The sequence below is a fragment of the Paenibacillus solanacearum genome, assembly GCF_910593845.1.
GTDB lineage: Bacteria > Bacillota > Bacilli > Paenibacillales > NBRC-103111 > Paenibacillus_G > Paenibacillus_G solanacearum.
On the sequence record NZ_CAJVAS010000014.1, the window covers coordinates 1 to 115,343 of the forward strand.

Below are 115,343 nucleotides of genomic sequence, written 5' to 3' on the forward strand. Positions count from 1 at the left end.
TCGCACTTTCACTTTACCAAACGAAGCGGTGTTTTTCTATTTTTCAAGTCAACTACCTAATTGCTTGGAAAACCTCTCTGTACAAGGATTCATGCCGATTTTGGCTCTGCGAAAGTTGAGTAATTATAACATATTTTTGAAGGCAGAAAAGTTACCCGGGATCCCATCTTCTTACCATTAACAATTTATGAGTTGGAACTCATAACAATGACGTTCAGCTACATATCTCATAACTTCCGGGGAAGACACGATAATTATGTCATCGTAACGATGACTTGCAAAGTCCCGACGGATCCATTTTCTTAAAATTTTGGATATTGACCAATTCAAATCAGTTAATGATTCTTCCGGCCCTCAATTGGGGAAGAAGCAGATGAAGCATTTATATCACTCCAAAAGATCGAGAAGAAATAAAGTGAGTAAGGACCAGCTAGCAAGATTTTTACACTATATAAAAAAGAAGGGCATCTACTTGATAGCCCTTTACAGAAATTCTTAGATTAATTTCCAGAATTTTGCAAAGCGTGTTCCCAGGTTGGAAAGTAAAACAAAGCGTTCTGCACTAACTCGGGGTGGGATTGCTTTAGTTTCTTTTTATTTAGCGGGTTATCGCTTTGTTTCAGTTGCCTAATTTGTTCAACTACTTCCAGTACCCCCATACTTGTCTCCATAGGTATCTTCACCCCCTTAACGTATGATAGTAAATACCATAAATTACTATTCTCCATGAATAATATTCCTAATCTGTAATTTTGAAATAATTAGTTTCCTCATGTGCTCGGTTTTAATGGCTGATGTGTGACGTTACTCTAAAAATGTAGATAACGAGATATGGGACACCGTCAGAAGCGATGTGTGATAAATCATAAATAAGGTCACTATTTGGGGTAAAAAAAACGCGGCTACTCCGCCGCGTATTCTTTTAATCCTATAGCCTTCTCATTTTCAATTAATTACCTCTCTATCATGGTTGTGTCTGACTTGATCAGAGGGCGAAATTCAAGCTCATGATCAGCACTTTACGATTGCTTTAGTGTCCCCTTATTAAAATCCATCAACCATGTTTTTTCTTGGTTACCTGCATTATCTACACTCCGCCATTCCAGATACTGTGTAGTTGCCGCTTGGATTGTAAACGGTATGGTGTAAGAAACCCAAGGCCCGCTCTTATTGACTCGATATTCAGTTTTAAGCACTCCGGAGCCGGCATCTGTGGCAATGAGCGTGGTAGATAGCCCCATGATGTACTTTTCATTTGCAGACCTTACGGGAGTAAACTTATACTTCGTTTCCGGCGGTGTTGTATCAGGCAACTGCGTTGTAATCGTTATTGAAGGACCATTACACTTCCACGCTTTCCACCTTAACAAAATCCTGAACCTTCTCTTCAACTTCAGGCTTGACCTTATCCATTCCGGCCCGTTATTTCAGCAAAATAGGGATCGTCCGACTGCTTAGCAGCTGGCGATCCCTATTTACGTATCGTTCTCCGTTAACTGAACGAAAGTTTGAAAAGATTGGGGCTGACTATTTCTTCATACTTACTCAACACTTCCGAAATTAGTTGTCAGGATCATGTGTTGAGCTGACCCATCCGTGTTTTCAATGGAGTTCTAAAACTTTCTTTTATGATACGGAAGACCCTCGCCTTCTTCGCAATACAGTTTAAGACTGTACAAAAAAATAGCCCAGTTATAATTGCATGAACGAAAAAATGGGGTCACTTCCTCCCAATTCATCTGACGAAAAATGATTGAAGTTCTCCCGTTTTTTTCCTCAATATCAAAAGAAATAGTCGTACCTATCCATTCTGGATCGGAATCTACACACTTCCACAAAATCTTTTTATTGGGAACAAGCTCATCAACTCGCATCTTTGTTAAGCCTTTGCCGCCGAATTGGAACTCATTGATACAACCGATCTGATCATTAACTATTAGTTCATTTGTCCATATTTCTGAAAGTCCTTTTGCAGTGGTTAAAGCCTCATATACCGTTGAAGCTGGAACATTCACAGTCTGCAAGTGCTCGATATTTGCCATAGTGCTCACTCCCCTATGAATCATCATTTTCAAATCTTCTTTTGACTATACCATGGCTTAGTTGATGTGATTTCTTCTCGATTGCTATGTAGTTATTGAGAAATCGGATGCCTTCCTAAAATATCCTGCCATTTTACTTAATCAATATACCGCTTCTTGCCACTCCGGCTTTTGGTCCGACTATCGTATTTAACAACTCTGGTTTACCTATTAATTTGCCAAAGACGGAAATATTTGATTTTAAAAAAGCCAATGGAACAAAGAAAACGGCTTGATCACCTGGACCCTCTCCTTTTCAAAAGGTGAGACGGGCTATCAACCCGGTGAAATCAAGCCATTTTTTAGTTGGACAAACTTATGATTCCGATTGTGGGATACATATGAGTAAAGTCAAATCCACTCGTGTGATACCTTACCGTCAGTCGATGCATGCAGCGTGTTTAGCTTGCTTGTGATCCAGCCGCCAGAGTATATGCATAATTCGGCTATCCCTGTTATTTCTTGCCTAAACTTAACTATTTTAGCGTGAATAATGAGAAAATCTCCGTATAATTGCGAATGCCCATTATTCAGAGGCCTAGCCCTCTGAACAGTTCGATTTTGGCAACTATTGGCCATGTTTCGCTTAAAATCGTATATGTTTATTCGATTTTCCCAACGATTTATTCAGTTTTCCGGACTATTGCTCGTTTGTCTCATCGTCCGCTGCTTATTTAACTGGCCATCCGCTTGCTCAGTTGTCTCACCATACTCTGCCGATTTGTCTGAACGCGCGCTTGCTCGGTTGTCTCATCGTACACTATTTATTTGTCTGACTGTACACTCGCTCGTTTGTCTCAACGTGCTCTGCTCATTTGTCTGGTCCTACGCTCGCTCAGTTGTCTCATCATACTCTGTTCATTTGTTAATTATTGCAACTTCTCCCCATATGGTTCCCTTACGATTGCTTGAACCAACGTTCAAGAGCAGGCCGCCGTGGGGCACCTGCTCTTGTTACTACTTCGTATTTTACGCAGCAACCCGGCTCGCGTTCGAGAGTCGCTCGCTCATGTCCCACTCCACCATCTGCCGCCGCTCCCCTTCGCGTGTCCGAGACTCGTGCCCGTTTCAGGCGCTGCGCTGGCGCAGTAAACGCTATTCGCTTACCACTCACCAGACTCGCCTTCGGTCGCCGTAAACGCTATTCGCCTACCGTCACCAGATCCACCTCACCCTGGAAGCCGTCCGGAATGCGGATCTCCGCCTTGACGCCGGAAGGTACCCAGGCCTGGATGTGGATGGTGCCGTCTTCGCGAACGCGCCACGACACGTCGATGCGCCCTTCCGCCGGCAGCGGCACGCTGCCGCGCGCCCATGCGAGACCGCACGGCTGCGGGGCGATCACAACTTCGCTCCAGCCCGGCGCAGCCGGATTGACACCGAGGACGCTCGTGCCGAGGAAGTAGCCCGGTGCGGCCGACCATGCATGGCAATGGCTGCGCGTCAAATGGCCGGGATGCGGGCGGACAGGGTCGGCCTGCGGCTTCGGATACATCTCCCAGCACGTCGTCGCGCCGTAACGGAGCATCTCTCCATACTGCTTGCGGATGTCTTCGATCAGCCGCTGCGTGTGGCCCATCTTCACCAGCGCTTCGTAGTAGAAGAACGACATGAACGGGCTGCCGATTTGCACGAACGCCTTCGGCGGCTCGTCCAAATACTGCTCCAGCTTCACCTTGCGCTCGCCCTCGGCGATATCGCATAAGTAAGCTACGACCTGCGTTTGCATACTGAAAATCGTCGACTTGCGTCCGCCTGTATGAATGCAATCGAGGTAGGCTTCACGCTCCTCCGACCATAAATGCGTTTCAATCGCGCGCTTGAGCGCATCGGCTCGCTCCGCGAATACCCGGCCTTCTTCGGCGATGCCCGCTGCGGCCGAAAGCTCCGCGGCGTGGCGCAGCGCCTTCACCAGGAACATGTTCTGGTGCGTGACGACGCCGTGCCGCGGCTGGTCGATCGGCGCCCAGTCGAGGAAGTTCCACGCATCCATTTCAAGCAGTCCGTCTTGGTTGACCAGCTGCAGGTAATGCTCCAGCGTAAATTGAACGTGCGGCCACATCGATCTGGCATACTCGCGATCGCCCATACGCTGGACGTATTCGTTGCAGGCGATGGCCCAGAAGAACGTCCAGTTCGGAATGACGCTGTTCCAGCCGCTCGGCACCTGATCGACGTACAGCGGCGTTTGATGCGCGGAGCCCGGCACCAGATCGAGACAACGCTTGACCAGCGGTTCCGCGCCGTAGACGTAATAGCTGATGAGCGCTTCGTTGCGGCTGTCGCCGACCCAGAACGTCTGCTCATACGACGGGCAATCGACATACGTATCCTCCATACACAGCTTCGTCGTATGCCGGCTCATCTCCCAAATATCGTTCAGCAGCGCATCCGACGAATGGAAGCGGCCGACTTCGGCTACCGGATAGTTGCTTTGCAGGACGGATACGCCGTATAGCTTGACCGGGCGCTGCGCCTTGCGGACCGTCAAGATCGCATAACGGAACCCGCGCCGCACGTTCGACGTATAGCTTTGACGGCCTTCGCGGCAAACGTAACGCAGCGAATTGTCCAAATAATGCGTGTAATGGATTTTGCCGTCCAGCATGTATTCGACGCCGAAGAAGTCGAGCTGCGTCCCTTCCGCCGCATCGACCTCGAAGGACAGGAAGCCCGACCATTCGTTGCCGAAATCGATGACAAGCTCCGTATCCCCTTCTTCGTACAGCGGAATGATCCCCGGCAAGGCATGCGGGATGATCGCCTTGTGCAGGTCGGCTGGCACGGGCCTAGCCGAAGCGCTTTTCTTCCAGAGCGTCTGCACGTAGACCGACTCGGGGCATACGAGCCGCGGATCAGCCTCTCGCACCGATACTTCAAGCGCGGCAAGCTGCCCGATTGTGGCCGCTTCCCGCACGCGGCAGTACGCTTCGTACACCTGCAGCCCTTCCGGCGTCAAGCGCTCGATCGCCTCCGGCTTGCCGGTAGCGCAGGCGGCAATGATCCGGTCATTGGCTCGCTGCTCTTCCGTAACCTGGTGATCGATGTACTCGTGATGAATAAACGGCCCGATCACGATGAAAGGGCTGCGCTCCGTATCGGACGAACCGGAAGCAGCGAAAGCGCCGACGCCGTCTGTCGCGGTCGAACTGAGCCGCAACGCCGCTCGCTCTTCCGAGGCAGCAATCGTACCGCCCTCCGCAGCCGAAACGGAAGCGACTGCCGAGGCGGCCGCCGTTTCCGCCCTCGCCGCGCCCTTGTAGCCAGCCGTATCGATAGGGGATACGACCTTGAACGGCGTCTCGCAATCGATCCCGATAAACAACCCTCGGCCGTGATCATTCCCGGCCAGCTCGAACAGCAGCACATTGTCCCCCGCATTCAGCTCGATGTCCAGATAACGGTCTTGCTCGACGCCTCGCCATGCCGACTTCGGATAACGGACGCCGTTCAGAATGACGGCCTGCCAATACGCGGAAGCGTAAGCGATCCCCAGCACGGCAGACGCAGCGGCTTCCGTGCGAATCACGGTCCCGATATAACCGGCATACACGTCGGCATTACCGTGGTTCGAGCTGGCCGGCACCATCATCGTCTTGGCGTCGAGATGGGCGGTCCAGGCGATCGGCTTCACGCGGGACAGCGATTCGATCCGGGACGGATATGCCCGCTCTTCCGTAAGCAAGGGGATGTCACGCGGCTTCAACCGGACCCACGGCTCCATGCCGACGCTGCCGATAACAGCCGCCGTTTCCCATCCCTTCGCATCGTATTCCGGCAGCGTCCAGCGCTCGTCCCACTTCCGGGCGTCGACCCATTCCGAGAACGTTTGCTGAAACGTCATCCGCGGAGAAAGCGAGTTATACCCGAGATGAGGCGACGTCAGCCAGGTCGAATCGGTCGCAATGCGCCCGGCCGTCCGGTCTGCTCCGCTGCCGCTCGACCAGTCGAGCTGGGCCAGCAGTCCGCCTCTTCCGCGAATATAATAGAAATTGTTGACGCCGAAATGCATGACGAGCACGGCGATCGCATTCCGTCTGCCCGGCCGCAACAGGTGGCGTACGTCGTACGTGTCGAAGGCCTGCTCGTGCGGCCAGCAGCGTACCGGCCCCCGCCCGACCCGCTCGCCATTGACATACAACACGTAGCGCGAGTCCGCGGTAATCGATAGATTCGCTTCCTCCCATCCTTCCTCCGGCACATCAAACGTTTGGCGGAAGCAGCGCCACGCGTTGCGCGGGCTCGGTTCTCCTTCCGCCCAAATCCAGTATGCTGTCCAATCGATCTCTATCGCTGCGTTCATTTCAACATGTACTCCTATCCGTTATATATTTATTTAGTTAGTTATCCGAAACACGAAACGAATGCCCTGCCACCCGCTGCTACGCTTCGTTCCGCAGCAGCTTCGTTATTCTCCCGACGGCGATCCATTCGCCGACATAGATGCTGCCCTTCGAGTCGACGCAAACGCCGTGGGGTGAGCTGAAACGTCCCGTACGGAAATAAGTTTGCGGCAAATTCGGCCACCCTTTTTGCTTGTAAGCCTGCTGATCTTCGCCGAGGTGAGCGATCAGCCGATCGCTGCCGTCGAAAATCGTGACGCGGCTGTGCAGATCGGGGAACACCATCTCGTCGCCGGCAAAATAAAAGCTGCATGGCCTATCCATGTCATGGTCGATGAACCGCTTGTGCTGTCCGTCCATCGTAAACACCTGGATGCGGAAGTTTCCGCGGTCCGCCACATACAGCTCCGGCTCCCCGCTTCGAAAATTCACGGAAATGCCGTGAGGGCAGTTCAATTGACCGGGCTCGCTCCCGCGGCCTCCCCAGGAACGAATGTACTTGCCAGCTTGGTCGTATTGATGAATCCACGACTGTCCGTAGCCGTCGGCTACATAAATATCACCGTTCGGGGCGACAGCGACATCGGTCGGACTGAACTTTTGATCCGAACCGTAAATTTGCGGCAAATCGGGGACGCCAATCGTCAGCAGCACCTCCCCCTGCAAATCGGTCTTCACGGTAATGCCTCGCTTCGTATCGGTCAAATACAAATACTCCTGGTCGCCTTCGCGATGCAAATAACAGCCATGCGCGCCTCCCTGAAACATCTCTCCCCATGAACGCAAAAACTGCCCGTTTTCATCAAAGACGAGCATGGATGGCGTTCCCGTATGGAACACATACACCTGGTCCTGCCGATCCACGACAACGCCGTGCGTATGGCCGAGCGTAACGTCGGAGGGGATTTGTCCCCACCCTTCAGCTACCGTATACGAGCGAGTGCTGGAGCCTGTAACCGTCATTTTCGCTTCCTCCTTCTGATCATTCAATCCCGAATTAAGAACGGAAAGGACGCGGTTGGCATGCCGGGTTCATCCGGTACCAACCGCATCCCTGTGCCGCTTACTGCTTCTTCTCGTCGACTTGCTTCTGAAGCTGCTCTTTAAAATCCCTCAGCGAAGTATTGATATCCGCGTTGTTCTTGTTCATGGCCCGAACGATGTTGTTGAATACCGCGTTGCCTGTGGCGTCGAATTCACCCGGTACGTAAAGCGATTGCTTCGGCAGTTTGACCCCGTTCACGTTCTTTTTGGCGAACTCCGGATTGATGTATTGCGCTTCCTGCTTTTTGGAGTTTTCCGGGCTTAGCAGCGCGTCGATCAACGCGAGCGCTTCCGCCTTATGTTCGCTTGTCGAGGCGAGCATATACACGCCGTTAACCGGAGGCACTTTCACAGGCTTGTCGCTAAAGCGCGGGAATGTAACGATGTCCCAGTTCGGCAGCGTATCCTTTTGCCGCTCCGCTTCGGTAATCAGCTTGTCGACGTTGCCGGCGAACATCGCGATATTCTTGTCCTTCATAAACGGATCGACGTTGCCGAGCTCCTTGCCGGAAATTTTAAACGACTCCTGATAAACGCGCAATATTTTTTCAAAGAGCGGGTTGGACAAATCGACGGTGCCCTTCGCATCCGTGTAGGCTAGTTCATTGGCTTCGTACAAGTACTGCGTCGTGCCCAGATTCAACCCATAGTACTGCGTTCCGTTGTCCGAGCGGTTTACCCGCTTGGCCAGCTCCAGTACCTCATCCCAAGTCATGTTGTCTTTTGGATACGGCACGGCGAGCCGGTCGAATATATCTTTGTTGTACACAAGCGCGTGCAAAGCATACGGGAAGTTGGCTTTATCTGGAACCGCATACATTTTGCCGTCTTTGCTCAGCTTCTTGATCGCTTCCACATGCTCCGGAACGAAACGCGACATGTCGAACTTTTGTCTGGCCAATAGCTCGGTCATATCGTAGTTCAGGTTCAGCCTGAGCGCATCATAATACACTTTCGTCGTAATATTCAGGACATCGAGCTTAATGCCGGAGACGATCAGCTTCTCCATATTCTCGCTGAGACTGTGGAATTCAAAGTTTACGTTAGGCAGCTTTTGGCGGACGACTTCGTTGTTAACCCGGTCGTTGAATTCGTCTTGCCGGCCGGACCAAAGCACCCTCAGCGTAATCGGCTCGGTCGTCAGCGGAATCGGCGCCAGCGCTTCTCCTGCAGGGGCAGCGCCTCCCTCCTTCGTAGCAGCTTTTTGGCTGCATCCGGCAATAAAAGAACCAAGAAGCACAGTCGCCAGGATCGATATCGAAATTCTTTTCATTTGTATTCCTCCCTGATCGTTTCGATTCCTTCCAAAAAAAACAGTCCGTTCCCCTTCATTCAGACGGCATGAATACCGAAATATCGTTTAATTCTCTTTATACCGATTCATTAAAAGAAAGCACGGCCCCCTTCGAGATCTTTCACACAGATGCGAACCAAGGTGTAAGCGTTTGCTACAATAATGTAATCGTTTTCCAAGAATCGGTTTCCGGACCCCTGGAAAGAACCAATCCCCCTTGCCATAAAATTTGCATTTGCAAAAACATTGCACTTTAACTTACATTTTAAATATAGTATAAGTCGCTTAGACAAGAGTTGTCGTTACATGGATCTCACTGGAATTTGTACTTTTCTCATATATTCTTCATATTCCCTTAACATCAAAACGAGGTGTTTCCTTATGAACGGCAGGCACTTGGATCTTGGAGAATTGTCTTTGCTTCAGCCCACGGTTCATTACATCTGTCTAACCCGCGGCCGGCCGAACCGGGTATGGGGTCCGCGCGCCATTCCGGACTGCCATCTCGTCTATGTCGTCTCCGGGCTCGCCAAGCTGAGCATCGGCGAAGAGGAACGGATTGTGCCGCCGGGGCACTGCGCTTTTTACGGCGTCGACAGCGTCACGCAAATCTTGTCTACGGAGGAAGAGCCGGTTACTTACTACAGTCTTCATTTCGAATGGAATACGCCGTCACCGACGCCGATGTCGCTTCCTCAGCTGCTGTCGGGTATCCGCTATACTTCAGCGAGCCAACTGTACGGTCCTGCGACGAGCTACAGCGTCCGCGTTCCCGGCTACGGCTCGGTGAACATCCCCCACTTCTTCCCCTTCCCCGGGGCCGAACCGCTGCTGCTGCAGCTGCTACGGGAATACGATGCGAAGGAGCCCGGCTACGATTTCGTGCTGCGCGGATTGCTCGGCCGGCTGCTCGCCGCCCTGGTCCGGCTGCAGCTCGGCAACACGTCGCACGGCGAACTGGCCAAAAAAATCGCTCCGGCGCTCAAAGCGATCGAGAAGCATCCCGAAACGGACTGGTCGACGGCGGCGCTGGCCGAGATGTGCGGCTATAACGCAAACTATTTTACAGGTGTATTCAAGGCGGCGACGGGCACCTCGCCCAAATCGTACATTATCGCCAACCGGATGCGGCGGGCCAAAAAGCTGCTGCTCGAGGAGGATACCATCGAGAAGGCGGCGCGCAAAGCCGGATATTCGAGCCTGCATTATTTTTGCCGCCATTTCAAGGCGGAAACCGGTCAAACGCCGACCCAGTTCAAAAAGCAGCTGTTCGATCTGTAGCCGGCCGGCAGCCTGAGCAACCGATTTGCATTTTTTTCGGAAAATCCGGAGCAGCGGGTTCTCTCGAATCTTAATATAGTTATATCGCGCCGAAAATGGTTTGATTGATTTGACTTGCACCCGCCTATATACTTTTAGGATGACTGCATTTCCAAGCCATGCGAAAATATGCGCAAAGGAGAAGGCTATGCGAATCGATTACCATACGCATCACAACCGGTGCGGGCATGCGCAAGGCACGCTGAGAGACATGATCGAAGCCGCTATCGCAGCGGGCATGAGTCAGATCGGCTTATCGGACCATAGTCCGCTCTTCTTCAAGGAAGAGGATCATCCGACGCCCGGCATGACGATGGCGAAGTCGGAATTTCCGAATTATGTCGCCGAGATGATCGCGCTGCGCGAGGAATACAAAGGAAGAATCGACGTAAGGCTCGGCGTGGAATCCGATTATATCCGCGGCTGGCCGGATGCCTATAAGGAGATTTATGCGGCGTATCCGTTCGATTACGTTATCGGTTCGGTTCACTATACGGACGGCTTCCATGTTTACAGCCGCAACCGCTGGAAGCAAGAGAATATTGATGTCGACGAAACGTACGTCCAGTATATTCGCCATGTTCAGGAAGCGGCGGTATGCGGCGTCTTCGATATTTTGGGTCATATCGACGCCATGAAGGGACTGGACGTGCCGCCGACCGTCTCACTCACAGACTTGTGGGATGAGACGGCCGATCGGATCGCCGGGGCGGACGTCACCGTCGAAATCAACACCTCCGGCCTGTTCAAGCCGTGCAAGGCGTGGTTTCCCTCGATCGATCTGATCGAACGGCTGGCCGGTCGCGGCGTAACGTTCACGTTCGGGTCGGATGCCCACTCCCCCGGACAGCTGCTTCACGATTGGGATGCCGTCGTCGAGACGCTGCGCAGCGTCGGCGTTCGCGAGCTGGCCACTTTCCGAGAGCGGCGCCGCATAATGATCCCGCTTCCCGGCAAAATGATATAATCGCGCAAAAAAAAGAGACCTATGCGAATTGGAGGACACCATGACCACGATCCAGAACGACTGGGAACAGCCTGAGCTGCTGCACCGCAACCGGCTGCCGTCCCGCGCTTATTCGATCCCGCACCACACCGAAGCATCCGCTTTGACATACGAGAGGGGAACCTCCCCTGCCTTCCGGCTGTTGAACGGCCAGTGGCAGTTTCATTACGCCGCCTCGCCTCTGCATGCGCCGGAGCGCTTCTACGCGCCGGATTACGACGCGAGCGGCTGGGACGAGCTTGCCGTGCCGTCGCATTGGCAGCTGAACGGCTACGGGAAGCCGCACTATGCCAACGTGGTCTATCCGTTTCCGATCGACCCGCCGCTTGTGCCGACGGAAAATCCGACCGGCTGCTACCGGCGGACGTTTCAAGTGCCCGAAGCATGGAGCGGCACGCGGATCATCCTGCATTTTGAAGGCGTCGACAGCGCGTTTCACGTCTGGGTCAACGGTAAGGAGCTCGGCTACAGCAAGGGAAGCCGCAATCCTTCCCAATTCGATGTAACCGATTTCGTACAGCCGGGCGACAATGTGCTGGCAGTGCGCGTATACCAGTGGTCCGACGGCTCCTACATGGAAGATCAGGACATGTGGTATTTGAGCGGCATATTCCGGGACGTGTACCTCACCTCGATGCCTGAGCTGAGCGTATACGACTACTTCGTACGGACCGAGCTCGACGCGCAGTACCGCGATGCGGTGCTGAAAGTGCGCACCGTGCTCTGGAACGCGCGCCCGGAAGCGGCAAAAGGCCGGATCGAGCTGGAGCTGACGGACTGCTTCGGACGCAAGGCCGGTCATGCGGAATTATCCGGCGCCATCGCCGTTACGGCGGGAAGCAGAGAGCCGTTCGAATGGGAGCTTCCGGTGTCGAGCCCCGACAAATGGACGGCGGAAAGCCCGAACTTGTATCATCTGGTCATTCGCCTGTATGACGAGCAAGGCAGCCTGCTGCAAGTGCAGGCGCAGCGCGTCGGATTTCGCCAGGTCGAGCTGGCTGGCGGCAACCTGCTTGTGAACGGCGTCCCTATCATGTTCAAGGGGGTCAACCGTCACGATCACCACCCCGATTTCGGACGGGCCGTCCCGCTGTCGACGATGGTGGAAGACATTATTCTGATGAAGCGGCACAATATTAATGCCGTCCGGACCTCGCACTATCCGAACGATCCGCGATTTTACGATCTGTGCGACCAGTACGGACTGTACGTGATCGACGAAGCCGACCTCGAGTGCCACGGCTTCAAGCATACGGACAATGTCAACTGGATCAGCGACCATCCGCAGTGGCGCAGCGCGTACCTCGACCGGATGGAACGGATGGTGCAGCGGGATAAGAACCATCCTTCGGTCATTCTGTGGTCGCTCGGCAATGAATCGTTCTACGGTTCCAGTCATGCGGCGATGTACGAATGGACCAAAGCGTTCGATCCGACGCGGCTTGTGCATTATGAGAGCGACCGAGAAGCCGCTTCGGCTGACGTCTTCAGCACGATGTATTCTTCCGTGCAAAAAATGGAGGAGCTCGGCCAGCGGGACGACCTCGGCAAGCCGCATATTTTATGCGAATACGCCCATGCGATGGGCAACGGTCCCGGCGGGCTGAAAGAATATTGGGATACGTTCTACCGCTACAAGCGGCTGCAGGGCGGCTTCGTCTGGGAGTGGATCGACCACGGACTGCGGACGCAAACGGAAGACGGACGGGAATATTTCGCCTACGGCGGCGATTTCGGCGACCATCCGAACGACAGCAACTTCGTCATCGACGGGCTCATCTTCCCCGATCGTACGCCAAGCCCGGGCCTCATCGAATTGAAGAAAGTTATCGAGCCGGTCATTGCCGAGGCGGACGATCTTGCAGCAGGAACGCTGCGGGTCACGAACCGGTACGACTTCTCCGGCCTGTCGCATCTCCGGTTCGTATGGAGCGTCACGGCCGACGGACGCGTGGTCCAATCCGGAACCGTGCCGGCACCGGCCATTGCCGCAGGAGACAGCGGCACGCTGCAGATTCCACTGGAGCAGCCCGTGAAGCTGCTGCCGAATACGGACTACTGGCTGAACGTCGGCTGCCTGCTGGCCGAAGATACGGATTGGGCCACCGCCGGGCATGAGATCGCCTGGTCACAGTTCCTGCTTCCGTGGAAGATCGCCGTCGCCGCTTCGTCCGGCGATCGGTCCGGTACGCCGCTTGCGATCACGGAAAACGCATTGACGCTGCAGATCGCCGGTGCGAACTTCGAAGTCGTCTTCGATCGTGCTTACGGCCGCATTGCGTCATGGACATTCGGCGGGCAGTCGCTGATCGAGGAAGGCCGGGGACCAAGGCTTGATTTGTGGCGCGCGCCTACCGACAATGACAATCGCGCGCTCGGAGACTGGCGTCATTCCATTCATCCGGAGAATCGCGCAACCGTCCTATGGAAGCAATCCGGCCTGCACTGGATGCAGCACCGGCTGAAGCGGCTGTCCTGGGAAGCGGCGGCAGACGGCCTGAGCGCGACGGTCGTATGCGAAGTTCGCCTGGCGCCTCCGCTGTTAAGCTGGGGACTGGACGCAACGTATACGTACACAGTTCACGCGAGCGGGGATGTGGTCGTCGACATCGAAGGCATTCCGCAAGGAAAGTATCCCGTCACGCTGCCTCGCATCGGACTGCAGTTCGACATGCCGGACCGTTACGAACGGGTACAGTGGTACGGGCGCGGTCCTGGAGAGTCGTACCCGGATACGAAGCTGGCCGGGCGTTACGGCGTTTATCGCGCAGCGGTGCGTGAGCTGTTCACGAACTACGTGTTCCCGCAGGAAAACGGCAGCCGTTCCGACATCCGGTGGGTCGCATTTACCGATGCGCGTGGAACGGGACTGCTCGCCGCAAGCGAGACGGAGATCCATTTCAAGGCGCTACGTTTTCTTCCCGAAGACCTGGAACAGGCGAAGCATACGTGCGACCTGCAGGAACGTGACAGCGTCACTGTTCATCTCGATTTCGCGATGAACGGCATCGGCAGCGCCAGCTGCGGACCGGGTGTGCTCCCGCACTACCTGCTCAAGACGGAGCCGTTCCGTTACGGCATCCGGCTCCGTCCGTTCAGCGCGGAGGAGCTGTCGCCGGCGGAGCTGGCGAAGCGAAGCCCGCAGTAGCGACCGCGCGTTAGCGGACAATATAAAACCCGGAGGCTCTCATGATCGCGAGAGCCTCCGGGTATTTTTTTTCAGACAAGGCGTTGAGCGTTAAGGTTTTTCGCTCTTGATATACTTGTTGATCTCTTCCTCTGCTTCCCGAAGAGCCGTATTGACGTCTTTCTTGCCTTGCGCGTACTCCTTGAACTTGGCTACGAGCGTTCCCCTCGATTTGGCGTAGTAAGCCGAATAAGGAGGAGCCGCCGGCGCCGGCTTGCTCTTGAAGATGCTCGCAATCTTTTTGTCCTTGAACGCGTCGTTGCCTTTCAGGAACTCGTTCTGGAACTTCTGGTCCTTCAAGAGCGACATCTTGCCGGCCCGCGCCGCGTTCAGCTGCACTTCATCGGAGAACATGACTTCCAGCACCCGTGCGGCGTCTTCTTTGTGCTTGCTCGTTTTGGCAATGTTCGTAATGACGATATCATAAGCGCCGTACAAGTTCTTCTTGCTCGGATAGCTTGGGAACTGGACAACGTCCCAGTTCAGATTCGGGTCGACGATCAGCTTGTCGAACAGGTTGATCGTCGCCAGCATAGCGACGTTCTTGTTCTTGACGAACCGGTCCGTCACGCTCCCGGACATGATGCCTTCCTTCGGCGTATTGCCCGGAATATCGTAAATCTTTTTGGCCGTCTCGAACACCATTTTGTAGGGCTCGCTGTTGACGTCCGTTTTATCGTTGCGCCCGTCGACGATACCGAGTGAAAGCGGTGTCAACATTCGGGTCAAATAATCGGGGTCCAATCCGATGTACTGCGTGCCGCTGTCCAGTCGTGTAACTTTCTTCGCCAATTCAATCGTTTCGTCCCATGTCATGCCGTCCTTCGGATAGGGAACCCCGAATCGGTCGAAAATGTCTTTGTTGTAGTACATCGCGTACAGCTGAATCCAGTTGGGCAAACCGTACAAAAGACCGGTCTTCGTCGATTGCTTGACACTGTCGATCGCGCCCGGGTCGAACCGCGACAGGTCGATTTTCTGCTTCTGCAGCAAGGGGGTGATGTCCTCGAACAGATCAAGGTCCGCCGTCTCCGGCATAAGGCCGTTCCACACCGAGACGAGGTCGATCTGTTCGCCTGCGGCAATCGCTTGACCTAGCGATACTTTCGGTAAAAACTCGAGCGTGATGTGCGGGTATTTGGCTTGCACCGGTTCCTGCACCAGCTTCTTGAAATCCTCTTCGGTCCAATAGCCTTGCGTCTGGTACATCTTGAGCGTAACGGGTTCGAACTTCTCTTGCGGTTTCGCCTCGGGCGTACCGGCGGCAGGGCCATTCTGCCCGCAGCCTGCCACAAGCGAACCTAACAAGACGACGGCAATACCTGTCTTCAGTTTTCTCATAGGACAACCCCTTACTTTTTTTAATAATGTGACAAATAACGCTCTGTTACATCTAAAGTATAAGGTACTTTTTTTCGGGGTTTCAATCATAACATATTCGTTAAATATAACTATATTAAGTTTGCTTTGTCTTTGTACGAGTCTCGAATCGCTGATATCGTTATCATATGCGATATTTTCGTAACAAAAATTTCCGGTGCACCGTATTTATTTTTTTTGTAAAGTATCATTCCCGAAGTGGCACTTCGCCTAAATCGTCATATATTGCAAAATATAACAAAAGCTTCTGACCGAAGCCATTCGATGAAAATACATTCGTGACTTATTATGAAGCTTTTCTTGATTTAGAATGTCGCAGTTCGCTTTATGCGTTAGCGAACTTAACCATTCTGAATCGCAAACAAATTTATGTTAAACCACAGATGGAAGTGGGTGTAACTATGCCGGAAAATCAAAAGAGCAGCCGGTTTTTTAGCATCGGGAGCGTATCCAAGCAGTTGGAAGTTCCGACCGGTACGCTAAGACAATGGGAACAGGATTTTGAGCTTAACATTCCAAGAACCTCGAACAATGTCCGTTTCTATACTGAAGACGATATCGAGCTGCTGCACAACATCAAGAAGCTGTTCAGCGACGGCTCCAGTGTCGAGACGATCCGCCAGCAGCTGCTGACGGCCCCGCGTACGGCGCAGGCTCCCTCCGTCCCAGGGGTCGCCGCTCCCGATCTTGCCCGCGCCATTCAGGATGTACACGAGCGGGTGCTGCATATCCAGCGGCTGCTGGAAACGATGCCGGACATCTTGGAAGCGGCAATCGCAGGGAAAGCGGGAACAAAGCAGAAGAACGTCGTTGCTGCGCCGGTCGAAGCGGAAGCGGTTGACGCGGAGAAGCTCCGCGAGGCCGCCGCGACTGCCCCCGAAGCCACGCGGGTGTTCGTCGCCGCGCAAACCGCGCCAGAGACGAACAATAAGCCAAGCTGGCGCAGACCGAAACCGCAGACGAAAAAAGCCGGGAAACGGTAACGTTCCGGCTTGATATCAGGCATCATCACACGAGAAATACGACGGCTGCCAAACTGCGGCGAGAACCGCTCAGGGGCAGCCCCGTGTTATCGAATCGAATGCTGCCGTAGCAGCCCCCCGGTTGAACGGGCCGTTGACGCGAAGCTTGGCAGCCGGCTCCATCCTTGGCTACACCGCTTCCAGCACGCGTTCTTTGCAAAAAGCGTCGATTTGTTTCTCTTCTTCCTCATCCATCTCGAAATCGAGATATTGATTCGACTGCCTCTCGAAAAACTCATACTTCACGATGCGCTCCCGGCCTTCCTCCACGCTGTATACGACCCGCAAATATACGCCGCTTTCGGTATGCAGCTCGTCCTCTTCCGGCACATCCAGGTCAAGCATAAACTCGTAACGCGTTCCCGTCAAAATCCCGAACGGGTCTTTAATCACTTCCACACTGTACTCCGTAATCGCAAACAATCGAATCCTCCCTTTCCAAACCTCCCCCTATTATATACAAAATCGCCGCCATGCCCTAATTTTCATGCGGACGGGCCTTCGTTCCCCATCTGCCTGCCCGAACAGGCTCGGCAAAGGCGGAACCTGGCCTTAAGCACAGGATAAGCCACATTCGCCGTGCGCAAATCGAAAGCGCTTGCATATACTGTATAAAAAGCGTTGGAGGTGTGCACATGTCAAAACTGACATCGTTTCCAATTCTCAGCGCCCTGATCGGTATTTTATTCCTGCTCTCTTCCTTCTGGATCCAGATGCCCGAACCATCAGCGGTGCGAAGCAGTCTGGTCGCCGGCGTGATCCTGGTGTTGTCGTCCGCCCTCTCGTTCGGCAAGTCGGGCTGGGACTCCATTTTTCACTGGATCGCCCTGATTAGCAGCGTCTGGTTCATCTTGTTCCCGATCGTCTACTCGATGGACTTCATCTTGACCGCAGCTTACATGCTGCTGGCCATCACCGCCGTCATGTTGAATTATTATGCCATGGAGCATGAAGAACAGTAAGACGGCGCCGCTCACCTGTTCGAATCAGCCGGACAACCCGTGAAAAAGCTGCCCTTCGGCAGCTTTTTCACTTTCTTTATCCTTGGATCGGACCGAGCCGCTTGCCCGCATGGACAAGCTTTCTTTCGCGAAAGAAAGCTACCAGAATAATTCCCCGTGGCCAAGCAGCCGAGAGAGGCCTTCAACAAAATAGTAATCGCCATAAATCAGCGGAACATCGATATTTTTTTGTTCTGGAACATGGCTCGTACCGTGCAGAATAAGCCCCTCTTCCGCGGTGCCCTCCCATGAACCATAGTTGACATACAGCGAGTGTAATATATTTTCGGCCGTTTTCCGGTAAAGGCTCTTCTCCGGACCGGAAACCTGGTCCGCTAACAATAACAAACCGCATGCCGCGCAGGCTCCTGCCGAGGAATCCCGGTAAACGGGCACATCCTCCGGCAAGCGGAAATCCCAATGCGGCACATGATCGTCCGGAAGGTTCGCCATAAAGAAATGCGCCACGCGTTTGGCCGCATGCAAATACGCTTCGTTCCCTGTATGATGATAGCTTAAGCTCATTCCGTACAGCGCCCAAGCCGTACCGCGCGACCACGCCGATTCGGTGTATAGGCCCGGCTGCTTGGAGCCATCGTTTCGAACCATCCTCGATTAAGCGTGTACATGGAAGGGGCGACGCGCATCTTCCTGCGGGCACCGCCCCCATCCCGTGTATAAATTCCTCTTCATCGCCAGTGCAATAAATATTCACTAATGAGGAAAACATATACTGTACCCATTATCCGATGAAGGAGCAAGACGCGCATGATCAGCAACCGCGAACTGAAAGACGAAATCGAGCAGTTAAACGAACAAAATCAATCGTTGACCCAAGAACTTCAGCAAATCAAAGATTTGCTTCAACAGCAAAGCCAGCAGCACAACAATCAAAACGATCAGCAGCAGCGCGGCGGCCAGAACGACTCGGGCCAGCAAGGAGCCGGCCAGAACGGCAGTCGCGGCGGAAATACCGGTTCGGGCTCGGGCTCGGGCTCAGGTTCCGGCGCGGACATTTCCAATATCGCTAACGACTTTCTGCTTCTGAAGGATATGAGTTCGAGCATTGAATCGAAGATGAAGGACTACGTCTCGCAGCAATCGGGACAGTCCGGCGGAAAATCCTTGACCCAGGAAGACGTCATCAATCTTGTACTACATATGATGAACGGGATGATCGACTGGACCGTAGAATATGTCTCCAGCCAAGGGCAAAGCCAAGGACAAGGACAAAGCCAGGGTCAAAGCCAGGGTCAAGGGCAAGGCCGCGGACAAGGAAGAGGCCCGAATCATAACCAAGGCCAATCCCAGGACATGGATCAGGGACAGCAGCAAAACCAGCTACAATAATGCCTTGGTACGCTTACCGGACGGGAGCATTCCCATTTCAGCAGTAATCGATCGGATGGTACACCCACGGGACGAACGGGACGGCGCGATGAAGCTCTTCGACCATCGCCCTGTTCCCGTTATGAACCGTAACAGTCCCTTCGTTGACACGGGCGCGGAAATCGAGCCTTCCGAGGAGCCAGCGCGTGAGCGTTTCGTCTTTCATCTCCAGCGTTACCGTCCGCTCTCCCGCGCTTCCCTCGGGATCCCACTGGATATCCTGCGAAGGCGTCCGTACGCGGAAGGGAAACGTTAATCGGCCGAGCCTCTCTTGCCAGATCGAAGTGACGAGCGCCTGCGCCTCGATTGCCAAGCCCATCGTATGCAAGCTTCGGAGTCCGGAGCGAAGCCCCATGCGGTCCAACAGCTCCCGATGCGGGTCGTCATCGCTGATCGTATAGCTGAACGGACCGAGGCGTTCCCGTATGGAATAAGCCATGGCGGACTCCAGCAGCGCTGCGACTCGCTTCGCGGACGCGCCTGCCGCGGCCGTTTCGAGGATACGCAGCGGCGTCTCTCTCCCGTCCGCGCTTACTTCCTTGCCCGCAATCAAATACCCGGCCAGCCTCCCGTGCTCAAGCAGCCGGAACAAGAAAAACCGCTGCGGCCGCGCAGCATAGTAAGGCGATCTAAACGCTTGCGTCCAATAGCCCTGATGGCGGTCCGGAAACCCGCCAAATGCGCCGTATGTCTCCTCGAACAGCTCCAGCAGACGGTCACTCTCGGCGATAACACTTTCCTTTCCTTCCAAGACGGCGACATCGGGGTGCATCGCCGCTTGGGCCAGCGCCCCCGTGTATTCACGCATATAGCACAAGTCGATATGGCCGGTTTTCTCATAAAACCGATAGCCTTGGCTTCGCTCATGGCCCCGGTATACCATCAGCGCGTCTGCCCGGCCCTTGAGAAAGTCATGGGCGGCTTCCATCATGGCCGAGCCGATGCCCAGTCCCCGCACGTCGCCTCGCGTCCCTACCGAGTTCTCGAAGGCGGCGGTTACGACGATCCCCGGAGCGATGCGGATGCGGCGTAAAAACAGCGGAATAAATCCGGCCGGATCATTGTCGATAAACGCAATCGAGCCGGTGCACGGCGCTCCCCGCTCCCAGTCTTCCCTTGTAATCGGCGGGAAAATTGCATTGCGAATGGAAAGCCCTTGCTCAAGCTCCTCGTCGCGTATTTCCCGGGCCGTCACGACTGGACGAACCTTTTGTTCTTCTCCCATGAACACACCTCTTCTTCTCTGCTATTGATTTCATCATCCCTTGCCTAACAGATTCGCGATTCAAGCCGGTCTCCCTCCCGACCCAATAAAAAAACACCTGCCTGAGGCAAACCCGGCCAACATGGTGTGCTGGTCGGCTATTTGCGTTCAGAGGTGCGCTCATGAGGTTCATCTAAGTTCCGCATCCGATGGCTGCGCTCACGTCTTGCATGAGGCTTTATGGCCATGGCCGGAATTTGAATTAGCAGCGTCTTATACGATCTGATTGTACGTAACAATGAGCAACGTTGTAAGGGCCAGTGAAAAAAACGGCCAAGAAAATAAAGTTAATTTCAACAAAGTAAACCCTCCCTTGTTGTTTGTTTGTCTATTCAGTATGACAGTCAAACCTGAAATGAACATTACGAACAGCTGAAAGTTTCCTGAATGCAAAATATGACAGCCGATGGCTTTGCGTGCATCCTGCGCGTCATTCGGCTCTACACCCGCTATAATGCAAAAACAGCTCCCCGGGACCGTATGCCCCGGAAAGCCGTCCTATACATTGCCGCGTTACAAAATGTCGGCTGCGCACAATCCTTGTTTACTTATCCTTGTTTATTTTTGCTGCTTGGCGTTTTTATCTCCGACCGTGACCGTTACATCGCTCTTCTGGCCGCTGCGGATGATAGTCATCACGGCTTTATCGCCGGGTTTGAGCGCCTTGACTTTCGCCGTCAGCTCTTCCGCGCCGCTGACCTGCTCCCCGTTCACCGCAGAGATGACATCATACGTACGGATGCCGGCTGCAAAGGCAGGGCTGCCCGGTTCGATCTGCGATACGACGGCGCCGGCGGCATTGCCCAGCTTCAGGTCGCTGCGCCAGCCATCGTCGATATCCTCCAGACCGACGCCGATATAAGGCAGCGGCTCCTTCGGAATGGCGACGTTATTTTTCAAATTTTCCAGCACGGACGAAATGGTTGTCGTCGGGATCGCAAAACCGATCCCTTGCGCGTCGGCGTTTACCGCCGTATTGATCCCGATCACTTCGCCGTTCAGATTCAGCAGCGGCCCGCCGGAATTGCCGGGATTAATGGAAGCGTCCGTTTGCAGCAAATGCTTGTATTCTCTCGTTCCTTGCGCATCGGGAATGGAGATCGGGCGCTCCTTCGCGCTCAGGACGCCGACCGTTACCGTCTGATCGAAGTCGTACGGGTTGCCGATCGCGACGACCCAGTCCCCTTGCTTCACCGTATCCGGGTTGCCAAGCGGCAAGTACGGGAACGCTTTGTCCCCTTCGATTTTCAAGACGGCCAAGTCGAGGTCATAGCTGTTGCCGAGCAGCGTCGCTTTGAACGGCTTGTCGTAGCCCTCTACCGTAACCCATATTTCTTCGGCGCCGTCGATGACATGCTCATTGGTCAAAATATAACCGGATTTCTCGAACAGAAAGCCCGTCCCCATGCCGCCTTCCTGCAGCCGGTCGGAGTTCCCGCCGCTGCCGCTATCTCCGAAAAATTGGCGGAAAAACGGGTCCATCGTCTGAGCGCGGCTGCCGGAATTCGCTTTGACCTTCGTTTCGATCTTCACGACGGCCGGGCTCGCCTGCTCTACGATTTGCGAAATGCTGCCCGAGGCGCCCAGATTGACCGACGCCGTCTTGACGTCGCCGAGCGTCGTGCCTGCCGTATACGGAGCGCTTGCCGATCCGCCGGCCGCAATGCTCTGATATCCCGTAAACAAATTATATTTATCGGAAGCGAACATCAATCCCCCGGTCACCATCGTTCCGGCGAGAAAGGCGGCAAATACGCTTTTGAATCGGGACGCTTGCGCCGGTTTGGTTTTCTTCTTCCCGGAGACCGGCTCCATCTCTACAATGTCGGAAGAACCCGATGGTTCCCGTTGTTCCATCCATTGATCTCTATTATCAGTAGTCATCATCGTCATCCTCCGTTTGTCTGGAATCATTTCGTAAGATTGATAGATAAGAACATCTTGTGTTCATGTCTATATTGTGGACTCCGTTCCTTAAATGAGCCTTAACCTCGGATAAAAGGAAGGTAAAAAAAGCCCATCCGTCTCTATTCACGGATGAGCCTATGGTTGGTCTATGGTTGGCCTTTTGTGGACTGTAAAACCACAATGAACGATGCGGGCAATTAGGGGATAATAGACTTTAGCTTGGAGCCTCCCGTCCTTTCAAATCCATGCTGTTCATAGAACGAAACCGATCGGTGAAAAACCGGCAGCGGCGGCGTCGCCACCTCCAGCCGCTTCCATCCCAGCGTTTGGCCGTAATGCTGCGCCGCGGACAACAGCCTGGCGCCGACGCCTCGCGACCGGTAATCCGACTGCACGTAACATTCCTGAATGATGCCAAACGCGCCGCTTGCGTACAATGAATGACTCTCGCATAACGACAAGAAGCCGATGGTCTCACCGCTCGCTTCGTCCCTTGCAAGCAGCACGGCATAAATGCCGGACTCTATGAACGATGCGCACTTCTCTTCCGTACCGGACAGCGAAAATAGCGGCTGCTGCGATTCCGTCCTGTCCGTAATTTCAGTAATCAGCGCCTCGAACAATCGCGTAATCTCGGGGGCGTCGGACACGGCCGCTGTTTCGATTCGAATCATAGGGCCGCCTCCGCTCCGAGCAAATGCAGGATTAACGCTTTCTGGGCGTGCATCCGGTTCTCCGCCTGCCTGTAGATGACGGAACGTTCGGATTCGATTAGCTCTTCCGCAATCTCGAAGCCCGGATGAATCGGCATGTCGTGCATGATGTACGGCGAAGCGCCGTTCAGCGTCGCCTGATTCAATTGGAAAGGCATCATCGTTTCAATTCGGTGCCGCTTCTCCTCCGCGTAGCCGGGATCGTTGTAAAATTCCATGTCTATCCACGTATCGGTGTAGACGTACTCCGCTCGGGCAATGGCTGCCGCGGCGCTGTTCAGCCTCTCGATCATTCCGCCCGCTACGGCAGCGCGCATCAGCTCCTCGTCCCAAGACGCTGGGTTGATGATCGGCGTGACGAGCAGCAGCTTAACGCCCAGCTTCATGCACGCCTCGACCAGCGAATTCGCTACGTTATTATGGATGCCGATGTAAGCCAGCGTGATGCCGTCGAACGTCCCCGAGCCTTCGTATACGGTCATCAGATCGGCCAGCGCCTGGCATGGATGATACTTGTCGCAGCAGCCGTTGATGACCGGTACGGACGAATGCTGCGCCAGCTTCAGCACATCCTCATGCTTCTTCAGCCTGGCCATGATCAGGTCGCAGCTGGTCGATACATAACGCGCCTCGTACCGGATCGGAGACAAGCCGAAGTTGCTTGCTTCCCAGTCCATGACGACGGTATATCCGCCCATTTGCATCATGCCCGACTGAAACGAAAGATTCGTGCGGGTCGATGTTTTTTGGAACAGCAGGAGCAGTCCTTTTCGCTCGCAAGCATGATGGTACATTCTCGGATTCCGTTTAAGTTCAATCCCTTTTAACAGCAATGCATGCAGTTGGTCGCCGGAAAGCTCCTGCATTTGAAGAAAATGCATCGGACATCACCTTTTTCTGTATAATTATAATATTATATGAATAATTATACACTGTATTGGATTTTGAAATGATTGTCAACCGCTGGGAACGGCTCCGGATAAAAAGAAAAAGCCCACCCGTGTCGTTACAACGGATGAGCCATTGCAAAAGCGATTATGTAGCCCGGCACCCAGATGCCTTACTTGGTCTTGGACTGCAGCAGCTCGACCAGCTGCTCTCCGGCATTCGCAAAGCCGCCGCCCCGTCCAGGACGATCCGAATTCCCCCCTTGTTTGTTCGCTTCGTTCTTATTGCTCTGGTCTGCGGCATTGCCCTTGTTTCCTTGCCGCGGCGCCCGGTCCGCCGCATTGCCCTGCTCCGCCGCGTTCCCCTTGCTGCCTTGGCCCGATGGAGCGTTTTGGCCCGCCTCGCTCATCTTCTTCCTCTGCTCGTCTGTCATTTGCCCGCGCTCGGGCCGGTTCTGCATGTTCGCCGCGGCGTCGTCGATATACTTCTTCTGGTTAGCCGTCAGCTTCTCGAGCAGCTTGGCCTTCGCGTCCGCCGACAGCTCTTTCTTCGTGATGCTGTCCTGAACGACGGGCAGCATCGTCTGCGCCTGCTCCTTCGTGAGGGCCAGCCCGTCCGCTTTGTCCATGCGAAGCAGCGTCTGGAACGTCATCACCATTTGACGCTCCTGTTCATTCATTTGCATCGGGGCTTTCCCTTCTGGCGCTTGCTTTGCCTCATGCCCTTGCTGCGTGCTTGCCGCCGCGGGAGGAGCGGCATTCGCGCTGGCCGTCCCTGTCTGCCCTTGCGAGCCCGCAGCGCAGCCGCTTAACAGGACCGCCGTCAGCGCGCATACGCCCAGCCATTTTCCATAAGACATCGGATGATCAACCCTTCTATGTTAAGATGACGAGAATGCTGCAGCCGCCGTAAAGCTTATCCCGGCCGCATCTCCCATCATAGGCTGTCATCATGAAAACCATATGAAAACTAACTTAACGAACGATAAAAATAAGCTTAACGAATACTGAGAAATTCGCGTGTCCGTGGCGCAAGCTCTCGAAACCAAGGGATACAAAAAAGCCTGATTGCTCAGGCTTGGCTTACGGCAGGCCGCCGCTTATTTCTGTGACGCGATGTACTGGTTGATCTTTTCTTCCGCATTCCTCAATGCGGTATTAATATCTTGGCCGTTCTTAATATATTTCTCGTATTCCGGCGTAACGAGTCCGACCGCCTTCGAGTAATGAATAGAGAATTCGGGCGCCGGGGCCGGCTTGCTCTTGAAAATGCCTGCGAGATTTTTCCCCTTCAGCTCCGGGACATCCGCACCGAAGTCTTTGGCGTATTTCGGATCCTTCATCGCCGACACTCTGGCCGTTTTCCGCGCCAGCGCGGTTTGAACCTCGTCGGAGAACAGCACCTCCATTACCCGCATCTGATCATCCCGCGACTTGCTCGATTTGAGTGGAATCATCACGTGCAGGTCGTACATGCCGTAGACATTCGGCTTGTCGCTGAAGCTGGGGAACTGGGCGACGTCCCAATTCAAATCGGGCGACTCCTTGAACCGCAAAAACAAATTGACGGTCGGCGCCATCGCGACGTTCTTATCCTTCACAAACCGGTTCCATGCTGCTGTCCCGCTATTCACGTATTCGTTGCCCGGCACGGAAAAGATTTGCTTGGCCGTTTCGAACGCACGTTTGAACTGATCATTGTTGACCGTCGCCTTGTTCGTCTTGGCGTCGACGGGAACGAGCGATAACGGAAAGGTAATGCGCGACCAGCTGTCGATTTCAAGCCCCCGGTACTTCGTGCCGCCGTCCGAGCGCGATACGAGCTTGGCCAGGTCGATCGCCTGCTCCCAAGTCATCCCGTCCTTCGGATAAGGAACGCCGAATTTATCGAAAATGTCTTTGTTGTAATAAAGCGCATTCAAATTGATCGCGTAGGGCAGGGCGTAAAGCTCGCCTTTGTCCGAGACGGCCTTGATGGCGTTCAGCGCCCCCTCGTCGAAGCGGTTTAAATCGAGATTATGCTGCTTCGCAAGCGGCGTCACATCGACGAAAGCATTCAACTCCTTATAAAAGGACAGGCCCCCGTTCCATGTGATAAAGAAATCGGCCGGCTCCCCCGCAGCGACAATCTGCGGAAGATCGTTCTTCGTAATCACGTTCTCCACGGTGATATGCGGGTACTTCTTCTTCACCGGATCTGCGAGCAAATCTTTAAAGTCCTGCTCGCTCAAATAGTTGCCGCTCTGGTAAAACTTCAAAGTGACCGGCTCCAGCGGTTTTTGTTGGACTTTCACGTTATCGCCGGGATCCGGATTGTTTCCGCATCCCGCCAAGAGCGCCGGCAAAAGCATACAGCTTACAGAGATTAGCCCAATTGTTCTCATCGTGACCCTCCATGTTATCAGCTGAAATTATACGCCGCATATACGGCTGCATGCATGTGAATTGCCGGACGCTTGCGAACCCTCATCTCTCCGGTAGCGTGCTCACGCGTATCAATCCGATGCGGTTCTCATGCCGGCTTACTGCCCGCTTGCTTCACTCGCCAAAAAAGAGCTATCGAAACATTCATCGAGACTGATTTGTCGGCACTCGCGCGATCGTTTGGTTACCGGTTTGCGATAAGGTATCACCTTCTATTCCGAATTAATATGATTTTTTCGATCAGAAAACTGATTATGACTTTCATTTTATGCTTATTTATATCTTAATTGATCATTTTTTAGTCGTCAATCCACTTTGTTCCAATCACAAATATAAATATTGTAAACCCGCCCCGCGCTTCCCTTTCAATACAAAAAAAAGCCGTCTTCTGCGTCGCATGCGCACCAAGTGGTCCGCATGCCGCCATTAACGGCTCGTCAAGAGCGGCTGAAGCAGTAGCTGCTTCGCGGTCTCCATCCCAACGATGGTGCGCAGCCGCTCGCCCTCGCAGCTTTGCTCCTTCTTGAAACAACGTTTCGCATATCCGTAATACGAATGCGGGAATAACAAATCGATCAACAACACTTGCCGTTGCGCGGGGGTGAGCGGATAAACCGATTCGTAGCAGGCGACGCATCGCTCAAGCTCTTTGCTGTCCCATCGCCCCAATCGCTCCATCCGTTTGGCAATGACCTTGCGCGTATCGCGTACCGGCAGGTCGTAAGCCACATTGTCCAGATCGAGAACATATACGCCCCGCTCTGTCAGCAGCGCGTTTCCTTTGCCGTAGTCCTGATGGCATAACGGGCCGTACGGGCCGGCGGCGCGGACCCATTCGGAATAGCAGGACCGCTCCAGCGCGAGAATCGCCTGATCGGCCATCGTGATCATGCCGCCGGCCGTCTCCAGGTACGACTGGTGAAATGCGCTCGTCTCCCGCTTGGCTTCGCCGCGCCATAAGGCAAGCTCGCTTCGCAGCTTGCGGTAGTGCCGAGGCCACTCCCCCATGCGGTCCACCATCCGGCTTCCATCCGGAGGATCGAAGCCGGATGACGCCTGATGAAATCGTGCCAGCCCCCGCAGCCCTGTATATAAATCGGGAATCTCATCCATATACAAGTCGCTTCCATCAATCCACGAATACAGAACGAAAGCATAACCGCCGTGAATCGAATAAAGGCCATCCTCCTTCGTTCGCACGATATCCGCCACGCACGCCCCGTTGCGGCGAAGATGCAGCTGCGCCGCCGTCACCGCCTCGACGTACGGAAGCGGCTTGCCGAGCCGTTTCAGGCAGTACAGCCCGCGCGAAGCATCGATTTTCCATACCGTCTTAATGCCACCGCCTTGGATCACCTCAAGATCGGTGACGGTCAGATGCGGATAATGCTCGGCCATCAGCCGCGCTCCAAGCTCAAGCTCATCCGCCTTATCCTGGCGCATCATGGCTTTACCAGCTCGTCAAGCCGGTCGAGGAACGATTGCAGAACGGCGCTTTTGCTTGTTTCCGTCGCGATCATCTCTTCCAAGCGGCGGACATGCTTATCCAGCGTCCATGCAGTCTCTCTTCTTTCGTAATACTTGGAAACTTGACCGTAAAACAAATGCGGGAATTGAACGTCTGCCGCGAGGATCTTATATTGTTCCTTCGTCAGCGGGTAGACCTCCTGATACGCTTTCAGCATCAGGAGCATCTTGGGCAAATCCCAATCCGTCCCTTTCTTCATCACTTTGTTCAATATTTTCCTAATATCGCGTACGGGCAGGTCAACGGTCAACGAATCCATGTCGTACACATACAGCGCGCCGTCGCTTCCGATCGCCAGGTTCGCCGCTGCAAAATCTTGATGGCACAGCGTTTTTCGAACGCTCGTTTCTTCGACCCAACGGTTGTAATACGGCTCCTCCAGCCGGGCGAGCGACGACCGGCACTGCTCCACAAAGCGGTCGACATGCTTTAAAAACAGCCGGTCCATTGCATTCGTATCGGACGCAGACGATCGCTGCGTTCTCCACTGGTTCAGCCGCTCCATCCGCGTCTCTCCATGCCGCTTCCACTCGAACAGCAGCATGGACGGAGACGCTCCCGCCGGCGGCTCGATCCCTGCGGAAGCGCGATGGAATGTGGCCATGCTCCTCATGATCATCCTCAGCTCATTCTCGGCGCCGTAATCCGGCGACCGTCCGCGGACGGCTTCGAATAAGACATAATATTCGCCCCCCACGGCAGTATAGCCCTCGCCCGACGTTGTTGAGACAATCGCCGGCGTACAGACGCCGTTTCGCTTCAAATAACCGACGGCATGGACCATGAATGCGATACGGCTTGCGTCAAGCGGGACCTTTTTCAGGATGAATTCGCCCTGCTCGGTTTGAATCGACCATACGGCTTTTTTGCCTTTATCCGCGAGCAGCCGGACACGACGGGCTTTCGTCGGGTAACGGGACATGATTTCCTTCACAAGCTTTGCGCTAGCCGCAGCCATCTTTCCCCCTCCTGCTTATTTTTGTTTGCTTCTCCGCTTCATCTCGTCATACATCCGCAGCAGCCGTTTGGCTACATGCTGGAACCCGAAGTTCGCTTCCGCCATCGCTCTGCCCGCCTTGGCCAAGCTCATCGCCTTGTCCGGCCGCGACAGCAGAAGCGAAATCGCATCCGCGATCGCCTTCGGATTGTCGTAGTCGTCGATCACGATGCCGCTCACGTCCCGCTTCATAATTTCCGCGTTGCCGCCCCGATTTGTCGTTATGATCGGCAAGCCCGCCCCCATCGCCTCATAATGAACTCTGGCCAGCGGCTCCTCCCATTGGGAGCTGCATACGAACAAATCTCCCAACAAGTAATAGGAAGGAATCTCGCTCGGCGGAACAAAGCCAGTAAAGAGAACGCGTCCGCCCAGCGGCTCGGCGATCCGCCGAAGATACTGTCCGTATTCGTCGACCCGTTCGTCGTAAAACCATTTGCTCCCGATAACCGCCAGCACCGCGTTGTCATGCTGCATCACGACCTGCTTCATCGCCTCGATCAGCACATCCGGCCCTTTGACCCGGCTTAAGCGCCCGACGAACAATACGACTTTTTTGTCGACGACGCCGTACTTTTCACGAAGCTGCTGCCGGACCGGCTGAGCCTCGGCCGACCCAATGGGCATATACTTTTTCAGATGAATACCCGAATATACGGTATGCAGCTTCCCTTTGGCGGATGGGAACCGCTCAACAATCGTTCTGCCGATATAGTCGCTGATGCACATAATCCGATCGACCGACTGAATGATGACTTCGCCAAGCTCCTTTTTCACTTTGGATCCCCGGAACATTTCGTTGTGAACGCTGACGACAAACCGGCTCTTAGGCATCGCTTTTTTGTAAATCAGCACGTCCTTCGGGCGGTTAAATACATGGATGATATCAAAATACCGCTTTTTTTTCGGATCACGTTCGGACGCTGCGGATTGAAGCCGAGCCAATTCCTGGGCTACACCGCGCACGTAGCCTTCGCGGGGAACCCGGATATATTCCACTCCCTTCACCCTCTCCCGATCGGGAAGCGAAGGGTCCGTAATACAGAAAACAGTCAGACGATGCTTGCGGCCGATATGCGGCGCAACCCCGTCGATCAAAATTTGAATCGCTCCTCCTCTCAAGGGAGGGACGGTCATCATTTCCGTGCAAATAAAAGCAATCCGCATGTCCCCGCTCCTTTCCGCCATCGCGCTTCCGTATTCCACTCCTGTATCCGCCTATAGACACCGTCTCTTACGTTGTCCTATAGCATATGATTGCAGTCTATGATCAGGAACGGCATACATACTAGGAACAATGGCTGAAAAGAGATGACAACCGCTCATTATGCAGGGCTGCAGCGGTACAGCAGCGCCTTGCATCGCTCATAGATCTCCGACGGCCGGAACAGGCTTCCGTCATATTTCAGCTCGCTGCATAGGCGCCCGGTTGTTCCGTAATGCAGCCGCAGCAGCGATGCGAGCTGCCCCGTTGCATTATGCTCGAAGACGACAATCGGGCCCTCACCGTCCAAACAGGGGGCCAGCTCCTCCACCGGCAGCGGACAGAGCAAACGAATCGTGATCTGATTCGCGGCGATGCCTTCCTGCGCCAGCAGCGCCCGAGCCTCCGCGATCGCACCTCCCGTCGAGCCGATCCCGACAAGAATGAGATCCGCCTCCGGGTGAGCGGCAGCGGCATGAAACGGTGCATCGATCTGCAGACCGCCCAGCTTTCTTAACCGTTTGTCCATCATCGCTTGCCGATTGTGCGGGTCTTCCGACGCACGCCCCGCTTCATTATGCTCTACGCCGGTGACGGAGTGCATGCCGTGCTTCGTGCCGGGCAGCACTCTTGGAGACACGCCGCTCTCCGTCATGGCGTAACGCTTGAACGGCCCGTCCTTCAGCGTAAGCGGCGATTCGCCGGATTGCAGCGCTCCGCGTTCGAGGACGATATCGCCGTACTGAAGCGGCTCAGCCGACTGCTTCCCGAGCGACAGCTGCAGGTCGGTCAGCACGATGACAGGGCATTGGAACCGTTCTGCCAAATTGAACGCGAGCACGGTATCGTAAAAGCATTCCTCCACCGTGCTCGGACAAAGCACGATCTTCTGCGTCTCCCCGTGCGTCCCGTACAGGACAGCGTTCAAGTCGCCCTGCTCGTGCTTGGTCGGAAGTCCCGTGCTCGGACCTCCCCGCTGCGCGTCAACGATGACCACCGGCGTTTCGGTCATCCCCGCCAGTCCAATGCCCTCCATCATGAGCGACAAGCCCGGACCCGAGGTAGCGGTGAACGCCCGCACGCCGCCGTAGTTGGCCCCGATCGCCATCATCAGCGCCGCTATTTCATCCTCGGCCTGGATAACCGTGCCGCCGAGCGCGGGCAATCGCGGGATCAAATACTCCATAATTTCCGTTGCCGGCGTAATCGGATAAGCAGCCATGAACCGGCAGCCGGCAGCAATCGCTCCGAGACCGATCGCCTCGTTGCCGATCATGAACCATTTGGGCCGGCCGTCGGCCGCATCCAGCCGAAGCCGTTCGTCCGGCGTGCCGATCCGGTCGTAAACATACTGCGCTCCGCAGGATAGCGCTTGTTTGTTCAATTCGACGATCTCGGCGCCTTTGCGCAGCCATTCTTTTTCCGCCGCATCGTGGAACGGCTTCAGCGGCAGCCCCAGCAGCGCCGCCGACGCACCGACGGCGACCATATTTTTCATATATGCGCTCCCTAGCTCGTCTGCGATCGAGGTGAACGGAACGGCAATGAGCCGGCAGGTCATCCCGTCAGGCAAGGCAGGCCGCAGCTTGGCATCTGCGATCACGATGCCCCCGGAGCGCAGCTCGCGCGCATTCCGCTCCAACGTTTCCTGGTCAAAGGCCACCAGAATGTCCACATCGTCTGCGATCGCGCGGACGGGCTGCGTGCAGATGCGGATCTTGTTGCTCGTATGCCCGCCCATAATTCGCGACGAAAATTCGCGATACCCGTAAAGATAATAGCCCAGCCGGCACAAGCCGTCCGCAAAGATCAGTTCCGTGCTCTCCAGCTTCTCTCCCTGCTGCCCGCCTATTTTCCATGAAAGATCATGCGCCATTGCCATTCGCTCCTTTGACTCGGTATCGCATTCATTGTATTCCCCCTTTACAAACATTTCCAAAACCGAATTTCGATCAGAACATTCTCATTTCGATATCATTTGGACTTAAATGAATAACGATTCAAGATGGGTTGAACAAAGAAAAAGGCAGGCATATGCCGAGATAAAATGACTATACTGATTTTTTCCATTGAGGCTGCACCCGCGTGTCGATTATTGTTGGATAGCTGTCATTTTTTAGTTATTTGATAAAAAAAAGGGTTGCATGAACGTATGTTTCAACGTAAGATTAGACTCACTTTATTATTGGATGTTTTTGGAAGGGGTTATTGGCATGACGCTAATCAAAGTGGATGAATTGACCAAAGTATTTCAAAGGCAGCAGAAAACCCCGGGATTCGCCGGCACGATGAAAGATTTGTTTTACCGCCAGTATACGGACAAGGTCGCCGTCGACAGCATCTCCTTTGAGATCGGGCGCGGTGAGATTGTCGGATATATCGGACCGAACGGCGCAGGCAAATCGACGACGATCAAGATGCTGTCGGGCATCCTCGTACCGACCTCCGGCATCGTGGAAGTCGGCGGCCTCGTGCCTTACCGGAGCCGCAAGGAATATTCTCGCCGCATCGGCGTCGTATTCGGCCAGCGGACCCAGCTCTGGTGGGACATTCCGGTGTCCGAGTCGTTCCGGCTCATGAAATATATGTACAAAATTTCCGACCAAGACTACAAGCGCAGCATCGAGCTGTTTTCGGATATTTTGGACATCGACGAATTCATGAACGCCCCTGTGAGGCAGTTGAGCCTCGGCCAGCGGATGCGCGCGGATTTATGCGCCGCCCTGCTGCATAATCCGGATATTTTGTATTTGGATGAACCGACGATCGGTCTCGATGTCGTCGTGAAGGAGAACATCCGCGAATTCATCAAGCAGGTCAATCTCGAGCGCAAGACGACGGTCATTTTGACGACGCACGACATGTCCGATATCGAGAAGCTGTGCTCGAGGGTGATCGTCATCGACCGCGGAAAATTGATGTACGACGGCGTGCTGAACCAGCTCAAAACGATATACGGCTCCGGCGAGACGATGATCGTGGAAACGGCCGACCCTGTGCAGCCCTGGGACGAGCTGGCGCATCTGGGCATCGACGACTTCGATTACGACGGCAAGAGCATCACGATCAAATACGATAAAACGGTCGTGAACTCCACCGCCATCCTGAGGGTGCTGATGTCGAAAATCACGATCACCGATTTTGTGGTGCATCCGTGCGAAATCGAACAAATCATTCGAAAAATGTACGAAAATCCTTTATCCGCCGCCGTCGCTGCCGGTTCGTAGGAGGAGCTGCCCGTGAAACTTTACCTTGCGTTTTTGACGAATGAATTTCAATCGAATTTGGCTTATAAAACGGATGTGCTGCTGAAAATGTTCGGGCGGGTCATGGGGCTGTTCGTGCAAATCGCATTGTGGACGGCACTCTACGGCACGACCTCCGGGACGGCGGCGACCGGCATGGGGCAGATCAGCTTGAACGATATGATCAACTACGTCGTCATCAGCACATGCATCTCGGTATTTGTGAGCAACAATACGATCTTTAGCATCGGCGATAAAATCCGCTCCGGCGACATCGGCCTGCAGCTCATGAAGCCGATCAGCCTGCAAACCTGCATGCTGTTTCAATCGATGGGTACCAGCGCGTCGCGGATTTTTTTCGAATTGGCGCCGCTGATCGTCGTTGCGGCGATCTTTTACCCGCTGACCGTGCCGCCGGTTCACCTGCTGCTGCCGTTTGCCGTTGCGCTGCTTAACGGTTTCGTCTTGAACTTTTTGCTGGCCTATATTCTTGGCATGGTCGGCTTTTGGTACATTAACATTTACCATTTAAGCCGGCTGCTGTCGGATGTCATCAAGGTGTTCTCCGGCGTCTGGATTCCGCTGTGGTTTTTCCCGCAAATTTTGACCGACGTATCGGCGTTCCTGCCGTTTCGCCTCATTTATTTTTCACCGATCTCCATTTATATGGGGAAAACGGAATGGACCGACACGCTGCTGCTCATTGCCCAGCAATTCATGTGGATCGGCATTCTGCTCCTCGTCGCGGAGCTCGTGTGGAGAAAAGGCATCAGCAAACTGGTCATCCAGGGAGGGTAGCGCATGCATGTGCTGAAACTGTACTCGCAATTTTTAGCCATTTACTTAAAGTCCAGAATGGAGTACCGCTTCTCGTTCTTCATGGACATCTTCATTCAATTTACAACCTACGGTTCGACCTATATGGGGATCTGGATCGTGCTTTCCAAATTCGGCAGCATCGGCGGCTGGAGCTTTTACGAGGTGCTGTTCTTGTACACGCTGAATTTGATGTCGTACGGCATATGCAGCCTGTTCGTCTGGTCGCCGATGCGGGCGCTCGAATGGATGGTGCAGCGCGGCGAGTTCGACGGTGTACTTGTGAAGCCGATGAATCCGCTGGTCCACTTGATCTTCCGGCAATTCAACCAGCATTTTCTCGGGCATATCATCTTGTCCGCGATCGTGTTCTCCATCTGCTTCCGGCATTTGCATATCGACTGGACCGCAGCGAACGTTTGTTATTTCATCTTGACGATTGCCGGCGCAACGTTCATCCAGGCGGCGCTGCTGATCATCTCCGGAGCGATGAGCTTCTGGTTCGTCAAGTCAAACTCGTTTACCGATACGATGATTTACGGCTTTCGCGGCTTCATGGATTATCCGATCTCGATTTACAGCAAAGCGATTCAAATCTTTTTGACCTTTGTCGTGCCGTACGGCTTCGTCAACTTTTATCCGTCGCAATACTTTTTGGGCAAAGAAGGCGAAGGGTTGTTCCATTCGTCGTTCCGGTTCGGCACCCCGATAATCGGCGTCGCGCTGCTGCTGCTGTCGCTGTACATATGGCATAAAGGCGTCAACCGGTACCAAAGCACAGGCTCCTAATGCCGCGTGCCGCAAGTCCCGCATCCGCCGAACCGCCGCATTCGTGCGGCGGCTTCGCGACGCATCGTTAACGTTATGACATGATCGTCCAGACGAAAGGCGCGACGGCCCCCGGTTTGTTCCATTCCAATCTGGCGTTGATCAGCGGCTGGCCCGCGATCAGCCTTCCAATCATCTCACTGTAATACTCCGGTACCAGCTTATTGGACGCCACGGTGCCAAGATCGACCCATTCCGGTATATGCTTCTCCGGCTCGTTCGTGACGAGATCCCCGTAAATCCGATCCGCATAAAACAGCATCGTCACCGCGCACGTACGGTCGGCGTAGTTCATATACGAAATCACGCCCTTCAGGACCGGCTGCTCGACGATCAAGCCGGTTTCTTCATGCATCTCCCGGACGCATGCCTCCTCCAATGTCTCGTTCAGCTCCACGCCTCCGCCCGGAGGCGTTAATTGCTTGTAGTTAAAATAGGTAGGGATAAGCTTCCTCATCAGCACGACCTGACCGTCCCGCACCGCGATGCAGGCGACCCTTGTTCTTATGGACATGTTCCCTCTCTCCTTTATGCGCTTGGCGTACACACAGAAAAACCCCGTGTCATCCAAAGACGACAGGGGGCAGCAGTGCGGCATCACCGTATTCTCCCTCTCATCTTCCAAGGCATGCGTGCCTTGCAGGAATTTGCACCGTGCTTGACAAGCAAGCCGGTTGCCGCGGTTTCATCGGGCCAGTCCCTCCACCGAACTCTGGATAAGAGATATTTAATTGTGATTTTTAATTTAACATAGGATTCCAATATTTCAAATCATTTTTTATTGACCGGCCGATACGCCCTTTCTGTTTTTCGGGACGAACGGAATTCGGTTATAAATCAAAATGATCAGCCGGGCAATCGGTTCGAATACAGGGCTCAGCTTGTACACCGCCAGGCTGACGACCAGCGACACCACAATGCTGCCCAGCACGTCGAACGGGTAATGGTTGCCGACATAAATGCGCGAGAAGCCGGTCAATACCGCAAGCGCCAGCATCACCGAACCGATTCGGCGGTTCAGCAGCAATACGGCGAGCGATAGCGAGAACGCGCCGGTCGTATGGTCGCTCGGGAATGAAGCGTCCGCGGCATGGTCGACCAACAGTTTGACCGTGTGCGCGACAAACGGCCGCGGCTCGAAATAAATTTGACCGATGATGAAGTTAATCAGCAGTCCGAGCGCGCCGGTAATCGCGGCGAATACCACCGTGCGTTTGGAACGCTCGCTGCCCAGAAACCACATGAGCAGCAGCATAAGGGCGTACATGTACAGCGCTTTTTTCGTAATAAAAATTAGGATTGCATCCATCAGCGGACTTTGGCCCGCCAAATCGTTAATCGCTTGGAACCATTCGTAGTTCATCGACAAGTATGACCTCATTTCTATAATATCAAGCATCCCACCCATTTTAACATAATCTTCACAATCTTTTCACCTGGTGAAATGATTTCGTCGGAAAAAGTCTGAATGTCCGTGATTTTAGCCAAAACCTGTTGTAATTTGCTGAATCTCCGGTACTAATGTTGTTGTTCGTGAAACAATGGCGGCTCCTCGCACGCAGCATTACATCGAATGGGCCCAGGCACGCCCCACGGCAAAAAAACCGCGGCCTGCGGCGCACGGTACAATACTCCGTATAGGTGGTTCATGACAAGGACGGCGCACGGCTGTCGCCTGTTAATGCTTCATGTAGCGGGATTCCAGCTTCCGCCCGACCAGCCAGATGACGACAAGCACGATCGCGACGAGCGCCGCCTTCCACGGCTTGCGGATCAGTCCTTCCAGATCGTAACCGGCGACGGAAACGATGCCAACCATAACCGCCTTGCCGAGCATAGTCGCTGTAACAAACGTATGGAGCGGCAGTCTGGACATGCCCGATACGATATTGACGAGCGATGACGGAGTGAACGGGAAACAGCTGAGCACGAAGATCGGGGTGAACCCGTGCGTTTCGACCCAGTGGATCAATCTTCTGGAGCCGGAATATTTGCGCTCGATCCAGCCGCGCAGCCGGCCGCCGAATTTGCGGGCAAGCAAAAAAACGCTGACGGAGCCGAGCACGATGCCGAGCCACGATAACAGCGCGCCGACGATCGGTCCGTATGCATTCACGTTGGCGACGATAATGGCAACGAGCGGAAGCACCGGAATAAACGATTCCACCATGGCCGCGGCAATGCCAGGAAGCGGGCCGAGCGATTCATACTGCTGCAGCCATCTTTCGATATTTTCCCAAGACAAACGAGATAACAACGGAGTCAACGGCTCACCTCTTCCCAAACTACTCTTTACTATAATATGGGGCCGTACCCGAAAGCAAATACAGCAGCCTGCCGCACGGCTTGCCGGGAAACAACGCATCCTCGCGCACGATTACCGCCGCACCACCTGCAATGTCCCACCCAATAATTGACATTAGAATCCGATGCGTGATAAAGTAACATTGTAATCACAATTACAATGTTATAGTTTAGGATGGCTGTTGATGAGCAAAAAAACGAAAAAAACCACCGTCCTGTCCGTACGACTGGATGAAACCACGCTTGCCGCCGTCGATCTGCTGGTTCACGCCGGCATCGCCCAAAGCCGGTCCGAAGCCGCTTCTCAGCTTATTACGATCGGCGTGCAGCATTCAGAGGCGCTGCTGCTCAAAGCGAAAGCGCTGGAAGAAAACGTGCGCCGGCTAAGGCACGAAATGCTCGATGCGGTCAAAAGCAAAAGCCTCGATAAGGTGAAGCAGCTGCTGGCGATGGACGCTACGCTCAAAAACGCGGCTGCGGAGAACGGCCAGACGGCCATCTTGACCGCCGCCTATTCCCGGGCAAGCGACATTCAGGAGCTGCTGCTGCACAGCGGAGCCGAGCTGAACCTATTCGAAGCGGCGGCCGTCGGCCAAACGGCCCGCGTGCGAGAGCTGTCGGAAGCCGATGCCGGGCTCGTGAACAGCCACAGCTTCGACGGCTACACGCCGCTGGGGCTTGCCGCGCATTTCGGGCATGAGGAAACGGCGGCTTACCTGATTGACGCGGGGGCGGATACCGACCTCCGCAGCCGGGACGGCAAGCTGAACAACATGCCGCTGCACGCCTCCATTGCGGGCAACCATCCCGCGCTCACGAGGCTGCTGCTGGCGAACGGCGCCGATCCGAACGCACGATGCGAAGGCGAAGTGCGCCGAGGCTTCACCCCGCTGCATGTCGCTGCGCATTTCAACCGGCTGGAAGCGGCCGATCCGCTGCTGGCGCATGGCGCCGATCCGCTCCTCCGCAACGACGATGCGTTAACGGCCGCAGAGTATGCGCTGGCCAAAGGGCATACGGAATTCGCGGAACGTTTGTCAAGCCTCGCCCGCTCCGGACAATCAGCGGAAACGCAGCCGCCCGGAGCGAAAAATTCATAAGCTGGAAAGGGGAAGTTCCATGTCCGGAACATTGCAAGCCGATCTGGTCAAACCATTTGTGTATCATGCCCACAGCAGCCTGGAGCGCGTCACCGAAATGCTGGAGGCGGAGCCGGGGCTATTGAACGCCGCGTGGGACTGGGGTGGCGGCGATTGGGAGACGGCGCTCGGCGCGGCCGCGCATATGGGCAGACGCGACATTGCGCTGTATTTGCTCGAGCAGGGTGCAAGAATCGATGTATTCGCCGCCGCCATGCTCGGCCGGCTGGACATCGTCCAAGCCGTGCTTGCCGCTGGGCCGCAAACTTTGCATGCGCCGGGGCCGCATACGATATCGCTGCTCGCCCATGCCCAGGCCGGAGGAGACGATGCGGCCGAGGTGGTCCGCTATCTGGAAGCGCTCCTCGCTTAACCGGCATGCCCGATGACCGTGAGACTGACCGTCCCCGGCCATCGGGCATCGCTCCTCAACCCCCATTCTTCTCCTGTCGTTCCCCTTGCATTAATAGTCCCGGATCGTCTCCTTCAGCTTGTACATCCCGCTATGCGTAAGATCGATATCCACCTTCACGGAATCGAGCGTATAGTCCCGCAGCTGCTTGGCGCCGTTCATCGTCAGCCGGCTCCATGCTTTGAACTGATCGCGGTACAGCGCATGCTCGATCCGGTATACGTCCACGCCCTTTTTTTTGCCTTCCGCAAACGTATGCTCGACCTGGGAGCCGACGATCTTGGCGATCTCCTTTTTCAGCGCCGCCTCGTCGAACTTTTGCAATATCTCGGCGACGATGGCCTTGCATTCGACCCGGATGGATACGCGCACTTCGTTGTCCTGCGCCTGCGGAATGACGCGCGATTTCGGTCTCACAATCGAGACCTTCCCCGCCGGCTTGCCGTTCACATGCAGCATGACCGGGGAGCGGACCGTGCTGTCCTCCAGCCAGCGCAGCCCGTCCAGTTCCCCGTAATCGAGCACGTCGGCCAGTTTCCCCTCATATAACGCAAACACACCGTTCACCGAGAGCTTCGGATCGGCTTGCGTATCTTTTTTCCATGCGCCCTTATCGATTGTCAGCGAAGGAAGCAGCAGGGTGAAGCCCGGCTCTCGCAATTCCACGAAAAGTTTGTACAGCCGCATCGGCCTAATATACGAGCGCTGTCTGTAATTTTCGACCGGCTGCGACAATATCGAAGCGAGCGGCGACATGCCGAAGAATGGCGTCGTGCCGAAGATTTCATCGATCGGCATGCGCGTGCCGTAAACCCATTGGGTGTAGCGGGTCTCGTTATACCGCAGCATGCCGTCCAGGCCGGCGTTGATCCCCCGTTTGAGCGCCGATTCCGAAAAGACGACGGAGGTGACATGCCCCCAGAAGACACGCTGCTGCGATGTTCTGTACAGCTCATCGAATGCTGCCCCCACCGTCTCCCCCTCCACATGTCCGGACCATACGGATGCAGGCATGCTGACCTTCGGGCCTTCCTGTTTGGCGACGTTGGCAAAATCGAGCATTTGCGCATAGACAATGAACCGGCCATCCTTATAATCGACCCCGAGCGCGGTCAAATAGTTCATATCCTGAATCGACTTCAGATCCCAGCAGCCGGCCTGCGTGAGCAGCAGCGGCAGCATAAACAGCAGCGCCAGCTTCCGTGCGATCATGAAGCGTCCCCTCCCCGGCGCGTCGGGTCCTTCCCCTGGAGAAGCGCAGGGCGGCGCTTGAGCATTCTCCACGGCTTCGCCAGCACAGCAGTTCCTATTTCCTTGAAATTGGGCGGCGACAAGGGAGCCAAATACGGAACCCCGAACGATTCCAGCGTCGCCAAATACAGCACAAGCCCCATGACCGATATCATAAAGCCGTATACGCCAAGCGCGGTCGAGGCGAGCAGTACAACCAGCCGCAGAACCGTCACCGTCCCGGCAAGCGACTGATTCGCAATCGTAAACATCGAGATGGTCGCAATGGAAGTGATGACGAGCGTCGTGGGGCTTGTAATTCCCGCCCGGATCGCCGCATCCCCGACAATCAATCCGCCGACGACCGAGACGGTCTGTCCGACGGCGCGAGGCAGCCGCATCCCCGCTTCCCGGAACAATTCGAACAGCCCGAGCATGATCAAGAAATCGAGCGGTCCGGACAGCGGCAGCCCGAGACGGGAGGAAGCGATCGTGGCCACAAGCGGCAGCGGAATTTGATCGATATTGTTCGACGACACGGCGATCCAAAATCCCGGCAGCAGCGTCGAGGCAAGCAGCCCCAGGAAACGCAGCGCCCGCTCCAGCGCAACGTAATAGTAAGGAAAATGCATATCCTCGGAGGATTTCAAGGCCAGCATGAGGTTCGTGGGCGCGAGTACGGCCATGGGCGAGCCTTCCACCAATATCGTGAACCGGCCCCGAAGCAAGCTTTCCGCTACGAAGTCGGGACGGTCCTTGTATTCCATGAGCGGAAACAGGGCATGCCCCGAGCCGACCAGCCCTTCCTCGAGCTGCGCGCTGCTGAGCAGCCCATCGACATTAATGGCGTTCAGGCGCTCCCGCGCTTCCGCGACGAATTCCGGCCGAACGACATCATCGATGTACATGAGCGCTACCGAGGTATGGCTTCTTGCGCCGATGGTGAATTTCTCGCAGCAAAGGGACCTCGTCTTCAATCGTTTCCGAATCAGAGCGATATTGGTGCTCAGCTCTTCCGTGAACGCATCCTGCGGCCCTTTAATCGACGTCTCCGAGCTGGATTCCTCGGGCGTGCGGTTCGGCGGCATGGCGATATTCAAGGCGAACAGCAGATTCGGATTCTCGAAGAACAGCACCAGCTCGCCGCAATATACCCGAAGCGTCAACTTCTCGACCGCGCCCGGATCGTCGATCGGCTCGAGCTGCAGCGTCGTGCTACGGTTCAGCAAAGTCGCGTCGATCTTCTCGACAGAATGAAGCACCGATTGCAGTTGCGGCAGCACCACCTTATCGATAATATCCGTATTGGCCATGCCTTGGCAGTACATGAGCAGCACCTGCTGATGATCCGTCTGCGTCCCGTACCGGAAGCTCTGTACGCTCACATCGCCCGAGCGGGCGAACCAATCGCGAAGAAACGCTTCGTTCATCTGCAATACTTCCGTTTCGTTCACGGCGAATCCACCTCCTTCTTGCTCCGGCTGCGGGCAAAGAACAACAACCCGAGCAGCAGCACGGTCAGGAATAGATTAAAAGCAAACTTGCCGTAAAAATGCCAATGAAGCAAATAATCGAAAAACAGCGCGTCGTTCCAAGGGATGAACTCGGCCAGCGTGAACATGACGCCCAGGACCGTCAGCAGTCCCGTTCGCAATCGCCCTCTGCGCAGCCCGGTCACGTCCAGCATCAAATAAATGAGCAGCGAAACGCGGATAAACGATCCGGTCACCCATTGGAAGATGGACAAGAAATCGAGATGGGATATATATTTTCCCATTTGCACCATCTTCCACTGTTCGAATGCGGGGTACCGCAGAGCCGCCGCCTCGAACGGACCGAAGATGGCGATCGCTCCGGTGAGCGGTCCGACCGTTAGTCCGACCAGCATGACGGAAAGCAGCAGCAGCGAGGAAAGACGCAAACGGGAAGATACGTGCTGCTGCAGAAATACGACAAGCACCAGCTCGAACAATGCGCCGCAGGTCACCAGCACATCGTCCAGCGCATTCCTGTAGCCATGTGTAAATAGCGGGAACAATAAGGAATAATCTTTAAACTGCATGTTGGAGGCCATGACCAAATGACCCAGCAGAATCACGAACGGGAGCAGTATGCCGGATGCAATCGCAATAGCGAGAATGCCGAAATAAGCGGCAAAAAAGCATAGTGCGACGAAGCTGATCATGACCGCCATCCTTGGCGTTTGGGGGAGGTACGAAATGTTCGTCCATGTTACGAAATCATTGATCGAAACGAGTGCGTTTTCAATGCAGTAGGCGATGACCAGCATCATGAGGAACACGGAGACGACCTTTCCGTACGTATGCCGGATCAGTTCCGTCACGTTGCCGCCGCCTCCCCTTTTCACAACGGCATACAGAACGAAAACCCATACAAGCACAGGTATAACGGCCGCAGTCGAGCTGATCCACGAGTCTCGCTTGCCGATTTGCAGCAAGACCGGGATTAACAGAACGTGATTGGATATGCCGACGGAAGTCATGAAGACGGCATACAATAAAATTGCGGGAATTTTTTTATCCAATGTGATTCTCCACCAGGGTTATATCTGGAAATCGAATTGTCCCTTAGTGTGCGGCATCTGCGACCGCAGCATGTATGGCATATTCTGGAGAGCGAACCGTCTGAGACACAAGCCGGCGCAATTCAGGCTGCGCCGCCAAAAGGTTCTGTTATAATAAATACCGTTCATGTACATAGAAGGAGGCGGACGGATCATGGGAATTGCCGTGCGAGAGGCAATGCATATCGGCGGACTTGCCCGGTGCAAGGTCGTGGCCGGCGCGGACGGATTGGATCGGACCATTGAAGCGGTCACGGTCATGGAAGTGCCCGATGTCATTCGCTGGCTGAAAGGAAACGTCCTGCTGCTGACCAGCTTGTACCCGGTCAAGGACGATGAGGAAGCGATCGAAAACCTCGTGGGCCGGCTGCATATGGCGGGAATCGCCGGACTTGCGATCAAGACCGGGCAGTATGTGCGCCACATCCCCGATGCGATTGTAGCTGCCGGGAACCGGCTGGGGCTGCCGATCATTGAAATCGATAAGGAAACGACTTATCTGGATATTATGACGCCGCTTATGGAATACATCTTGTCTGAACCGCGTCCGCTTGAGGAGCAGCCGGATTCCTATAACCAGTGGCTTACGGAATTGGCCATGAGCGGGAAAGGTGTCGCCGCTCTGATCGAGGCGGTGGAACGATTGATGGGCGGCGAGCTGTCCGTCGGATCGGAGCTTCCCGCGCGGGAGCTTCGTTACGGAACCGAGGCTGCGCCCTTGACCGTTCTCCAGAAAAAACAACTGACCGCCGCCAAACGTCCGGTTCGCATGGAACGGAGACTCGGCGGACAAGCGCTGCCCTGCCTTGTGGCGCCGATTATGCTGAGCGAAGAACTGGTCGGTGATATCACATATCGCGCTTCGAATCGGGAATTTCGCGAGCGCGATATTCGAGTCGTGGAACGGACGATGATCCTCATCGCGCTTGAATTTCTGAAAGCGATAACGACCGCCGACGTAGAACAAACATTCAAAGACCAGTTCATGGCCGACGTGCTCCAGGGGCGGGTCCCGGATGTCACGGAGACGATCGAGAAGGGGCGCCGCTTCGGCTGGGACTTCACGTCGCATTATGCGGTCTATTGCGTCGCCGTCAGCCGGCGGGCCGACAGCAGCGAGCGCCGGATCCGCGAAACGGCGGCCAGCCCGCAATGGAAGCGGAGGCTGCTGCACCAAGCGCGCGCCGCCTTTCGCTTCGACGAAGCCGGCGTCGTCATTACGTTCTTGAAGCAGGACATGGTTATCCTGTATCCGCAGGCTTACCCGCCAGCAAGGCCAACCGCCGTGCGGCAGGCCGAAGCGATCCACAGACAGCTCGCCTCCGAATGGGAGGAGCTGTCGTTCACGATTGCCGTCGGACGATGGCATCCCGGTCTCGAAGGCATTCACAAGGGCTACCTGGAATGCTGCCGGGTGCTGGAGCTGGGCAAACCGCTTCGAAGCAGCGGCGTCATTCATTACGATGAGCTGGGTCTCTTCCGCCTATTGAGCGAGAGCCGCGGTTCGAACGAGCTGGAGAGCCTGTATGCAGAATCGGTCGGCAAGCTGGCCGATTACGATGCGGCCCACGGCGCCAATCTGGTGGAGACGCTGACGCGTTACTTCGCACAGAACGGCTCGTTGGCGGAAACTGCCGAGAAGCTGTTCGTTCATGTAAATACCGTCAAGTATCGGCTGCAAAAAATCGAGCAGTTGACCGGCTGCAGCGTGAACGACGCCGAGGCGCGGCTGCTGCTGCATGTCGGGTTGAAAATTCGCCTGCTGCGGCTGAGCGAGCGCAGCGAGTACGACTAATCCATCCCAATTGGCCATTTCCACAAAAATCATGGTCGGTTTTTGTCTTTCCGGACATACGGCCGATCGCTCCCTTCTGTTACGATATCGGAAGAAACCAACGGGAGGGATACGATGAACCGTCATGAATTGGCAAAAGCAATATACAACACAGCTTTGATCTCGGGAACGTTCAAGCTGCGCTCCGGACAAACGTCCGATCATTATCTGGATAAATATTTATTCGAATCCGATCCGCGGCTGCTCAGCGCGATTGCGAAGCAACTGAAGCCGATGATACCGGCGGATACGGACATATTGGCCGGCATCGAGCTGGGGGGAGTTCCATTGGCTACCGCTCTCTCGCTCGAAACCGGGATCCCCGTCGTGTTCGTGCGAAAAAAAGCAAAGCCATACGCCACGGAAAAGCTGGCCGAAGGGATCGGCATCAACGGAAAACGGCTATGCCTGATCGAAGATGTCGTCACGACCGGCGGACAGTTGATCGCGAGCGCGGAACAACTCGCGGCGCTCGGAGCGCGTCTCGGTCCGGTATTGTGCGTGATCGAACGGACACCGCGCCAGCGAGCGGCGCTGGAAGACGCAGGACTGGCGCTGTCCGCCTTATTCACGACGGACGAATTGCATGCGGCCGGAACGCAGTGACGGCTCCGCACACTGATGATCGCCTTCCTGCCTGCTAGTAGCTCGTTCACCTGCTCGCGCGATTTACCTCCCATGCGCCGGCCAGCGGCCGAGCCTGTTGTCTCCAGCGCTCGGGAACCGCGGAGCAGGCATCTTGTTCCACGTAAATGCACTGCATATAGCGGGATAAACCCGTCACCCGGCCTTCTACGAGAATTTCCCGAATCTCGGATGCCTTGCGCGGAACCAAGCTGCTGGAGACGGTGCGAAACTGCGCCAACGGAAGGAACATCGCCGAGCTCTTCTTATAGGAGCACCGATGCGGGAACCGCGGCGAGCTGCCCGAATCGTACTTGGATAACTTCACCGCTCCGAAGTGCTCGAGCAGCAGGGCATACGCGTCAAGCTGCAGGATCGCGAAGGCTTCATCCGGTTCTCTGCGCGAGTAGGTATCCAGCATCTTCTGACAATCGCGGACGGTAGGCCAAAAAAAGACGTGAGTGTCGAGTACGCTCCGAAATTCGCGGAGCGTGCAGCCCGCCTCCATCATATGCTCGGGGATGCTGAGGTGGGCGTTCACCGTCATCGCATGGTCGCCGTATGTCACCGGCCTCGCTTCCGTCCGGCGTTCGCCGGAATGAGCCGGATCGATGACGAAGCTTGACAACAAGCCATCCAGACGAGCGATCGCCGGCAAATTGCTCGCCCGCGTAAAATGGTACAGCGACTTTCTTCCGGCGGCTTTCGTAACGGCGGCCACCACGGCCTCCTTCTCCATCGCCCGTGCTCCTCTTCTATTCGCTTCTCATGAAGGACTCGGACATGCGCTAAGTCATACACCCGCGGCATAGCGGTTCAACCGACCGCCGCGCAGCGCCGAAACGCGCGCCCGGGATCGGCTGCGCCAGACCACACTGCCGGTAAACGCCAAATGCCGACCCGCGGCATCGGGGTCGGCATGGCATAAAAGTTCCGTCTATTTATACAATATGTCGTCGCGCAGCGAGCCCACTTTCGTTAATGCCGTGTCGATATCGGATTCGCCTACGCCGAAATGGGCCAGCGCATCATGCAGATGTTTGACGATCGCGTCAAAGTGAACCGGCTGCAAATTCATCCCCGTATGGACCTTGGCCATGGATTGCCCCGAGTATTGGTTCGGCCCGCCTAACGCATAGCTGATGAATTTCGTCTGGTGCTTGCGCTGCTTCTCCATATCCGTATTCTCAAAAAAGTGATTGACGGTTTCGTCAGCGAGCACAAGATCGTAAAAGTAGTCGACCACCTTGGCGATCGTTCCTTCTCCGCCAAATTTTTGATATAGCGTCGTCGTATCCGGCATATTTCCTTATTCCTCCTGATGTCTTCATTTCCACTTGGATATGATGCGGCATCAGCCCCCAAAATATGCATAATCTCGGTTAATTGACCTTGAACGCCTTCATGGCCTTGCGCAGCTCCCGAAGCGATGGACGCTTGCCGTACATCAGCACGCCAACCCTGTAAATTTTGGCGGCCAGCCAGCTTAATGCGATCATCGTCGCCGTCGTCACCGCAATCGATATTCCGATCTCCCACCAGGCCGGGTCGCTCATGCCGATACGCAAGAACATGATGAGCGGTGAAAAGAACGGCACGTAGGACATCGCGACGATCCATGGAGCCGTCGGGTTTTGCAAGCCGAATACCGCGATCATGAAGCCCCCGATAATGAGGAACATGACCGGCATAATCGCCTGCCCGACTTCCTCGGTGCGGCTGACGAGCGATCCGACGGCGGCGAACATCGTGGCGTATATAAAGTAGCCGAGCAAATAAAATACGATGAAAAATCCGATCAGCGAAAGCGGCACCTCGCTAAGATTGATATTCAGCCCTTGGAGCTTATCCAGATTTTGCGGAATGAGCAAATTGGCGGCGCCTACGGCGAGGAACACGGCGATTTGCACAAGGCCAAGCAGGCAAATGCCGATAATTTTGCCGAACATTTGTTTGAGCGGCGCAACCGTCGTGATGAGCACCTCCATGACGCGGGAGCTCTTCTCAGCCGTAATTTCCGTCGCGACCATGTTCCCGTAGCCGATGACGGTCATGTACAGCATGAACAGCAGCGCGTACACGAGCACGTACGCCATTTTCATTTGCGATTCCGTCTTGCCGTCTGTGCCCTCATGCACCTGCACCGACTTCAGCGATACCGGCGCGTTCAGCTTACCGCGCTGCTCCGCTGTAAGACCCAAATCCTTCACGACGATTTCCGCCTTCACAGCCTGCAATCCGGTTCTGAGCTTCGCCGTCAACGAAGCATCCATCGAGCTTTTCGCATAATAGGTCGCTCGCGGGAATCCGGCTGCGGCATCGTCGCTCCATTCGAGGTAGCCTTTCACCGCTTTCGCTTCCAGCTTTCCGTTGCCCAGCTTCGCGTTCGCTTCCTTCGACCCGGCATCTCCGAGCGGGATGAGGCGAATCCCCGTCTCTTGTTTCTCCAAGTAAGCTGACAGCGACCGGGTAACCTCCGTCTCCGGCCCGACGAAACCGATGTTCGTCCGCTCGTCCGATGAGGAAAACTTGGCGATGATCGCCGGCAAGTTGATCATGGCCGACAGCGCCACGGCGAAAATCAGCGTTGTGACAAGAAACGATTTCGTCCGCACCCGGCTAAGAAACGTAAAACGAATGACGGTCATCATCCTATTCATGCGATCCCTGCCTCCCCACCGTCTTGATGAATATTTCATTCAGCGTCGGCTCCATGATTTGAAAGCGGAATACATCCCCTTGCGAAACCGCCGTCTGCAGCACTTCCTGCGCCGCTTCAGGCCGATCGAACATGACTTCCGTCCACGTCTCGCCCCGGTTGACCGAGCGGACCCCGCGAATGGTCTCCAGCCCCTGCACCTCACGGTCCGTTTCCAGCAGCACCCGCTCCCGGGGGAAGGACCGCTTGATCGCTTTCAAATTCCCCTTCAGCACCGTATTCGAGCGATGAAGCATAATAATGTTCTCGCACAGTTCCTCGACATGATCCATCCGGTGGCTGGAGAACAAGATCGTCTTCCCTTCCTTGCGAAGCGCGGTGACATTCGTCTTGAGCAGCTCGACGTTGACCGGGTCCAGTCCGCTGAACGCCTCGTCGAGAATGAGGATATCCGGATCATGAATGACCGCCGAAATGAACTGGATCTTTTGCTGGTTTCCTTTGGACAGCTCCTCGACCTTCATATTGTAATACTCCCCGACCTCGAACCTCTCCAGCCAGCTGCGCAAGCTTTGCTCCGCCTTGGAGCGCTTCATGCCGCGCAGCTCGGCGAAATACAGCACCTGCTCGCTCACCTTCACTTTCGGGTACAGCCCGCGCTCTTCCGGCAAGTAGCCGATCCAGCGGCGTACCTCGTCGGAGTAGCCTTTCCCTTTCCAGTAAATCGAGCCTTCGTCAGGAAGAATGAGTCCGAGCGCCATGCGCATCGTTGTCGTTTTTCCGGCGCCATTCGCCCCGAGCAGCCCGTAAATTTCGCCGGGGCGCACTTCGATGTCGATTTCGTTCACCGCAACCTTGCTCCCGTAACGTTTGGTGACACGGTCTATTTTTAATGGAATCATACGTCTGTGTCTCCTTTCCCGCTTCCTTGTTCGCCATGCTTCTTCTCCGCAATCATATAATGAATCATTTCGTCCAATTCGACCGCCTGCCGCTTCATAACCGGAATGCCTGCGGCCTGGAGCGCTTGCTCCGTGAAAGCCGCCTGCCGCGTAACAATCCGTGTCAGCGCGCCCCGCTCGTATTCGACTATGCCCGGAAGGTTGAGCGTATCCGGATCGGACGCTTCAATCCATACTGTTCTCCAATCGTCGGTGAGCGCATCTTTCTCCTTATACTCCAGCAGTTGTCCTTTGTACAGCAACGCAACATAATCGGCAAGACGGCGCACTTCCTCCATCGTATGGGTCGCGATCAGCACGGTCCGGTCACCGCCGTTCATATATTCGCGTATCGTTTCCAGCATGATCCGCCACACGTACGGATCGAAGCCCGCAGACGGCTCGTCGAGGATGAGCAAATCCGGCAGCTGGGCAATCGCGAGACAAAAGGCGAGCCGGCGCTTCATTCCCTTGGACATTGCATTCGCTTTGGCCTTCGGCTCCAGCTCGAACCGTTCGCACAGCTCGTTCCACTTGTCTTCGCTCCAGCTCGGGTACCAGTGGCGGTGGAACGCGGCGAGATCATCGATTCGGCTCGAAGCTTCCTCGACAAACGAGCGGTCCGGCACGTAACCGATCCTTCGTTTCAACGCTACATCATGACGCTCGTAATCCAGTCCGAACAGCGTCATCGCCCCGTGATCCGGGCGGCATATATTCAGCAGCATTTCGAACAGCGTCGTTTTTCCCGAACCGTTCGGCCCTACAAAAGCCGTAACAGCCCCGGGTTCGATCGTCAAATCAAGCGGTCCGAAGCGGAACGATTCGAACGACTTTTCCACGCCGCGCAGTTCGATTCCTTGTGCGCTCATGCCTTGTTTCCCCCTTCGTCATCGTTTTCCGGCATCAACAAGTCCAGACTTTCGCGAAACAGCTTCTCCGTCTCCGCCCGCGTCAGCTGCACGCGCTGCGCCATCGCGACCGCGGCGCGGAACGCTTCCGTGACCGCTTCGCTCCGGTATCGTTCCCGCTCGCTCTCGCTCACGGAGGCAACGAACGTCCCGGTGCCCTGCCTCGTCAGCAGCAAACCTTCATTCTCCAAATCCTGATATACCCTGCGAATCGTTATGATACTGCAGCTGAGCTGCTGGGCAAACTCACGGATCGAAGGAAGCAGCGTTCCCTTGGGCAGCTTCCCGCTCAAAATAAGCGACCGCAGCTGCACCTCGATCTGGTGATACATCGGCTCCGCCGAATCCGCAGATAATTGAATCGGCATCTGCATGATGTGATTCCTCCCTCCCCTGCCGCGCGGAACGGTTATCGGATAAACGTACGGCTGTGAATTCGTTTGACCGTCAAGCGGAACCAGAACAAGGTCCAGAGGGCAGTGATGACCGCCCCGAGCACGGCGATTCCCGCCCCGCCCCGAGCGGCGCCCTGCATCGTCAGCTCCAGGAAGCTGATCCCGAGCAAATTGACGCCTACCGTCGCAGCGACGAGAAACGCCGTGAATACCAGGTTGAACCGCATATACGACTTCCCGCTGCCGCCAAGCTCCTTGTAGGCGAACACGACGCTCATGCATGCCCCGAAATAAATCCAGGCCAGAACGAAAGCGAGCGCTTGCCCGGCCGTGAGCGTTTCGCCGATCCGCCCGATGAAATAAAACGGAACGAATAACAGCAGCGCCTGCGGAAGGAGCGTCACGCCCATCTGCAAATATTTGGCCGCCACCGTCTCCGAAATGCTGATCGGCAGCTGCCGCATATATTGCATTTTTCGCGAGAAGAAATCGGTCTGGTGATAATTCAAATATTCGCCGGTCATCGTAAAGCCGATGCAGCTTATGCCGCACAGGAACATAATATCGACCGCCGTGCCTAATGACCGGTCCAATACCCCCGTGCCGCTGTACATCCCTCGCATGAGGAGACCGGAAAACACGCCGAAATACAAATACAAGCCGACGGATACGAGCTTGCCCGCGTTGGAGCGCTTGAGCTCGTGCTTCATAATGAACAAGGCGTTATTCCACATGCCGCAGCACCTGCCTAACGAATAAAGTGTATTTACTGTGTATATTTATATTAACAGTATACACATGATATCCATGGCACTCAACCGCCTCCCGTAAAAATAGGCCGATATGCCCCCCTCGTCCTTGGTTGAATATTTAGAAAAATCAATCAAATTGGTGAGGATTGGGCTAAAACAAGTGTATATTGGGCATCACCCGCCACCTGCTTTTGCCTTACAATAAAAGAAAGCGCTTTAATTGTTAAAACAGACGCGTCTGTCATAGCGGTCACGCGAAGCGCTTGTCAACCGATTCATACACGAAAAGGGGCGAAACGGAAATGAACACAAGAACACGCGCATTGCTTCTTACCGCCATCGCTGCATTGCTCGGCATGTCCGCTTGCAGCGGGGGAGGCGGCTCTCAGACGGTGAACACGCCAAAGGCCAAAGACGCGAACCGGGAGCCGGTCGAGCTGACGTTCTACCGTCCGAATACGGGAACGACGGAAGAACAATTCATGGATTTGATGGGCAGTAAAATCAAAGAGAAATTCCCGTTCGTCACGCCGAAGTTCATTCCTTTCGGAACGGGAACGAGCGTGAACGAAGTGATCGCAGCCGGTTTGCCCCTCGATATCGTCATTCTTTCCATCGGCTTTGTTCCTCAGTTTCAAAATTTCAATCTGCAAACGGAATTGGATGAATACATGAAGAAGTACAATTACGATGCGGGCAAGCTGGAGACGACCACCTATGATTTTGCAAAGCAGTTCGGCAAGGGAAAGACCTACTTCCTTCCCCTCTTTACGACCGCCGAGGTGCTGATGTACAACAAAGATTTATTTGACAAATTCGGCGTGGGCTATCCAAAAGAAGGGATGACCTGGGATGACCTGTACGACTTGTCCAAGAAGATGACGCGCGTCGACGGAGGCGTTCAGCACTACGGCTTCCTGACCTCGATCTCGCACATGCTTCGCGTGAACCAGCTGTCGCTGCCGTTTGTCGACGAGAAGACGAACCAGCCGGCCTTCGGTTCGGATCCGTTCAAGCGCATGACCGAAAACTTCGCGAGATTTTACTCCATGCCCGGAGCCGAACTGCCCAAGGAAAGGTACGGCAAGGAAGGCGATCTGTTCACGAAGGACCGGACCCTCGCCATGTATGCTTACTTCAACAGTACGATGGTCGGCGCCCCGCCCGAAATGAATATCGATGCGGTCCCGCTCCCTTCGTTCAAAGAAGCGCCAGGCGTCGGCTCCCAGATGTATCCGACGTTCGCCAGCATCTCCAGCACGAGCAAGCATAAAGACATCGCCTTCGAAGTACTGGCGTATTTGACTTCGGACGAAATGCAGGAGAAGTTCGCCAAGGACGGACTGGGAATGCCAATCGTGAAAAATCCGAAGCTGCTCGAGTCGTTCGGCCAAAACATTCCGCAGCTCAAAGGCAAAAACATCAAGGCGTTCTATCCGGCCAAGCCGGCGCCGATCAGCCCGAAGACGATCTTTGACGATGCGGCGGAAAAACAAGCCTCGAACGCATTCAAGGACCTGGCGCAAGGCGTCAGCGACGCCAATACCGCCTTCCGCAAAGCAACCGAACAAGCGGCCAAAGATATTGAAGCCGCCGCGAAAAAATAACCGCAGCGCGGGCAGCATCAAACGTACGGTGGGTAATCAGCCCTTGTTCCTCTCCTGACGCAATACACATAGAAAAGCGGCTGGACATCGCACTGTCCAGCCGCTTTCTTTTCTTTTTTTGCAACCTTCTATGGTTCGCGCATCTTCGAAGAGCCATGCTTTTCTTCTTCTGGCGCGCCTCCCCGCTCATCCCGCCGTCGATGCGGCTTCGGCCGCTTGGGACTCGTCCTGATACCAGAATAACGCGTACTCGGTCATGACGGAGGCATGCCCCATCTGACGCAGCATCGCCGAGATGTTGCCGCGATGATACGTGGCGTGATTGACGGTTTGCAGCACCATTTCCGATAGCTTCGTGCTTCGCACGCCCGCATACGGGTTATCGAGCACGATCGCCCGTTCCAGATCGTCCTGGCTCTCAAGAAGCGCCTTGAAGCGTACGGACAAGTCAGCGTACTTCGCCTCCAGCTCCTCCAGGCTGCCGGATTCCGTCTCCTCCTGCTGCTGCAGCGCCAGCCCCATCGCCTCCTTCATGCCGATTCCGCTCACGATATGGAACCAGCTGAGATCCACGAAGTAGATGTGCGCAAGCACTTTGGACACGCAAGGAAAGATGCTTTGAACCTGCTGCGTATAGACATCGCGCGGCAGCTCCTTTAACCGGTTGATCATCGTTTGGTTCGCCCATACATGAAAGTGGTACATCGTTACGGCATTTGACATCGTTCATCTTCTCCCTTGTTTTCGCTATTGCGATTCGATGAACTCAGTATATACCGCAAAGTATGACAACAGTCTGTCAGCCTTTCGCATAACGGGACAACATATTTTCGAGCTTCGTTCTCATGATTTGCCGCAATTCCGCCGGTTCCATAACCTCGACCTTGTCACCGAAGCTGAGCAGAATCGATAACAGCCATCTCGCTTCTGAAGGATTGATGACTTTCAGCGTCATCGTCAGCGTCCCATCGTCGTTGAACCGTTTATCCGCATCGTAAAAATGGTCCATCGCCATCGCGAGCGAGTCCGCGGAAAAATGCAGTACGACCTCCACCTGCTCAGCCTTCCGGCTCATATCGTACGCGCGCTCCCGATGCTCCACGACATGCGTGCGGTGGAACGTCTCCGGCGTCTCCACCACATCGGCCATGCGGGACACCCGAAACTCGCGGTAATCTTCGCGCGTTCTGCAAAAAGAGTACAAATACCATGAACCGTACTTGTACATCAGACGCACCGGCTCGACCTTGCGGTTCGTCCGCTCGTTCTTGGCATTAATGTAGTCGAACCGGATGACGCGCTTCCCGGTAATCGCCGTTCGCAGCAGCCGCAGCGACTCCGCATTCGCACGCCAGCTGCCGATATCCATCGACAAGCTCTGGGTCTGGCTTTCCTGCCCTACGGTTTGCAGCCGATGAATCGTTTCGAGCGCGCGCTCGTCCTCGAACACCGTCGACACGCTGTGCAGAATGGTAATTAACGACTCGACGTCGTAGGACCCAAGCAAACTTTTATCCATCTTGTATTCTTCCATGATGCCGTAACCGCCGTTCACGCCCTGATACGATACGACAGGGATGCCGGCCGCGCAGATCGCATCGATATCGCGGTAGATCGTTCGTTGGGATACGTTGTACTTTTCCGCCAATGCCGAAGCCGACAGCACTTCGTTGTTCAGCAGCATATAAATCATGGAGATCAGCCGTTCCAGTTTCATCACATACACCCCGGGAAAAAATGCTTTGGTTCAAAGATTTCCATATTATATCATATTTGAGAGAAGCGCCGGAATCACTCCGCAACCGGAGGCAAACAACAAAAAACGAGCTGCTACACGCGCCGTAAGGCGGCATGAAGCGCTCGTTTCTTCGTGGATTGCGGCCGTTCGATCAATCCATCGCGTTCACAATTTCGTCCGTCGTCCGGACGCGTCCGATCCGCGGGAAAATATATTTGGCCGTATGTTCATGCTCTTCGGCCGACATCGCGGTCATCGCGTCAACGGCGAAAATTTGCTGGTAATGATGCTGAAACGCTTCGCGCGCCGTCATCTCGACACCGATATTCGTAGAGATGCCGCACAGCACGATCGTTTCGATGCCGCGCCGGCGCAGCTGCAAATCGAGGTCCGTACCGAAGAAGGCGCCCCACTGCCGCTTCGTAACGATATGATCCGATGGCGACAGATGCATCTCCTCCACGATGTCGGCCCAATCCGACGGCCGTGCCGCAGCAGACGCCGGAGGCTGATCCGTTATCGGGCGAAGCGCGTCCTTCCCGTCGGTAAAAGCGACGCGCACCAGAACGACGTACCCTCCTCTGCTGCGAAACGCATCCGCGAGACGGGAGGCGTTCGCGACAACCGTTCGGGAGTCGTGAGGAGCGCCCTTATGCGCGGTAATTCCTTTCTGCAAATCGATGACGACGAGCGCCGTCTTGGCGGCTTGAATCTGAAGCGGCATGGCGTAATCCCCTTTCGCATAATCTTCTCCCTATCGATGTTAATCCTTCGGGGATCACATTGCAAATGTACCGCACACCCGGTATTTGCGCCGCAAGCCAAGGGAGTCATCATCATTTGACGCGCGCCGTCTCGATTTCTTTTCTTGCCGCTTCCGCCGCATCCCGCAGCGCGGTGTTGATATCGCTTTGGCCGGTGACGATATTTTTAAAGAAGCTGGTCGCCTTGCTGCCCGCGATCCCGCTTAACTGATCCTTCGGCGTGATGAGTGCCGCTTGATCGGGGGCGTACGCCTTAATGTTTTTCCCTTTCAATATGTCCGAGCCTTGGGCGAACGCTTTTTTCACGTCGGGGTTTTTCAATGATGTCATGATCCCCTGCCTCGACTGCTTCATCTGGTATTCATCCGAAGTCAAGTAAGTCAGCACTTCGAACGCTTCGTCCTTATGCTTGCTGTTCGCCGCAATTTCCATATAGGAAGGCGTATATTGCGGAGCGACGCCCATCGCTTCTTTGAAATAAGGCATTGAAATGACGTCCCAATCGAAGTCGAATTTCGTTTCCAGCGTAAACGAGGCGTAATACACCATCATCGCCGCCGTCTGGTCTTTGACGAAAACGTTTTGCCACTGCGTGATCATATCTCCCGCTTTATCGCCGGCCAGCTGGTAAAACCGCGCATAGTTGCCGACAACCGCTTTGAACTTGTCTTCCTCGAGCAGCACTTTGTTCGTCTTCAGATCGTAATACGGCGCCGACAGCTGATTAATGTTCAGCATGTGCGGGACGGACATCGTCAAGCCGTAATACTGCAAGCCGCCCTCGGTGCGCGTCAGCTTTTTGGCCAGCTCGTACACTTCATCCCATGTCATTCCTTCCTTCGGGTAAGGTACGCCGAATTTATCGAATACGCTCTTGTTGTAGACGAGATTGAACGTGCTGACGCTGACGGGCAGGCCGTACATGCCGCCCTCGGAGTATTCCTTCATAAATCGAACGAGCGACGGCTCCAGCCGGTTCAAGTCGTACTTGTGCTTCTTGATCAGCTCCGTCATGTCGTACTGCAAGCCGTACTTGACCAGCTCGTTGATCGTCGTCGTTGTCGACATAATGATATCGACCGTCTGCCCTGCGGCGATGAGATCGGCCGTTTCCGTCCCTTTGGCGTATGGGATGAACTGGATTCGGTATTGCGGAAACTTGGCCTGAATGTCGTCTCCGCGCTCCTTCATGAACTGCTCCACCGTACGGGGCGCAAGCGGCGAGTAAAAGATAATGTCGACCGGCTCCTTGGTTGCGGCCGGCTTATCGGCCTGCCCCCCTGCTTCCTTCGCCGGGCCTGTACCGCTGCAAGCGGCGGCCGCAGCCGCCAGCATCGCGAACGCGAGCGGCATTGAAATTTTGTTCAATGTGGACATTGCCATGCCGGAACCCTCTCCTCACACGTAAAATCGACAGCCGCTGGTCCGTAGTTTATTTAGCGAACTTCAACATTCTGAATCGTTAACAAGAACGCTAGCGCCCCCCTTTTCTCCGATGGATGTAAGCCGAAGCCCGCCTGCCGTTCCATGCGCCTGCCCGTTCTGCAAACGCGGAACCGTACGCTCCGGCGTAATTATTGATATTCGCAGGAACGGAGCTTTATAACGACAAGCTCGGCTGAGCGCCAATCGGACGGCAAGGAATACGGGAATACACGTCGAATAACGATAGGGCAGGAAATGGGTGACGGCTGTGCAGCAACAGCCGATTCATTTTATACAGGAGGCGTAAACATGATCTATTTGGAAACGTCGAGATTGCGGCTGCGCGATTGGCAGGAAGACGACCTGGAGCCTTTTTGCCGGCTCAACGCGGATGCGGAGGTCATGAGGTATTTTCCGAAAACGATGTCCGCCGAAGAAACCGCTGCGTTCCAGCGGACGATCGTCTCCGAGCTGAGCGAATGCGGGTTCGGGCTGTTTGCCGTCGAAGTGAAGGAAAGCGAGCGGTTCATCGGCTTCATCGGGTTTCACAGGGCCGCGTTTGAGGCCGAATTTACCCCATGCATCGAAATCGGGTGGCGTCTGGACAAGGCGGCCTGGGGCAAAGGCTATGCCACCGAAGGCGCGTCCGCGTGTCTGCGCTATGGATGGGAGCAGCTCGGCTTCAGCGATGTATACAGCTTCACGGCCAACCTGAACGAGCCCTCGAAGAACGTAATGAAGAAGATCGGCATGCAATTCGTGAAACCTTTCAACCATCCGAAGGTGGAGCCAACGAGCCCTTTATACCCGCATGTTCTGTACCATACGAGCCGGAAATAACGCTGCAATAACAACAACAGCAGCCTAGAGCAGGGCCGCCTATGGGGCTGAGACACGGTGAGGCCGACGCAACGCGCGCTTGGGGTTCGCTCCTTGCTCACGGCGCCCGCCCCGCAGAAAAAAGCCGCCTGACGGCGGCTTCGGATGATCAATAAACGGATTATACCTGCAATATGCCTTGCTTCAGCATCGATTCGGCGAGCAGTACGGCACCTTTGCCGGCCCCCATCTTCGTGTTGTGCGAGACGAGCACGTACTTGACCCCGCCAAGCACTGGCTCCGCCTCCAGCCGCCCCATGCTCGTCGTCATTCCGCCGCCGAGCTCGCGGTCCAGCCGGGGCTGCGGCCGGTACGGATCTTCATGCAAGTGAATCATTCGCTCAGGCGCGGAATGCAGCCGAACGTCCCGGAACGGATCATAGGCTTCGATCGCGGCTTTCACCTCCGCCAGCTCCGCTTGCCGCTTGAGCCCGACGAAAACCGATTCCGTATGCCCGTCAAGCACGTTTGCCCGCGTACAGATGCAGTTGACGTTGATCGCCGCTGGCAGGATGCGTTCTCCCGCATACTGCCCCAATATTTTCAACAGCTCCTTCCTTACCTTTCCCTCTTCGTTCGGAATGTAAGGAATGATGTTGTCGAGAATATCCAGCGTCCGCACGCCGGGACTTCTCCCTGCGCCGCTGACCGACTGCATCGATACCATCAGCACGTTATCGACGCCGAACCGCTCGTGCAGCGGCTTCAGCGTGACGGCAAGCCCAGTCACCGTGCAGTTCGGGACAGCCAGCACGAATCCCTGCCACCCCCGCTCCCGCTGCTGCTTGCGGATGAGCGGCGCGTGGTCGTCGTTCACGCCGGTAATCAGCAGCGGCGTATCATCGTCATAGCGAAAGGCGGAAGCCGTTGAGAAGGTCGGCGTCGTCTTCGCGAACCATGGCTCCAGCTCTTTGGCCAGGTCGGACTCGATCGCCGTGAAGATGACATCGACGGATTCCGGCCTGAACTGCTGCGACGACAGCACCGGCACCTCCAGCATATCGTCCGGCACCGGGGTGCTCTGCGTCCAGCGGGATGACCCGTTAGCCTCAAGCAGCGCTTCGCGGTAGCTCTTCACCGTGCGGGACGTCACCATCGTCACCACTTCAAAGTCGGGATGCCCGGACAGCGCCTGAACGAACTGCTGCCCCGCCATGCCGGTCGCGCCGACGACGGCCGCTTTTAATCTTCCCATGATGAACCACTCCTCCAAATAATTTACATTATTGTATGGAGGAACCGGGCTTTTGTAACCTTCCCTGCGGCAGCGCCGCAATGCTGCTTACTATACAGCGCTGCGGCTTTCGCCGTTCAGCGGCGTACCCGACAAATAGCCGGCCACTTGGCCGATCCATGCCCCGCCTGCATCCGCAAGCAGCGTATCCCACCCGATGCGGGCGGCGGGCTTCAAATTTTTGTCCTGATCGTCGACGAACAGAATCCGGTCGAACGAGCCGATCCGGGAGGCCAGCGCCTCGAACATTTCGGGATGCGGCTTGCAGCAGCCGATGCTGCTGGATATCGTGATGCTCTCGATATGCTCGCTCACCGCCGCGAGTGCGGGAACGCCCCACTCGCTCCGGTGGTTGCTTAACAAATGAATATCGGCGACCCGGCTCCAGGCCGGCAAATAAGACAGCGCAGGCAGCGGAACGAGATTGGCGTGAAGCAGCTCGCGGGCCTTATGCTCGTCGATCGACGGGAATGTGACGCACAGCCAGCTCCAGAAATCTTCCTCGGTCATCTTGCCGGACCACAGCGCCTCGCGTACCTCTTGTTTGAATTGAGCCGCGATCACGTGATCGGGGACATTCGCTTCCACGGATAATTGCTGCCACAACCGCGGCGATAAATTGGTCAGCAGCACCCCTCCAATATCGAGAACCAGTTGCGGTTTTGTATTCATGTCGCCTGCACTCCTTTGCTTCGTATAAGTGGTAAATTATTGAAATGAAGACGGGTATAGCTCAGTATACAGCCTGTTGGCATCCGTTTCAATAAACCGCAGCAGCTCCGTCAAATCCCGCAGCCTCGCAAGCTGCGAGCCGTACAACCGCCATGGCTCCCGGCGCTTAACCGCGAGCGCTTCGCGGATCAGCCCATGCCAACGCTCCGGGACTTGCGCCAGGCCGTAGGCTCCGGCTCCCAGCTTGCTTGTGACGTCCCGCCGCGCAATCGTATAATGCTGCCGCAGCAGGCCGAGCACGCACCATTCGGCCGCTTCGTCCAGCAGCTCGAACGGCAGCTCTCCGTCCGATCCGTCCGGCAGCGCGCGCAACCGCTGCTCCAGACGGCCGATCTGCTGCGCCCAGTATGTATTCATATTGCCGATCACATAACGCACGAGCGTTTCCGCCGAGACTTCATCGGCAAATGGCGTTTCCATCCCGTGTACGCAAAGGCCATGCTTCTTCATCATCCACCAGGTGACCGGGTTCAGATCGGCGTGCTCCCCGTTCGGATGAAGCCGCCCGTTGAAATAGGACGGAACCGCCCCGATTGCGCCACCTTCCTTAAACGCATCCTCCCGGCGAATATAAGAGCCCATGAACTGCAGCCCGGGCCATGCCTGATCTACGGCCTCGTGAATGCCCGCGATCGCTGCGAGGTCCTCCACGGACAGCGGCCGCTTCACGAACGCGATAAAATCGACGTCGCTGGACCCCTCCACGTAGGCGCCAAGAGCAATGGAACCGTATAAATAGACGGATTCGAGCCGATCCGGCAGCGCGGCTTCGAGCGCGCGGCACCACATGCGAATGGCCGGTTCAACGTTAGACGGAATCATTCGGATCGTCTCCTTTCTTATACGGATGATTACATCCGTTCGGCAAGGTCGGCAGCCAACAAGGCGGGCAGCGCGTCCCGGTTGCTTTCATCAAGAGTATACAGCGCAACAGCCGGATTGTTGCGGATGCGGCCGAAGACCGGAACATCCAGCCCGATCGTTCCGAGCACGATATGCGGCGGATCGGCGATGAGCTGCTCGACCAGCTCGCGAAAAGGCGCGGATAACAGCTGCATCGTTCCGATTTCGTCGATCACCGTCACTTGCGCCTGCCGCATCGACTGCCGTACCGACCGTACGGCCAACTGCTCGAACGGCTCCAGCATCACGCCGTACCGGCCCACTCTTAACGGGCTGGCGCTGTCCGTGTGCGCAAGCTCGGCGCTTTCGCCGGCAACCGTCACGCAGCGAAAACCGAGCCGGTCGGACGCGCCGCGAATTTCTTCAGTGTAGAAACCGCCGCACTTGTCCGCGCCGATCATGTCAATCAGGGTGCGGATCGCAGTCGACTTGCCCGCACTTGGTTTACCCGTCAGCAATAACACGCGCTTCATTCTCTTCGCCTCTTCCTTATAACGATATGATGATGACGCTGTGTAATCATTTATATCGCAGGTTGACGGTTTTATACAATGCAATGCCGCTGACGGCTCACTGATTGCACCGTAACGCCATGGCCGCATGGGCATAAAAAAAAGCTTTGCCGCCCGAGCGGGGCGGCAAAGCGAAGGACTCATCTATGGCGTTACACGCGGATCAACCCGATCGAATACAGGAAGATCAAAATAATCAAGACCGGCGCGACATAGCGCAGCGCAATCATCCACAGCCGGTATCCGGCCCCTTTCAGACCGGCCTCTTCGCCCGCACGCTTCCAGGCGTAGCCGGTGAACAGCGTAACGGCCAATCCGCCAAGCGGCATCATCACGTAGGCAGTGAGGAAATCGACCCAATCGAAGATCGATTTGCCTCCCGGCGTAAAACCGCCGAGCACACCGCCGACGGACAGAGCCGAAGGGATGCCGATCACGAAGCAGACCGCTGAGACGCAAATCGCTGCTTTATGGCGCGACCACTTCCACTTTTCGATGGCGAAAGCGACCGGCACTTCCAGGATCGAGACAGCTGACGTCAACGCCGCGATCGCCAGCAGCGCAAAGAACAGTCCGCCGAAGAAAAAGCCGAACGGCATTTGCGAGAAGGCGGCCGGGAGCGCCATGAACGCCAAGCCGACGCCTTCCCCCGGCTCCAGTCCGAAGGAGAAGACGGTCGGGAAAATGACCAGTCCCGCGATTAAGGCATATATCAAATCGCCGATCCCGATGGCCAGCGTCGCCGTGCCAAGCGACTGCCGCTTGTCTACGTAAGAACCGTACGTCAGCATGCAGCCCATGCCGAGCGACAAGGAGAAGAACGCATGTCCGAGCGCAATGAGTGCTGACTCCGCATCCAGCTTGGAAAAGTCCGGCTTCAGGAAAAAGGCCACGCCCGTCGAAGCGCCGGGCAAGGTCAAGGCGCGGAACATAAGCACGATCAATATGATCAGGAAGCCGGGAATCAATATTTTGTTAAACTTCTCGATGCCGCCGGATACCCCTTTCGCCAGCACGAGACCGGTAATCACCATGACGACCGCCTGCCACAAAATCGGGGTATAACCGGAAGCGAACGACACGAACTTCAGCTTGTAGTCGGTGCCGTTCTGAAACAACAGTCCGGTAAACGATTCAACCGTGTAATGAAGCGTCCAGCCTGCGACGACAGCGTAATAGGACATAATGATAAACGCGGTGACGACGGAGAACACGCCGAACGCGCTCCAATATTTGTTCTTCGTCAAATTATAGAATGCCGTTCCTGCGCTTCCCCGCCCTCCGCGGCCAACGGTCATTTCGGCGAGCAATATGGGCAAGCCGACAACGATCAGGCAAATGATAAACAACAGAAAAAAAGCGGCGCCGCCATGCTTGCCCGTAATGTACGGAAATTTCCACATGTTGCCTAGGCCGACCGAGCTTCCGATGGCCGCCAATATAAATCCCGTCGCGGTAAAGCGTTCCGCTGTGCCTGATTGAGTATTAGGAGCGGATTCGTGCTGTTTGCTGCTCATGATGAACTCCCATTTCGTATGTTTATAACAACTCAATTATAGTAATGCAGCGATCAACGGCTGTCATGTTATAAAATATTCCAGTTGGGGGCCCTTTACGTGAACATTTTCCGTATGACGGGAAAGCGCTGAACGTCGTTCCGTTTGACGGTATTCGTCGCAAGCAGCGAAACAATATAGGCCAGCAGCGCGACGGAGATTGAGCCGATCACCGACAGCAGCAGCGTATAACCCGCATCCTGCATCCAGACGAACGCATGATGACCGATCAGCACCATTGCAGCCAAGCTGAGCGCTACCTTGAACCACGTCCGAATGTCCAGCGTGAAGCCGATGCTCTTGGATAGCGACAAAAAGTTAAGCATCGTAATCAGGCAAATGCCGATATTCATTCCCCAGATGATGCCGTGAATGCCCATGATGCTGCCGAGTGCAAAGATCGCGATCGCCTTGACGATCGTCGTGGCGATAAAGTTTTTCATCACTGTATTGACCAGCCCGAGACCGATCAGCACCGCATGCAGCGGCGGTTCGAAATATTGCAGCAAAAAAATCGGCGCCAGCAGCTTCAAAAACTCTCCCGCCTGCTCCATATGATATACTGCGGTCGTCAGCGGAAACGCCCACACATACAGCACGGCCGTACAAGGCGCCCCGATGATCAGCGCGATGCGGATCGCCTGGTCTAGCCGCTGATGAATCAACTGCCCGTTCCCTTGCGCCTTTGCCTCGCTAATCGCCGGGATGAGCGCCGTGGAGAGCGAATGCATGATGAAGCTCGGGAACACGAGCAGCGGGAACGTATAGCCGGCGAGAAGCCCGTACTGCTTCGTCGCCACGACCGCGCTGATGCCCGCGATGGCCATGCTCTTCGTAATAATGAGCGGCTGCAGCGCCCGGTAGATCGAATGAATGAAGCCCTGTCCCGTCGTCGGCAGCCCGATTTCGAGCAGCTCGACGAGCGTCTTCTTCTCCTCGCGCCATCGCGGGGAGAAGCTTTGCCGTTCCCGCTTCCTCCGGTGAATCTGCAGCATCAGCATCAAATACAACAGGCCTGCGCCTTCGCCAATGACCGTGCTGATCATGGCGCCCGCAGCCGCATACTCAATGCCAAACGGCAGCAAATATTGGACGAGTGCGGCGATCAAGGCGATCCGGATCACTTGCTCCACAACATCCGAGACGGCGAGCGGGCTCATCTGCTGCTTCCCGCCAAAATAGCCTTTGATGACGGAAGACACCGCCACCAGCGGGGCGATCGGAATAATCGCGAGCATCGCGTAATACGCTCGCGGATCCGATAAAATCCATGCTGACATCAGCTTGGCCCCAAAAAAGGAAAACAGCGTCAGCACGATGCTGATCGAGCCCGTGATCGTGAGGGAGACGGTCAATATCCGTTTCACTTTGGCCTGATCGTCCCGCACTTCCGCTTCGGCCACCAGCTTCGATATCGCCACAGGCAGTCCCAGACTGGTGAGCGTGACGATAATCGGTACGAGCGGCTGCGCGATCATCATCAGGCCGATGCCTTCGGGGCCGAGATACCGCGCCATCACTATGCTGTTGACGAATCCGAGCATTCTCGTAATGAACGCCGATATCGTTAAGATGACTGTTCCTCGCACGAAAGACTGCTTGTTGCGCAATGACGTGCACCCCCTGTCTAACCCATTGTATGATGGACAAAGGGGGGAAATAACAAAAATTTGAGCAGGCCAGCGTCAGCCTGCTCATGGCGTCCAAGCGAACGGCTGGGATCAGAACCGGGGCAGATTGGACAAATTATTGCTCGGATCGCCGTCGGGATACGAGCGCAGCGTCTTCTGCCCTTCGCGGTTTTTCCCCGTGTTGACGTCTTCGATCAGACCGGCTTCCGCCATGCCGATCGCCGTCGCGACGTCCGCCACCGAGCCGTCCTGGAATTTCACCGCGGCAATGCCGCCGCCTTCGTAATGAACCGCCTGAATGATCGCCTTGTTCGGGTCGATCGTGTGCGGGCCTTTGCCGTACTGCGTCCCGTCGCGCATGAATGTGCCGTACTGCACCGGCTGGCCGTTCGGCCCGTAGCCGGTATAGCCGCCCTGAAACCCGACATTGCGCGCGTCCGCGTGGTTGATTCCCGTATTGCGGCTGCCGTACGCAGCATTCGGGTCACCGGAAGATCCGGGAATGGGCATGCCGCCCTGGAACGTCTGCCCGCCGACGTTGCGGGCTTGCGCCATAGCGGGCTGCGGCTGCACCGGAGGCTGGCCGTACGGCGACTGCGCCGTGCCGGCTGTGCTGCTTCCCTGCCATGCTCCCGCCGTCGTGTCGTTGCTATACGGCGATTGCACCACACCGGCCGCGCTGCTTCCCTGCCATGCTCCCGCCGTCGTGCCGTTGCTATACGGCGACTGCGCCGCACCGGCTGCGTTGCCCTGCCACGCTCCCGCCGTCGGGCCGTTGCTATACGGCGACTGCACCGTGCCGGCCGCGCTGCTCTGCCAGCCGCCCGTTTGCGTTACCGAAGATGAGCCGTATCCGGTTGCGCCTTGTCCGTACGGCTTAAATTCAGGAATCGGCTGGCCGTTCCAGGCAAAGTTGCCATTGTGCGTGGCCTCCTCGGCATCCTGATACCCTCTGGCCGCTCCCGTCCCCGCCTGCTGGTTCGTTCCTATATCGTTAAACGTTCCTTGAAAGGTTGTTCCGACGCTTTTTCGACGTCTCGGCATAATGAAACCAGCTCCTTTGCTCTGTCAGATCGTGTCAAGCTGTCCATAGCATGCGCCGGCCCGATGGGGCTTATACCCATGGAAAAGAAGCGGGACGATTCCGTTTCCCGTTACGGGCTTACTGTGCCCTGAACGACGGTGAGCGTCCCTGCGTCGGCGTCCAGATGGGTCATCGCTCCGATCGGAATAGCCGCCTTGTACGCGCCGTGTCCGGTCGCCATATTCGTCAGAAGCGGCTTGCCGAGCGGGACGATCGTTTCGTTGATCAAGTCCTCGTACGTTTGACCGTATGCGGCCGCGCAGTTTGTGCACTGCCCCATCACGATACCGGCGCAATCATCGAACTTGCCCGCCATCTGCAAATGTTTGATCATGCGGTACAAACGATTGATCGGCTCGTCCGTCTCTTCCAGCAGCAATATTTTTCCCCGGGTATCGATCTCAAACGGCGTACCGATCGAATCGACGAAGGATGTCACGTTGCCGCCGACCACCGGCCCGTAGACGCTTCCCCCAATTCTGCCGGCCAGCGTCATGCCCGGAGGATTAAGAATCGGCCGGATGCTTCGCATGACGGACGCAGCTTCGAAAAACTGCGTGAAGTTATATTCCGGCTCCTTCGGCGAAAAGCTGATCAACAGCAAGCTGTGCAGCGTAATCAGATTGGCAAACTGGTACAGCGCGTTGAGCAGCACCGTAATATCGCTGTATCCCGTCACAAGCTTCGGATTGCGCGCGATTGCCTGAAAATCGAGATACGGCAATATTCCCGCAACGCCGACCCCGCCCCGGGCCGGGAGAATGAGCTTGACCTCGGGATTATGGATCATGCTCATAAAATCCGACGCCCGCTCCTGATCGGTGCCGGCCAGAAAACCGTCGGAAGCATACACGTATTCCCCTAATACGACCTTAAATCCCATCGCCTCCAGCGCCGCCACCCTGTCGTCAATCACGTCCGCTGCGAGCGGGCTGCCCAGCGTAACGATGCCTATCGTATCTCCTTGCCGCAGCAGCGGCGGTTTGATGGCCATCGGTTATCCCTCCGTATGGGCGTTTATCTTTTATCCTATGAGCCTGCTCGCCAATGAATCACCTGCTTTCTTGTCCTGGAGGACCGTTCGCTTCCCACGAAAGCGCTTCAGAAGTATAATCGAATTGTTTATTTAAACGTTTCAATGATCATAATAACGATAATCGCCAAACTGAGTGGCTGGAAGCACCGCATTTTTTAGTCGTTACGCTAAGGCTTCTCAAACGTGCATGACGAAAGCGCCCTGTCCGATGGCATGGGCGTTTTCTGGCGTGAACGGCGACCCGCGCTGCGCTGCGCCGCCAAAAGCTTTGCATTTTTTGCGTTATACTTCGCGGAATGATACGATATTGCCCATTTTGCGCGGATGGGTTGTACAGATGTATTCGATGCGCTAACATAGGGGACAAATCGGCCCGAGGAGGAATCTTGTGTGAGCGTACCGTGGTCTGTGGCAATGTCCGAATCCTTCATGAAGCAATACCCGCTTGTATCGGATATGCCGTTTCAAAAACGCCGCTGCTGGAACTATGAGAACGGCTGCATATTAACTGCATTCGAACGGATGCGGGAGCGCACCGGAGACGACCGTTATTTTCGCTATATCAAGGAAAATATGGATTTGTTTATCAAGAATGACGGCTCTATCGATACGTACTCGTTGAATGAATATAACGTGGATATGATCAATCAGGGCAAAACGCTGTTTCTGCTTCACCGGGAAACCGGGGAGAACAAGTATCGGCAGGCGATCGAGCTGCTCGTCACGCAGTTGAAAGGACATCCGCGCACGAGCGAAGGCGGACTGTGGCATAAAAAGATTTACCCGTTCCAAATGTGGCTGGATGGCGTGTACATGACGTCGCCTTTCCTGGCGCAGTACGCGCAAACGTTCGGCGAGCACGAATGGTACGACGACGTCGCAAACGAAATTTTGCTCATGGAGCGCGTCTCCCGCGACCCGCGAAACGGACTGCTGTACCACGGCTGGGACGAGAGCCGGGAGCAGCGCTGGGCGGACAAGCAGACTGGCTGTTCCCCGAACTTCTGGGGGCGTGCGCTCGGCTGGTACGTCATGGCCGTCGTCGACGTGCTCGACTTCCTTCCCGTCGACCATCCGAAGCGCGGTCAAGTGATCGGCATCTTTTACCGGCTGGCCGAAGCGATTATGGAAATGCAGGATCAAGAAAGCGGACTGTGGTACCAGGTGCTGGATCAAGGCGGCCGGGAGGGCAATTATTTGGAATCCTCCGGCTCGGCCATGTTCGCCTGTGCCTTGACCAAAGGCGCGAGGAAAGGCTATCTCGGCGGCTCGGCGCTTCGAGCGGCCCGTAAGGCGCATCAGGGCTTGCTGGACCGGTACGTCGAGCGCGATGCGGACGGCTCCCTGCATCTGAACGGCATATGCAGCGTCGCCGGGCTCGGCAACAAGCCTTACCGCGACGGCTCGTACGATTATTACATCAGCGAGCCGACCCGGCGCGACGATCCGAAGGGCTTCGCCCCGTTCGTGATGGCGTGCCTGGAGATCGAGGCGCTCCCATCGTAAGCAGCTAGACGGTAAGCCATCAGGCGGGCAGCGGCGTTTCCGAGTATCCCTGCCCCGGACGCCGCTGCCCACATTCAACATGAAACAAGGGTCAATGCTCTCAGTCCATTATTAAAATCTCGCACAAAAAGCTGCCTGCGGCGATCATGCCGGGGCAGCTCTTTTTTGCCTTGTCTGAATGAAATGATGAGGCTTATAATTCCAGCGTCATGCCGTCATAGGCCACATGAATGCCGGTCCGCCCGTACAGCTCGACAAGCTCGTCATGCGACGGGTTATGCTGATGCGAGAAGTGCGAGACGTAGACGGTCGTATCCGGCCGTTTGGCGCCGATCTGCTCCATTTTTTCCAGCATCGTATGTACACCCGAATAATTCAGGTGAACCTTCTGATGGTCCGTATCCGTCGTCGTCGATTCAATAATGATCAAATCAAATGAATGGCCGGCCATCTCATCCCATACTTGCTCCTTGTACATCCCGGTGTCGGAAGCGAACAGCAGCTTCTTGCTGCCGTCGTCGATAATAAAATTCATCGCGTCGCCGGACGCTTCATGATGGGAAGCGGTCAGCGATTGGATCCGGTACGGCGGCAGCTCGAACGACTGGTTCGGAACAATCGTCATCCGCGTCAAGTCCAGCGCTTCGTCATTGCCTTGGCCGAACAGTTTGAACACGGATGGAGGCGCTGTCAGCTGCATCGGAACGATTGTCGATTGGCGGCGAAACGATCTTGTCCGCATCGCCAGATTCGAACCGAGGAAGTGGTCACTATGACTGTGCGTGATCAGATTGTATTTGACCTGAACCAGCGAGATGCCGTACATGCCGCAGGCGGCGTACACGTCGGGACCGTTATCGATCAGCAGGTCGTCGTTCACCAGCACGGCCTGGCGTTTGCGCACGTTCTTGCCCAAATGTTGGCGCGCATGATCGCATGTCGGACAGTCGCAAAAGGCGGAAGGAATGCCTTCGGCCGCCGCCGTTCCCAAGAAAGTAAGTTTCATCGAGTTCCAGCTCCCATCATCGTTCATTGGTCATGGAGCCGCCGCAAGCCGGCGATGTTCTCCATAAATTTCCTCCCGTTTATTATAGAGAAGGGAACCGCATAAATCTACGCATAATCTCAACAAAAATGCGCGAAAACGAATAAGCTTCGTACCCAGGCGCATGACGATGAAAACCGCGGCCCAGCAAGCGGCGCAGCCTCTCCTCAAGCTCCCTTGGACATCAGGATTCGCTGCCTACGATGGCACGCAGCTGCTCGAAGCTGGCGCATGTCCAGTCGGGGCTGCAGTGCTCCAGCGTCTCCATCTGCTCGTACCACGTCAGATAGACGGAGGCGACTCCCGCATTGCGGGCCGCCAGCAGATCGTATGCCGAATCTCCCGCCATCGCGGTCGTTTCCGGTGCGGCGCCGATCGCGCGCATCGCCTGGTGGATGCCTTCCGGGTCCGGCTTCCCCTTCGCAACGTCTTCAATGGCAACGACGATGTCGAACAGATCGGCCATGCCGAACGCCGCCAGCGCTTGTTCCGTGACAGCCTTCTGCTGATTCGTCACAATGCCCAGACGGCGGCCGCTTTCCTTCAGCGCCTTCAAGCCTTCGATGACGCCGGGGAATACCGTCGATTTTTCGTGATAATGGTTCATTTTGAGCGTAAAAAAGCGCTGCAGCGCCTCCTCCCGCAAAGCGGACGGCTCTTGGGGCAAATAGTGGGAGAAGCCGATTCCGAAATTTTCCCGAATGTAGTCATAAGGACACGCGCCCGGAAAATAGGCCTCCATCGTCTCGTAGGACGCCTGAATGAGGAAGTCTCTGCTATCCAGCAGCGTGCCGTCCAAATCAAATAACAAGGTGTTTAGGTGTCGTCCGTCTTTCATTTTCTCTCTCCATTCTTCTGTTCCCTTTGCGCCATAAAGGGTATCGCCACGTCCCCCGTGCATGAGCGGCATGCGCGGCGATGCCCCCTTTCCCCTATATGGATGCTGACCGCAGCCCGGCTGCTACGCCTTTGCTCCGGACGACGGCAATGCGTCTTCCCCGCATCGGCGGACGCCCGCTCCGATCAGGTCTGCGACTGCCGCCGTTTCCCCGCGCTGCGGATAATACGCGGGCACCGCGCGCGTATCGAGATGCTTCGGATGCCAGCTGTGCAGCGGAATGACTGTGGACGGAGCGATTTGTTCGATCAGATCCGATACGTCGGCCGCCGAGGCATGGCCCCCGTTGCCGATCGTATGAGCCACGATGCCGTAAGTCGAGATCATTTTGCCGATTGAACTGTTGCCCGGATTGACCGGATGGTCCGCATGGACGTAATGGGAGGGAACTCCCGTATCCCCCAGCGACTCCAGCTCGATCAAATGGGCGATATTCGGATAAGCAATAAAATAGACGTAGTCCTGCTTTCGCTCGATCAGTTGCTCCAGCGTAACGGATGCATACGGCAGCACGCGGCCCGCGCTTGTCATATCGAGCACTTGCACCGCTTCCGGTGAAGCTGCTGCGGGATGGCCGGCAAGCGCGCATACGCCCTGCGCAAGCGCTTCATGCCACAGCGCGGCCAACCGGGCATCCATGACTGCCTGCCGTCCGGCGCTTGCGGCAAGCTGAATGAAATCGGCGATCCGTTCCAGATCTCTGGACAGCAGCTGCGCGTACACCATGCCTTGCGCCTCGGCGAGTACCCCGGCGAACTGCGCCAGCACCTCGGCTTCCGGACGCGGCGGCTTCTGGTTCGCGCCCGGCTCGGCCGGCGCCTTCGTCGCCTCGGTGATGAGCAGCTCGGCCTTCTTCTCCCGGCACAAGCGGATAAAGCGGTCGATCCGCTCGGGATGGCGGCCATGGCGCCGCCAATCGCCGGTAAAGGCGACCGTGCGCTCGTCGCTTTCGATAATATAGCCGGATGCGCCGACCGTATTATGGTCCATCTCGACGATCTGAAAGCGAAACGCGCCGAAATCGACGACCGCCAAATCATCTAGCGGAACGATCGTCGCCAGCGTATCCGCATATTCGCCCGATGCGACCATACCGCGGTATAACGCATAGGCATCGCGGTGCATATACACCTGAATGCCTTCGCGCAAATATGGCAGCAGCGCCATATGATCCTGATGCATATGGCCGACGAATATGCTGATCCGGTCATAGTCGGGAAACTCGCGGCCATGCCATATCTTGGACAGATCGTCAGGGCGAAGCGCTGCCGCCTGCTCTTCCGCATACAACTGCGGCAGCGGCGGCGCCATCCGTCCAAGCACGTACTGCCTGACTTCTCTGCCCGGGGTCGCTCGCATCGGATTAAACGTAAATACGCTCGAGACGTCGATCAAATCTTTGTGCGCAATGCCGCAGTCGAAAAGAACGCCGGTATGGCCTCTGCCGTACAATAACTGAACGCCGCCCGTCGTTTCCAGACCTCCGAAAAATGTAATCCGATCCGACATATTCACGCTGCAACTCCTCCTTGTATCGTCCCATTGCTCGCCGGCCTGCATAAGGCCGGGTCCGTTCCTATCCTCCGCCGTACGGCCTTTTCCTGGATAGCTGTACCATATATTGAAAGTAGTCCGGCCGGTATACGGCGGACAGCACTTCGACCGGCTGCATCTCATGCGAATACGTCACCCGCTCGATATGGAGCAGCGCGTCGTTTACAGCGACGCCGAGCTGCTCCGCTTCTTCCTCGCTGGCATTGACCGCGCTGATCATCTGTTTGGCTTCGTTCAGCGGAATGCCCAGCTCTTCCTCCAGCACCTTATACATCGCGATCGAGGTTAAATCCCGCGTTTCCAGTTCGAGCCCGATTTCCGGCGGGAAGTACGCGTGCTCGATTGCAATCGGCTTGCCGTCGGCGAGCCGGAGCCGCTTCAGCGCCCAGGCCGCCCGCTGGTTCAAGCTTGCCTTCACCTGCTCCGGCAGCTTGTTGGTCATCCCTTGGCCGATGATGCGGGCACCGGGCGCGAATCCCGCTTCCTCGATCGTTTCGGTGAAGCCCATAAGCTGTCCGACCCAGCGCTCCGCATGATTCGTCTTGAGGAACGTTCCCCGTCCCCTTTCGCGGACGAGCAGCCCTTCCTCCACCAAACTTTGCAGTGCGCTGCGCACCGTGACCCTGCTGACGCCGAACCGTTTGACCAGCTCGTGCTCGGTGGGCATTTTCCCCGTTTCGTCGACCAATCCGTCGTGCAGCGCTTCATGCCGAATAATATCGCGGATTTGCAGATGAAGCGGCATGCCGCTTTGGGGGTCGATCGTTCGTTTGGGCGCTGCGCCATTGGCGCCGCCGTTCGTCTGTTCATTCATCGATCTATACGCCATTCCTTTCTGCCGGCAATCGCTGATGCCGAATTGCGGTGTGTCCGGCTGCCGCCTCTCAATGCGGCGCCTGTTCTTCCTCCCAGAAGGCTTGAACCCCGTTTCGCTTCAGAATGTCCACGATTTTATGCCGCGGCACCACCTTGCAGCGTGCAGCCCAAGCCTCGTATTGCTCGCTCATCTCCTTCACCCGCTCCGGGTAAACGCCGGCCAAATCGTTCATCTCCGTCCGGTCGGCCTCCATGTCGAACAATTCCCAATCGCTTGGATAATTACGCACCAGCTTCCACTTGCCAGCCCGCACGCAAGCATTGCCTTCATGCTCCATATACAATGGCTTGCGTTCGAACGTATCGGAAGCGATTACCGGAACTAAGCTTTGTCCTTCCAGCGGCAAAATCGCGTTCCCCTTGTACGCCGCCGGGTAGGACGAGCCGGTAAGCTCCAGCACGGTGGCCATCACGTCGGTCAGTTGCGCAGGGGTATGCCGCAAAGCCCCCTTCTCGGCGATGCCGGCCGGCCAATGCACAATGAACGGCGTCGCAATGCCGCCTTCGTGCGCCCAATGCTTATACAGTCTAAACGGCGTATTTGACAGATTCGCCCACGCTTTGCCGTAGCTTTGGTATGTATTTTCAGGGCCCGGCATGATGTGCGGATGGTTGCCGAAAACGACGTCCTCCCCTTGGCGGGTTTTCAGCTTGGCGATCATCAACTGGTCCACCAGCTCTTCGCCGCTCACGTTCACTGGAATATCCTCCGCACACGCGCCGTTGTCGGATAAAAAGATTATGACCGTATTTTCGAGCTGTCCCGTCTGCTCCAGCGATCGTATGATTTTGCCGATGCCTTGATCCATCCGGTCGATTTGCGCCGCGTATACCTCCATGCAGCGGAGCAGCCATTCCTTATGCTCGGCGTCTTCCCAAGCCGGTTGGCTCGCATCGCGCCCGGTCAATCGCCAGGACGGATCAATGAGACCCATGTCGATCATTCGCTGCAGCCGTTCCTCTCTGAGCCGGTCCCAGCCTGAATCGAAGCGCCCCTTGTACTTGGCGATATCCTCCTCATGCGCGTGCAGCGGCCAGTGGGGCGCCGTATAAGCGACATACTGGAAGAACGGCTGGTCCGGATGCCGGGCCGTGTGGTCTTCAATATAGCGGACCGCCTGATCGCTGATCGCATCGGTGTAGAAGAAGTTCTCGTCCTCGGCCGCTTCATGCTCGATGTTATCGTTGCCGCGCGTCAACGTATTCGGATCGTAAAAGCTTCCCGCCCCGATAATCGTCCCGTAAAACTGATCGAATCCCCGCTGCATCGGCCACGCATCGGTCGGCTCGAGCAGGCTGCCGGCGATATGCCATTTGCCGCTCATATAGGTTGCGTAACCGCTTTCTTTCAACACCTCGGCGATGGTCACGCATTCCTTGTTCAAGTTCCCCGGATACCCTTCCGGCCCCATATCGTACGTCAGGACGCCAATCCCGGTTTGATGCGGATGCAGTCCCGTCAGCAGCGAAGCGCGGGAGGGGCTGCACCGGGCCGTGTTGTAAAATTGCGTGAACCGCAAGCCGCTTGCCGCAAGCTGGTTCAAATGCGGCGTATCCACTTCCCCTCCGTAGCATCCAATGTCGGAATACCCCATGTCATCATTTAAAATAAGTACAATGTTTGGCTTTCGATCCACTCGCCATCGCCCTCTCCCATCGTTATTTGTCATAACAAAGATGAATTGTATTATCATTTGTATTAATGTGTTTATGTTATAACAATATGATTTGATTTTCAATACGATTTTTTCCAAGCTTTGCCTCCGCGTTTAATTCAAACCGGTTCGGCGAATAATACGACCGGCGCTGTCCCTGGAATTACCGGCTCAGCGGAAAGGAGGGTTGTTCCATGGAGCCTGAAGAACGGGAACCGGCGGAAGAAACGATCGTGGAGGAAGCCGAGCCAGAGCAAGAAACGTCAGAAGGGCATGCTCATATCGAGTGGGCGGGGTATATTTAGTCGTACAGGTCCGCCCGGATGGATCGAGCAAATTGGATGATCATCCTGGAGAGGATGCCCCTGCCGGGCATACCGAAAGAAGCCATGCGGGCCGCATGGCTTCTTTTCCGTGCGTTCAGGCGAGGGCGAATGCGTACAATTTGCCGTTCAAGCAAAAGGAAGCTCTCCCGGTCTCTTCCGAGACGACGATCGCCAGCGCATCGCACCGCTCGGTAATTCCAATCGCCGCCCGGTGGCGCGTGCCGAGCTTTTTCTCGGAGGCAAGCGCGCTTAACGGCAGCACGTTCGCCGCCGATACGAGCTTGTTCTGCCTGATCCGCACCGCTCCGTCATGCAGCGGAGCGCCCGGCACGAATACGGATTCCAGCAAAGCCGGGCTTAATTCGGCATCGACCGGAATTCCCGCCGTCACCCAGTCGTCGAGCGAATCGCCGCGCTCCACGACGATAAGCGCGCCGTGTCTTCGCTCGGACAGCCGGCGGACGCAAATCGAAATATCCGTATATTTATCGGTATAGGCGGACAAATAGCATTTCAAATAAAAAGCGGCCGCCATCGACTCGGTCGTCGCCAGCTCCGCGCTGATCTGCTGAAATTCGTTCAGTAGGCACTGCTTGTCCTGCTCCAGCTCCGTGATGGCGACCTTCATCTTACCGACCAGGCCCAAGAGCCGTTCCTTAAGCTCCAGCTTGAGCGGCGAGAAATCGCATGTGTGCTCCATAGGTCACGTTCCTTTTAGCGACGAAGATTTAGGCCGGCCCCGCCGGCTTCTCTGTTGGTTAGCTTTGCCTGCCGCGCCCGCCAATATACGGCAGCACCGGGCACGCCAGGCCCGACGGCCTCATCATGCAAAAACACCAAAAAACGAACGCGCGGATGTGACTCTGTCCGCAGCGTTCGTCCTGTACGGCCGGTTGCGCCGTTAATCGAGCTTCCTCATATAGTCGACATATTGCGGGAAAGCAATGTCCGCCTCCTGCAGATCCGGATGCCATTTCTTCTCCCATTCCAGCGTGTAATATCCTTCATAGCCGCTGCGGTGCAGCAGCCTGTACATCGACTCCAGCGGGACATCGCCCTCGCCGGCCAGACAATATTGAAACGGGCGTCCGCTATCCGGCTTCACGATGGAGTCCTTTACATGCGTGTATTGTATCCAGCGGCCCAAGGTCGCCCATGTATCCTCCGGCTGCTCCCCGGCCATCCGGTACGGATGGTGCAAGTCCCACAGCACGCCAACGGCCTCCGGGTCCACCTGTTCCATGACCGCAAGCACGTCGCCGCACGAAGTCCAGTCGTCATGCGTCTCCAGCAGCAGCTTCGCACCATATTGTTTGGCCACGGCGCCCAGCTCGTGGAAGTGCCGCACCATGATTTGCACCGCTTCCTCGCGTTCGGTGCCTTTGATCGAGCCGCCGAACACGCGAATATACGGCGTTTCGAAGAGCGCGCACAGCTTGGCGTACGCTTCGATCTCGAGCAGCTGACTCTCTATCGTATCGCGGGAGAATACCTTCACCGAACTGGAAAAGCACGATACTTCCAGCCCGGCAGCCCTGATCTCGTCGCGCGTTTGCCGGGCCGATTCGGCGAACGCCGGCAGCTTGTAAATGTTCATCTCTCCGGCCACGCCGCGAAAATCGACCGCGTCAAAGCCGTATTCCGCAGCCCTTCGAATAATCAGATCCAGCTCCCAGTCGGGACATCCCAAAGTGGTAAACGATAATTTCACAGCTTGTCACCTCCGCGTATTATGAAACGCCAGGCCTATGACGATGGCCGGTCATCCGGTCACGCCGCTTGCGCGGCGCCTATGTAAACGCATTCGGTTTCATTATATCGCTTCCCGTGCGGAAAAGGGAGACTGAAAATAAAAAGTCCGCCTGCGCTGTCAGACGGACGAATCATGGAGCGGTTATATGCGCAGCGGTCGGTCGAATCCCGCGCGGACATTCATTTGCCGGGCAGCTTCGCCGGCTTCCCGCCGAACCATTTGCCGTACAGCGTCTCGTAGGTTCCGTCCTTGACGACTTTACCGATCGCCTGATTGATGCGGCCGATGTATTTGCTGCGCTTTTTGGCGATGATCGCGTAGCTCTCCTTATTCAGCACTTCGCCGGCGATCTTTACTTTGCCTTCTCCGCCGTTTTGCTGAAAATCATGCACGTTGCGCTCGTCGAAAATGACCGCATCCACCGATTTGTTTTTCAACTGGTCATACGCTTCGGAAATATCCGGATACCCGCGCACTTCCTTGATCCCCGTTATGCCGCCGGCAAATGTATACGCGGTCGAGCCGGTTTTCGTCGCGATGACTTTATTCGCCAAATCGTCTTTCCCCTTGATCGGACTGTCGGCCTGCGTAAGGATGACCAAGCCCGTCTGAAAATACGGGTCAGAGAATACGAAATTGTCCTTGCGCGCCTTGTTCACCGTCATCCCGGCGATCGCCAAGTCGATCTTGCCCGCCTGCACGGCTTTGTTCAGCTCGCTTTGCTCCATCGGCACCAGCTCGTATTTCAAATTCGCTTCTTGGGAAATCGCCTGCCACAATTCCACCTCGAAGCCTTTGCTCTCTCCCCCTTCGGTATACGTGAACGGCCGGAAATTGCTTTCAATGCCTACCTTCAGCGTCTTGTTCGCCGCCGTGCAGCCTGCCGTTGCGATGATTACAGCCAGTAAAACGAACAGGCCGATCATCCACTTGCCCCGCAATCCATCCTTCATCGCTTTCATGACCTCCTCGTCTGGAAACAAAGGTATTCTTTGTCAATTTGGGCGCCATTATGCAGATTCCGGCCGTCCCCACCGCTCGCTTTACATACAATCGGCATCGGGATGCCAACATAGCAATCGGTAAGAAATTTCGATTTGCCCCGTTTGCTACAATGAAAGCGAGAAGCAAAGAAATAATGAAATAATGAACAACGAAACCATGGAAAGGAAGTTGAAGATGGCGAAGTTAACACCGTATATTTTTTCGGAGGATGCCCAGGCTCAGGCGCAATTTTATGTAAAGGCGCTCGGCGGGGAAATCTTGAATGTATCGACCTTCGGACAACTCCCCGACGCAAGCGAAGCGCTTAAGGACAAAGTGATGCATCTCGACATGATCGCCGCAGGGCTGCAATTTTTCATGTGCGACTGTCCAGCCGATCCGCCCGTTCACGGGAACGTGATCAATTTGAACCTTGAATTCGGTACGGAAGCCGAAGCCCGCCAGGCATTCGAACGGCTGGCGGAAGGCGGCATCGTGAAGCATCCGCTCAAGCAGGAGTTTTGGGGCTCGCTATTCGGACAAATCGAGGATAAATTCGGTGTTCATTGGATGATCACCTCCGAGGCCAAACCGGCACAGCCGTAATCCTGAGCTGCCGGCTGTATGCCGCTCGGCATTCGATGCGAAGGCACTTAAAGCCGAGCTTCTTCAAGCAAAAAGGACCTCTGCCTCCACTGCAGTTCAGTGGGGCTTGAGGTCCTTTCATCGTTAGATCAGATCGTTCCCGCGTTACGCGAACGCTTGCAGGACAGCTCTTTATTTACCCGTATCACGATTGTTCGGAGACCGATTCCCTTCCGTCGCGCACGCGTCTCATGCTCCGCGGCCTTTTCTTCTTCGCCCTCTGCCGATCCCCCAGACGAGAACGCCCGCTAGAACCACGCCGGCCGAGGCCATGTACATCGTATAGCCGCCGCTTCCCCCGCTCGCTTCCGTCGTCGCCTGGGGCGAACCCGACGCGGCCAGCCCTGCTGCCGGCGCGGTGCTGTTCGCGGATGCGGCGCTCGCCGACGCCTGGACCGCTGCAGTCGATGCAGACGAAGCGGCCGGCGCGGCCGCGGGCGGAGCCTCCAGCCACGACGGCCCGACCTGCCCGCGCGTGAGCGGCGCGCGCTCCGGCTTCGACGCCGACAGCTCATCCGCGCCGACGTCCTTCGCGCCGTCCCGGCTCTGTCCGTCCATATCCTTGTCGACGTAAGGAAACGACCCTTGCGCCTGATCCTTGACGGGACTTGCTGCCGAAGGACGGAACAGTCCGTCGCCGCTCATCGCGACAGCCGGGTCTTGCATCACGATCCCTTCGGGCACTGGGGTGATGCCTAATCCCGCCCCGAACATCACATTGCCCTTATACGTCATGTTCGTCGGTTTGGACAACAGGTTAATTAAAGGAGCCGTTGTGCCGTAAATGACATTGTTCGCGATCGTAATGCTGTCCGGCGGAACGTTATAGCCTTCGGACCCGACGCCGATATGCACGTTATTTTTATTGTTGACCAGCGTATTATGTACAATCTCGGCATACCTCGCCTGCTTGTAGGTATGGAGCACCAGCTCGCCGCGGCTCGGATCCTCGTTATACTTCGGATCTCCGTTCATCAGGATGATTGCGGCGCTGAGCGGCTTATAGCTGCAGCCGATGCCGGATATGTAATTGTTGTACACTTTATGCCCGTAGCCGATAATGCGAATGCCGACCGTATTGCACAGATTGCCGCCCAAAATATAATTTCCGTATACCTCGCTGTTGTCCCCGTGCCGAAGAACGATGCCGCCCTGCGAATTGCGCAGCGTATTATAGCGGATGATGTTTTCCCACGACTTGACCGAGATGATCTCGGCTTCCCCGTTCGCTTCCTCGAACAAATTCGATTCCACTATCGTATTGGAAGCCCCACGGGAATATTCGCTCGTGCCGATGCGGATCGCCTCCGCGCCGTTTTTGCCGAAGACGGGAATTTTCCCGAAGTAATTGTAATCGATTTGATGGTAATCCCGGTCCTTGTCCGTGTCTCCGTACCTCCAGACGACAAGCAGCGCTCCGGCGTGATTTTTCCCCTCGAAATGGGAATGATCGACGCGGTTGTGCGTGCCGAACAGCGAAACCCATTTGTAATCGGTATCCTTGCTCGGCGGGTTGTAGCCGATAATCTGGGTATTCGTCAAGCGCGAATGGTTGGCATGCTTGCCCGACCCGTCCCGGAATTCGACGATGCCGCCGTACGACGTATTCGGCAAGCCGCCGTCCTGAAAGCGCAGCCCGTCCACCACCCAATAATCTTTGCCGATGCGCAGGCGCGACGTTCCCGTGAGAAGCACCTTGCCCCCGGTTTCCGCCCGCAGCGTAATCTCCTTGCCGGGCTCGCCGCTGTTTCCGTTCAATCGGATGAGCGCATCTTTCCATGTCCCGTTCTTCATCACAATCGTATCCCCGGGCAGCGCCGCCTTCACCGCCTTATCAAGCTCATTGGAATCGCTTACAATATATTGCTCCGCATGAACGGGCAAACAGAAAAACAAGAAGCCAATGACGACAAAAGCATACAACACGACTGTTCTGAGCATACGCAGCCCCCTTTTTCCAAACCTCATTGTCTATACAAAATTGTCTATACAAAAAAACTGCAGAAACCTGCAATGCAGGCTCCACAGCCGATTGGAAACTCATTTCCATGCCAGCGTACATCGATTATAGGGGCGGGAAGCATTCTCTGTCAATAAAAGGGCTTGTCGTTAATTCGTCGAATTTAACCATGAACGGCGCCTTTGCGCTGCACGAGCTATGTGAATCGCTGTCTCGAGGTTTACAGTCGCTCACCGCCGCAGTGCCTCAAGGAAAGACGGAATCATTTGCCCGCATCAAAATAGTCGATAAGATCGTACACGCTGTCGTTCAACGTCTTCATTCGATCCAGCAGCGGCTTATAAGGCTCGTACTTGATGGTTACGATGCCTTTATTCGAATCGCGGTTGGACGGGTCCGCCTCCTTATCCTCCGGATCGTTGTCGATATATTTGAACCAATGCCAGCCGACGACCGCCTTCGATTCCAGCAGCGCGAGGGCATATTGCTGATAAAACTTGCCGCGGTCCTCCTGCGTCTTCACGTTCCAGCCTGCCCCGGACTGGTTCGGCAGCCCTGCATCCATCCCTTTCGTATACCACTCCGTGATCATAACCGGCTTGCCCGACCATTGCTCCCAGTTATGCAAGCTGCTTAGGGTTGGCGTCCATACGCCGTAATAATTGATGCTGACGGCGTCCAGATGCTTCCCCGCCGCAGCGAACAAATAGCGGTTGTCTTTCGCCGTATGAATCCGGGAGCCCAGGTACAGATGGTTCGGATCGTACTTTTTGATCGCACGGCTCACGATGGAATAATACGTGTCGGCGACGTAGCCGATGAACTCTTTCCGGTCCTGATCGGTCACGGATTGTTTGCTGAATTGCGCCGCATCCACCTTCTTGCGTGCCGCCGCCCATTCAAGCGCCGCCTTGTATCCGGGGTCATTCGGGTTCAGCTTCAAATATTTGTCAAGCAAGTCGCTAGGAAAAGGTAGCTCGTTATCGGAGAAGTGCCCGAGCAGGTACGGATCGTCCTTCAAGACGGCCAGCTGCTTCGCATACCGGTCGGCAAACTCCGCAAATTGCGGATCAAAGACGAAGATGGCGTCGTTCGGATACCCCGTATGGCCGGGCTGCTGGAACGTCCCGCCGCGCTCCTTGCCGTAGGAACTCATGAAATTCCACATCTGTGTATACACGACGGGAGCGGTCGTCTTCCGAAGCAGCCCGGTATTCGTCCATGCCCCCGTTCCGTTAAACCCGTGATCCCGAAGCAGCTTGACCGTCGCCTCCGCCCACTTATCCTGGATACCGTACGTTTGCAGCAAGGCGCGGGTGATCGCGGGGGAAGCGCCCGGGGCAACGCTGACGACCCCTTTATGAATAAACAAGTGCCCCTCCGGGTCGACCAGCCACCAGCGGCCGTCGATATTCGTCGCGTAAAAGAAGCCTTTGGCCGCAGCCGACCGATCGGTCCGACCGCCGTATTTGTCCTGCTGATTCGCGCTATAGCCGCTCCGTGAAGGCTGGCTCATCGTTCTTGTATCGTAATCCTTCCACTCTTTATCCGGCTTGACCTGCGCGCTTACTTTCTCGCTTCCGAACCGGATTTCCGGCAATACAGCGGTCAACGTTGTCTCCTCCTTGATCGGCATAGGCATGGCTGGAGCCCCAGTCCACCATGTGATGGCGGCACCAGCCGTAACGGCCGCAACGGCTGCAAGTCCGATGGAGCCGAGCCATAGGGTCATGCGATTGAATCTCATATCCGAAATCCCGCCTTCTTTATCCGGACTGGGTTTCCTGTCATCCTTATTTTTTGTTTTTTGCCTTGTCGGCCTCCGCCGCCTTGCGGATTTCCTCGTCCGCCTTGCGAAGCGACGTATTCACATCCTCCGCGCCGGTAACGGCCCTCTCGAACGCTTTGCTGATGTTCATATCCGTATTGATCGGCGATAAGCCCTGGCTTCGTTTGGGAAGCGCATCCGCCGGTTTGTTTACCGTCAGCGCTTTCAGATTTTTGCTGCGGAGCCCTTCTACGTTCTCGCCGAAGACGTTCAGTATATTGATTTTCGACGTGGAGGGCAGCATGCCGTCCTTGGCGTCACCCAGCTGAAATTCCTCGGACAATAAATACGTCAGCAGCTCGAAGGCGGCTTCTTTATTCGCACTCGTCTTCGTAACGAAATAATAATCGTACGGAATGCGTGAACCGACGCCCGGCTTCTCCTTATACACCGGAAGCGAAGCGATATCCCAGTTGATGGCGGATTTGGTTATCGCGCCGTGCGACGTGATCAGGTCCACGTACATGGCTGCTTTGCCTTCGCGAAACTTCTTCGCCTGATCCTTCCATTCGTTGCCGGGAATGTCGAAGAAGCGTTTCAAATTTTGGAATATTTCCGCCCATTGATCGGAGCCCTGCAGCTTATCTTCCTTGGAATCCATCGCCGGAACGGACAGCGCGTTATCCCGCAGCACCCCGTTCGGGAACATCGTGAAGCCGTTGATTTGGTCTCCGTTCTCCATACGAGTCATTTTTTTGGCCAGTTCGTACGTTTGATCCCAAGTCATTCCGTCCTTCGGGTAGGGAACGCCGAACTTATCGAACAGATCCTTATTGTAAAACAATACGGCCGGCTTCAAGTTATTTTTGGGAAGACCGAGCAGTTGACCCTTCTCGTTCGTGTTCTTGATGCCGTCGAGAGCGGTTGGCGAGAACTGGCTGAGATCATAATTATACTTCTTGGCCAGATCGGTCAAATCGAATCCCAGATCGGTGCTGAGAATCAATTCGTTCACCGACGAGAGATTGCCCCACAATATATCGGGAATGGTGCCTGCCGTAATCAGATCCTGAATCGTAGTGCCCTTGCCCCGCTGAATATAAACCGGCGTGACATTCGGAAATTTTTGCCGAATCCGGTTAAACATCGTCTTTTCCACACTCGCCGTATCCGTCTCGTTATAAGCCGATTGAAACACGATCGTCACCGGCTTACTGAGATTCGCATACTTGTCGGCCACTGCGCCTTCCTTGCCGCCGGCAGCTGCTCCGTCCGGTGCCGGCCCGTTTCCTCCGCAAGCCGCCAATGTGACCGATGTCAGCATCCAACAAGCTGTTGCCATAATCATTCTCTTTTTCATAGGAACACCCCTTTAACGTATGCGCTTTCATTGTTTACAATGACGTGCTTCACTGGTAACCTATTCATAATCGATTTCTTATACGGGAGGCCGAACGTGTTGAAAAGCCCGCACCAGGACGATCCGTTTCGCCATCTTCTGGGTAAACTGTCCATTCACCTCATGGCCGCCGGCTACGATCAAGTAGGGCCGGAGTGGAAGCGGGACGATCATGTGATCCAGCATAACCGGATGTTTTATATCCTTGACGGCGAAGGCTACGTGGAAGTGGATGGCACTCGTTATTACCCGAGAGCCGGAAGTCTTGTCATTATGCCCGGCGGAACACGCCAAGCCTATTCCTCGATCAGCGCCAACGGCTTTACGAAGTATTGGTGCTTCTTCAAAGCGAAGATCGGGGATAACGACTTGTTTCGCATGTACAATTTCCCCATTTGCCTGGAAGTCGGCGATAAAGCCAGAGTCGCGCAACTGCTCCATCAAATTCTGTTTCATTTCGAGCACAAACGCCGAACCTCCAACTTAATGATCAAAGCGTCCATGCTCGAGCTGCTCAGTCACTTTATCGATCACGCGCTGGAAGACGTCATGCCTTTGTCCCGGACGGTCAAAACGGAAAAAATCGGGACGATCATCACCTACATCGAGCAGCATCTTTCCGAGCGGATAACGACCCGGCAGCTTGCGCAGCTCGTCCACTATCATCCGAATTATTTTATACGGTATTTCCAATCTGTGCTCGGCACCTCCCCCGTTCAATATATTCATCATCTGCGGATGGAAAAGGCCAAATCGCTGCTGCTCTCGACCCGTCTCCCGGTGGCGGAAATCGCCCGCGAAGTCGGGATGGAGCCGACGAACTTTACGCCGGCGTTCAAGAAGCATACCGGCTTCCTTCCGTCCTCCTTCCGCGATCTGGTCAAGGACTAATGTCCTGACGCTTCCATCATAATGTCCGCAGGCCAGGCGTGAACATCATGAATATTAACAACAAATTCATAAATATTAACTTCAAACCGTCGCGGGCGGGGTTGCTTGGCGAGTGTCTCCTCGGCGCAAGGACGGAACGCGCCCGTGTGTCGGCGAAACGCGTTCTCGGGTTCGGGTTCGAGCGCAAATGCTATGTGGCAAGCTATGCTCCGAGGCTGCGCCCGGACGGGGTGCTCTAAGCCGCTGGGAGGGTGACTCTACCCGGACCGGTAATCCAAGCCTCGCGGCGGGGTAATCTCCAAGGGCCCCGGACCGGTAATCCGAGCCTCCGGGCGGGCTAATCTCCAGGCCCCGGACCGGTAATCCAAGCCTCCGGGCGGGGTAATCTCTATGCCCCGGACCGGTAATCCAAGCCTCCGGGCGGGAACGGACGTATTTAGTAGGGAGAACCGTACAATTAGTAGGCTAAATCAAATGATTCTCAAGTGAAATATAGTAAAATCGCCAAATAACAGGGAAATCGAACTATTCAAAGCGCTACCCCTTTGTACAGTTCGATTTTGCCAACTACAGCGGCGGTTTTGCGATTTTGATGCGAAATTAGTTCGGTTTGCCGAATGATTAATAGGTATTTCCAACTCGACTCGGCCGGAGTGCATGTGCGGGGCAATATCGTCGACTTTATCCCTAGCGGCATGTGCGGAGCAATATCGTCGATTATGTCCCCATCGGGAACGGACGTATTTTTGTAGGGAGAATCGTACAATTAGTAGGCTAAATCGAATAATTCTCAAGTGAAATATAGTAAAATCGCCAAATAACAGGGAAATCGAACTATTCAAAGCGCTACCCCTTTGTACAGTTCGATTTTGCCAACTACAGAGGCGTTTTTGCGATTTTGATGCGAAATTAGTTCGGTTTGCCGAATGATTAATAGGTATTTCCAACTCGACTCGGCCGGAGCGGCATGTGCGGAGCAATATCGTCGACTTTATCCCAAACAGCAGGTGCGGAGCAAAATCATCGATTGTATTCCTAGCGGCATGTATCCATCCGCGTCGCAAAGGTCGGGATCTCCTTCGTCGGATGCTGCCCCCCGTCACGAACTTGCAGCTAGCAACAGAACATGCAAGCTAGCGATTGACTTTATTCAGAAACGACTATCTTTCCTACAAATAAAAAAACATGCAAATACAAACAAAAAACATGCCGTGATCGAAATCAACGGCATGTCGCTGGAACTGCTTTCTATGCGTGCATATTACGATTTGAACCGGTAGATGCCGACAATCGGACGATGGTCCGAAGCGTCGGAGGCGACGACTTCCCGTTCGACGAGCTCTAGCTGATCGTTATAAAAGATATAGTCGATCCGCCTTGCCGGCGTGATCGACGGGAAGGTACCCGCATCGGCGATGCCGGAGAACGAATCGATCAAGCCGCTTCGCTTAAATTGTTCGATTTCCTCGCTGTCAGGATGAGCGTTGAAATCTCCAAGAAGCACAAGCGGAAGTGTACTGCCTTTCATGATATCAAGCACTTCCTCCGCCTGTTTCACTCGTTGCTCCGACGTCAGCCCCATATGGATGTTGTAAAACATAAGATACCGAGCGCCGACGGCGATTTCCGTCTCCAGCATCCCTCTTTGCTCCTTCCCGAAGCTGCTGAGCGCATGATTGCTCGACCGTACGATCGGATGCTTGCTTAACACGGCCGTGCCGTACTGCCTTCTCGGCTCTCCGGCCGCGAGGGGATCGCGGTCCAGATTCGGCGCGAATACGATCTGCATGCCGAGCGTCTCCGCCAGGGCGCGGCCTAAATCCATAAAAGCGCTGCGGTCGGACCAATGTTTGTCCACTTCCTGCAGCCCCGCGATGTCGGGATCGGCGGCGCGGATCGCATCGGCGATACGTTCCAGGTTAAGCTTGTTGAACGTATCTGTGCCGTAATGAATATTGTAGGACATCAATTTCAGCGTAGAACTCATTGCAGCGTATTTCCCTCCATCTGGTCTGTATAAGAACAAGCTTCCTTTGTTCCTGCGGGCCGTCTCTCGCGATGTCCCTCTTATCTTAGCAGACGGTTTTTTCCCTATCAATGACAAAAATGGCGGATTGCAGCAGCGATTGGATCGTAACACAGCGACAAAAAGACCGGGAGTTCGTTAGAAAAGGAACAAACTCCCGGTCTCATCACTTTCCTTATGGAACTATTGCGAGCTTGTCGTCCAGAACAGCACCGGCCTTACGGGCAGGCGCCTTACAACAAGATGGGCGCCCCCAACAGCCTGCGGCAAAAGGATGCACCAAGCCAGCCCGACACGCATCATTAGGCTGAATGAGGCGCTTCCTACCTGCAGCGCATAGGCTGCACGAGGCAGCTCTCTACTTGCAAGCGCATAGGTTGCGCGAGGCAGCTCTCTCCTTACAGCGCACAGGCTGCGCGGGGTGCTCCCCTCCCTGCCGGCACTTCCAAAGCATGCGAATCCCAAGCGCGCGTTACAGCGCTGAGCGGCGGTCGGTCGAACACCGCGATATAGTCTGCACGCAAGGGCTCCCTAACGCCGCTCTAATGACGGCCGATTCCGGCACGTAGACGTCCATTACTTCTTCGGCTTTTCCGCCTCGATATCTTTGGCCAGCAGCTCCGACGCTTCCCGAACGGCGGTGACGATATCCTTGTTGCCGCGTCCGATGTCGCCGACGGCGGCGTTCAGCCGCTTCCAGGCCAAATCGTTATACTCGGTGAGCGGTGCGGGTGCCGCATACGTCTGCGGGAAAATCGCGTTCACGTTTTTCCCTTTGTACTTCGGAAGGTCTTGCGCGAACGTTTTCTTGATGGTGGGATTTTTCAGCGCGGTTTCCACACCCGTCTTCGAGCGGAGCGTCTGGTATTCATCCGATGTCAGCGCTTGCAATACATCCATCGCGTCATCCTTATACTTGCTCGTTTTGCTGATATAAATATACCCCGGGTATGCCTGCGGCCCGCCGGGTCCCAGCTCCTTGAAGTGCGGCATCGCCGCATAGTCCCAGTTCAGATCCTCAGGAAAATTGAGCGCCGCATTCGAGAAGTGCGACCACATCGCCAGCGTCCTGTCCTTCGCGAACATGTTGGACTGCGCGGTGGATGCGAAAAATCCTCCCGGCAGCGGCTTGCCGTCCGGCGGCGGAATGAGCTGATAAAAGCGCTTCAAATTATCCAGGAACGTCATCATCTTCGGGTTATCAAAAGCGGGCTTCAACGTCTTCGGATCGATGAACGGCGCCGAGAATTGATTCGTCTTCAAGAAATGCTCCGGCGACGCCAGGAAGCCGTAATATTGCGTTCCGTTGTCATTGCGCGTCACTTGCTTGGACAAATTGTAAATTTCGTCCCACGTCATGCCGTCCTTCGGATACGGAACACCGAATTTATCGAAGATGTCCTTATTGTACATAATGACAGGCGAGGTGTTGGACAGCGGCAGTCCGTAGATGCCGCCGCCGGCGATCTCCTTCTGCTGCTGGATCGTGAACGGCTCGAATCGGTTCAAGTCAATGTTCTTCTTCTTGATCAGATCCGTCAGGTCGAACTGGAAATCGTTGCGCAGCAAGTTCAGATGGGTGTGGCCGATGGAAAAGATCAAAATATCGAACTGCTGTCCGCCGGAAATAAGACCCTCCATCGACTTGGAGGCCGGCACCGGAACGAACTTCGGCGTAATGTGTGGAAACTTTTGCTTGATGTAGTCGCCGTAATTTTTCATGAAGTCCTCTTCTTTCCAATCGGCATTGCCGGTTTGGTAGAAGACGAGCTCGATCGGCTGTTTTTGGCCCGATTGAGCGGCTTCCTGCGGCTTTCCCGAGCTGCATCCGGTAAGCAAGCTTCCCGACAGCGATGCAGCGACTGCAATCGTTGTTGACATGCGAATCCACGATTTCATACTGAAAGTCCCCCTTTACTATATATCGCTTTCTCTATACAAAGGAAACGTACCGCACGACAGACGGCGACGGAGAGAACCAAGCAGATCCGGCGCGCGTTATCGTCTGCTGCCGAAAGAACGCACGTCCGGACAGCTCTTTAGCGCGCCGATCTCTCCCGGCCTCCGTGCGGAACCGCTCCCCTTGTTCTCAGAGCGAGTGAAATGCCGTTCCCTTGCGATTATCCGACCGGTTCCACATACGGCGCATCATTCACCTCGCGCTGCAGCCGGTACAGCTCCTCCGTCAGACGCTTCACCGTATCCGCATAAGCCGGGTCGGCGTATACGTTGTTCATCTCATACGGGTCGCGCTGCAGATCGAACAGCTCCCATTCCGGCGGCTTCGGGTCGTCGATCGCGTCGGTCGCGCCCAGCGCATCGGCGTAATAGTAGATCAGCTTGTAGTCATGCGTGCGCAGGCCATAGTGGGCGTACACGCCGTGCTCACTCAAATGCATCCAGTAGCGGTAATACATCGAAGTGCGCCAGCCGTCCGGCACTTCGCCCTGCATCAGCGGGCGCAAGCTGCTGCCCTGCATCTCCTCCGGTACGGAGAGACCGGCATAGTCCAGGAACGTCGGAGCGAAATCGACGTTGAGCGCCATCGCCTCCTGCACTGTTCCCGGCTTGATTTCCTTCGGATAGCGGACGATGAACGGCATGCGCAGCGATTCCTCATACATGAACCGCTTGTCGAACCAGCCGTGATCGCCGAGGAAGAAGCCTTGATCCGACGTATAGACGACGATCGTATCGTCAGCTACGCCTTCGGTGTCCAGCGTGTCCAACAGCCGCCCGACATTGTCGTCGATCGAAGCGACGCAGCGCAAGTAATCCTTGATGTAGCGCTGGTACTTCCAGCTTTTCAGCTCCTGATCGGACAGTCCTTCCGGCGGGTCCATCTTCAGATCGCGCGGCTTCAAATCGCGCTCGATCCGCATGATCGCCGCTTCGGCGGCGGCGGCGCGGTTGCTGTAATCGTCGTTGAATGTCGGCGGTTCGGGAATGTCGACGTCTTCGTACAGGTGCGCGTGCTTCTCGTCGGGAATCCACGGGCGGTGGGGCGCTTTATGATGGCACATCAGGAAGAACGGCCGCTCCTTGTCGCGCTTTTGAATCCAATCGATCGAATGATCGGTGATAATGTCGGTCACGTAGCCTTCATACTGCTTCTCTTCGCCCATCTCGATGAACTTCGGGTTGCGGTAGTCGCCTTGACCCGGCAGCACGCTCCAGTAATCGAAGCCGGTCGGATCGCTGACGCCGCCGTGGCCGAGATGCCACTTGCCGATAATCGCCGTCTGATACCCTGCCTGCTGCAGCAGCTTGGACACAGTTTGCCGGGAGCCGTCGAAACGGTCTCCCAGCGTCAATACGCCGTTCAGGTGATTGTATAGGCCGGTCAATATCGTCGCGCGGCTCGGTGCGCAAATCGAATTGGTGCAGAAGCAGTTGTCGTAGCGCATCCCTTCGCCGGCAATCCGGTCGAGATTCGGCGTCTGATTGATCCGGCTGCCGTAGCAGCTCATCGCGTGCGCCGCATGGTCGTCGCTCATAATAAATACGATGTTCGGTCGCTTCATGGTCTGTCGCTCCTTGATCGCTTGCCTGTTACGCAAGCACGTAAATAGGGGATATCCAGGCGCACTGCCCGTTCGCCTGCTTGATTTCCGCATGGTATACGTCGCATTCCGATTCGGCCAGCGTATCCGTCCACGCTTCACTGACTGTATAAGCCTGCTGCGGAATGGCGCGATGCACCACAAGCGCTTCGGAGTTGTAAGGATGCAAATGCACGGTGCGGTTGCCGCCGAGCAGCTCGCCCACGGTCGTCCTGATCTCCGCGCCGTTCGCCTTGACATGCAGCTCGGTGCTCGCGTCGCCCTCTACCTCAAGAATGACCGCCGCCGTATGCGGGTGCAGCGTCGTCGGATTTTTGAACGAGGTGCACGCCCATTCGACCGCCGAGTCCGATTGGCCGACGATCCGGTTGCCGAGCGCGTTCATCGTAGGATCGTCGCGCAGCTCCGGCGTCGGGGCAAGAATGCTTCGGCCGCGGAAGCATGTTTCCACCGAGGCCAGCTTCCCGCCGCGCACTTCGGCGGCTGCGTTCCACTCGAAGCCGTCCTTGTTGTTCCCCCAGCCCAGCTCCACCTTCACCTTGTACTTGCCTGCGTTCCGGGAAGCGCCTTCGCCCGCAAGCCATTCGCCGTTTACGACCTTCCACGGGCGCAAGTTTTTGTACACGACGATTTTGTCGATCTGGTCGCAGGCAGTCACGTTCAGCTCGAACCGGCGCTGGGAGGCGGCCGTTTCGCTGCCCATCGGCAGGCCGTTCATCGTGAACGAGCATGCGATCTTGTCGCCGGTCACCGCATACGTGCGGCGGGCGAGGATCGCTTCCCATATCGATTCGCGCGTCTTGGCGTCGGCCAGCACGGCCAGACGTCCGTCCCCGTATGAGCCCGGATAGCCTGCGTGATGATCGGTGGAGCCGACGAAGCCGAAGCGGTGCTTCCGCGCAAGCGCGCCGTATATGCTGCTGCGGGAATCTCTCGGCCCCATGTCGTGGTAATACGGGAACGGGCTCTGATCCGACATGCCGCTGCCGTGCTTCGAATACACTTCGACGATCGGGCTGATGGCGCTGCTAAAGCTGTCCCAGTTGCCGCCGCGGTAGCCCGGCGTATAGCCGACGTGATGCGGCACAGCGATGACCCGGCGAGGCGCCAGCTTCTCGACGATGGCCGCAGGCGACTCCCCTTCGACCAGCGGAAGATCGTCATCCGGCGACAAAAAGTGATGATCGCCGTACTTGCTCGAATGCGCCTCGTACCCTTGGAACGTGACGAATTCGCCGGGCACGTTGAAGCTCTTCACTGTATCAAGCACGTAGTCCCAATGGCCGCGCAGCTTGGCGAAGCCTTCCTTGTGGAAATCGACCAAATATTCGAGCCCTTCCGTACGGGCCGGGATATCGTACCAGGACGCGTGACCGATGATCGCGCAAAAGTCGAGCTGGCCTTTGGCCGCCTGCAGCGCGTTCTCAAGTCCTCCGAATCCGTAGCTGATGCCGCAATGATTATGCAAATCTCCCCAATATAATGGCATGTTGATCCTCTCCTATTCGTATGGTCGATGGCTGCTTTGCTTTTTATAAAATGATCCTTGAAGCTAAATTAAAAACTAAATTTGAAGCTAAATTTGGCGGAAGCGAATCGTATGCCCGCCCTCCGGCCGCAGCGATGCAGGCTCCAGCACGATCCGGTACAGGCAGTCGCCCCAAGCGTTGCGGAGCTTCTTGTCCTCCAGCGGGATCGTCTCGACCGCGGGCGACAATGCCGCCGCATCGTATTCCATTGCGAGCGCTGTGCTTTCGCTGCACCGCAGCACGATCCGGCCACCGCCGCTATCGACCTGCGGCTGGCAGCAGGTCATGAAGTTCAGCGCGAACGGCCCGCCGGCTCCGTCCGCGAACGCATACCGCTCTTCGAGCTCGACGACCGCTTGCGGCGAGCGGATCAGGCGGCAGGTGCGGGTCCACGAAGCGATTCCCGCTTCCGGCGGGTACGCTCCGGCGATGTCGAGCGTAAGCTCCGTGCGGTCCGGTTCCGATGCATACTGCGCATCCGTCGCACGAAACGCGATGCCGTCCTGCTGCATGCGGCCGCCTATCGCCGGGAGGCTGTGATAGCCGGACTGCATCGTCCAGATCTCATAGCGCTGCGCGCTGAACGTCTTCGCGCTGTATTCCTCTACCCCAACGTCGATCAGCACCGGCAAGCCGTCCGCATACACGACGAAATGGCCGACATCGTTGTGATTATGGCTCTCCTGGTTATGGCCGCCCTTCATGGCGGCATACAGCCCGCGATCCGACGCCTCGGTCTCGCGCGCCGCCATGACCTGGATGCCGTCCATGTACATCTCGCGCCGGAACGTCAGCGGCTTCGCATCTTCTTCGATGCGGCGGTAATCGAACAGCGCGGGCAGAACGCGCAGGAAGGACAGGAACTTCATGTTCTTCCAGCCTTCGCTGCCGAGCATGCGGTGCACGGATGTCCCGAGCGCCATCATATTGTCGTCGCCGATCCGCTCGCCGTAGCGGTATACAATATTGCCCTCGACCGTAATCCGGTGCGGCCCGTCGGCAAAGTTGAGAAAATACCGCTCATGAATATGTACCTTATAAATATAGCGCCCGATATTTTGAATGAGCGGCTCTGCGTATACATCGAACTTCCCGCCGGTAGCCGCGTGCAGCAGCTCCAAGCAGTCGAACAGCGAGCCGCCCGCTTTATTCCAATAGCCCGGTCCTTCGTCGCAGCCGCCGTCGGCCGGATGCATCGACAGAAACCGGTCGAGGCTGTGCAGCGCCTTCATCACGGCCTGCCTTCTGCGCTCGTCATCCGCCTCGGCGAGCAGAAATGCGCTCAAGCAGTTGGAGGTACACCAGGGCGTCCAGTTGTTCAGCCGCTGGTCCCGCTCCCGGAAGCCCATCCACCAGCAATCGTCCCGCTGCAAATACGGGTCCAGAATGCGGCGGCGCAGCTCGCTGCGAATGCGTTCGCAGACAAGCGGGTTCACCCGGTCCAGCACCGGCTGCAGCAAATATGCAAGCCATGCGAACAGGTTGCCGGTCTCGGCGGCAAACAAGTCGATTCCGGGCTGGGAGAGAACGTCCGGCAGTCCGGGATGCCGTTCCTGGAACATCCGGTTATGCGCGGAGATGACCCAGCTCGACTCCTCGCTGATCAGCCAAATTCCGTTAATCAGATCTTTCACGAAACGTCCCTTGTTCTCCACGCACTCGGCCAGGGCCAGAGAGGTGACGGCCCGTCTGCGCAAATGGTACACGCCGTCGTACCGGGTCCGGTTGCCGTTATGCAGAAACTCCATATACATCGATGCGGTGAGCACCGGCCAGTTGTAATCGAGGTATTTCTCCCCTTCCGCCACGACCGACTGCCGCAGCTCCGCAGGCAGCGCTTCCCACTCGCTTCGCCGTTCGGCGTCCGGGTAAGGGCGGTATGCAGCCCGCGGCAGTACCTGATCCGCCAGCCGCTGCCCGGCAAACCATTCGCTCAAATGTCTCATCGTTGTCATTTCCCCTCTTCACTCACTTCGGCCTGCAATGTCAGCCGCACGTCTGCGGTCACGCCGGTCAAATGAAGCACCCCGGCCGCTTCGGTCACGTCGCGCGTTTCGCGCCGGCCCTCCGTCTCCACGCTCCACCGCCCGGCGGCAAGATCGGCGATGACGCATTGGAACGAACCGGCCCCTTGGCTGCCCCCGGCCAAGCCGGAGACGGACACCGTCAACGGACCGCGCAGCCGCTCGCCGCTCTTGCCGAACAGCACGATCCAATCATTGATTCTGGCGCCGACCAAGTCGCCGGTGTCGATCCGCTCCGTAGGGAGCGCCGGCGGGCCGCCGATCTCTTTCACCTGCATCACGTTCAAAAAATAATTTTGCTCAGCCGGCTCGCGCGGGCTTACTTCGATGCGCCAGGCGCCCTGTTCTTTCGTGCTTGGAAAATCGTTGACGAAGTTGGTGCCGAACACCCAATACTCTTGGCCGGGACCGCCAACTGCCACGATGTCCCGATTGCCCCCTTCCGGCAGCAGCGTGTCATTGATCAGTTGACCGCTATAGCCGTCCTCGCTGCGCGAAATAACCGTCCGGCCCGCTTCCTCCGCAATCTGCGGCTCCTCTACGCTGTGCAGCAGCCAATATTTGCGGAAATCGGCTCGGGCGGATACGACGCGGTCGAATACGATCAGCGCCGCCGGATGCGTGTCGTCCTTGAAGTTCAAGAACAGGAACGAGCGCTGGAACTGCTTCATTTTGTCCGAATACGCGGCCGTAATGTCACCTTTCAAGTATGAATAATCCGGTTGAACGGGGTCCGGTCCGAACCCGTGCGCCAGCACCTCGCCCCGCTTGAAGTCTTTGCCGAGCAGCTCCTCAAGGCTGAGCGGAGGCCGTCCCTCGTTCGGCCAGCGCTGACCGCCGTCGTTCACGTTCGGCCAAGTAAGTCCGCCGTCCTTGACATACGGGTAATGTTTTAATTCCTCCGGATCGTACACCAGTACCGTATTGTACGCGATCGACCGCTTGAAGTAATACTTGTTGTGCGGTGAATGGTATTTACCGGAAGAGCCTTTGTAAATGCCGGAATCGATTGCCAAGTAGCCTTTGTAATACAGCTGGAACGCACCGGCGTCCAAATGCTGGTGATTGTTGTACTGGTATTCGCCAATGCGCATCTCGGCGACCACCGTTCCCGAGCTGCGGTCCATCCCCGTATCCCAGCCTGTTCTGGCGATCATGATCCCCATCGGCGAGCCGAAATACCGCGTTTGCGGAAGCTCCTGCACCGGTCTCGGCGCAACGTCGGCGTTGTAGAACAAAAAGGCGTGAAACACATACATGTCCGGAATGGACTGAAATTCGCGAAACTGCTGATCGAGAAAATACGGATTGCCGTAATAGCTCCCCGCCATCAAATAGACGAGCGGGAACAGCCTGATATATTCATGCTCGGCATAGAGCGGATTGTCGCTGTCCCCGTCGCGGAGCAGCTTGCCGTCCGGCCTGCGGGTATAAATCCATTGATAGCCCACCCGCTCCTGCGAGGCGTCGAACGGATTGCCCGCGCCCATCCGGTCCATGATCCATGTGGCGTACAGCTCGGCCTGATACCGGTACGAGCCGTAATTATCCCCCTGGTGATGCCACCCCGAAGGATAGAAGAAGTTGCGCGGAGGCACCATCTCCGCATACAGCCGCCCGGCGGCAAGGTTGTACATCTCCGGGTCTTCGTCATAAATCGCAATGCCGGTGCCGAGCAGATCGCGCATCAGCATCCATTCGCTCGTATGGCCGACGATCGAGCCTTCTTTGTTCGGCGGATAGCCGCATTCCAGCAGCAGCGCCAGCCGTTTGAAATGGCCGATCATGAAGCGGCGCTCCTCGTCGCTGATCAGCTCGCGGCACCAATCGTAGACGACGGCGCCCGCCAGCATCAATCGTCCGATGGACCGGGAAATGTCCTGATAACTCGCATTGAACGATTTCGTAAGGCTGTGCAGCGCCAGCTGCTTCGCACGCTGCCCGGCTTCTTCGTCGCCGTCCAGCACGTACATGAGCGCGCTTGCTTCGATGAGATAGACGTCGCCCGGACTTTCGCTGGAATAGGCGTCGTTGATGTCGATCCGGCTGAATTCGGTCAGCCGCTCCCATACTTGCTTCATTTCCGGCTTCGTTCTTTTTTCCCTTAACGCGGGAATGTCTTGACTTCGGATCAGCAGGCGCGGATGCTCCTGCGGGGGAATATGCGGCGGCTGCGGATACATGGCGCCAGTCCTCCTTTTTTCGGGTAGGTCGATGAGCTTGGAATCGGGTTGGAACGGACAGCCTGACGATCGTTTGGGATCCGCGATGCATTCGGCGCCCTGCTCGGGCTACTTCGACTTCTTCACTTCAAGCATCGCTTTCTCCGCTTTATCCTGCACTTCGCGAAGCACGGTATTGACATCCTTGTTGTTCTGCGCCATATCCTTCGCACCTTCGCGAATCAACTGCTTGAACGGCAGGTCGTAATCGGTCGGCTTCACGATCGGCGCGGGCTTCGTCTTGAACACGGCCTGCACGTTTTTGCCCTGGAAGCTCTTCAGCTCGGACGCGTACGTTTTCTTGACGCTGTCGTTGTTCAAGGAAGTCATGCGGCCCGTCTTATTCATCGCGATCTGCGCTTCGTCGGATACGAGCGCCTCGATTACCCGAAACGCTTCTTCCGGATGCTTGCTCTTCGGCGACAGCATCATCAGATGCAGATCCACCGGCTTGCCGACGCCGGGGCGGTCCTCGAAGGCCGGATACGTCACCATATCCCAGTTGACCGGGTTGCCTTGATTCGCCGTGTCCTCGAACGTGCCGACGACGCCGTCGCCCCATACCGGGTACATCGCGAGAATGCGGTCTTTGAAAAAGCCGTTCGTCGTATACATGAACTTGTTCTTCTCCCCGATAAATCCGGGAATGTCATAGATCGCTTTCAGCTTGGAAAAGGCCGTCTTGTAGCCCTGCGTATTCATAAGCGGCTTTTCCTCCTTCTCGTCTACATACGGAAGCGAATATTGCCTCGTCACATTTTCCGGGTAATCCGGGTCGACGCCGATGTATTGCACGCCGTCTTCTTTGCGCGTCAGCTTCTTCGCCAGCTCGATCGTCTGATCCCAGGTCATCCCGTCGGTCGGAAACGGAACGCCGAATTTGTTGAAAATGTCTTTGTTGTACACCATCATGCCGTAGTTCATCGAGAAAGGAACCGCGTACACTTCGCCTTTGTCCCCGAATTGCTTGATCGCCGCCATACCGGCGGGATCGAACTTGTCGAAGCTGAGGTTATGCTTCTTCGCCAGCGCGCTGAGATCCATGCCGAGGCCAAGGTTGTTGAACATGCCGATGTACACGTTGCTCGTCAAGATAAGATCGGGCAGCTCTCCGGAGGCGATCACCTGCTCCGGCGTATTCTTATCGCCGTTGCGCGATACGAGCTGCATCGAGATGTTCGGATATTTCTTCTGAATCGGTTCGACAAAAAACTTCTGGAATTCGGAATCCTGAATGCCGGAGCTGTAGCTGTACACGATCAGCTTCACCGGCTCGCTGCCCGCAGCCGGCCCGGTTTCTTCGCTCTTGCCGCCCTTCGAGCAGCCGGCCAAAGCAACCGCCAGACAGAGCAAGCACGTTCGCGCTGCGCTTGATTTCCACATCGTCATCCCTCTCCCTTCCGCCCCGCGGGACGGCGGCAGACGCCTGCTTCGGCGTCCGCGCAGCCCGCGGGGCCCTGCCCTTCCCGTCCTATCCTTCCCGTCCCTATCCTTCACAACCGGCTCGCATGTCACTTCCAGTCAGACAGCGGCACGTAACCTTGCCCTGCGGCAGGTACTGCTTCGCCGCCCGCCAGCGGCACGAGCTCGACGGCCATGCGCACGTCCGTTACGCCTTCCAGCTTGACAGCCAGCTTGCGGATGCCGTTATTGGCCGTCTGCCCCGCCGGATTCGGCGACTCCGGCAGCGGTCTCGCCTCCATTACCTGGAAGGAAGGCTTGAGCGGAGAATCGCTCGGCAGCGTCAGCGTCACCCACAGCCGCTTGCCGTTTTGCGTGAGCAGCGCCGACCTGCCGTCCTCCGCCACCTGCACGGCCGCTTTCGTGTGCATGAACCACCAGACCGTCGAGGGCTGCTTCGCCTTCAGCTCATCCTGGACAATCAACCGCTTGCGGTCTGCAAGCAGAATGCCTCGTTTCGCCGTTTCCGCGTTCCGGGCATAGGCGGGCTTCATATCGGCAATCGCAAATGCCTTCTGCGGCGTCGAAACGTAGTTCACGATTTTGCTCATGGATGCCTGATCCTGCTGAAATTGCGCGTCAGGGTTGATCACAAGCGTGTTATGCCCTTCCGGCTTCAGCCGGTAGTACGTGTAACGCTCCTTATCGTAGTTGGAGTAGCCCTTCAGATTGTAATCGTCCTTGCCGACGTCGATCGCCCATTGCTCGCCGCCCGCGTGGAATACGAAGGAGCCGATGTCCGAATGCGAATGGCTCGCGACGGCGGTCCCCGCCTTGAAGCCGGCGAATACACCGGTCGGGTCGTACCACTTGCTGCGCATCATCACAAGCTCCGCATCGCGATAGTACACGTCCGTCGGCAGCGACGTGTCCGATTGGCGGAACTTCGGATCGTACCAGAGCAGGTCGTAGACGCCGCCCGCCTGCTTCGCGTCATCCATCATCGCCAGCCGATGACCGGCCAGCTTCGGATCGTTAATCGCCTTGGCGAGCCAGAACAGCTCGGGCATCTTCATCTTGCCGCTGTCGTTGTCGGCAAAGTTGTACGTCCCTTGCGGTCCGGTCACATATACCGGGAAGTAAGCCGTCTTCGCCAGCGTCGGCGTCTGGGCGTGGCCGTACGTCGTGCCTACCGCCGTCTGCAGCGCCGCCATGTAGCTGACGGTGTATTCCATCATGTAGCGCCAGTAGCCCGGCCCTTCGCTCCAGCCGCCATCCGGCCCCCAATGGCTCAGAATGATGGTCTGCACGGATTTCATCGAGCGGATGATGATGTCGCCCGCAAGCGCCCGCACTTCATCCTCGTCCCCGATCGCCAGCGCGCCGACGATAATACCGCCGTTGCAGACGGCGCTCCAGTTGTTGACCGGATCGGTGCGGACGCTCCACCATACTTTGTTGTTGTGGGCATCGACCGCCTTCTGCAGCCCCTTCTCCACCATCGCCTTGCGCACCGCAGCTTTTTGCTCCGGCGTCAGCACGTCGTACAGCCAGTCGTAGCCGATGCCCATACCCGCGGTAATTTCCGCGGTATTGAGAAATTCCTTCTTGTCATTCCAGTCGGGGAACGACGCCATCGCGAGCATTTCCTGAACCGCCCGCTTCGCATACTTCTCCTCCCCGCTCAGCCGGTACATCATCGCGTTCTGCTCGATGATCGGCCGGGCGTCTCTGGCGGACAGCATGCGCCGGCCGTCAGGCGTCTCGTAAGCGCCGACCGGCTTCGTCAGCGTCTTGTCCGCCGTCTTGCGCAGATCGGCGTACCATTTCCGCAGCAGCGGGTCGCTCTTGACGTCTTCCTTCAGCTTCGCGAACGTATCCGCCGTAGCGAACAGCCGCGGATGCTGCCGGTTCGGGTTGTTCTTCTGGAGATCGGCGATGATGCTATCCGCCGTAGGAGCCGGCCCGTTGTACGGCGCGAACGCCGGCGGCGGCAGCGGCGTCTGAACCGCCGTCTGCTGGCCCTCCGTCCCCGGCTGCGTCCGGGCAGCGGGTTCGCCGCTGCCGGTGCACGCCGGCAGCACGGCGATGCAGAGCAGCAGCAGCCAGACCAACACCGAATTTGCTTGCTTATGTAACCGCATAGGTTCTCCCCCTGTGAACGGTGCGTTCTACCAGAACATGTCCCGCTGGCCGCGCAGCTTGGCGAGCGCTTCCACAAAGAAGTAGTCGCCGTAAATCAAGCCGACATCGATATTTTTGCCGGCCGGGTAATGGCCGGTACCGTGAAGCAGAATCGCTTCATCCTGCTGATCCCATACCGCGTAATGATCGGCGAGCGATTTCAAGATCCGCTTCGCCGCCGAAGCGTACAGCCGGCTCTGCTCCGCCGGCACCGATTCTGCCAGCAGCAGCAGGCCGCTTGCGGCAATCGCCGCCGCCGAGGAATCCCGCGGTGCGCCTTCCAGCGTCGGCAGCCGGAAGTCCCAGTAAGGGACAAGGTCTTCCGGCAGGTTCGCCAGGAAGAAATGCGCCGACCGCTTGCTGCCCTGCAAATAGGCGTCGTCCTTCGTATAGTGATAGCACAGCGCCAGGCCGTACAGCGCCCAGGCCGTCCCTCTCGCCCAAGCGGATTCCGGGGCGTAGCCCTGCCCGCCGAGCGTGCCGACGCGCTGGCCGGTCTCCGGGTCAAACGCCGCGATATGGCAGCAGGAGCCGTCCTCGCGGAAAAATTCGCGCAGCACCGTATTGGCATGCTCGGCCGCGATATGCTTGAACCGCGGGTCGCCGATCTCGGCGGATGCCCAGAACAGGAGGCTGAGGTTCATCATGCAGTCGATAATCGCCCAGCCGGCGTTGCCGCCGTCCGCTTTCCAGTTGTTGTTGTTCCACGCCCGGATGTAGCCGCCCTTGAGATTGAACCGGCTGGCAAGCCAAGCGGCCACCTTCAAGGCGCGCAGCTTCGACTCGGCGCTGCCGGTCAGTTTGTAGTTCGCCACCGAGGAGAGCGACCACATGAATCCGACATCGTGATGAAGCCGCGTATACTCGTCGATGCATACGTCCATTTGGGCTTCGCACGCTTCGGCCAGCTGCCGGAACGCCTCGTTCTTCGTGTCGCGGTAAGCAAGCCACAGCAGTCCTGGCCAAAATCCCGAAGTCCACGCCTGCGGCTCCGTTCCGTCGTATTTCCCATCCTTCGATACATGAGGGAATCCGCTCCCGATCGCCTGGCTCATCAGCCCGATCTTCGCCACCGCTTTCTCCCATGCTTCGTCAATCCATGCTTCGTATGCTGCTGCCTTCATTCGTCTTCTCCTCCGGTTCGTATGATGCCAAGCTTTCTTATTTGTCCTGAAACGGTCCATAGTCGTTCAAAAATTGCCGGTATCCATTCGCCGGCAAGGTCAGCAAATCATTCGTTGCCTGCATATGCTCCCTTAGACTCGCGAGCATGCGCTCGATCCGGCTGCCGTGTTCTTCCTCGCGAAAAGCAAGATTGTTCATTTCCTGCGGGTCTTCCGCGAGATCGTACAGCTCGATGAACATTTCATCCTTGAATATATCGACGATCAGCTTGTCGCTTCCTTCGATGACGCATCGCTGGAAGTTGCTTCGCGCGCCGTTGCCGTCGAATTGGATGAAGACCTGTTCGCGCTCCGGCGCAGCCTTCTCCCCGCGAATGAGCGGCATCAGCGATTCGCCGGACACGCCCTCCGGCATAGTCAGTCCGAGCGATTCGCATAGCGTCGGGAGCACGTCGACGCTGCTGACCGGCGCCGAGACGCTTCGAACCGCCGGCTCGAAGCCGGACGGGAATTTCATCATCAGCGGCGTCTTTACCGATTCCTCGTACATGCACATCTTCTGCCACAGCTTGTGGGAGCCGAGCATCTCGCCGTGGTCGCTGCAGAACATGATGAGCGTATCGTCGTAGAGCCCTTCGCTCTTCAGCTCTGCAATCAGCTTCCCGACGCAATGATCAAGCAGCGCGACCAGGCCCATGTAGACGTTCCAGATTCGCTGCCATTCTTCCCGCGTATACGACGAGCCGAGCATCCCGGTCAAGTTGTACAGCTGCAGCGGCGACTGGTTGACGCCCCATACGCCGACATTGTCCGGAAGCTTCGCGTCGCCGATCAGCGAGAACCACGGCTCCGGGATATGGAGCGGCGGATGCGGCGCCAGAAACATCGCGTTCAGCGCGAACGGCTTGCTGCGGTCCCGCTGACGGATCGCCTCGAGTGAATCGTTCAATATAAAGCCATCGTAAAAGTAGTCCAGCGCCTCGTCGAACCGGGCCACCGTCGGGATCGAATATTTGCGCTTCCTCGTAATTTTGCCGTAGGCCAGCTCAGGGACGAGTCCCTGGAAGGCGGGGCCGCCCGGCTTCTTCTTGCCGCTCTCCTTCATGAACGCCTCGTACCGCTGCTCCAGCTGCAGCCAGTGGGTACGACTGTCCTCGCTGTGCTCCAATTTCGGCTCGGTGAACAAATGCTGCTTGCCGGTATGCCAGCTGTCCCATTCATGTTCCAGCAGCTCATATAAATTTGTGTGCTCGGGGCAAACCATCCCGTGCTGCTTCTCCTGCTCCGTCCACGGATTGATCAGCGAGCCGGTCACGTTCGGATATTTCCCGGTAAAAAACGACCCGCGGGCCGGAACGCACAGCGGCGACGCGCAGTAAGCGCGTTCAAAAACGACGCTCTCCGCCTTTAATGCATTGATATGGGGCGTGTGCTCGCCAAGCGCGTCCCATCTTAGCTGGTCGGCCATAATGACGACCAGATTGCTTTTACCGCTGCTCATCGCTTTGCCCCTCCCCGGAATCGATCGTTTGACTCGTCTGTCCCGCGCCGCCATACGTTAACGTAAACGCGCCGGATACCGCCTGCGAGCGCCAATGAAGCAGCCCGCCTTCTTCCGTGACTTCGACGGTCGCCACATGCCGGCCGCTTGCTCCCGCTTCGCCGCCGACGTTACCGGCCGCCTGCTCCTTGAGCGCGTTCGCTTCGTCGGAACCGCCTGCTCCCGATCCGGACGCTTCGCTACGGGCAGCGGTTTCATTCCACGCCACCGTCCAGACGCCTGCCGCAAGATCGGCGACGAGATAGTTCCATTCGGGCCCGCCTGCCGCAGGAGGCGCGGACATCGCGGGAACGACCGCTTGCTCTTGCAGCCGCTCGCCGCTTCCGGCGAACAGCGCGATCCAGTCGCGAATGCGGACGCCCGTCAACGTTCCCGTCTCCACCTTCTGCACCGGCAGCGCCGCCGGACCGTCAATATCTTTCACCTGCATCACGTTCAGGAACAAATCCAGCTCCGCCGGCTCGCGCGGGCTCACTTCGATGCGCCATTCGCCTTGTTCCTTCGTGCCGGGGAAATCATTCACATAGTTCGTGCCGAACACCCAGTATTCCTGACCCGGTCCGCCAATCTTCGCAATCTGCTGGTTGCCCGGCTCCGGCAGCAGCGTATCGTTGACGAGCTGTCCGTTGTAGCCATCCTCGCTGCGGGAGACGGTCGTCCGGCTGCCCTCGACATGCGGCTCCTCAATGCTGTGAAGCAGCCAATGCTTGCTGAACGCCGCCTTCGCGGACACGACGCGGTCGAATACGATCAGCACCGCCGGATGCGCCGTCTCCTTGAAGTTCAGGAACAGGAACGAGCGCTGGAACTGCTTCATTTTATCGGAATAGGCTGCGGTCAAATCGCCCTTCAAGTACGAGTAATCCGGCTGAAGCGGATCGGGGCCATACGCATGAGCGAGCACGTCCCCGCGCTTGAAATCTTTGTTCAGCAAATCGTCCAGCGTCAGCGGGGGACGTCCTTCGTTCGGCCAGCGCTGTCCGCCGTCGTTCACGTTCGGCCAGACAAGACCCCCGTCCTTGACGTAAGGATATTTCTCCAGTTCGCCCGGATCGTACACCAGCATTGAATTGTGAGCGATCGTCCGCTTGAAATAATATTTGTTATGCGGCGAATGGTATTTGCCCGACGAGCCTTTGTACGAGCCCGAATCGATCGCGAGGTTCCCCTTGTAGTACAGCTGGAACGCCCCGGCATCCAGATGCTGGTGATTGTTGTACTGGTACATGCCCACTTTCATCTCCGCGACGACAGTGCCGGAGCCGATGCCGTCCTCCCATCCCGTACGCGCCACCATGACGCCCGTCGGAGCGCCGAAGTAGCGGGTAAGCGGCAGCTCGTCAAGCGGTCTGGCTTCGACATCCGGGTCCGCGAACAGAAAGGCGAAGAGCACGTCTTTATCCTGAAACCGGCCCTCATCCTTTTGCATCTGATATATATAGTAGGGATCTTTGAAATAGCCGCCGAGCATCAAGTATATGAAATGCAGCCGCGTATACTTTGTCTGCTTCGGCATGACCGGCGTCGAATCTCCGTCGCGGAGCAGCTTGCCGTCCGGGCGGCGCGTATAGATCCATTGGTAGCCGACCTCGCGCTGCGATTCGTCGTATACGTTGCCGAAGCCCATACGGTCGTACATCCACGTCGGGAACATTTCCCCCTGAAACCGTACGCCGCCGTAGCCGTCCCCTTGATGATGCCAGCCGGACGGATAGAAGAAGTTGCGCGCCGGAACCATCTGGTCGAAGAAACGCCCCGCCGCCAAATCGTACATCTCCGGGTCTTCGTCATAAATGGCGATGCCCGTGCCGAGCATGTCGCGCTGAATCATCCATTCGCAGCTGTGGCCGACAAAGGCGCCTTCCTTGACAGGCGGGTATCCGCACTCGAGCAGCCCGGCCAGCCGCTTGAAATGACGGATGAAGAACGCTCTCTCCTCGTCCGTTACCAGCTCGTAGCACCAGTCGTATACGATCGCGCCGGCCAGCATGAGACGCCCGATCTCCCGGGAGATGTCCTGATAATTCGGGTTAAAATCTTTGGTGACGCTCGACAGCGCCATTGCCTTGGCCTTCAATCCAGCCTCCCGGTCGTCATTCAGCAAATACAGCAGCGCGCAGGCTTCAATCACATATACGTCTCCCGGGCAGTGCTCGGCATTCGCTTCTTCGATCCCGTAACGACTGTATGCCTCCAGACGTTCCCATGCCTGCTTCACTTCGGGTCTCGTCCGCTTGGCCCGCAGCTCGGGCAAATGCGTTTGGCGCAAAAACAGCCGCGGATGTTCCGGCGGCGGTGTAATCGGCGGTTTGGGAAACATGCTTCCGTCCTCCATTCGTACCTTCATTTTATGGCTTGCTTGCCGTTGCCGGCCTGAACTTCCTATGCTTATGTAATGATGTATAAAACGGCTCCGGCCGCTTCTGTCGCGCTTCTGCGCTTCAATGACGGCATGCTGACCGGCCTGCCTCTCCTTCATCATACGCCACCCCTAAAACTTATGTCAATAACTAAACTAATATAGCTTTAAAAAACTTATTTCCCCCTCAAATCGATCGATAACGATGTTAGTTTTGTTAGATTTAAACATTATTCTTGGCTGTATCGTTGCTATCTTTGTAATTTTTTGATATGTTTAAGTAGATGCTTTATGAAAGTCCGAAATGAACTGCGAGGGAAAACTATGGAGAACATCCGCAAAGTCTGGGATCAGAAAGGCAGCAAAACCGCCATCCTCCAGATGCTGAGGGTTCACGGTCCGTTGTCCCGCATCGAACTGACTCAGTTGACGGATTTGAGCCGGGCGACCATCTCGGTTACGATCAACGAGCTTATCGAGCTTGGACTTGTGCGGGAAACCGAGCTTCGGCAATCGACCGGCGGCCGGCCGGCAACGAACCTGGAGCTCGTCCCGAACTCTCATATTATTTTGGGCGCCGACCTGAATCATCAAAGCTGGATTCTCGGCGCGTTCGATCTGCTCGGCAATACGGTGGAGACGAAGCGGCTGGCCTTCAGCCCGCTTACGCCGGAGGCGGCCGTTCAAGCACTGGCTGGCGAAATCCCGAATTTTATAGAAAAATTGGACAAAAGCCCGATCCCTTTACTCGGGATCGGCATTCCGGGCATTGTCGATACGCATAACGGCCGCCTGCTCAGCTCGGCGGTACTCGGCTGGCAGCAGGTCGAGCTCGGCGCGATGCTCGAGCAGGCGCTCGGCTGGCCGACGGCGGTGCTGAATCGCAGCCGTGCCCGCGGCCTGTCGGAATGCCGGTACGGCGCCGGCAAAGATTACCGCCACATGATCTACATCGGCGTCGACTCCGGCATCGGCGCGGGAATCTACGTCAACCGCGAGCTTATTCACGGAGCGCTCGGCGGCGCCGGAGAAATCGGACACACAACCGTGGCGATCGACGGTCCGCTATGCCCTTGCGGCAACAGCGGATGCCTGCAGATGCTGTCGGCCGCTCCCGCCATGGAGCTGGAAGCGCGCCGGCTGCTGCGCATGGGCGCGATCTCGTCGCTCCATCTGCAACCCGGCTTCGATCTGCAGATGCTTAAGGCCGACGACATTTGCCGCGCGGCCGAGCAGGGCGACGAGCTCGCCGGTCAAGTCGTATCCGGCGCAGCTACTTACCTCGGCATCACAATGGCGAATTTGATCAACCTGCTCAACCCGGAAGCGATCATCCTCGGCGGCACCATCCCGAAGGATTGTCCGCTGTACGTGCAAACCGCCGTGAAAGTGATGCGCCAGCGCGCGATGGGGCAGCTGTCCGCCTCCACCGTCGTACAGATCGGCCAGTTCAAGGAAATCGGCGGCGCGCTCGGCGCAGCCAACATGGCGCTGGACCGGCATATGTCGTTCACGCATTTCTCCGCGCAGGCCAGCATTGCCAAGTAGCCGGCTTGCAGCGCAAGCGATCTTAGACTCGTTCGTTCCAAAGAGCGATACCGGGACCGACAAAGAACCTCATCCTTCCATTGGAGCTTCCATGGAAGATGGGGTTCTTTTTGCGTATCCACCGAATCGAAGAACAGTCAGCGCACCCATAATCAGGAAAAAAACGCATTCCCTTTGCGCTTGATTCGAGCTACAATGGGCTTGGAAACACGCTTGCCAATTCGGAGAAAGGGTGAATCGATTCATGTTTCATGAACGATATCCGGAACAACTATTGGAGAACGTGCTGCTGCCTGCCGATCATTACCGTCCTTTTGCCGCCGCTTCGGACCGCGCCTGGTGGGGCCAGCTGGCCGAGCCGCTTCGGCGCCTGTTTGTTGAACGGGGGGAAGCAAGACTGGGCTTCGCCTGGCCGGCGCTGCCTGCGGCGAGGTACATGGATTTCGTGAAGAACGGCAACCGTTCGCGCTACGAGGAACTGTATTTCGAGCGAAGGACCGCGCTTGCCGAGCTGGTGGTTGCCGAATGCGCCGAAGGGGCAGGCCGGTTTGTCGAGCAAATCGTAAACGGGCTGTGGGCGCTGTGCGAGGAGTCATACTGGGTTCTTCCCGCTCATATGTCGCTTTCCAAAGCAAGCGCCGGCTATGCTCTGCCAGATGTGGACGATCAGGTGATCGATCTGTTCTCGGCCGAAACGGCAGCCCTCGTCGCCTGCGCCGACTATGCGCTGAGAGAGCAGCTGGACGCCGAATGTCCGATGATCCGCAGACGACTCCGGCGCGAGATGGAGCGACGTATGTTCACCCCGTTCATGGAACGAACCGATTTCTGGTGGATGGGCTTCGGCTCGCGCGGAGTCAACAACTGGAATCCGTGGATTTTATCCAACGTCATCGGCTCCTTCCTGCTCCTCGAGGAGCAGCTCGCGCGAAGGGCGCAGGCAATCGCCAAATCGCTTCGCAGCCTGGAAGCGTTTACCGACATGTACGGGAAGGACGGCGGCTGCGACGAAGGGCCGGGCTATTGGGGGCGCGCCGGCGGATCGATGTTCGATTGCCTGGAGCTGCTCTACACCGCGTCGGACGGGCGCATCTCATTCTACGATGAGCCGCTGGTCAAGGAAATCGGCCGCTATATTAGCCGGGTGCATATTAGCGGCGAGTATTTCGTCAACTTTGCCGACGGCGACGCCAGGCTGCGCATTAGCGACGATCTCGTCTACCGTTTCGGCCAGCGCATCGGCGACGAAGCGATGTGCGCGCTCGGAGCGTACGCCTTCCGGCAGCATGGCGGAACGAAGCCCAACTATATGTCGCTGCTGCGGCTGCTGCCCGGCCTTGACGTCTACGACGAGCTGATGCGGCATGACGGCATTCCGCATTACATGCGGGACGTATGGCTGGAAGACATTCAGCTGTTCGCGGCAAGAGAACGCGGCGGCTCCGATCAAGGGCTGTATCTCGCGGCCAAAGGCGGACACAACGCCGAGAGCCATAACCATAACGACGTCGGGCATTTCATCGTGTACGCTGGCGGCAAGCCGATGATCATCGACATCGGGGTGGAAACGTACACATCCCGGACGTTCAGCTCGCGCCGCTACGAAATTTGGACAATGCAATCGGCCTATCACGCACTTCCGACCGTGCGCGGCGTGCAGCAGGCAGCCGGAAAACAATACCGTGCTAGCGCAGTAAACTGCGCCGCCGATGACGAGCGCGCCGAACTATCGATGAATATCGCGGCTGCCTACCCCCCGGAGGCCGGCATCGGGCATTGGCACCGCACCTGCCGTTTGAACCGCGGCGTCACGGCGGCCGCTTCGATCGAAATCGTCGACCGCTTCGCCCTGAACGAACCGACCGCCGAGCTGACGCTCAGCCTGATGACGCTGCGCGAGCCGCTTATTCGCGAAGACGAAGGGCATTTCCTGCTCGACGACGGGAGCGGTGTCCGGCTGCGCGTTGTATTCGACGCTGCCAAGCTAACGGCTGCGAGCGAACGGATCGCCGTCGAAGACCGGCGCCTTCGCAGCATTTGGGGCGAGCAGGTGTACCGCGTGCTGCTTCGCCCCCGAGCGGCAGTCCGGGAAGACGAATGGAAGCTTACGATAGCTCAGTTCTAGCCTCAACGCAAACAAGGGCTCCCGATACGGAGCCCTTGTTTGCGTGTGCGGCCGTGTGGGCACGGCCTTGTCCGCATCAGCGCGGTATCGGTTACGACGGATTACTTCGGAAGCAAGGCGACATGATCCATGTGCAGCAGCAGGTTGGAGCCTACCGCTTTGAAACGGATCGACAGCGTATGCGACCTGCCCGGCTCCAGCGCTCTCCGGCTGATCGTGACAACAAATTTACGCCATTGTCCGTAAGGCGCGGCGCTTGCTTTGTACGTCAGCGGAAGCAAGCTTGACCCGATCAGCGAAATTCTGATCGTTCCGTTCATCGGCGATGCCGCCCGCTTCAGCCAGAAAGTCAGCTTGTAATCGGTGTCGTGCAGCGGCAGCGTCACTTGAGACAGCACAGCCTGCTCCCCCCTGGACAGCGCAATGACCGCATAACGGCTTCCGAATAAAGGATAGTCATTTTCAAAATAAATGTCGTTACTCGACACCGACCAATAATCCGCTTGAATCGGCGTGGCCTTTTCAAAGCCGCCGTTCTGCAAGCTTCCCCATGCCGTGCGCTTGACTCTTGCGCGGCCGAGCGGCCATTTTCTCCGGATAATGGTCCGGCGCTTGCTCCTGCCCCTCCGATACAGGATCGTTCCGTGCCTTCGGTGACTCCCCATCCGTATCCCCTCCTCCGTTCGGATCAACCCAACATACGAGCTTGTCGTATTGTATGCCGTTCCGGATAAATCCGTAACCGAAACCGCCGGCATGAATAGGCTAATGTAACGAACGATACGCAGGAAGGTGGAATTACGCATGCCTTTTCAATTTCCGGTCGCCATTCATACCGGCGCCATCACGACTCCTCCCGGTACGGCGATTTACTATCCGCAGGTTGCCGGACTCGCCCATCCGGGCGTACAGCAGTCCATCAATCGCACCATATGGAACGCGGTACATGAGCTGCAGCAAGCGCAGCTAAAAGTTCAGACCGGCACTCATATGCAGATGACAGGCCATTACGAAATCAAGACGAACGAACGGGGCATTCTGAGTCTGCTGCTCAGCAACTACGCTTATTCCCAGATGATGGCCCATGGCTTCACGATTATTAAATCGCTCACATTTGACGTAAATACCGGCAAGCTGTACAATCTATCCGACCTGTTCAAACCGGGTTCCGATTATGTGAAGGTCCTTTCCGAACAAATCCGGACCCAAATCAAGCAAAGGGAAATTCCGCTGCTGAACGGCTTTACGTCGATCAAACCGGATCAAGATTACTATTTGGCCGATAAATCGATTGTCGTCTATTTCCAGCTGTACGAGATCACTCCGTACTATGTCGGCTTCCCGATGTTCTCGATATCGATCTATCCGCTGCTGCCGATCGCCGCGCCCGGCGGGCCGCTGGATGTACTTGCCGCCGATATCGTCTGATTTGCGAACAGAGCAGGTCGCCATACCCGCTTACAGGAGGAAACCATGAGTATACGACCTGCACGGCCAGCGGATGCTCCCGCCGTCGCTCGCCTATTGTTAGACGCGATTCAAGATATCGGTTATCAGCTTACGGGCGCCGACACCGAACAAGAAGTGTTGGAGGCTCTGGCGCATTGGTTCGAGCGCGAAGGCAACCGGTTCAGCTATACGAATGTCCTGGTGAAAGAAGCGGAGGGCGAGCCGGCCGGCATCATCTTGTGCTATCACGGCTCGCACGCCGCAGCGATCGACCGGTCGATTATCGAACGGCTGCGCCTCCTCCACGGCGATCCGTCAATCACGATCGACAAGGAAGCCGACGAGGACGAATATTATATCGACGCACTTTCCGTAGCATCCCGCTGGGGCGGCCGCGGTTTTGGCACGGAGCTGATCCGCGCAGCCGAAGCCCACGGACAACAGCTCGGCTACGGCAAGATCGCCTTGAATGTCGAGGCGTACAACGAGCGGGCCCGCGCTTTATACAGCAAGCTCGGCTATACCGCGGATAAGGAAACGGTCATCAACAAGAAAACATACTTCCACATGACGAAGCCTATTGAATCGACCTCTTGAAACGGGACATTGCGCTTCGCGTTCCCTTTCGCTATAATGGGTTTACTTTACTTTCCGAAGGAGACGAACGATATGGCAAAGCGTATGTTCGTACAACTTCATCATCACAAGCGGCGTTAGCACACCTGTTCAATAAGACAGGGCGGGCTAACGCTAATCGCGTTGGCCTCCCTGCGGCATACAAAACGCGCAGGACCCCGAGGTCCGGCGCGTTTTTTTGTTATTTTAAATAAACAGGCGGAAGGAATGAGACGCATGCAAAACGTGAAAGGAACATTCGACTACTGGGGAACCGAGCAGGCGGTTCGAAAAAAAGTGCAGGACACGCTGGCGCGCTTGTTTGTGCTGTACGATTACGGCGCGATGGAGACGCCGGTTCTGAATGAACAATCGCTGCTGGCTTCCAAATATGCAGGCGGAGATGAAATATTGAAGGAGATGTATCAGCTGCGGGACCAAGGAAACCGAAGCCTTGCGCTGCGGTACGACCTGACGATTCCGTTCGCCAAAGTAACGGCGATGTACCCCGGTCTGGAGCTGCCGTTCAAACGGTATGAAATCGGGAAAGTATTCCGCGACGGTCCGGTGAAGCGCGGCCGATTGCGCGAGTTCATCCAATGCGACGCCGATGCGGTCGGCATCGCAGGCCCGGAGGCCGAGGCGGAGCTGATGCAGCTCGCCGTGGATGCTTTCCGCGCGCTCGATATCGGCATCGTCATCCGCTGGAACAACCGCAGATTTCTCGGCGAGCTGCTGTCGCGAATCGGTGTAACGGAGGACATGCAGTTGTCCGTTATGCTGACGCTGGACAAATGGGCAAAGATCGGCGCCGCCGGGGTCGAGAACGAACTGTTGGAGAAAGGGATCCCTACAGCGGTATCCGCTGCGGTAATGGAGCTCCTTCAGCGGGAAACGGCATCCTGTTCGGACCTGGCGGCAATGTACGGGATGCCGGACAGTCCGGGCACCCGGGAGGTACGCGCCCTTCAATCGCTGATCGACCAAACCGGACTCGGTCCCTGGTGTGTGTTCGATCCGTTTTTATCGCGCGGCCTTTCGTTTTATACCGGCACGGTCTATGAAATTTTCGACAGCACCGGCACGTTTTCTTCCAGCCTCGGCGGCGGCGGCCGTTACGATTCGATTATCGGCAAGCTCGTCGGCCGGGACGATATCCTCTACCCTGCCGTCGGCCTCTCCTTCGGGATCGAATCGATCATGGAGCTGCTGAAGGAACGGGGGCTCGCGGTGACGGAAGACGCCGTCGTCGTTGTCCCGATAGGAAACGCCGCGGAAGCGTCGCTCCTTGCCGCCGCGAAGCTGCGCCAAGCGGGCATTCGCACCCGCATCGACTGGAGCGGCCGGAAGCTGAAAAAGTCGCTCGCCGCCGCTTCGGCCAAAGGCACCCGCTTCGTGCTCTTGATCGGCGAAGAAGAAGCGGCGGCGGGGATCGTTCGGCTCAAGGACATGGCGCAAGCGACGGAACGCGATATGTCCGCTGCCGAGGCGGCAGCCTTGATTCAGGCCGCGCGGCAGTCGGAGTAGCGGGAGGCAAGGCAAGCCGCAGCAGCCTGTGCAGACGCACGGCGCAGCGGCAAGCGCAGCTGTGAGATGATGCACGTTCCGGTGCAGCGGTACGGGTCCAATGCAGCCCGCGGCTACTTGCGTATTTCCCTAACGAATGCGATGCGGTGGGTTTCTGCGGCTTCCATCGGGATCCCGCGATTCAGCCCGGCTGCTAACCGTCTAGCCTTGCTCGACCGGCATTTTTTTCGCAAGGATGTCCTTTTGGTGCGTCTCGCCCCATGCTTTCATTTGCAGGATAAGCGGCACGAGCGTCCGGCCGAGCGGCGTTAACGAATACTCCACCTTCGGCGGCACCTGCCGGTACACTTCCCGGTGAATCAGCCCATCCGTCTCCAGCTCTCTCAACTGCAGCGTAAGCATGCGCTGGGTCATGCTCGGGCAAATGCGGCGAAATTCATTGAATCGTTTCGTGCCGTCGATCAAGTGATACAGGACGATGCCCTTCCATTTTCCGCCGATGAGATCCAGTGTAAATTCGACGGGACAACCTTCCGCCATTCTCTGCGGCTCAGTTTCCTGATTCCTGCCTGCCATGCGCGCCAGCTCCTTCGTTCCAGTCTTGTCGCAGCATTCCGTATACGATGTGATCGACAAACCGGTCATAAATCCATTCGGCCTGCCGGATCAGGCCTTCATTGACGAAGCCGAGCCGTTCCGGGATCGCCCTGCTTTTGGCGTTTCCCGTGCCGCACCGGATTTCGACCCGGTTGAGCCCGAGCTCGTGAAACGCATGGTCCACCATGGCTCTACAACTGCCGCTCATGATGCCGTTGCCCTGATAGCGCTCGCCCAGCCAGTAGCCGATGCTTGTTTTCTTATTCGCCCAATCGACGGCATGATATCCGATGCAGCCGGTCAGCTCTCCCTTATACCATATGCCGGCGTTAAAGCCGTTATTGGCGGCATGCTGCTGCTCGCAGAATGCGATGAAATCCCGGGTATTTCTTATGTGGACCGTACCGTCGACCCAAGGGAGCCATTCCCGGAGATGATGCCTGGAGGCATCCGTAAGGGCAAACAAGCTTTCGGCGTCGTCCGCTTCGAGCCGTTTCAGTACGATATCATCATTCACTTGGATGTGCATGGTATCCCGCTCCTTTTCCCTACGATTCTGCTTCTCTATGGATTGTATTGTATCAGACCCGGCGCCTAACTTCAGCATCATTGACCTATGACGCGGGATCTTCCATAATATTAGACTAGGCACCATATCATCCAAGGGGGAACGACTATGAACGGGGTTCATTTTGTACTAGGCTCGCCTAACGCTTACATTCACGAACCGGGCATTTTGCATAAAGCGGGAGAATGGATGGGCCAATACGGACGATCGGCCTTTATTATTACCGGAGAGCACTCGTGGAACAGCTGCGGAGAGCGGATGACGGCCAGTCTGGACGAAGCGGGGCTTCGCTATGATGTGCACAAGTACCGCGGAGAATGCTCCTACGAGGAAGTCTCGCGGTTGCAGGCGCTCGTTGCGCCGGATACGGATCTGATCTGCGGCGTAGGCGGCGGCAAAGTTATGGATACGGCCAAGGCGCTGGCGAATGCGATGGGCAAACCGTTCGTCGCCGTGCCGACGCTGGCGGCGACTTGCGCGGCTGTCGCCAACTTGTCGGTAATGTATTCCGAAGAAGGGGTATACCTCCACTTCCAGGTGTTTTACCGGGGAACGCTGCTGTGCCTCGTCGATACGGACATTATCGCGCAAGCGCCGGTACGCTATTTGTCCGCAGGCATTGCGGACACGCTCGCCAAGTGGATCGAAGCGCCCATGTCGGCTACTGGCAAAAAGCAAAATTTGCCCACGATCGGCGGGCTGCAGGCGGCAAAGCTATGCTATGACACGCTGCTCCAATACAGCGCGCAGGCGATGGAAGACGCCCGGCAGGGCATCCCCAGCGAAGCGCTGCAGCATGTGATCGACGCCAACATCTTGTTCAGCGGGCTCGTCGGAGGCCTCGGCGAAGACAACTGCCGCTCCGCTGCCGCGCATGCGATCCACAACGGCCTTACCGTCATCCCGGAATCGCATGAAGCGTATCACGGCGAGAAAGTCGCGTATGGCATTCTGGTGCAGCTCGTCCTCGAGAATCGTCCGCAGAGCGATCTGGACGAAGTGCTGGACTTCTACAAAAGCACAGGCATCCCGTACCGGCTGGAGCAGCTCGGCATACGGCGGGAGCTGACCGAGCAGGAGCTGCAGGAGATCGCCCGCATCTCGCTGCTGCCGGAAAGCACCATGGGCAACATGCCGTTCCCGGTTACAGCCGATAGTGTCGTGGATGCAATCCGTAAAGTGGAGCTTTTCTCCCGGTAGAAAGCGAAAGAGAGGCGCAGCCGCCTCTCTTTTTTGTTGTCTAGCCACCCATCGCATGGCCTTCCCGCGTCTATAATTCCAAAGAACCGCCGTTGTTCATATGACGGTGAAAGTCATCGAACGAAGCCAGCTTGAGCGAATGGCCGAACACCGTATTCAACTGCTCCAGGGCCAGCACCGAGTCGACGAACCGCCCGTGCCGCAGCCCTTCGTCCATCGCGCTGAAGCATCGTGTAAATTCGCGCTTGTTATTCGCCAACTTCTCGGCCACCATAGCCTCGAACTGCTCGCGCTGGCTCCGCATCGCCTCTTCCGCCTCATGGCATACCGCAATGATACGCTGCGCTTCCGCCTCGCTCAACTGCGCTTCCTTCAGAATCGCCATGGCTGATTGGTATAATCCCGACGCTACCATATATCCCGCAACGCTGCCGACCAGAGCTCCGACCGGTCCGAATGCAGCGCCGGCCGCAGCGCCAGCATAAATGCTGGAGGCGGTGCTGATCCCGGTTCCCCCGATTTTCTCCGCTGCGTCCGAACCGCTGATTTCGCCTCGGGCATAACGCAAAAGGGTTACGCCGGAATCCACCACCCCGGCCGCAATCGCCGTCGCCACATTCGACTTGGTCAACGCCTGAATGCCGGCCTTGGAAGCGCCAGCCCGAATCCCTGCTCCAACGACGCCGACGGCACCGCTCTTCGCCCCGGATTTCCCGGCATCTTTCATTACGTCGACCGCTGCTTCGCCGTACGTTTTAGCACCGCGCGAAACCGCAACGCCGTTCTTCACCAGCGAAATGGCTCCCCCGACAATCCCACCGGCTGCGGCCGCGCTCGTTCCGGTTTTCAGCATTTCTTTGCCGACCTGCGCCATCTCAAACCCTGCCGCATATTGCCTCGAATGTTCGGCAGCGCGCATCGACTCGGCATGGCTCGTTCCTTTCGATTGAACGCCGTCGTGCTCCAGACCGCCTCTGACATTGCGAAACGTATCACGATGCTCCTCGCTGTACAAGCCGTTCATGTCGGCGCGTTTCTCCGTAATCCGCTTTACCGTATCGACATGCTCCGTGTTCGTTACTTTCTGCATGCCGTTATACTTTGCTTCCCGGAACATCCTTGCGGCGCTGACGGCACTATTCGTCGACTTGGCCTGCACCTCCCGAACGACCTTATCTCCGCTCCGAATGACGATATCCGCTGCAGCGTGCGGATCGCCTTCCATCGCAGTAACACCTGCACGCAGATGGTCCATCCCTTTGGATGCGGCATCCATGTTGAACTTCGTCGCCTCGATCAGTTCGAATAAATTCCCCTGCTTTTTCTCTGCGCCGACGTTGATTAGCTTGCGCGCCATCTCGCGCAGCATTCCCATCCCTTTGATTGCTTCATCCGTAGCTTGGGCATCATGCCTAGCCATGTGGGCTCCGAGTTGAGAAGAAACGAACGATGTTTTCGTTTCCTGCGTCTTCTCCCCTTTTGTTTTTTTTCGAAAAAATGACAAGCCGTTCCCCCCTGCCTCCATTTACTGCATGATTCCCCGATTCATCCGCCTTGCAGCATCAGTTGCCGGGAACCGTCCAACACCTCTACGCAGCTTTCATCGAGAGATCCGCTCGCATCCAGCAGCGGAGTTTCCAGCAGCTTCTTGAGCGTTTGCGCATAGGCGTACGTCAGGTGAAGAAGCTGCTGCTGCTCCGGCGACAAGTCGCGGTAATGCAGCGGGACCCTTCTGCCGGCCAAACGGTTGAAAAACTTGCGAACCTTGAATGTAAACGTCCGGCCACGCGCCTCTTCCGCCACTTGCAAAGCGTACTCCATCTGCTGGAGCACCGTCATCATCCGGCCGTTTAGTTCTATAATCACTTCCGCAAATTGCTGTGCAATATCCGCGATCGCTGTCAGCATGCTGGCGGCAGAATTCAATTCCTCGGCCGCTTTTCTAGCTTTCGCATAGTTCGCTTTCGCTTCGGCCAAATTTTTGCGCGATTTCGCTTCCATCAATATGCCGCCGATCGCAAGCACCGGCCCGGCCACAATTCCGCCGAGTACCGCAGCGCCTCCTGCGATTCCAAGACCTCCGGCCGCCAATGATCCGCCGCCCAGCCAGGCCAACGTCGCATTCGCTGCCGCAGCTCCGGACAGAGCTGATATAGCCGTTCCTGTACTGGCGGAAGCGAACATCATCGCCCCTCCGTAGGAAGCAACACCCGCCAGCGCCCCCGCGCCAAGCGACTGAAACCCTCCGGCTACGACTTCTCTGGCTTTCAACGATACCCCGCGCATCTCCAGCAGTTCTTCCTTGCCGATCACGGCCATCCGATCCATATCCACAGCAGCGGCTCCGGACATGCTGACATGGGTAACCTTCGAAGCGAGCTCGACGAATCTGCCGATTTGTTCGTCCCAAGATCGCAGCTTGATTTCGCCTAACTCCGCCAGCGTCTCGGACGCATCCGCTTTACACCTTTCCAGATACGTCTTTGCCTCCTCATACAATTGCTCCGCCTGTTCGTTCAAATCTTTCGCTTCATTATTATTGGAAATCGACTTGCTTCCTTTAACCAGACCGACAACTCCTGCAACCGCAGCGGCGCCAGCTAAAATAAATGGTAATGGCATCCGGTAAGCCTCCTAATTGACTGGTTCGGCCGGCAGCTTGACCTGATATTCTTCAGGAAATCCGGCTTTCAT

94 protein-coding genes, 2 pseudogenes and 1 riboswitch are annotated in these 115,343 nt (G+C 56.3%); of the genes and pseudogenes, 26 read left to right on the plus strand and 70 right to left on the minus strand.

What is annotated here, in order from left to right; all coding sequences use genetic code 11:
• Nucleotides 1–181 (plus strand): hypothetical protein (locus KXG62_RS16450; protein ID WP_218093089.1); only part of this gene is annotated, 181 nt, incomplete at its 5' end.
• An 838-nt stretch (nucleotides 182–1,019) separates the two neighbouring features.
• Here the strand turns inward: KXG62_RS16450 and KXG62_RS16455 are convergent.
• The 5 genes from KXG62_RS16455 to KXG62_RS16475 form a co-directional block, all read right to left on the minus strand.
• Nucleotides 1,020–1,370 (minus strand): OmpL47-type beta-barrel domain-containing protein, encoded by a 351-nt coding sequence (locus tag KXG62_RS16455; RefSeq protein WP_218093090.1) that lies wholly within the window; start codon nucleotides 1,368–1,370, stop codon nucleotides 1,020–1,022.
• Nucleotides 1,371–1,613: 243 nt separating this feature from the next.
• On the minus strand, nucleotides 1,614–2,042 hold the full coding sequence (locus KXG62_RS16460; protein WP_218093091.1) for an SRPBCC family protein: 429 nt from the start codon (nucleotides 2,040–2,042) through the stop codon (nucleotides 1,614–1,616).
• Between the two features lie 1,180 nt (nucleotides 2,043–3,222).
• Nucleotides 3,223–6,384 carry a family 78 glycoside hydrolase catalytic domain gene (locus tag KXG62_RS16465; RefSeq protein WP_246627484.1) on the minus strand — a complete coding sequence of 1,054 codons (3,162 nt, stop codon included), beginning with the start codon at nucleotides 6,382–6,384 and terminating at the stop codon, nucleotides 3,223–3,225.
• Nucleotides 6,385–6,463: 79 nt separating this feature from the next.
• Nucleotides 6,464–7,387, minus strand: a complete 924-nt coding sequence (locus KXG62_RS16470; RefSeq protein ID WP_218093092.1) for an NHL repeat-containing protein — start codon at nucleotides 7,385–7,387, stop codon at nucleotides 6,464–6,466.
• A 100-nt stretch (nucleotides 7,388–7,487) separates the two neighbouring features.
• The gene (locus KXG62_RS16475) at nucleotides 7,488–8,741 is read right to left on the minus strand and encodes an ABC transporter substrate-binding protein (RefSeq protein WP_218093093.1); all 1,254 of its coding nucleotides are present in this window, start codon (nucleotides 8,739–8,741) and stop codon (nucleotides 7,488–7,490) included.
• Nucleotides 8,742–9,143: 402 nt separating this feature from the next.
• Here KXG62_RS16475 and KXG62_RS16480 point away from each other — a divergent pair, with 402 nt between their 5' ends.
• The 3 genes from KXG62_RS16480 to lacZ all read left to right on the plus strand — a co-directional run bounded on the left by KXG62_RS16480 (nucleotide 9,144) and on the right by lacZ (nucleotide 14,236).
• Nucleotides 9,144–10,043, plus strand: coding sequence for an AraC family transcriptional regulator (locus tag KXG62_RS16480; RefSeq protein WP_218093094.1), 900 nt, complete (start codon nucleotides 9,144–9,146; stop codon nucleotides 10,041–10,043).
• A gap of 187 nt (nucleotides 10,044–10,230) precedes the next feature.
• Entirely contained in the window at nucleotides 10,231–11,049 is an 819-nt protein-coding gene (locus KXG62_RS16485; protein WP_218093095.1) for a histidinol-phosphatase HisJ family protein, read from the plus strand.
• 40 nt (nucleotides 11,050–11,089) lie between these two features.
• Nucleotides 11,090–14,236 (plus strand): beta-galactosidase, LacZ type, encoded by a 3,147-nt coding sequence (gene lacZ, locus KXG62_RS16490; protein ID WP_218093096.1) that lies wholly within the window; start codon nucleotides 11,090–11,092, stop codon nucleotides 14,234–14,236.
• A gap of 90 nt (nucleotides 14,237–14,326) precedes the next feature.
• On the opposite strand, the gene KXG62_RS16495 is transcribed toward lacZ, so the two are convergent.
• On the minus strand, nucleotides 14,327–15,616 hold the full coding sequence (locus tag KXG62_RS16495; protein WP_218093097.1) for an ABC transporter substrate-binding protein: 1,290 nt from the start codon (nucleotides 15,614–15,616) through the stop codon (nucleotides 14,327–14,329).
• A gap of 440 nt (nucleotides 15,617–16,056) precedes the next feature.
• On the opposite strand from KXG62_RS16495, the gene KXG62_RS16500 reads away from it, so the two are divergent.
• A complete protein-coding gene (locus tag KXG62_RS16500; RefSeq protein WP_218093098.1) occupies nucleotides 16,057–16,638 on the plus strand; it encodes a MerR family transcriptional regulator in 582 nt (193 codons plus the stop codon).
• A gap of 168 nt (nucleotides 16,639–16,806) precedes the next feature.
• Here the strand turns inward: KXG62_RS16500 and KXG62_RS16505 are convergent, their stop codons facing one another.
• Nucleotides 16,807–17,100 (minus strand): DUF6509 family protein, encoded by a 294-nt coding sequence (locus KXG62_RS16505; RefSeq protein ID WP_218093099.1) that lies wholly within the window; start codon nucleotides 17,098–17,100, stop codon nucleotides 16,807–16,809.
• Between the two features lie 212 nt (nucleotides 17,101–17,312).
• On the opposite strand from KXG62_RS16505, the gene KXG62_RS16510 reads away from it, so the two are divergent.
• Nucleotides 17,313–17,639 carry a hypothetical protein gene (locus tag KXG62_RS16510; protein WP_218093100.1) on the plus strand — a complete coding sequence of 109 codons (327 nt, stop codon included), beginning with the start codon at nucleotides 17,313–17,315 and terminating at the stop codon, nucleotides 17,637–17,639.
• Nucleotides 17,640–17,777: 138 nt separating this feature from the next.
• Here KXG62_RS16510 and KXG62_RS16515 read toward each other — a convergent pair.
• A pseudogene (locus KXG62_RS16515) lies at nucleotides 17,778–18,257 on the minus strand (glycoside hydrolase family 88 protein); the annotation flags it as partial.
• Nucleotides 18,258–18,446: 189 nt separating this feature from the next.
• Here KXG62_RS16515 and KXG62_RS16520 point away from each other — a divergent pair.
• Nucleotides 18,447–19,028, plus strand: coding sequence for a hypothetical protein (locus tag KXG62_RS16520; protein WP_218093101.1), 582 nt, complete (start codon nucleotides 18,447–18,449; stop codon nucleotides 19,026–19,028).
• Nucleotides 19,029–19,065: 37 nt separating this feature from the next.
• On the opposite strand, the gene KXG62_RS16525 is transcribed toward KXG62_RS16520, so the two are convergent.
• From KXG62_RS16525 to KXG62_RS16570, 10 genes are all read right to left on the minus strand, one after another.
• Nucleotides 19,066–20,292 (minus strand): GNAT family N-acetyltransferase, encoded by a 1,227-nt coding sequence (locus KXG62_RS16525; RefSeq protein WP_218093102.1) that lies wholly within the window; start codon nucleotides 20,290–20,292, stop codon nucleotides 19,066–19,068.
• A 597-nt stretch (nucleotides 20,293–20,889) separates the two neighbouring features.
• Nucleotides 20,890–22,218 (minus strand): S1C family serine protease, encoded by a 1,329-nt coding sequence (locus KXG62_RS16530; protein WP_246627485.1) that lies wholly within the window; start codon nucleotides 22,216–22,218, stop codon nucleotides 20,890–20,892.
• 218 nt (nucleotides 22,219–22,436) lie between these two features.
• The gene (locus KXG62_RS16535) at nucleotides 22,437–22,913 is read right to left on the minus strand and encodes a GNAT family N-acetyltransferase (protein ID WP_218093104.1); all 477 of its coding nucleotides are present in this window, start codon (nucleotides 22,911–22,913) and stop codon (nucleotides 22,437–22,439) included.
• Nucleotides 22,910–23,833: a Rossmann-fold NAD(P)-binding domain-containing protein gene (locus KXG62_RS16540; protein ID WP_218093105.1), complete on the minus strand. Its 924-nt coding sequence runs from the start codon at nucleotides 23,831–23,833 to the stop codon at nucleotides 22,910–22,912. The genes KXG62_RS16535 and KXG62_RS16540 overlap by 4 nt, the downstream gene beginning before the upstream one ends.
• 179 nt (nucleotides 23,834–24,012) lie before the next feature.
• Nucleotides 24,013–24,699 (minus strand): hypothetical protein, encoded by a 687-nt coding sequence (locus tag KXG62_RS16545; protein ID WP_218093106.1) that lies wholly within the window; start codon nucleotides 24,697–24,699, stop codon nucleotides 24,013–24,015.
• Nucleotides 24,700–24,939: 240 nt separating this feature from the next.
• Complete coding sequence (locus tag KXG62_RS16550) at nucleotides 24,940–26,133, minus strand: ABC transporter substrate-binding protein (protein WP_218093107.1); 1,194 nt, start codon at nucleotides 26,131–26,133, stop codon at nucleotides 24,940–24,942.
• 556 nt (nucleotides 26,134–26,689) lie between these two features.
• Nucleotides 26,690–27,709: a CotS family spore coat protein gene (locus KXG62_RS16555; protein WP_218093108.1), complete on the minus strand. Its 1,020-nt coding sequence runs from the start codon at nucleotides 27,707–27,709 to the stop codon at nucleotides 26,690–26,692.
• Nucleotides 27,706–28,749 carry a CotS family spore coat protein gene (locus KXG62_RS16560; protein ID WP_218093109.1) on the minus strand — a complete coding sequence of 348 codons (1,044 nt, stop codon included), beginning with the start codon at nucleotides 28,747–28,749 and terminating at the stop codon, nucleotides 27,706–27,708. Before KXG62_RS16560 ends, KXG62_RS16555 begins: the two co-directional genes overlap by 4 nt.
• A gap of 15 nt (nucleotides 28,750–28,764) precedes the next feature.
• Nucleotides 28,765–29,994 carry a glycosyltransferase family 4 protein gene (locus KXG62_RS16565; protein ID WP_246627486.1) on the minus strand — a complete coding sequence of 410 codons (1,230 nt, stop codon included), beginning with the start codon at nucleotides 29,992–29,994 and terminating at the stop codon, nucleotides 28,765–28,767.
• Between the two features lie 119 nt (nucleotides 29,995–30,113).
• Complete coding sequence (locus tag KXG62_RS16570; protein WP_218093110.1) at nucleotides 30,114–31,868, minus strand: 2-oxoacid:acceptor oxidoreductase subunit alpha; 1,755 nt, start codon at nucleotides 31,866–31,868, stop codon at nucleotides 30,114–30,116.
• Between the two features lie 337 nt (nucleotides 31,869–32,205).
• Between KXG62_RS16570 and KXG62_RS16575 the strand changes: the two genes are divergently transcribed.
• The 3 genes from KXG62_RS16575 to KXG62_RS16585 are packed head-to-tail and all read left to right on the plus strand — an operon-like array spanning nucleotide 32,206 to nucleotide 34,842.
• A complete protein-coding gene (locus KXG62_RS16575) occupies nucleotides 32,206–33,219 on the plus strand; it encodes an ABC transporter ATP-binding protein (RefSeq protein ID WP_218093111.1) in 1,014 nt (337 codons plus the stop codon).
• 12 nt (nucleotides 33,220–33,231) lie between these two features.
• Nucleotides 33,232–34,035 (plus strand): ABC transporter permease, encoded by an 804-nt coding sequence (locus KXG62_RS16580; protein ID WP_218093112.1) that lies wholly within the window; start codon nucleotides 33,232–33,234, stop codon nucleotides 34,033–34,035.
• 3 nt (nucleotides 34,036–34,038) lie between these two features.
• A complete protein-coding gene (locus KXG62_RS16585; RefSeq protein WP_218093113.1) occupies nucleotides 34,039–34,842 on the plus strand; it encodes an ABC transporter permease in 804 nt (267 codons plus the stop codon).
• 73 nt (nucleotides 34,843–34,915) lie between these two features.
• Here the strand turns inward: KXG62_RS16585 and KXG62_RS16590 are convergent, their stop codons facing one another.
• From KXG62_RS16590 to KXG62_RS16600, 3 genes are all read right to left on the minus strand, one after another.
• The gene (locus KXG62_RS16590) at nucleotides 34,916–35,395 is read right to left on the minus strand and encodes an NUDIX hydrolase (protein WP_218093114.1); all 480 of its coding nucleotides are present in this window, start codon (nucleotides 35,393–35,395) and stop codon (nucleotides 34,916–34,918) included.
• A gap of 97 nt (nucleotides 35,396–35,492) precedes the next feature.
• A riboswitch (SAM riboswitch) is annotated at nucleotides 35,493–35,604 on the minus strand.
• Between the two features lie 55 nt (nucleotides 35,605–35,659).
• Nucleotides 35,660–36,244 (minus strand): undecaprenyl-diphosphatase, encoded by a 585-nt coding sequence (locus KXG62_RS16595; RefSeq protein ID WP_218093115.1) that lies wholly within the window; start codon nucleotides 36,242–36,244, stop codon nucleotides 35,660–35,662.
• 315 nt (nucleotides 36,245–36,559) lie between these two features.
• Entirely contained in the window at nucleotides 36,560–37,147 is a 588-nt protein-coding gene (locus tag KXG62_RS16600; protein WP_246627487.1) for a TVP38/TMEM64 family protein, read from the minus strand.
• A gap of 223 nt (nucleotides 37,148–37,370) precedes the next feature.
• Here KXG62_RS16600 and KXG62_RS16605 point away from each other — a divergent pair, with 223 nt between their 5' ends.
• Both KXG62_RS16605 and KXG62_RS16610 read left to right on the plus strand, forming a co-directional pair.
• Nucleotides 37,371–38,285 carry an ankyrin repeat domain-containing protein gene (locus KXG62_RS16605; protein ID WP_218093117.1) on the plus strand — a complete coding sequence of 305 codons (915 nt, stop codon included), beginning with the start codon at nucleotides 37,371–37,373 and terminating at the stop codon, nucleotides 38,283–38,285.
• 19 nt (nucleotides 38,286–38,304) lie between these two features.
• A complete protein-coding gene (locus KXG62_RS16610) occupies nucleotides 38,305–38,697 on the plus strand; it encodes an ankyrin repeat domain-containing protein (protein WP_218093118.1) in 393 nt (130 codons plus the stop codon).
• Nucleotides 38,698–38,787: 90 nt separating this feature from the next.
• On the opposite strand, the gene KXG62_RS16615 is transcribed toward KXG62_RS16610, so the two are convergent.
• From KXG62_RS16615 to KXG62_RS16625, 3 genes are read right to left on the minus strand one after another with little or no spacing between them, the layout of a single operon-like run.
• Nucleotides 38,788–39,948 (minus strand): Ger(x)C family spore germination protein, encoded by a 1,161-nt coding sequence (locus KXG62_RS16615; protein WP_218093119.1) that lies wholly within the window; start codon nucleotides 39,946–39,948, stop codon nucleotides 38,788–38,790.
• Complete coding sequence (locus KXG62_RS16620) at nucleotides 39,945–41,420, minus strand: spore germination protein (RefSeq protein ID WP_218093120.1); 1,476 nt, start codon at nucleotides 41,418–41,420, stop codon at nucleotides 39,945–39,947. Before KXG62_RS16620 ends, KXG62_RS16615 begins: the two co-directional genes overlap by 4 nt.
• Nucleotides 41,417–42,511 (minus strand): endospore germination permease, encoded by a 1,095-nt coding sequence (locus KXG62_RS16625; RefSeq protein ID WP_218093121.1) that lies wholly within the window; start codon nucleotides 42,509–42,511, stop codon nucleotides 41,417–41,419. Before KXG62_RS16625 ends, KXG62_RS16620 begins: the two co-directional genes overlap by 4 nt.
• 193 nt (nucleotides 42,512–42,704) lie before the next feature.
• On the opposite strand from KXG62_RS16625, the gene KXG62_RS16630 reads away from it, so the two are divergent.
• Together KXG62_RS16630 and KXG62_RS16635 are read left to right on the plus strand one after the other, a co-directional pair.
• On the plus strand, nucleotides 42,705–44,345 hold the full coding sequence (locus KXG62_RS16630; protein ID WP_218093122.1) for a PucR family transcriptional regulator: 1,641 nt from the start codon (nucleotides 42,705–42,707) through the stop codon (nucleotides 44,343–44,345).
• 114 nt (nucleotides 44,346–44,459) lie between these two features.
• Nucleotides 44,460–44,990, plus strand: coding sequence for an orotate phosphoribosyltransferase (locus KXG62_RS16635; protein ID WP_218093123.1), 531 nt, complete (start codon nucleotides 44,460–44,462; stop codon nucleotides 44,988–44,990).
• Nucleotides 44,991–45,036: 46 nt separating this feature from the next.
• Here KXG62_RS16635 and KXG62_RS16640 read toward each other — a convergent pair whose 3' ends face one another.
• The 7 genes from KXG62_RS16640 to KXG62_RS16670 all read right to left on the minus strand — a co-directional run bounded on the left by KXG62_RS16640 (nucleotide 45,037) and on the right by KXG62_RS16670 (nucleotide 50,648).
• Nucleotides 45,037–45,747, minus strand: a complete 711-nt coding sequence (locus KXG62_RS16640) for a DUF7002 family protein (RefSeq protein ID WP_218093124.1) — start codon at nucleotides 45,745–45,747, stop codon at nucleotides 45,037–45,039.
• Nucleotides 45,748–45,945: 198 nt separating this feature from the next.
• Nucleotides 45,946–46,311, minus strand: coding sequence for a group I truncated hemoglobin (locus tag KXG62_RS16645; RefSeq protein WP_218093125.1), 366 nt, complete (start codon nucleotides 46,309–46,311; stop codon nucleotides 45,946–45,948).
• Between the two features lie 79 nt (nucleotides 46,312–46,390).
• Nucleotides 46,391–47,668: an ABC transporter permease gene (locus tag KXG62_RS16650; protein ID WP_218093126.1), complete on the minus strand. Its 1,278-nt coding sequence runs from the start codon at nucleotides 47,666–47,668 to the stop codon at nucleotides 46,391–46,393.
• Nucleotides 47,661–48,569, minus strand: coding sequence for an ABC transporter ATP-binding protein (locus tag KXG62_RS16655; RefSeq protein ID WP_218093127.1), 909 nt, complete (start codon nucleotides 48,567–48,569; stop codon nucleotides 47,661–47,663). The genes KXG62_RS16650 and KXG62_RS16655 overlap by 8 nt, the downstream gene beginning before the upstream one ends.
• Nucleotides 48,566–49,480 (minus strand): ABC transporter ATP-binding protein, encoded by a 915-nt coding sequence (locus tag KXG62_RS16660; RefSeq protein ID WP_218093128.1) that lies wholly within the window; start codon nucleotides 49,478–49,480, stop codon nucleotides 48,566–48,568. The genes KXG62_RS16655 and KXG62_RS16660 overlap by 4 nt, the downstream gene beginning before the upstream one ends.
• Nucleotides 49,477–49,893, minus strand: a complete 417-nt coding sequence (locus tag KXG62_RS16665; protein WP_218093129.1) for a GntR family transcriptional regulator — start codon at nucleotides 49,891–49,893, stop codon at nucleotides 49,477–49,479. Before KXG62_RS16665 ends, KXG62_RS16660 begins: the two co-directional genes overlap by 4 nt.
• Before the next feature lie 35 nt (nucleotides 49,894–49,928).
• On the minus strand, nucleotides 49,929–50,648 hold the full coding sequence (locus KXG62_RS16670; protein ID WP_218093130.1) for an ABC-2 transporter permease: 720 nt from the start codon (nucleotides 50,646–50,648) through the stop codon (nucleotides 49,929–49,931).
• A 509-nt stretch (nucleotides 50,649–51,157) separates the two neighbouring features.
• On the opposite strand from KXG62_RS16670, the pseudogene KXG62_RS34655 reads away from it, so the two are divergent.
• A pseudogene (locus KXG62_RS34655) lies at nucleotides 51,158–51,979 on the plus strand (ABC transporter substrate-binding protein); the annotation flags it as partial.
• Between the two features lie 480 nt (nucleotides 51,980–52,459).
• On the opposite strand, the gene KXG62_RS16680 reads toward KXG62_RS34655, so the two are convergent.
• The 4 genes from KXG62_RS16680 to KXG62_RS16695 all read right to left on the minus strand — a co-directional run bounded on the left by KXG62_RS16680 (nucleotide 52,460) and on the right by KXG62_RS16695 (nucleotide 56,158).
• Nucleotides 52,460–52,996: a DinB family protein gene (locus tag KXG62_RS16680; protein ID WP_218093132.1), complete on the minus strand. Its 537-nt coding sequence runs from the start codon at nucleotides 52,994–52,996 to the stop codon at nucleotides 52,460–52,462.
• Between the two features lie 76 nt (nucleotides 52,997–53,072).
• Nucleotides 53,073–53,990 (minus strand): helix-turn-helix transcriptional regulator, encoded by a 918-nt coding sequence (locus tag KXG62_RS16685; RefSeq protein WP_218093133.1) that lies wholly within the window; start codon nucleotides 53,988–53,990, stop codon nucleotides 53,073–53,075.
• Nucleotides 53,991–54,162: 172 nt separating this feature from the next.
• Complete coding sequence (locus tag KXG62_RS16690) at nucleotides 54,163–54,735, minus strand: hydrolase (RefSeq protein ID WP_218093134.1); 573 nt, start codon at nucleotides 54,733–54,735, stop codon at nucleotides 54,163–54,165.
• Between the two features lie 112 nt (nucleotides 54,736–54,847).
• Entirely contained in the window at nucleotides 54,848–56,158 is a 1,311-nt protein-coding gene (locus tag KXG62_RS16695) for an ABC transporter substrate-binding protein (protein ID WP_218093135.1), read from the minus strand.
• Nucleotides 56,159–56,509: 351 nt separating this feature from the next.
• On the opposite strand from KXG62_RS16695, the gene KXG62_RS16700 reads away from it, so the two are divergent.
• The gene (locus tag KXG62_RS16700; RefSeq protein WP_218093136.1) at nucleotides 56,510–57,040 is read left to right on the plus strand and encodes a GNAT family N-acetyltransferase; all 531 of its coding nucleotides are present in this window, start codon (nucleotides 56,510–56,512) and stop codon (nucleotides 57,038–57,040) included.
• Nucleotides 57,041–57,200: 160 nt separating this feature from the next.
• On the opposite strand, the gene asd is transcribed toward KXG62_RS16700, so the two are convergent.
• The 8 genes from asd to KXG62_RS16740 all read right to left on the minus strand — a co-directional run bounded on the left by asd (nucleotide 57,201) and on the right by KXG62_RS16740 (nucleotide 65,725).
• Nucleotides 57,201–58,274, minus strand: a complete 1,074-nt coding sequence (asd, locus tag KXG62_RS16705; RefSeq protein ID WP_218093137.1) for an aspartate-semialdehyde dehydrogenase — start codon at nucleotides 58,272–58,274, stop codon at nucleotides 57,201–57,203.
• A gap of 90 nt (nucleotides 58,275–58,364) precedes the next feature.
• Nucleotides 58,365–58,985 (minus strand): HAD-IA family hydrolase, encoded by a 621-nt coding sequence (locus tag KXG62_RS16710; protein WP_218093138.1) that lies wholly within the window; start codon nucleotides 58,983–58,985, stop codon nucleotides 58,365–58,367.
• A gap of 36 nt (nucleotides 58,986–59,021) precedes the next feature.
• Complete coding sequence (locus KXG62_RS16715) at nucleotides 59,022–59,867, minus strand: aminoglycoside adenylyltransferase domain-containing protein (protein ID WP_218093139.1); 846 nt, start codon at nucleotides 59,865–59,867, stop codon at nucleotides 59,022–59,024.
• Nucleotides 59,868–59,896: 29 nt separating this feature from the next.
• Nucleotides 59,897–60,421 (minus strand): nucleoside-triphosphatase, encoded by a 525-nt coding sequence (locus KXG62_RS16720; RefSeq protein ID WP_218093140.1) that lies wholly within the window; start codon nucleotides 60,419–60,421, stop codon nucleotides 59,897–59,899.
• A gap of 191 nt (nucleotides 60,422–60,612) precedes the next feature.
• Nucleotides 60,613–61,977 carry a sodium-dependent transporter gene (locus KXG62_RS16725; RefSeq protein WP_218093141.1) on the minus strand — a complete coding sequence of 455 codons (1,365 nt, stop codon included), beginning with the start codon at nucleotides 61,975–61,977 and terminating at the stop codon, nucleotides 60,613–60,615.
• 95 nt (nucleotides 61,978–62,072) lie between these two features.
• Nucleotides 62,073–63,626 (minus strand): stage V sporulation protein B, encoded by a 1,554-nt coding sequence (gene spoVB / locus KXG62_RS16730; RefSeq protein WP_218093142.1) that lies wholly within the window; start codon nucleotides 63,624–63,626, stop codon nucleotides 62,073–62,075.
• A gap of 111 nt (nucleotides 63,627–63,737) precedes the next feature.
• Nucleotides 63,738–64,691 carry a DUF3892 domain-containing protein gene (locus KXG62_RS34110; RefSeq protein ID WP_246627488.1) on the minus strand — a complete coding sequence of 318 codons (954 nt, stop codon included), beginning with the start codon at nucleotides 64,689–64,691 and terminating at the stop codon, nucleotides 63,738–63,740.
• A 110-nt stretch (nucleotides 64,692–64,801) separates the two neighbouring features.
• A complete protein-coding gene (locus KXG62_RS16740) occupies nucleotides 64,802–65,725 on the minus strand; it encodes a S66 peptidase family protein (RefSeq protein ID WP_218093143.1) in 924 nt (307 codons plus the stop codon).
• A gap of 432 nt (nucleotides 65,726–66,157) precedes the next feature.
• On the opposite strand from KXG62_RS16740, the gene KXG62_RS16745 reads away from it, so the two are divergent.
• Complete coding sequence (locus KXG62_RS16745) at nucleotides 66,158–67,273, plus strand: glycoside hydrolase family 88/105 protein (protein WP_218093144.1); 1,116 nt, start codon at nucleotides 66,158–66,160, stop codon at nucleotides 67,271–67,273.
• Nucleotides 67,274–67,466: 193 nt separating this feature from the next.
• Here the strand turns inward: KXG62_RS16745 and KXG62_RS16750 are convergent, their stop codons facing one another.
• The 8 genes from KXG62_RS16750 to KXG62_RS16785 all read right to left on the minus strand — a co-directional run bounded on the left by KXG62_RS16750 (nucleotide 67,467) and on the right by KXG62_RS16785 (nucleotide 76,333).
• Nucleotides 67,467–68,279 carry an MBL fold metallo-hydrolase gene (locus KXG62_RS16750; protein WP_218093145.1) on the minus strand — a complete coding sequence of 271 codons (813 nt, stop codon included), beginning with the start codon at nucleotides 68,277–68,279 and terminating at the stop codon, nucleotides 67,467–67,469.
• Nucleotides 68,280–68,502: 223 nt separating this feature from the next.
• Nucleotides 68,503–69,156 carry an HAD family hydrolase gene (locus KXG62_RS16755; protein WP_218093146.1) on the minus strand — a complete coding sequence of 218 codons (654 nt, stop codon included), beginning with the start codon at nucleotides 69,154–69,156 and terminating at the stop codon, nucleotides 68,503–68,505.
• A gap of 123 nt (nucleotides 69,157–69,279) precedes the next feature.
• Complete coding sequence (locus KXG62_RS16760) at nucleotides 69,280–70,725, minus strand: MBL fold metallo-hydrolase (protein WP_246627494.1); 1,446 nt, start codon at nucleotides 70,723–70,725, stop codon at nucleotides 69,280–69,282.
• 67 nt (nucleotides 70,726–70,792) lie between these two features.
• Nucleotides 70,793–71,584: a GntR family transcriptional regulator gene (locus KXG62_RS16765; protein ID WP_218093148.1), complete on the minus strand. Its 792-nt coding sequence runs from the start codon at nucleotides 71,582–71,584 to the stop codon at nucleotides 70,793–70,795.
• A gap of 70 nt (nucleotides 71,585–71,654) precedes the next feature.
• Nucleotides 71,655–73,283, minus strand: a complete 1,629-nt coding sequence (locus tag KXG62_RS16770; protein ID WP_218093149.1) for an arylsulfatase — start codon at nucleotides 73,281–73,283, stop codon at nucleotides 71,655–71,657.
• Between the two features lie 438 nt (nucleotides 73,284–73,721).
• Nucleotides 73,722–74,327, minus strand: a complete 606-nt coding sequence (cdaS, locus tag KXG62_RS16775; protein ID WP_218093150.1) for a sporulation-specific diadenylate cyclase CdaS — start codon at nucleotides 74,325–74,327, stop codon at nucleotides 73,722–73,724.
• A 201-nt stretch (nucleotides 74,328–74,528) separates the two neighbouring features.
• On the minus strand, nucleotides 74,529–75,338 hold the full coding sequence (locus KXG62_RS16780; protein WP_218093151.1) for a sugar phosphate isomerase/epimerase family protein: 810 nt from the start codon (nucleotides 75,336–75,338) through the stop codon (nucleotides 74,529–74,531).
• Nucleotides 75,339–75,559: 221 nt separating this feature from the next.
• Entirely contained in the window at nucleotides 75,560–76,333 is a 774-nt protein-coding gene (locus KXG62_RS16785; RefSeq protein ID WP_218093152.1) for a transporter substrate-binding domain-containing protein, read from the minus strand.
• A 226-nt stretch (nucleotides 76,334–76,559) separates the two neighbouring features.
• Here KXG62_RS16785 and KXG62_RS16790 point away from each other — a divergent pair, with 226 nt between their 5' ends.
• Entirely contained in the window at nucleotides 76,560–76,970 is a 411-nt protein-coding gene (locus KXG62_RS16790; RefSeq protein WP_218093153.1) for a VOC family protein, read from the plus strand.
• Between the two features lie 228 nt (nucleotides 76,971–77,198).
• Here KXG62_RS16790 and KXG62_RS16795 read toward each other — a convergent pair whose 3' ends face one another.
• From KXG62_RS16795 to KXG62_RS16805, 3 genes are all read right to left on the minus strand, one after another.
• Nucleotides 77,199–78,950 carry a polysaccharide lyase 6 family protein gene (locus KXG62_RS16795; RefSeq protein ID WP_218093154.1) on the minus strand — a complete coding sequence of 584 codons (1,752 nt, stop codon included), beginning with the start codon at nucleotides 78,948–78,950 and terminating at the stop codon, nucleotides 77,199–77,201.
• Nucleotides 78,951–79,231: 281 nt separating this feature from the next.
• A complete protein-coding gene (locus KXG62_RS16800; RefSeq protein ID WP_218093155.1) occupies nucleotides 79,232–80,716 on the minus strand; it encodes a hypothetical protein in 1,485 nt (494 codons plus the stop codon).
• A 46-nt stretch (nucleotides 80,717–80,762) separates the two neighbouring features.
• A complete protein-coding gene (locus tag KXG62_RS16805) occupies nucleotides 80,763–82,097 on the minus strand; it encodes an ABC transporter substrate-binding protein (protein ID WP_218093156.1) in 1,335 nt (444 codons plus the stop codon).
• Nucleotides 82,098–82,193: 96 nt separating this feature from the next.
• Between KXG62_RS16805 and KXG62_RS16810 the strand changes: the two genes are divergently transcribed.
• Both KXG62_RS16810 and KXG62_RS16815 read left to right on the plus strand, forming a co-directional pair.
• Nucleotides 82,194–83,027 (plus strand): AraC family transcriptional regulator, encoded by an 834-nt coding sequence (locus KXG62_RS16810; protein WP_218093157.1) that lies wholly within the window; start codon nucleotides 82,194–82,196, stop codon nucleotides 83,025–83,027.
• A 47-nt stretch (nucleotides 83,028–83,074) separates the two neighbouring features.
• Nucleotides 83,075–83,266: a hypothetical protein gene (locus tag KXG62_RS16815; RefSeq protein ID WP_218093158.1), complete on the plus strand. Its 192-nt coding sequence runs from the start codon at nucleotides 83,075–83,077 to the stop codon at nucleotides 83,264–83,266.
• 1,022 nt (nucleotides 83,267–84,288) lie between these two features.
• On the opposite strand, the gene KXG62_RS16820 is transcribed toward KXG62_RS16815, so the two are convergent.
• From KXG62_RS16820 to hepB (KXG62_RS16870), 11 genes are all read right to left on the minus strand, one after another.
• The gene (locus tag KXG62_RS16820; protein ID WP_218093159.1) at nucleotides 84,289–85,014 is read right to left on the minus strand and encodes an endonuclease/exonuclease/phosphatase family protein; all 726 of its coding nucleotides are present in this window, start codon (nucleotides 85,012–85,014) and stop codon (nucleotides 84,289–84,291) included.
• Between the two features lie 615 nt (nucleotides 85,015–85,629).
• Nucleotides 85,630–86,952, minus strand: coding sequence for an ABC transporter substrate-binding protein (locus KXG62_RS16825; RefSeq protein WP_218093160.1), 1,323 nt, complete (start codon nucleotides 86,950–86,952; stop codon nucleotides 85,630–85,632).
• 221 nt (nucleotides 86,953–87,173) lie between these two features.
• The gene (locus tag KXG62_RS16830; protein ID WP_218093161.1) at nucleotides 87,174–88,577 is read right to left on the minus strand and encodes a sulfatase family protein; all 1,404 of its coding nucleotides are present in this window, start codon (nucleotides 88,575–88,577) and stop codon (nucleotides 87,174–87,176) included.
• A 28-nt stretch (nucleotides 88,578–88,605) separates the two neighbouring features.
• The gene (locus KXG62_RS16835) at nucleotides 88,606–90,105 is read right to left on the minus strand and encodes a DUF3604 domain-containing protein (protein ID WP_218093162.1); all 1,500 of its coding nucleotides are present in this window, start codon (nucleotides 90,103–90,105) and stop codon (nucleotides 88,606–88,608) included.
• A gap of 87 nt (nucleotides 90,106–90,192) precedes the next feature.
• On the minus strand, nucleotides 90,193–92,091 hold the full coding sequence (locus KXG62_RS16840; protein ID WP_218093163.1) for a heparinase II/III family protein: 1,899 nt from the start codon (nucleotides 92,089–92,091) through the stop codon (nucleotides 90,193–90,195).
• Nucleotides 92,092–92,096: 5 nt separating this feature from the next.
• Complete coding sequence (gene hepB / locus KXG62_RS16845; RefSeq protein ID WP_218093164.1) at nucleotides 92,097–94,352, minus strand: heparin/heparin-sulfate lyase HepB; 2,256 nt, start codon at nucleotides 94,350–94,352, stop codon at nucleotides 92,097–92,099.
• Between the two features lie 108 nt (nucleotides 94,353–94,460).
• Nucleotides 94,461–95,774, minus strand: coding sequence for an ABC transporter substrate-binding protein (locus tag KXG62_RS16850; RefSeq protein WP_218093165.1), 1,314 nt, complete (start codon nucleotides 95,772–95,774; stop codon nucleotides 94,461–94,463).
• Nucleotides 95,775–95,902: 128 nt separating this feature from the next.
• Nucleotides 95,903–97,936 (minus strand): heparinase II/III domain-containing protein, encoded by a 2,034-nt coding sequence (locus tag KXG62_RS16855; RefSeq protein ID WP_218093166.1) that lies wholly within the window; start codon nucleotides 97,934–97,936, stop codon nucleotides 95,903–95,905.
• Nucleotides 97,937–97,963: 27 nt separating this feature from the next.
• Nucleotides 97,964–99,100 (minus strand): glycoside hydrolase family 88 protein, encoded by a 1,137-nt coding sequence (locus KXG62_RS16860; protein WP_218093167.1) that lies wholly within the window; start codon nucleotides 99,098–99,100, stop codon nucleotides 97,964–97,966.
• Between the two features lie 37 nt (nucleotides 99,101–99,137).
• A complete protein-coding gene (locus KXG62_RS16865; RefSeq protein ID WP_218093168.1) occupies nucleotides 99,138–100,601 on the minus strand; it encodes a sulfatase family protein in 1,464 nt (487 codons plus the stop codon).
• Nucleotides 100,588–102,981, minus strand: a complete 2,394-nt coding sequence (gene hepB / locus KXG62_RS16870) for a heparin/heparin-sulfate lyase HepB (RefSeq protein WP_218093169.1) — start codon at nucleotides 102,979–102,981, stop codon at nucleotides 100,588–100,590. Before hepB (KXG62_RS16870) ends, KXG62_RS16865 begins: the two co-directional genes overlap by 14 nt.
• Before the next feature lie 363 nt (nucleotides 102,982–103,344).
• On the opposite strand from hepB (KXG62_RS16870), the gene KXG62_RS16875 reads away from it, so the two are divergent.
• Nucleotides 103,345–104,568, plus strand: coding sequence for an ROK family transcriptional regulator (locus tag KXG62_RS16875; RefSeq protein WP_218093170.1), 1,224 nt, complete (start codon nucleotides 103,345–103,347; stop codon nucleotides 104,566–104,568).
• A 244-nt stretch (nucleotides 104,569–104,812) separates the two neighbouring features.
• Nucleotides 104,813–106,693, plus strand: coding sequence for a heparinase II/III domain-containing protein (locus KXG62_RS16880; protein ID WP_218093171.1), 1,881 nt, complete (start codon nucleotides 104,813–104,815; stop codon nucleotides 106,691–106,693).
• A gap of 101 nt (nucleotides 106,694–106,794) precedes the next feature.
• Here KXG62_RS16880 and KXG62_RS16885 read toward each other — a convergent pair whose 3' ends face one another.
• Nucleotides 106,795–107,358, minus strand: a complete 564-nt coding sequence (locus tag KXG62_RS16885; RefSeq protein WP_218093172.1) for a hypothetical protein — start codon at nucleotides 107,356–107,358, stop codon at nucleotides 106,795–106,797.
• A 139-nt stretch (nucleotides 107,359–107,497) separates the two neighbouring features.
• Between KXG62_RS16885 and KXG62_RS16890 the strand changes: the two genes are divergently transcribed.
• The 3 genes from KXG62_RS16890 to KXG62_RS16900 all read left to right on the plus strand — a co-directional run bounded on the left by KXG62_RS16890 (nucleotide 107,498) and on the right by KXG62_RS16900 (nucleotide 110,284).
• The gene (locus tag KXG62_RS16890) at nucleotides 107,498–108,121 is read left to right on the plus strand and encodes a DUF3298 and DUF4163 domain-containing protein (protein WP_218093173.1); all 624 of its coding nucleotides are present in this window, start codon (nucleotides 107,498–107,500) and stop codon (nucleotides 108,119–108,121) included.
• Nucleotides 108,122–108,166: 45 nt separating this feature from the next.
• Nucleotides 108,167–108,739, plus strand: coding sequence for a GNAT family N-acetyltransferase (locus KXG62_RS16895; RefSeq protein ID WP_218093174.1), 573 nt, complete (start codon nucleotides 108,167–108,169; stop codon nucleotides 108,737–108,739).
• A 246-nt stretch (nucleotides 108,740–108,985) separates the two neighbouring features.
• Nucleotides 108,986–110,284: a histidine--tRNA ligase gene (locus KXG62_RS16900; protein WP_246627489.1), complete on the plus strand. Its 1,299-nt coding sequence runs from the start codon at nucleotides 108,986–108,988 to the stop codon at nucleotides 110,282–110,284.
• 201 nt (nucleotides 110,285–110,485) lie between these two features.
• Here KXG62_RS16900 and KXG62_RS16905 read toward each other — a convergent pair whose 3' ends face one another.
• Entirely contained in the window at nucleotides 110,486–110,824 is a 339-nt protein-coding gene (locus KXG62_RS16905) for a winged helix-turn-helix transcriptional regulator (RefSeq protein ID WP_218093212.1), read from the minus strand.
• A gap of 10 nt (nucleotides 110,825–110,834) precedes the next feature.
• Complete coding sequence (locus KXG62_RS16910) at nucleotides 110,835–111,410, minus strand: GNAT family N-acetyltransferase (protein WP_218093175.1); 576 nt, start codon at nucleotides 111,408–111,410, stop codon at nucleotides 110,835–110,837.
• Nucleotides 111,411–111,557: 147 nt separating this feature from the next.
• Here KXG62_RS16910 and KXG62_RS16915 point away from each other — a divergent pair, with 147 nt between their 5' ends.
• On the plus strand, nucleotides 111,558–112,649 hold the full coding sequence (locus tag KXG62_RS16915; protein WP_218093176.1) for an iron-containing alcohol dehydrogenase family protein: 1,092 nt from the start codon (nucleotides 111,558–111,560) through the stop codon (nucleotides 112,647–112,649).
• Between the two features lie 70 nt (nucleotides 112,650–112,719).
• Here the strand turns inward: KXG62_RS16915 and KXG62_RS16920 are convergent, their stop codons facing one another.
• Nucleotides 112,720–114,153 carry a hypothetical protein gene (locus KXG62_RS16920; RefSeq protein ID WP_218093177.1) on the minus strand — a complete coding sequence of 478 codons (1,434 nt, stop codon included), beginning with the start codon at nucleotides 114,151–114,153 and terminating at the stop codon, nucleotides 112,720–112,722.
• A gap of 41 nt (nucleotides 114,154–114,194) precedes the next feature.
• Nucleotides 114,195–115,271, minus strand: coding sequence for a hypothetical protein (locus tag KXG62_RS16925; protein ID WP_218093216.1), 1,077 nt, complete (start codon nucleotides 115,269–115,271; stop codon nucleotides 114,195–114,197).
• Between the last annotated feature and the right edge of the window lie 72 nt (nucleotides 115,272–115,343).

Excerpts from the sequence above, each read along its gene's own strand:
- KXG62_RS16460 (WP_218093091.1), bottom strand. The coding sequence starts at position 2,042 with ATGGCAAATATCGAGCACTTGCAGACTGTGAATGTTCCAGCTTCAACG.
- KXG62_RS16465 (WP_246627484.1), bottom strand. The coding sequence starts at position 6,384 with ATGAACGCAGCGATAGAGATCGATTGGACAGCATACTGGATTTGGGCG.
- KXG62_RS16470 (WP_218093092.1), bottom strand. The coding sequence starts at position 7,387 with ATGACGGTTACAGGCTCCAGCACTCGCTCGTATACGGTAGCTGAAGGG.
- KXG62_RS16475 (WP_218093093.1), bottom strand. The coding sequence starts at position 8,741 with ATGAAAAGAATTTCGATATCGATCCTGGCGACTGTGCTTCTTGGTTCT.
- KXG62_RS16480 (WP_218093094.1), top strand. The coding sequence starts at position 9,144 with ATGAACGGCAGGCACTTGGATCTTGGAGAATTGTCTTTGCTTCAGCCC.
- KXG62_RS16485 (WP_218093095.1), top strand. The coding sequence starts at position 10,231 with ATGCGAATCGATTACCATACGCATCACAACCGGTGCGGGCATGCGCAA.
- lacZ (WP_218093096.1), top strand. The coding sequence starts at position 11,090 with ATGACCACGATCCAGAACGACTGGGAACAGCCTGAGCTGCTGCACCGC.
- KXG62_RS16495 (WP_218093097.1), bottom strand. The coding sequence starts at position 15,616 with ATGAGAAAACTGAAGACAGGTATTGCCGTCGTCTTGTTAGGTTCGCTT.
- KXG62_RS16500 (WP_218093098.1), top strand. The coding sequence starts at position 16,057 with ATGCCGGAAAATCAAAAGAGCAGCCGGTTTTTTAGCATCGGGAGCGTA.
- KXG62_RS16510 (WP_218093100.1), top strand. The coding sequence starts at position 17,313 with ATGTCAAAACTGACATCGTTTCCAATTCTCAGCGCCCTGATCGGTATT.
- KXG62_RS16520 (WP_218093101.1), top strand. The coding sequence starts at position 18,447 with ATGATCAGCAACCGCGAACTGAAAGACGAAATCGAGCAGTTAAACGAA.
- KXG62_RS16525 (WP_218093102.1), bottom strand. The coding sequence starts at position 20,292 with ATGGGAGAAGAACAAAAGGTTCGTCCAGTCGTGACGGCCCGGGAAATA.
- KXG62_RS16530 (WP_246627485.1), bottom strand. The coding sequence starts at position 22,218 with ATGATGACTACTGATAATAGAGATCAATGGATGGAACAACGGGAACCA.
- KXG62_RS16535 (WP_218093104.1), bottom strand. The coding sequence starts at position 22,913 with ATGATTCGAATCGAAACAGCGGCCGTGTCCGACGCCCCCGAGATTACG.
- KXG62_RS16540 (WP_218093105.1), bottom strand. The coding sequence starts at position 23,833 with ATGCATTTTCTTCAAATGCAGGAGCTTTCCGGCGACCAACTGCATGCA.
- KXG62_RS16545 (WP_218093106.1), bottom strand. The coding sequence starts at position 24,699 with ATGTCTTATGGAAAATGGCTGGGCGTATGCGCGCTGACGGCGGTCCTG.
- KXG62_RS16555 (WP_218093108.1), bottom strand. The coding sequence starts at position 27,709 with ATGATGCGCCAGGATAAGGCGGATGAGCTTGAGCTTGGAGCGCGGCTG.
- KXG62_RS16560 (WP_218093109.1), bottom strand. The coding sequence starts at position 28,749 with ATGGCTGCGGCTAGCGCAAAGCTTGTGAAGGAAATCATGTCCCGTTAC.
- KXG62_RS16570 (WP_218093110.1), bottom strand. The coding sequence starts at position 31,868 with ATGGCGCATGATCTTTCATGGAAAATAGGCGGGCAGCAGGGAGAGAAG.
- KXG62_RS16575 (WP_218093111.1), top strand. The coding sequence starts at position 32,206 with ATGACGCTAATCAAAGTGGATGAATTGACCAAAGTATTTCAAAGGCAG.
- KXG62_RS16585 (WP_218093113.1), top strand. The coding sequence starts at position 34,039 with ATGCATGTGCTGAAACTGTACTCGCAATTTTTAGCCATTTACTTAAAG.
- KXG62_RS16590 (WP_218093114.1), bottom strand. The coding sequence starts at position 35,395 with ATGTCCATAAGAACAAGGGTCGCCTGCATCGCGGTGCGGGACGGTCAG.
- KXG62_RS16595 (WP_218093115.1), bottom strand. The coding sequence starts at position 36,244 with ATGAACTACGAATGGTTCCAAGCGATTAACGATTTGGCGGGCCAAAGT.
- KXG62_RS16605 (WP_218093117.1), top strand. The coding sequence starts at position 37,371 with ATGAGCAAAAAAACGAAAAAAACCACCGTCCTGTCCGTACGACTGGAT.
- KXG62_RS16610 (WP_218093118.1), top strand. The coding sequence starts at position 38,305 with ATGTCCGGAACATTGCAAGCCGATCTGGTCAAACCATTTGTGTATCAT.
- KXG62_RS16615 (WP_218093119.1), bottom strand. The coding sequence starts at position 39,948 with ATGATCGCACGGAAGCTGGCGCTGCTGTTTATGCTGCCGCTGCTGCTC.
- KXG62_RS16630 (WP_218093122.1), top strand. The coding sequence starts at position 42,705 with ATGGGAATTGCCGTGCGAGAGGCAATGCATATCGGCGGACTTGCCCGG.
- KXG62_RS16635 (WP_218093123.1), top strand. The coding sequence starts at position 44,460 with ATGAACCGTCATGAATTGGCAAAAGCAATATACAACACAGCTTTGATC.
- KXG62_RS16640 (WP_218093124.1), bottom strand. The coding sequence starts at position 45,747 with ATGGAGAAGGAGGCCGTGGTGGCCGCCGTTACGAAAGCCGCCGGAAGA.
- KXG62_RS16645 (WP_218093125.1), bottom strand. The coding sequence starts at position 46,311 with ATGCCGGATACGACGACGCTATATCAAAAATTTGGCGGAGAAGGAACG.
- KXG62_RS16650 (WP_218093126.1), bottom strand. The coding sequence starts at position 47,668 with ATGAATAGGATGATGACCGTCATTCGTTTTACGTTTCTTAGCCGGGTG.
- KXG62_RS16655 (WP_218093127.1), bottom strand. The coding sequence starts at position 48,569 with ATGATTCCATTAAAAATAGACCGTGTCACCAAACGTTACGGGAGCAAG.
- KXG62_RS16660 (WP_218093128.1), bottom strand. The coding sequence starts at position 49,480 with ATGAGCGCACAAGGAATCGAACTGCGCGGCGTGGAAAAGTCGTTCGAA.
- KXG62_RS16665 (WP_218093129.1), bottom strand. The coding sequence starts at position 49,893 with ATGCAGATGCCGATTCAATTATCTGCGGATTCGGCGGAGCCGATGTAT.
- KXG62_RS16670 (WP_218093130.1), bottom strand. The coding sequence starts at position 50,648 with ATGTGGAATAACGCCTTGTTCATTATGAAGCACGAGCTCAAGCGCTCC.
- KXG62_RS16680 (WP_218093132.1), bottom strand. The coding sequence starts at position 52,996 with ATGTCAAATGCCGTAACGATGTACCACTTTCATGTATGGGCGAACCAA.
- KXG62_RS16685 (WP_218093133.1), bottom strand. The coding sequence starts at position 53,990 with ATGAAACTGGAACGGCTGATCTCCATGATTTATATGCTGCTGAACAAC.
- KXG62_RS16690 (WP_218093134.1), bottom strand. The coding sequence starts at position 54,735 with ATGCCGCTTCAGATTCAAGCCGCCAAGACGGCGCTCGTCGTCATCGAT.
- KXG62_RS16695 (WP_218093135.1), bottom strand. The coding sequence starts at position 56,158 with ATGGCAATGTCCACATTGAACAAAATTTCAATGCCGCTCGCGTTCGCG.
- KXG62_RS16700 (WP_218093136.1), top strand. The coding sequence starts at position 56,510 with ATGATCTATTTGGAAACGTCGAGATTGCGGCTGCGCGATTGGCAGGAA.
- asd (WP_218093137.1), bottom strand. The coding sequence starts at position 58,274 with ATGGGAAGATTAAAAGCGGCCGTCGTCGGCGCGACCGGCATGGCGGGG.
- KXG62_RS16710 (WP_218093138.1), bottom strand. The coding sequence starts at position 58,985 with ATGAATACAAAACCGCAACTGGTTCTCGATATTGGAGGGGTGCTGCTG.
- KXG62_RS16715 (WP_218093139.1), bottom strand. The coding sequence starts at position 59,867 with ATGATTCCGTCTAACGTTGAACCGGCCATTCGCATGTGGTGCCGCGCG.
- KXG62_RS16720 (WP_218093140.1), bottom strand. The coding sequence starts at position 60,421 with ATGAAGCGCGTGTTATTGCTGACGGGTAAACCAAGTGCGGGCAAGTCG.
- KXG62_RS16725 (WP_218093141.1), bottom strand. The coding sequence starts at position 61,977 with ATGAGCAGCAAACAGCACGAATCCGCTCCTAATACTCAATCAGGCACA.
- KXG62_RS34110 (WP_246627488.1), bottom strand. The coding sequence starts at position 64,691 with ATGCCGAGACGTCGAAAAAGCGTCGGAACAACCTTTCAAGGAACGTTT.
- KXG62_RS16740 (WP_218093143.1), bottom strand. The coding sequence starts at position 65,725 with ATGGCCATCAAACCGCCGCTGCTGCGGCAAGGAGATACGATAGGCATC.
- KXG62_RS16750 (WP_218093145.1), bottom strand. The coding sequence starts at position 68,279 with ATGAAACTTACTTTCTTGGGAACGGCGGCGGCCGAAGGCATTCCTTCC.
- KXG62_RS16755 (WP_218093146.1), bottom strand. The coding sequence starts at position 69,156 with ATGAAAGACGGACGACACCTAAACACCTTGTTATTTGATTTGGACGGC.
- KXG62_RS16760 (WP_246627494.1), bottom strand. The coding sequence starts at position 70,725 with ATGTCGGATCGGATTACATTTTTCGGAGGTCTGGAAACGACGGGCGGC.
- KXG62_RS16765 (WP_218093148.1), bottom strand. The coding sequence starts at position 71,584 with ATGAATGAACAGACGAACGGCGGCGCCAATGGCGCAGCGCCCAAACGA.
- cdaS (WP_218093150.1), bottom strand. The coding sequence starts at position 74,327 with ATGGAGCACACATGCGATTTCTCGCCGCTCAAGCTGGAGCTTAAGGAA.
- KXG62_RS16785 (WP_218093152.1), bottom strand. The coding sequence starts at position 76,333 with ATGAAGGATGGATTGCGGGGCAAGTGGATGATCGGCCTGTTCGTTTTA.
- KXG62_RS16790 (WP_218093153.1), top strand. The coding sequence starts at position 76,560 with ATGGCGAAGTTAACACCGTATATTTTTTCGGAGGATGCCCAGGCTCAG.
- KXG62_RS16795 (WP_218093154.1), bottom strand. The coding sequence starts at position 78,950 with ATGCTCAGAACAGTCGTGTTGTATGCTTTTGTCGTCATTGGCTTCTTG.
- KXG62_RS16800 (WP_218093155.1), bottom strand. The coding sequence starts at position 80,716 with ATGAGATTCAATCGCATGACCCTATGGCTCGGCTCCATCGGACTTGCA.
- KXG62_RS16805 (WP_218093156.1), bottom strand. The coding sequence starts at position 82,097 with ATGAAAAAGAGAATGATTATGGCAACAGCTTGTTGGATGCTGACATCG.
- KXG62_RS16815 (WP_218093158.1), top strand. The coding sequence starts at position 83,075 with ATGAATATTAACAACAAATTCATAAATATTAACTTCAAACCGTCGCGG.
- KXG62_RS16820 (WP_218093159.1), bottom strand. The coding sequence starts at position 85,014 with ATGAGTTCTACGCTGAAATTGATGTCCTACAATATTCATTACGGCACA.
- KXG62_RS16825 (WP_218093160.1), bottom strand. The coding sequence starts at position 86,952 with ATGAAATCGTGGATTCGCATGTCAACAACGATTGCAGTCGCTGCATCG.
- KXG62_RS16830 (WP_218093161.1), bottom strand. The coding sequence starts at position 88,577 with ATGAAGCGACCGAACATCGTATTTATTATGAGCGACGACCATGCGGCG.
- KXG62_RS16835 (WP_218093162.1), bottom strand. The coding sequence starts at position 90,105 with ATGCCATTATATTGGGGAGATTTGCATAATCATTGCGGCATCAGCTAC.
- KXG62_RS16840 (WP_218093163.1), bottom strand. The coding sequence starts at position 92,091 with ATGAGACATTTGAGCGAATGGTTTGCCGGGCAGCGGCTGGCGGATCAG.
- hepB (WP_218093164.1), bottom strand. The coding sequence starts at position 94,352 with ATGTATCCGCAGCCGCCGCATATTCCCCCGCAGGAGCATCCGCGCCTG.
- KXG62_RS16850 (WP_218093165.1), bottom strand. The coding sequence starts at position 95,774 with ATGTGGAAATCAAGCGCAGCGCGAACGTGCTTGCTCTGTCTGGCGGTT.
- KXG62_RS16855 (WP_218093166.1), bottom strand. The coding sequence starts at position 97,936 with ATGCGGTTACATAAGCAAGCAAATTCGGTGTTGGTCTGGCTGCTGCTG.
- KXG62_RS16860 (WP_218093167.1), bottom strand. The coding sequence starts at position 99,100 with ATGAAGGCAGCAGCATACGAAGCATGGATTGACGAAGCATGGGAGAAA.
- KXG62_RS16865 (WP_218093168.1), bottom strand. The coding sequence starts at position 100,601 with ATGAGCAGCGGTAAAAGCAATCTGGTCGTCATTATGGCCGACCAGCTA.
- hepB (WP_218093169.1), bottom strand. The coding sequence starts at position 102,981 with ATGTTTCCCAAACCGCCGATTACACCGCCGCCGGAACATCCGCGGCTG.
- KXG62_RS16875 (WP_218093170.1), top strand. The coding sequence starts at position 103,345 with ATGGAGAACATCCGCAAAGTCTGGGATCAGAAAGGCAGCAAAACCGCC.
- KXG62_RS16880 (WP_218093171.1), top strand. The coding sequence starts at position 104,813 with ATGTTTCATGAACGATATCCGGAACAACTATTGGAGAACGTGCTGCTG.
- KXG62_RS16885 (WP_218093172.1), bottom strand. The coding sequence starts at position 107,358 with ATGGGGAGTCACCGAAGGCACGGAACGATCCTGTATCGGAGGGGCAGG.
- KXG62_RS16890 (WP_218093173.1), top strand. The coding sequence starts at position 107,498 with ATGCCTTTTCAATTTCCGGTCGCCATTCATACCGGCGCCATCACGACT.
- KXG62_RS16895 (WP_218093174.1), top strand. The coding sequence starts at position 108,167 with ATGAGTATACGACCTGCACGGCCAGCGGATGCTCCCGCCGTCGCTCGC.
- KXG62_RS16900 (WP_246627489.1), top strand. The coding sequence starts at position 108,986 with ATGAGACGCATGCAAAACGTGAAAGGAACATTCGACTACTGGGGAACC.
- KXG62_RS16905 (WP_218093212.1), bottom strand. The coding sequence starts at position 110,824 with ATGGCGGAAGGTTGTCCCGTCGAATTTACACTGGATCTCATCGGCGGA.
- KXG62_RS16910 (WP_218093175.1), bottom strand. The coding sequence starts at position 111,410 with ATGCACATCCAAGTGAATGATGATATCGTACTGAAACGGCTCGAAGCG.
- KXG62_RS16915 (WP_218093176.1), top strand. The coding sequence starts at position 111,558 with ATGAACGGGGTTCATTTTGTACTAGGCTCGCCTAACGCTTACATTCAC.
- KXG62_RS16925 (WP_218093216.1), bottom strand. The coding sequence starts at position 115,271 with ATGCCATTACCATTTATTTTAGCTGGCGCCGCTGCGGTTGCAGGAGTT.